Annotated in this window: 104 protein-coding genes (1 of these 104 running past the window's edge); 44 read left to right on the top strand and 60 right to left on the bottom strand. The window is 38.7% G+C overall.

Translation table 11 applies throughout. The annotated features are described in order from the left end of the window. Positions 1 to 1,456: the 5' portion of an RIP metalloprotease RseP gene (gene rseP, locus F564_RS0107155; protein ID WP_028122022.1), read on the bottom strand. The gene continues 26 nt to the left of window position 1, outside the view; the window shows 1,456 of its 1,482 coding nt (coding positions 1-1,456); the start codon lies at positions 1,454 to 1,456; the stop codon falls past the left edge of the window. 304 nt (positions 1,457 to 1,760) lie between these two features. Between rseP and F564_RS0107150 the strand changes: the two genes are divergently transcribed. Continuing rightward, positions 1,761 to 2,660 carry a pirin family protein gene (locus tag F564_RS0107150; protein ID WP_028122021.1) on the top strand — a complete coding sequence of 300 codons (900 nt, stop codon included), beginning with the start codon at positions 1,761 to 1,763 and terminating at the stop codon, positions 2,658 to 2,660. A 115-nt stretch (positions 2,661 to 2,775) separates the two neighbouring features. Here the strand turns inward: F564_RS0107150 and F564_RS0107145 are convergent, their stop codons facing one another. The 5 genes from F564_RS0107145 to F564_RS0107125 all read right to left on the bottom strand — a co-directional run bounded on the left by F564_RS0107145 (position 2,776) and on the right by F564_RS0107125 (position 10,754). Beyond that, positions 2,776 to 4,446, bottom strand: a complete 1,671-nt coding sequence (locus tag F564_RS0107145; RefSeq protein ID WP_028122020.1) for a RagB/SusD family nutrient uptake outer membrane protein — start codon at positions 4,444 to 4,446, stop codon at positions 2,776 to 2,778. A 13-nt stretch (positions 4,447 to 4,459) separates the two neighbouring features. After that, positions 4,460 to 7,375, bottom strand: a complete 2,916-nt coding sequence (locus tag F564_RS18890; protein WP_084406785.1) for a SusC/RagA family TonB-linked outer membrane protein — start codon at positions 7,373 to 7,375, stop codon at positions 4,460 to 4,462. A gap of 458 nt (positions 7,376 to 7,833) precedes the next feature. Continuing rightward, on the bottom strand, positions 7,834 to 8,256 hold the full coding sequence (locus tag F564_RS0107135; RefSeq protein ID WP_028122019.1) for a DUF6646 family protein: 423 nt from the start codon (positions 8,254 to 8,256) through the stop codon (positions 7,834 to 7,836). Between the two features lie 39 nt (positions 8,257 to 8,295). After that, positions 8,296 to 9,303 carry a cytochrome d ubiquinol oxidase subunit II gene (locus F564_RS0107130; protein WP_028122018.1) on the bottom strand — a complete coding sequence of 336 codons (1,008 nt, stop codon included), beginning with the start codon at positions 9,301 to 9,303 and terminating at the stop codon, positions 8,296 to 8,298. A 107-nt stretch (positions 9,304 to 9,410) separates the two neighbouring features. Then, positions 9,411 to 10,754, bottom strand: a complete 1,344-nt coding sequence (locus F564_RS0107125; protein ID WP_028122017.1) for a cytochrome ubiquinol oxidase subunit I — start codon at positions 10,752 to 10,754, stop codon at positions 9,411 to 9,413. Positions 10,755 to 10,976: 222 nt separating this feature from the next. Between F564_RS0107125 and pgi the strand changes: the two genes are divergently transcribed. The 8 genes from pgi to F564_RS0107085 all read left to right on the top strand — a co-directional run bounded on the left by pgi (position 10,977) and on the right by F564_RS0107085 (position 18,855). Continuing rightward, positions 10,977 to 12,620: a glucose-6-phosphate isomerase gene (pgi, locus tag F564_RS0107120; RefSeq protein ID WP_028122016.1), complete on the top strand. Its 1,644-nt coding sequence runs from the start codon at positions 10,977 to 10,979 to the stop codon at positions 12,618 to 12,620. A gap of 72 nt (positions 12,621 to 12,692) precedes the next feature. Then, positions 12,693 to 13,577 carry a bifunctional 5,10-methylenetetrahydrofolate dehydrogenase/5,10-methenyltetrahydrofolate cyclohydrolase gene (locus F564_RS0107115; RefSeq protein ID WP_028122015.1) on the top strand — a complete coding sequence of 295 codons (885 nt, stop codon included), beginning with the start codon at positions 12,693 to 12,695 and terminating at the stop codon, positions 13,575 to 13,577. After that, positions 13,570 to 14,202, top strand: coding sequence for a 7-carboxy-7-deazaguanine synthase QueE (locus tag F564_RS0107110; RefSeq protein ID WP_028122014.1), 633 nt, complete (start codon positions 13,570 to 13,572; stop codon positions 14,200 to 14,202). The genes F564_RS0107115 and F564_RS0107110 overlap by 8 nt, the downstream gene beginning before the upstream one ends. A 9-nt stretch (positions 14,203 to 14,211) precedes the next feature. Further along, on the top strand, positions 14,212 to 15,582 hold the full coding sequence (locus tag F564_RS0107105) for an exopolysaccharide biosynthesis polyprenyl glycosylphosphotransferase (RefSeq protein ID WP_028122013.1): 1,371 nt from the start codon (positions 14,212 to 14,214) through the stop codon (positions 15,580 to 15,582). A gap of 32 nt (positions 15,583 to 15,614) precedes the next feature. Further along, a complete protein-coding gene (locus F564_RS0107100; RefSeq protein ID WP_028122012.1) occupies positions 15,615 to 16,367 on the top strand; it encodes an MlaE family ABC transporter permease in 753 nt (250 codons plus the stop codon). Next, the gene (locus F564_RS0107095; RefSeq protein ID WP_028122011.1) at positions 16,367 to 17,182 is read left to right on the top strand and encodes an ABC transporter ATP-binding protein; all 816 of its coding nucleotides are present in this window, start codon (positions 16,367 to 16,369) and stop codon (positions 17,180 to 17,182) included. Before F564_RS0107100 ends, F564_RS0107095 begins: the two co-directional genes overlap by 1 nt. After that, a complete protein-coding gene (locus F564_RS0107090) occupies positions 17,166 to 17,789 on the top strand; it encodes a porin family protein (protein WP_028122010.1) in 624 nt (207 codons plus the stop codon). Before F564_RS0107095 ends, F564_RS0107090 begins: the two co-directional genes overlap by 17 nt. A gap of 220 nt (positions 17,790 to 18,009) precedes the next feature. Then, positions 18,010 to 18,855: an AraC family transcriptional regulator gene (locus F564_RS0107085; RefSeq protein ID WP_028122009.1), complete on the top strand. Its 846-nt coding sequence runs from the start codon at positions 18,010 to 18,012 to the stop codon at positions 18,853 to 18,855. Here F564_RS0107085 and F564_RS18885 read toward each other — a convergent pair whose 3' ends face one another. From F564_RS18885 to F564_RS0107065, 4 genes are all read right to left on the bottom strand, one after another. After that, a complete protein-coding gene (locus F564_RS18885) occupies positions 18,856 to 19,131 on the bottom strand; it encodes a hypothetical protein (RefSeq protein ID WP_034981003.1) in 276 nt (91 codons plus the stop codon). A gap of 40 nt (positions 19,132 to 19,171) precedes the next feature. Then, positions 19,172 to 19,978, bottom strand: a complete 807-nt coding sequence (locus F564_RS0107075; protein WP_034981000.1) for a M48 family metallopeptidase — start codon at positions 19,976 to 19,978, stop codon at positions 19,172 to 19,174. A 50-nt stretch (positions 19,979 to 20,028) separates the two neighbouring features. Beyond that, entirely contained in the window at positions 20,029 to 21,084 is a 1,056-nt protein-coding gene (gene thiL, locus F564_RS0107070) for a thiamine-phosphate kinase (protein WP_028122007.1), read from the bottom strand. A 77-nt stretch (positions 21,085 to 21,161) separates the two neighbouring features. Then, positions 21,162 to 21,656: an acyl-CoA thioesterase gene (locus tag F564_RS0107065; protein WP_028122006.1), complete on the bottom strand. Its 495-nt coding sequence runs from the start codon at positions 21,654 to 21,656 to the stop codon at positions 21,162 to 21,164. A 122-nt stretch (positions 21,657 to 21,778) separates the two neighbouring features. Here F564_RS0107065 and F564_RS0107060 point away from each other — a divergent pair, with 122 nt between their 5' ends. Genes F564_RS0107060 through F564_RS0107045 form a run of 4 tightly spaced genes read left to right on the top strand, consistent with a single transcriptional unit; the run spans position 21,779 to position 24,934 of the window. Then, on the top strand, positions 21,779 to 22,990 hold the full coding sequence (locus F564_RS0107060; RefSeq protein WP_028122005.1) for a BaiN/RdsA family NAD(P)/FAD-dependent oxidoreductase: 1,212 nt from the start codon (positions 21,779 to 21,781) through the stop codon (positions 22,988 to 22,990). A gap of 49 nt (positions 22,991 to 23,039) precedes the next feature. Beyond that, positions 23,040 to 23,372: a bacteriophage spanin2 family protein gene (locus F564_RS0107055; protein WP_028122004.1), complete on the top strand. Its 333-nt coding sequence runs from the start codon at positions 23,040 to 23,042 to the stop codon at positions 23,370 to 23,372. A gap of 9 nt (positions 23,373 to 23,381) precedes the next feature. Then, on the top strand, positions 23,382 to 24,017 hold the full coding sequence (locus tag F564_RS0107050) for a DUF2306 domain-containing protein (RefSeq protein ID WP_028122003.1): 636 nt from the start codon (positions 23,382 to 23,384) through the stop codon (positions 24,015 to 24,017). Then, the gene (locus F564_RS0107045; RefSeq protein WP_028122002.1) at positions 24,014 to 24,934 is read left to right on the top strand and encodes a YARHG domain-containing protein; all 921 of its coding nucleotides are present in this window, start codon (positions 24,014 to 24,016) and stop codon (positions 24,932 to 24,934) included. The genes F564_RS0107050 and F564_RS0107045 overlap by 4 nt, the downstream gene beginning before the upstream one ends. Here the strand turns inward: F564_RS0107045 and F564_RS0107040 are convergent. Further along, positions 24,913 to 25,293 carry a ribosomal maturation YjgA family protein gene (locus tag F564_RS0107040; RefSeq protein ID WP_028122001.1) on the bottom strand — a complete coding sequence of 127 codons (381 nt, stop codon included), beginning with the start codon at positions 25,291 to 25,293 and terminating at the stop codon, positions 24,913 to 24,915. The two genes, F564_RS0107045 and F564_RS0107040, sit on opposite strands and share 22 nt — an antisense overlap. A gap of 161 nt (positions 25,294 to 25,454) precedes the next feature. Between F564_RS0107040 and F564_RS19880 the strand changes: the two genes are divergently transcribed. Further along, on the top strand, positions 25,455 to 25,844 hold the full coding sequence (locus F564_RS19880; RefSeq protein WP_161625930.1) for an energy transducer TonB: 390 nt from the start codon (positions 25,455 to 25,457) through the stop codon (positions 25,842 to 25,844). Positions 25,845 to 25,928: 84 nt separating this feature from the next. After that, positions 25,929 to 26,096, top strand: a complete 168-nt coding sequence (locus tag F564_RS0107030; RefSeq protein ID WP_154656820.1) for a hypothetical protein — start codon at positions 25,929 to 25,931, stop codon at positions 26,094 to 26,096. Between the two features lie 5 nt (positions 26,097 to 26,101). On the opposite strand, the gene mutS is transcribed toward F564_RS0107030, so the two are convergent. After that, positions 26,102 to 28,657, bottom strand: coding sequence for a DNA mismatch repair protein MutS (gene mutS, locus F564_RS0107025; protein WP_034980996.1), 2,556 nt, complete (start codon positions 28,655 to 28,657; stop codon positions 26,102 to 26,104). A gap of 199 nt (positions 28,658 to 28,856) precedes the next feature. Here mutS and F564_RS0107020 point away from each other — a divergent pair, with 199 nt between their 5' ends. From F564_RS0107020 to F564_RS0107010, 3 genes are all read left to right on the top strand, one after another. After that, a complete protein-coding gene (locus F564_RS0107020) occupies positions 28,857 to 29,345 on the top strand; it encodes a hypothetical protein (RefSeq protein WP_028121998.1) in 489 nt (162 codons plus the stop codon). Positions 29,346 to 29,557: 212 nt separating this feature from the next. Next, positions 29,558 to 30,967 (top strand): MBL fold metallo-hydrolase, encoded by a 1,410-nt coding sequence (locus F564_RS0107015; RefSeq protein WP_028121997.1) that lies wholly within the window; start codon positions 29,558 to 29,560, stop codon positions 30,965 to 30,967. Between the two features lie 87 nt (positions 30,968 to 31,054). After that, positions 31,055 to 31,357 (top strand): thioredoxin family protein, encoded by a 303-nt coding sequence (locus tag F564_RS0107010; protein WP_028121996.1) that lies wholly within the window; start codon positions 31,055 to 31,057, stop codon positions 31,355 to 31,357. Here the strand turns inward: F564_RS0107010 and F564_RS0107005 are convergent. Continuing rightward, entirely contained in the window at positions 31,350 to 32,171 is an 822-nt protein-coding gene (locus tag F564_RS0107005; RefSeq protein WP_028121995.1) for a hypothetical protein, read from the bottom strand. The two genes, F564_RS0107010 and F564_RS0107005, sit on opposite strands and share 8 nt — an antisense overlap. Before the next feature lie 21 nt (positions 32,172 to 32,192). Continuing rightward, positions 32,193 to 32,954: a nitrilase-related carbon-nitrogen hydrolase gene (locus tag F564_RS0107000; protein WP_028121994.1), complete on the bottom strand. Its 762-nt coding sequence runs from the start codon at positions 32,952 to 32,954 to the stop codon at positions 32,193 to 32,195. Positions 32,955 to 33,196: 242 nt separating this feature from the next. Between F564_RS0107000 and F564_RS0106995 the strand changes: the two genes are divergently transcribed. Next, positions 33,197 to 33,991, top strand: a complete 795-nt coding sequence (locus F564_RS0106995) for a murein L,D-transpeptidase catalytic domain family protein (protein WP_028121993.1) — start codon at positions 33,197 to 33,199, stop codon at positions 33,989 to 33,991. 83 nt (positions 33,992 to 34,074) lie between these two features. On the opposite strand, the gene F564_RS0106990 is transcribed toward F564_RS0106995, so the two are convergent. Together F564_RS0106990 and F564_RS0106985 are read right to left on the bottom strand one after the other, a co-directional pair. Further along, positions 34,075 to 34,767, bottom strand: a complete 693-nt coding sequence (locus F564_RS0106990) for a response regulator transcription factor (protein WP_028121992.1) — start codon at positions 34,765 to 34,767, stop codon at positions 34,075 to 34,077. A gap of 93 nt (positions 34,768 to 34,860) precedes the next feature. Then, positions 34,861 to 36,402: a sensor histidine kinase gene (locus F564_RS0106985; RefSeq protein ID WP_028121991.1), complete on the bottom strand. Its 1,542-nt coding sequence runs from the start codon at positions 36,400 to 36,402 to the stop codon at positions 34,861 to 34,863. Positions 36,403 to 36,592: 190 nt separating this feature from the next. On the opposite strand from F564_RS0106985, the gene F564_RS0106980 reads away from it, so the two are divergent. Next, entirely contained in the window at positions 36,593 to 37,081 is a 489-nt protein-coding gene (locus tag F564_RS0106980; RefSeq protein WP_028121990.1) for an SRPBCC family protein, read from the top strand. Positions 37,082 to 37,138: 57 nt separating this feature from the next. Here the strand turns inward: F564_RS0106980 and F564_RS0106975 are convergent, their stop codons facing one another. The 6 genes from F564_RS0106975 to F564_RS0106950 form a co-directional block, all read right to left on the bottom strand. Continuing rightward, on the bottom strand, positions 37,139 to 37,483 hold the full coding sequence (locus F564_RS0106975; protein WP_028121989.1) for a hypothetical protein: 345 nt from the start codon (positions 37,481 to 37,483) through the stop codon (positions 37,139 to 37,141). 41 nt (positions 37,484 to 37,524) lie between these two features. Then, positions 37,525 to 37,881, bottom strand: coding sequence for a four helix bundle protein (locus tag F564_RS0106970; RefSeq protein WP_028121988.1), 357 nt, complete (start codon positions 37,879 to 37,881; stop codon positions 37,525 to 37,527). Positions 37,882 to 37,897: 16 nt separating this feature from the next. Beyond that, complete coding sequence (locus tag F564_RS0106965) at positions 37,898 to 39,940, bottom strand: S9 family peptidase (RefSeq protein ID WP_028121987.1); 2,043 nt, start codon at positions 39,938 to 39,940, stop codon at positions 37,898 to 37,900. Positions 39,941 to 40,154: 214 nt separating this feature from the next. Further along, entirely contained in the window at positions 40,155 to 40,895 is a 741-nt protein-coding gene (locus F564_RS0106960) for a uroporphyrinogen-III synthase (RefSeq protein WP_028121986.1), read from the bottom strand. A 21-nt stretch (positions 40,896 to 40,916) separates the two neighbouring features. Continuing rightward, positions 40,917 to 41,576 (bottom strand): DUF4271 domain-containing protein, encoded by a 660-nt coding sequence (locus tag F564_RS0106955; protein WP_028121985.1) that lies wholly within the window; start codon positions 41,574 to 41,576, stop codon positions 40,917 to 40,919. A 79-nt stretch (positions 41,577 to 41,655) separates the two neighbouring features. Then, positions 41,656 to 42,483 carry an alpha/beta hydrolase gene (locus F564_RS0106950; RefSeq protein ID WP_028121984.1) on the bottom strand — a complete coding sequence of 276 codons (828 nt, stop codon included), beginning with the start codon at positions 42,481 to 42,483 and terminating at the stop codon, positions 41,656 to 41,658. Positions 42,484 to 42,954: 471 nt separating this feature from the next. On the opposite strand from F564_RS0106950, the gene F564_RS0106945 reads away from it, so the two are divergent. From F564_RS0106945 to F564_RS0106930, 4 genes are all read left to right on the top strand, one after another. Continuing rightward, positions 42,955 to 43,671, top strand: coding sequence for a polyprenol monophosphomannose synthase (locus F564_RS0106945; protein WP_028121983.1), 717 nt, complete (start codon positions 42,955 to 42,957; stop codon positions 43,669 to 43,671). A gap of 1 nt (position 43,672) precedes the next feature. After that, entirely contained in the window at positions 43,673 to 44,047 is a 375-nt protein-coding gene (locus F564_RS0106940; protein ID WP_028121982.1) for a DUF4296 domain-containing protein, read from the top strand. A 3-nt stretch (positions 44,048 to 44,050) separates the two neighbouring features. Next, positions 44,051 to 45,184, top strand: a complete 1,134-nt coding sequence (gene tgt / locus F564_RS0106935; protein WP_034980993.1) for a tRNA guanosine(34) transglycosylase Tgt — start codon at positions 44,051 to 44,053, stop codon at positions 45,182 to 45,184. A gap of 76 nt (positions 45,185 to 45,260) precedes the next feature. Further along, positions 45,261 to 46,355 (top strand): LptF/LptG family permease, encoded by a 1,095-nt coding sequence (locus F564_RS0106930; RefSeq protein ID WP_028121980.1) that lies wholly within the window; start codon positions 45,261 to 45,263, stop codon positions 46,353 to 46,355. Positions 46,356 to 46,406: 51 nt separating this feature from the next. Here F564_RS0106930 and F564_RS0106925 read toward each other — a convergent pair whose 3' ends face one another. Further along, the gene (locus F564_RS0106925) at positions 46,407 to 47,117 is read right to left on the bottom strand and encodes a biotin--[acetyl-CoA-carboxylase] ligase (RefSeq protein WP_028121979.1); all 711 of its coding nucleotides are present in this window, start codon (positions 47,115 to 47,117) and stop codon (positions 46,407 to 46,409) included. 88 nt (positions 47,118 to 47,205) lie between these two features. On the opposite strand from F564_RS0106925, the gene rsfS reads away from it, so the two are divergent. The 5 genes from rsfS (at position 47,206) to F564_RS0106900 (ending at position 51,838) form a co-directional block, all read left to right on the top strand. Then, the gene (rsfS, locus tag F564_RS0106920) at positions 47,206 to 47,568 is read left to right on the top strand and encodes a ribosome silencing factor (RefSeq protein WP_028121978.1); all 363 of its coding nucleotides are present in this window, start codon (positions 47,206 to 47,208) and stop codon (positions 47,566 to 47,568) included. A 39-nt stretch (positions 47,569 to 47,607) separates the two neighbouring features. After that, positions 47,608 to 49,569 (top strand): ATP-dependent zinc metalloprotease FtsH, encoded by a 1,962-nt coding sequence (ftsH, locus tag F564_RS0106915; protein ID WP_028121977.1) that lies wholly within the window; start codon positions 47,608 to 47,610, stop codon positions 49,567 to 49,569. Between the two features lie 128 nt (positions 49,570 to 49,697). Further along, complete coding sequence (locus tag F564_RS0106910) at positions 49,698 to 50,276, top strand: hypothetical protein (RefSeq protein WP_028121976.1); 579 nt, start codon at positions 49,698 to 49,700, stop codon at positions 50,274 to 50,276. A gap of 9 nt (positions 50,277 to 50,285) precedes the next feature. Further along, positions 50,286 to 51,173 (top strand): phosphatidate cytidylyltransferase, encoded by an 888-nt coding sequence (locus tag F564_RS0106905; RefSeq protein WP_028121975.1) that lies wholly within the window; start codon positions 50,286 to 50,288, stop codon positions 51,171 to 51,173. A gap of 11 nt (positions 51,174 to 51,184) precedes the next feature. Beyond that, a complete protein-coding gene (locus tag F564_RS0106900) occupies positions 51,185 to 51,838 on the top strand; it encodes a phosphatidylserine decarboxylase family protein (RefSeq protein ID WP_028121974.1) in 654 nt (217 codons plus the stop codon). A gap of 562 nt (positions 51,839 to 52,400) precedes the next feature. Here the strand turns inward: F564_RS0106900 and lon are convergent. Beyond that, positions 52,401 to 54,803 carry an endopeptidase La gene (gene lon, locus F564_RS0106885; protein ID WP_028121973.1) on the bottom strand — a complete coding sequence of 801 codons (2,403 nt, stop codon included), beginning with the start codon at positions 54,801 to 54,803 and terminating at the stop codon, positions 52,401 to 52,403. A 166-nt stretch (positions 54,804 to 54,969) separates the two neighbouring features. On the opposite strand from lon, the gene F564_RS0106880 reads away from it, so the two are divergent. After that, complete coding sequence (locus F564_RS0106880; protein WP_028121972.1) at positions 54,970 to 55,671, top strand: hypothetical protein; 702 nt, start codon at positions 54,970 to 54,972, stop codon at positions 55,669 to 55,671. A gap of 3 nt (positions 55,672 to 55,674) precedes the next feature. On the opposite strand, the gene F564_RS0106875 is transcribed toward F564_RS0106880, so the two are convergent. After that, positions 55,675 to 56,895 carry an aminotransferase class V-fold PLP-dependent enzyme gene (locus F564_RS0106875; protein ID WP_028121971.1) on the bottom strand — a complete coding sequence of 407 codons (1,221 nt, stop codon included), beginning with the start codon at positions 56,893 to 56,895 and terminating at the stop codon, positions 55,675 to 55,677. Between the two features lie 327 nt (positions 56,896 to 57,222). On the opposite strand from F564_RS0106875, the gene F564_RS0106865 reads away from it, so the two are divergent. Next, positions 57,223 to 57,819: a superoxide dismutase gene (locus F564_RS0106865; RefSeq protein WP_028121970.1), complete on the top strand. Its 597-nt coding sequence runs from the start codon at positions 57,223 to 57,225 to the stop codon at positions 57,817 to 57,819. A 53-nt stretch (positions 57,820 to 57,872) separates the two neighbouring features. Here F564_RS0106865 and F564_RS18875 read toward each other — a convergent pair whose 3' ends face one another. The 4 genes from F564_RS18875 to mutL all read right to left on the bottom strand — a co-directional run bounded on the left by F564_RS18875 (position 57,873) and on the right by mutL (position 61,805). After that, positions 57,873 to 58,223, bottom strand: a complete 351-nt coding sequence (locus F564_RS18875) for a hypothetical protein (protein ID WP_034980988.1) — start codon at positions 58,221 to 58,223, stop codon at positions 57,873 to 57,875. Positions 58,224 to 58,234: 11 nt separating this feature from the next. Then, positions 58,235 to 59,215: an endonuclease/exonuclease/phosphatase family protein gene (locus F564_RS0106855; RefSeq protein ID WP_028121969.1), complete on the bottom strand. Its 981-nt coding sequence runs from the start codon at positions 59,213 to 59,215 to the stop codon at positions 58,235 to 58,237. Between the two features lie 82 nt (positions 59,216 to 59,297). Further along, entirely contained in the window at positions 59,298 to 60,041 is a 744-nt protein-coding gene (locus tag F564_RS0106850; RefSeq protein ID WP_028121968.1) for a rhomboid family intramembrane serine protease, read from the bottom strand. A gap of 3 nt (positions 60,042 to 60,044) precedes the next feature. After that, the gene (gene mutL / locus F564_RS0106845) at positions 60,045 to 61,805 is read right to left on the bottom strand and encodes a DNA mismatch repair endonuclease MutL (RefSeq protein WP_028121967.1); all 1,761 of its coding nucleotides are present in this window, start codon (positions 61,803 to 61,805) and stop codon (positions 60,045 to 60,047) included. A 267-nt stretch (positions 61,806 to 62,072) separates the two neighbouring features. Here mutL and F564_RS0106840 point away from each other — a divergent pair, with 267 nt between their 5' ends. Beyond that, the gene (locus tag F564_RS0106840) at positions 62,073 to 63,164 is read left to right on the top strand and encodes an acyltransferase family protein (protein ID WP_028121966.1); all 1,092 of its coding nucleotides are present in this window, start codon (positions 62,073 to 62,075) and stop codon (positions 63,162 to 63,164) included. A 197-nt stretch (positions 63,165 to 63,361) separates the two neighbouring features. Here F564_RS0106840 and F564_RS0106835 read toward each other — a convergent pair whose 3' ends face one another. After that, positions 63,362 to 63,592 (bottom strand): hypothetical protein, encoded by a 231-nt coding sequence (locus F564_RS0106835; RefSeq protein ID WP_028121965.1) that lies wholly within the window; start codon positions 63,590 to 63,592, stop codon positions 63,362 to 63,364. Between the two features lie 162 nt (positions 63,593 to 63,754). Here F564_RS0106835 and miaE point away from each other — a divergent pair, with 162 nt between their 5' ends. The 3 genes from miaE (at position 63,755) to F564_RS0106820 (ending at position 66,564) form a co-directional block, all read left to right on the top strand. Further along, positions 63,755 to 64,336: a tRNA-(ms[2]io[6]A)-hydroxylase gene (gene miaE, locus F564_RS0106830; RefSeq protein ID WP_028121964.1), complete on the top strand. Its 582-nt coding sequence runs from the start codon at positions 63,755 to 63,757 to the stop codon at positions 64,334 to 64,336. Positions 64,337 to 64,414: 78 nt separating this feature from the next. Continuing rightward, entirely contained in the window at positions 64,415 to 65,029 is a 615-nt protein-coding gene (locus tag F564_RS0106825; RefSeq protein ID WP_028121963.1) for a DUF502 domain-containing protein, read from the top strand. Positions 65,030 to 65,187: 158 nt separating this feature from the next. Then, complete coding sequence (locus tag F564_RS0106820; protein WP_028121962.1) at positions 65,188 to 66,564, top strand: tryptophanase; 1,377 nt, start codon at positions 65,188 to 65,190, stop codon at positions 66,562 to 66,564. 46 nt (positions 66,565 to 66,610) lie between these two features. Here F564_RS0106820 and porW read toward each other — a convergent pair whose 3' ends face one another. From porW to F564_RS0106800, 4 genes are all read right to left on the bottom strand, one after another. Beyond that, positions 66,611 to 69,214 carry a type IX secretion system periplasmic lipoprotein PorW/SprE gene (gene porW, locus F564_RS18870; protein ID WP_076605658.1) on the bottom strand — a complete coding sequence of 868 codons (2,604 nt, stop codon included), beginning with the start codon at positions 69,212 to 69,214 and terminating at the stop codon, positions 66,611 to 66,613. Between the two features lie 69 nt (positions 69,215 to 69,283). Continuing rightward, positions 69,284 to 69,871 (bottom strand): Maf family nucleotide pyrophosphatase, encoded by a 588-nt coding sequence (locus F564_RS18865; RefSeq protein WP_051259590.1) that lies wholly within the window; start codon positions 69,869 to 69,871, stop codon positions 69,284 to 69,286. 60 nt (positions 69,872 to 69,931) lie between these two features. Next, positions 69,932 to 70,453 carry a KdsC family phosphatase gene (locus F564_RS0106805; protein WP_028121961.1) on the bottom strand — a complete coding sequence of 174 codons (522 nt, stop codon included), beginning with the start codon at positions 70,451 to 70,453 and terminating at the stop codon, positions 69,932 to 69,934. 398 nt (positions 70,454 to 70,851) lie between these two features. Further along, positions 70,852 to 73,578 (bottom strand): Plug and carboxypeptidase regulatory-like domain-containing protein, encoded by a 2,727-nt coding sequence (locus F564_RS0106800; protein WP_028121960.1) that lies wholly within the window; start codon positions 73,576 to 73,578, stop codon positions 70,852 to 70,854. A gap of 314 nt (positions 73,579 to 73,892) precedes the next feature. Here F564_RS0106800 and F564_RS0106795 point away from each other — a divergent pair, with 314 nt between their 5' ends. Further along, the gene (locus F564_RS0106795) at positions 73,893 to 74,774 is read left to right on the top strand and encodes a cupin-like domain-containing protein (RefSeq protein WP_028121959.1); all 882 of its coding nucleotides are present in this window, start codon (positions 73,893 to 73,895) and stop codon (positions 74,772 to 74,774) included. 172 nt (positions 74,775 to 74,946) lie between these two features. Here F564_RS0106795 and gdhA read toward each other — a convergent pair whose 3' ends face one another. The 3 genes from gdhA to F564_RS0106780 form a co-directional block, all read right to left on the bottom strand. Further along, entirely contained in the window at positions 74,947 to 76,305 is a 1,359-nt protein-coding gene (gene gdhA, locus F564_RS0106790) for an NADP-specific glutamate dehydrogenase (protein ID WP_028121958.1), read from the bottom strand. A 182-nt stretch (positions 76,306 to 76,487) separates the two neighbouring features. Beyond that, a complete protein-coding gene (gene dprA / locus F564_RS0106785) occupies positions 76,488 to 77,594 on the bottom strand; it encodes a DNA-processing protein DprA (RefSeq protein WP_028121957.1) in 1,107 nt (368 codons plus the stop codon). A gap of 31 nt (positions 77,595 to 77,625) precedes the next feature. Then, the gene (locus F564_RS0106780; protein WP_028121956.1) at positions 77,626 to 78,399 is read right to left on the bottom strand and encodes a rhomboid family intramembrane serine protease; all 774 of its coding nucleotides are present in this window, start codon (positions 78,397 to 78,399) and stop codon (positions 77,626 to 77,628) included. 143 nt (positions 78,400 to 78,542) lie between these two features. On the opposite strand from F564_RS0106780, the gene F564_RS0106775 reads away from it, so the two are divergent. Both F564_RS0106775 and F564_RS0106770 read left to right on the top strand, forming a co-directional pair. After that, positions 78,543 to 79,652 (top strand): DUF3078 domain-containing protein, encoded by a 1,110-nt coding sequence (locus F564_RS0106775; protein WP_028121955.1) that lies wholly within the window; start codon positions 78,543 to 78,545, stop codon positions 79,650 to 79,652. Positions 79,653 to 79,679: 27 nt separating this feature from the next. Next, a complete protein-coding gene (locus F564_RS0106770) occupies positions 79,680 to 80,585 on the top strand; it encodes a DUF3078 domain-containing protein (protein ID WP_028121954.1) in 906 nt (301 codons plus the stop codon). Positions 80,586 to 80,620: 35 nt separating this feature from the next. On the opposite strand, the gene msrA is transcribed toward F564_RS0106770, so the two are convergent. The 8 genes from msrA to F564_RS19875 form a co-directional block, all read right to left on the bottom strand. Further along, positions 80,621 to 81,184, bottom strand: a complete 564-nt coding sequence (gene msrA / locus F564_RS0106765; protein WP_394330629.1) for a peptide-methionine (S)-S-oxide reductase MsrA — start codon at positions 81,182 to 81,184, stop codon at positions 80,621 to 80,623. A gap of 183 nt (positions 81,185 to 81,367) precedes the next feature. After that, on the bottom strand, positions 81,368 to 82,339 hold the full coding sequence (locus F564_RS0106760) for an ROK family protein (protein WP_028121952.1): 972 nt from the start codon (positions 82,337 to 82,339) through the stop codon (positions 81,368 to 81,370). A 338-nt stretch (positions 82,340 to 82,677) separates the two neighbouring features. Then, a complete protein-coding gene (locus F564_RS0106750; protein WP_028121951.1) occupies positions 82,678 to 83,883 on the bottom strand; it encodes a PepSY-associated TM helix domain-containing protein in 1,206 nt (401 codons plus the stop codon). Between the two features lie 51 nt (positions 83,884 to 83,934). Continuing rightward, the gene (locus F564_RS0106745; RefSeq protein ID WP_028121950.1) at positions 83,935 to 86,091 is read right to left on the bottom strand and encodes a TonB-dependent siderophore receptor; all 2,157 of its coding nucleotides are present in this window, start codon (positions 86,089 to 86,091) and stop codon (positions 83,935 to 83,937) included. A 143-nt stretch (positions 86,092 to 86,234) separates the two neighbouring features. Next, positions 86,235 to 89,306 carry a preprotein translocase subunit SecA gene (gene secA / locus F564_RS0106740; RefSeq protein ID WP_028121949.1) on the bottom strand — a complete coding sequence of 1,024 codons (3,072 nt, stop codon included), beginning with the start codon at positions 89,304 to 89,306 and terminating at the stop codon, positions 86,235 to 86,237. Between the two features lie 100 nt (positions 89,307 to 89,406). After that, positions 89,407 to 89,628 carry a DUF2795 domain-containing protein gene (locus tag F564_RS0106735; protein WP_027382805.1) on the bottom strand — a complete coding sequence of 74 codons (222 nt, stop codon included), beginning with the start codon at positions 89,626 to 89,628 and terminating at the stop codon, positions 89,407 to 89,409. Positions 89,629 to 89,749: 121 nt separating this feature from the next. Beyond that, the gene (locus F564_RS0106730) at positions 89,750 to 90,778 is read right to left on the bottom strand and encodes a GDP-mannose 4,6-dehydratase (RefSeq protein ID WP_028121948.1); all 1,029 of its coding nucleotides are present in this window, start codon (positions 90,776 to 90,778) and stop codon (positions 89,750 to 89,752) included. Between the two features lie 85 nt (positions 90,779 to 90,863). Then, on the bottom strand, positions 90,864 to 91,673 hold the full coding sequence (locus F564_RS19875) for a T9SS type A sorting domain-containing protein (RefSeq protein WP_051259589.1): 810 nt from the start codon (positions 91,671 to 91,673) through the stop codon (positions 90,864 to 90,866). Positions 91,674 to 91,792: 119 nt separating this feature from the next. Between F564_RS19875 and F564_RS0106720 the strand changes: the two genes are divergently transcribed. From F564_RS0106720 to F564_RS19870, 3 genes are read left to right on the top strand one after another with little or no spacing between them, the layout of a single operon-like run. After that, positions 91,793 to 92,584 carry a DUF2797 domain-containing protein gene (locus tag F564_RS0106720; protein ID WP_028121946.1) on the top strand — a complete coding sequence of 264 codons (792 nt, stop codon included), beginning with the start codon at positions 91,793 to 91,795 and terminating at the stop codon, positions 92,582 to 92,584. A 9-nt stretch (positions 92,585 to 92,593) separates the two neighbouring features. Next, positions 92,594 to 94,465 (top strand): WG repeat-containing protein, encoded by a 1,872-nt coding sequence (locus F564_RS0106715; RefSeq protein WP_028121945.1) that lies wholly within the window; start codon positions 92,594 to 92,596, stop codon positions 94,463 to 94,465. 3 nt (positions 94,466 to 94,468) lie between these two features. Then, positions 94,469 to 96,478: an AsmA family protein gene (locus F564_RS19870; RefSeq protein WP_028121944.1), complete on the top strand. Its 2,010-nt coding sequence runs from the start codon at positions 94,469 to 94,471 to the stop codon at positions 96,476 to 96,478. 56 nt (positions 96,479 to 96,534) lie between these two features. Here the strand turns inward: F564_RS19870 and F564_RS0106705 are convergent, their stop codons facing one another. The 4 genes from F564_RS0106705 to F564_RS18850 form a co-directional block, all read right to left on the bottom strand. Next, the gene (locus F564_RS0106705) at positions 96,535 to 96,879 is read right to left on the bottom strand and encodes a hypothetical protein (protein ID WP_028121943.1); all 345 of its coding nucleotides are present in this window, start codon (positions 96,877 to 96,879) and stop codon (positions 96,535 to 96,537) included. 136 nt (positions 96,880 to 97,015) lie between these two features. Then, positions 97,016 to 97,279, bottom strand: coding sequence for a hypothetical protein (locus F564_RS0106695; protein WP_028121942.1), 264 nt, complete (start codon positions 97,277 to 97,279; stop codon positions 97,016 to 97,018). A 102-nt stretch (positions 97,280 to 97,381) separates the two neighbouring features. Further along, complete coding sequence (locus F564_RS0106690) at positions 97,382 to 97,996, bottom strand: hypothetical protein (protein ID WP_028121941.1); 615 nt, start codon at positions 97,994 to 97,996, stop codon at positions 97,382 to 97,384. Continuing rightward, entirely contained in the window at positions 97,993 to 98,331 is a 339-nt protein-coding gene (locus tag F564_RS18850; RefSeq protein WP_034980984.1) for a hypothetical protein, read from the bottom strand. Before F564_RS18850 ends, F564_RS0106690 begins: the two co-directional genes overlap by 4 nt. Before the next feature lie 160 nt (positions 98,332 to 98,491). Between F564_RS18850 and mfd the strand changes: the two genes are divergently transcribed. From mfd to pth, 3 genes are all read left to right on the top strand, one after another. After that, positions 98,492 to 101,842, top strand: coding sequence for a transcription-repair coupling factor (mfd, locus tag F564_RS0106680; RefSeq protein WP_028121940.1), 3,351 nt, complete (start codon positions 98,492 to 98,494; stop codon positions 101,840 to 101,842). A 240-nt stretch (positions 101,843 to 102,082) separates the two neighbouring features. Continuing rightward, entirely contained in the window at positions 102,083 to 102,961 is an 879-nt protein-coding gene (locus tag F564_RS0106670; protein ID WP_154656819.1) for a hypothetical protein, read from the top strand. Positions 102,962 to 102,975: 14 nt separating this feature from the next. Further along, entirely contained in the window at positions 102,976 to 103,539 is a 564-nt protein-coding gene (gene pth, locus F564_RS0106665; protein WP_028121938.1) for an aminoacyl-tRNA hydrolase, read from the top strand. A gap of 10 nt (positions 103,540 to 103,549) precedes the next feature. Here pth and F564_RS0106660 read toward each other — a convergent pair whose 3' ends face one another. From F564_RS0106660 to F564_RS0106610, 11 genes are all read right to left on the bottom strand, one after another. Further along, the gene (locus F564_RS0106660) at positions 103,550 to 104,380 is read right to left on the bottom strand and encodes a T9SS type A sorting domain-containing protein (protein ID WP_084406783.1); all 831 of its coding nucleotides are present in this window, start codon (positions 104,378 to 104,380) and stop codon (positions 103,550 to 103,552) included. A gap of 213 nt (positions 104,381 to 104,593) precedes the next feature. Then, positions 104,594 to 105,229 carry a carbonic anhydrase family protein gene (locus F564_RS0106655; RefSeq protein WP_028121936.1) on the bottom strand — a complete coding sequence of 212 codons (636 nt, stop codon included), beginning with the start codon at positions 105,227 to 105,229 and terminating at the stop codon, positions 104,594 to 104,596. A 48-nt stretch (positions 105,230 to 105,277) separates the two neighbouring features. After that, positions 105,278 to 106,873 carry a SulP family inorganic anion transporter gene (locus F564_RS0106650; protein ID WP_028121935.1) on the bottom strand — a complete coding sequence of 532 codons (1,596 nt, stop codon included), beginning with the start codon at positions 106,871 to 106,873 and terminating at the stop codon, positions 105,278 to 105,280. Positions 106,874 to 107,015: 142 nt separating this feature from the next. After that, positions 107,016 to 107,309, bottom strand: coding sequence for a hypothetical protein (locus tag F564_RS0106645; protein ID WP_028121934.1), 294 nt, complete (start codon positions 107,307 to 107,309; stop codon positions 107,016 to 107,018). Between the two features lie 7 nt (positions 107,310 to 107,316). Then, positions 107,317 to 107,994 carry a carbonic anhydrase gene (locus F564_RS0106640; protein ID WP_028121933.1) on the bottom strand — a complete coding sequence of 226 codons (678 nt, stop codon included), beginning with the start codon at positions 107,992 to 107,994 and terminating at the stop codon, positions 107,317 to 107,319. A 329-nt stretch (positions 107,995 to 108,323) separates the two neighbouring features. After that, positions 108,324 to 108,875 (bottom strand): serine acetyltransferase, encoded by a 552-nt coding sequence (locus F564_RS0106635; protein WP_028121932.1) that lies wholly within the window; start codon positions 108,873 to 108,875, stop codon positions 108,324 to 108,326. A 110-nt stretch (positions 108,876 to 108,985) separates the two neighbouring features. Beyond that, a complete protein-coding gene (locus tag F564_RS0106630; RefSeq protein ID WP_028121931.1) occupies positions 108,986 to 110,134 on the bottom strand; it encodes a glycosyltransferase in 1,149 nt (382 codons plus the stop codon). Beyond that, on the bottom strand, positions 110,135 to 111,085 hold the full coding sequence (locus F564_RS0106625; protein WP_028121930.1) for a 3-oxoacyl-ACP synthase III family protein: 951 nt from the start codon (positions 111,083 to 111,085) through the stop codon (positions 110,135 to 110,137). It lies immediately after the preceding gene. A 408-nt stretch (positions 111,086 to 111,493) separates the two neighbouring features. After that, positions 111,494 to 112,420, bottom strand: coding sequence for a glycosyltransferase family A protein (locus F564_RS0106620; protein WP_028121929.1), 927 nt, complete (start codon positions 112,418 to 112,420; stop codon positions 111,494 to 111,496). Further along, a complete protein-coding gene (locus tag F564_RS0106615) occupies positions 112,420 to 113,571 on the bottom strand; it encodes a glycosyltransferase (protein ID WP_034980980.1) in 1,152 nt (383 codons plus the stop codon). Before F564_RS0106615 ends, F564_RS0106620 begins: the two co-directional genes overlap by 1 nt. A gap of 250 nt (positions 113,572 to 113,821) precedes the next feature. After that, the gene (locus tag F564_RS0106610) at positions 113,822 to 114,964 is read right to left on the bottom strand and encodes a glycosyltransferase (protein WP_034980977.1); all 1,143 of its coding nucleotides are present in this window, start codon (positions 114,962 to 114,964) and stop codon (positions 113,822 to 113,824) included. Between the last annotated feature and the right edge of the window lie 379 nt (positions 114,965 to 115,343).

Here is a 115,343-nt window from a genome sequence, read left to right as displayed (position 1 = left end):
TAACTATATCATTTCCAAATATTAACACCATCAGACCTAACAAGAAAATAACACCTACCATTTGTGCATTTTCCAAAATTTTCTGCGGCACAGGTTTTCTTGTGATGATTTCCCACAATGTAAACAGAACATGACCGCCATCTAAGCCTGGAATTGGGATCAGGTTAAGAAAGGCCAACCAGATAGAAAACTTAGCCGTAAAAGACCAAAACTGCTGCCAGTTGATAGAAAGGTCGCCATCTTTGGTTTTATCCACGTGCATATTGTTTACAATTGCAATGGGTCCGCCTACTTTTTTGTAACCTTTAATGGTTTTGTTGAAGATTAATTTGAATTGTTTGACCTGATAAGTCAAACTTTCAATGGTTCTTGTGTAACCTCTGCCCACAGATTCAGTCAATGAAAAATGATGAAGGGTTACCATTTTTTTATAATCTTTGTACGAGGCAACCCCGATTTTTCCTTCTTTGTCCACAGGAACTGATACCGGAACCAAAGTCTGTCCACGCTCAACAACAAAATCAACTTTTGATCCTGCTTTCTTAGAAACAATAGGCGCTAACTCATCGTAGTACTCGATTTTTTGATTATCGACACTCACGATTTTGTCGCCAATTTTAAGACCTGCATCCAGCGTTGATTTCTGAACCACTGTATCTACCGTTGGGGCAATTCTCGGCATCAAAAAAGCTTTTGGAGTATCTGCTTGCAAAACCAAGGCTTTTCCACTGTCGCTGGTCGGAAAAGTCACTTCTTTTCCGTTTCTAAGAACCGTGATATGATCACTCAACAAGACATCCAACGATAATTTGTCAAAATCTTTTTGCGTTTTGCCATCCACTTTTAAAATTTTATCGCCGTTTTCAAAACCCATTTTCAAGGACGGCTCAGAGTAATACATTTTACCGCCCAATTTCTCGGTATCATAATTCTCCTCACCATAGAAATAAGATAATGAGCCGAAAATCAACCAAGCCAAAAAGAAGTTAACCGTTACACCGCCAAGCATAATGATCAATCGTTGCCAAGCTGGTTTCGCACGGAACTCCCATGGTTGAGCAGGCTTTTTCAATTGCTCAGTATCCATACTTTCGTCCACCATTCCTGCAATCTTTACATAACCTCCGAAGGGAAGCCATCCGATTCCATATTTTACACCTTCGTGCTTTCTCCAATCCGAATCCGGAAGCGTAGAAACATCGATAGGTTGTAGGACTTTTTTACCGTCTATTTCAACTTCTTCTTCTGTGGGTTCATTTTTAGAAAGAAACCGATATTGCCATTTTCCGTTGATTTTTTTCATTGCGAAAATGGAAAAATACGGGTCAAAGAATAAAAAGAATTTGTCTACTTTGGTTTTAAACCATTTCGCCGGCAGGAAGTGCCCAATTTCGTGTAGTGTTACAAGGATAGAAATGCTCAGGATAAACTGAAATATCTTTAATGCTAATTCCATTAATATGTTTTAAAATTATAAGTTGTCAAAGGTAATCAATTCGTCAGAAAGTATACCCATGAAAAAACAGAGCCTTTTTGTCAGAGTTATTTAGTTTTTACGTACAGGGTTCAGCCGTTTTGGGCAGCTTTATCCGCCTTCCACTCCCAATCTTTTTTGTAGACGTTTTCAGATTCAGTAGAACGTGAGTACACGCAAAAAAGGATTTCCGTTCAAGTCGGGCTGCGGGTGATTCGATGGATAATTAATGTGTGGGTATTAATTATTATTCAGTAATTTTAAATCCTTAATCGAAAATAAAATCATGTCAAATATTCAAATGATTATAGAGGAGAGAGCGGCTGACATCGGGAATTTTCTGGTGGGTAGGTTGCTGCCTTTTTCTCAGAAAAGAAGTGTAGGGCCGTTTGTTTTTATAGACCATATGGGACCGGCAGCGCTCAAGGATTACGAAAACCTGGACGTGCCACCACATCCACACATTGGACTTTCCACACTGACATTTTTGTTTGAAGGCAGCATTATGCACAGAGATTCTATCGGGACAGAGATCGAGATCAAAGAAGGCGCAGTCAATTGGATGACCGCCGGAAAAGCCGTTGCACACTCCGAAAGAACACCGGAATATATGAGAGCTTCCGAGAAAAATCTTCACGGATTGCAGATTTGGGTAGCATTGCCAAAGGAATTGGAAGATATGGAACCGGAGTTTTGTCATATTAATAAAGAAGATATCCCAAGCTGGAAAGACAATAGAGTGGACTATAAATTGATCGCAGGAGAAATCCTCGGTCGCAAATCGCCCGTTCCCGTCTATTCACCATTATATTTCCTTGAAGTGAAAAATACTTCGCAGGAAGATAGAGAAATTATTTTGGGCGATTATCTCTTCGGGGAATCATCACTATACATTCTGGAAGGGAATATTGAGAGCGAGGGCAATCTTTACAATCCGAAACAGATCCTTATTGCAAAAGATGCAAAGTTTTGTCATTTCGTGTTAAAACCTGTTTCTACGGTTTACATTTTCGGGGGCGAGCCGTTTCCGGAACCCAGACATATCTATTGGAATTTCGTTTCATCAGAAAAAGAAAAGATTGAAGCCGCCAAAACCAGATGGGAAAACCATGAGTTCCCGAAAGTCATCCACGATGATGGCTACGTTCCGCTTCCGCCACAGCATAAGAATCTTAAACTGAAATAACGGATAGAAAAACAGTTTGTATTTATGGTGTTATAACCCAAAAGAGATCAATTAAAACAAGAAAGACCGGGAAATTGCTCCGGTCTTTCTTGTTATAATTAAAGTTGTAGTGTGATTAATATGCAGGATTCTGTGGAAAGTTTTTGTTTTGATTAAGATCAATAACGGTTTGTGGTATTGGTCTCAGAATTTTCTGCTGTCCGTTGTTCCCTGCAAAGTTAGATGCATTGGTGATTTTGTAATTATAAAGAACAGCGCGCTGTACCAGTTTTCCCGTTCTCTTCAGGTCAAACCATCTTGTGTATTCTCCCAACATTTCTCTGCCTCTCTCATCAAGGATATAATCTATGTTGAATTCTGCAGCTGTTGCCGCTGTAACGCCAGCTCTGGTTCGTACAGCATTCAGTCTTTGAAGTCCAGTCCCTGCATTTCCTGCTTTTAAATAAGCTTCAGCCGCTACCAGGTACGTCTCACCAAGTCTGGCTGTTATGATGTCTCTGGTGCTCACTGGTCCAGTGCTGGACGGCGTCGTAAGTGATGGATCATCAAATTTTCTCACAGGAATTGTTTGGGCGTCTATGTTTTTTATCAACGTGTATGCTGCGGAATAAGTTCCCCAATCGTGGTATACGAATGCCGTTGATAACCTTGAAGCGTTGGCTGTCATCCAAGTTGTTTTGTCCGTAGGTGTAAACCATTTTGGAGCGTAGAAATGTCTTACTTTCACGTTGGGATCTCCTGCGTTTCTGTAAAAAGGATAGTAAAGCACTGTTTTTGTTGCCGATTCTTTTAATTCTAAAATCTCTGTCATAAATGTGGCATTCCATCGGCTATCATTTTTTTCAAAAAGCCCCAATGCATAGTCTGTAGGACAAAGGTTGTAGCTTCTCAGTGGTGCGCCGGTTTCCGAACCTCCCAGATAGGAACTGAAAAAGTAGAATTGCTTGTTACCCAAAGTTGTAGGTGAAGAAGAAGTGGAATTAAAGTCATACTGAACGGAAAATATAGTCTCGGCGTTCAAATCATTTCCTGGCGTGAATAGTTGCGCAAAAGCTAATGTCAAGGATTGACCAGCGATGGCAGCATCTGCATAACTAGCAGCGGTAGCAAAATCCGTGGGCTTGCCAAACGTCTCGTATCCGCGTGTCAAATATACTTTTGCCAAAAGATCATTGACTGCTCTTTTGTTGACTCTTCCTGCGGTGCTGTAAGAAGATGTCCCAACACTAGCAAGAGAGGCTGTCAAATCCTGGATAATAAAATCGTAGACCTGTTCAGCGGTATTTCTGTCAAATTGCAAAGGAACAGGTGATGTGAAGTTTTCTGTCACGATTGGTACGCCTCCATAAGTCTGTACCAATAGGAAATAAGCATTAGCTCTTAGGTATTTAGCTTCACCTACCAATACAGGAACATTAGAATTCTGTTGTGTAATGGTAGAATAATAAACGGTCTTGTTAACCGATTGTATCAATTGATAACAACTCGTGTAAAGCTGGTCAACACCTTCTGCAGAAGGAATAAGCTGTTTGTATTGGCTCAATCCTGCAGGTTCCGGAGTTCTACCTTCTGCGTACATGTCTGTACCAGACACAAACAGCCAAGGATCGCCTCCGTAGATTCCTTTAAGCCAAGCATAATTGGAATTGACTAATAATTGGAAACCGGAAGCGGTGGTATAGGTTTCCTCTGCTGTAACAAAAGACAAACTGTCCTCTTCTATAAAATCATTGCATGAGCTGAATAATGCTGCAACAATACCTAATATAAATATGGATTTTTTCATGAGATTTATTTTTTTAAAATTTAGCACTTACACCAAATTGAGTTGTGATAGATGCTGGTCTGTTGATACCAAAAGCTGCACCTGCCCATTCAGGATCATACCCATCAAATTTTGTGAATACGAATGGATCCAAGACATTGACGTAGATTCTTAAGTTGTTTATTTTCAGTTCTTTTAATAAGCTAGAGCTGAACGTGTAGCCCAAAGATATGTTTTTAACTTTCACGAAGGATGCATCTCTGTAATAGGCCATTCCGGATGTCCAAAAAGCGCCCGCTCCTGTAGCAATGGCTCCTGGTCTTGGATTTTCTGTATTGGGGTTAGAATCTATTCCGGTACCATTTGTTGGGATGAAGTAATCCATTTTAATTTTTTGTCGTCCTCTGTCCGATACATCTGCAAAATTTCTGTGGAATGTACTTAGGACGGTTTGTCCTTGGTTGGTTATGACTGAGAAATTGAAATCAAAGTTTCCAAAAGTCAATTTGTTATAAAAACTGCCTTGCCATTTTGGAACAGAACTGCCAATGACTGTTCTATCATCGGAATTAAACTTGCCATCACCATTGATGTCTTTTGGTCTTGCCATTCCTGGTGATTGTCCATAAGAAGCAGCTTGTGCAGCTTCGCTTTCCTGCCAAACACCGTCATAAATGTAGTTGTAATTTGGATTTAGGTTAGAGCCAAGAATCAGGTTGTTTCCAATGTCACTCACGCTGTCTTGCCCGTAGATAGAAACCAGTTCGTTCACGTTTTTTGTAAAGGTGAAGGTTGTTTCCCAGCTGATGTTTTCGCTTTGGATATTTTTCGTGGTTAATAAAACCTCAACCCCTTTGTTACGGACAGATCCGACATTGGAGAATGTATATCTATAACCTGTTTCTGCTGGTAGTTGTTGTTGATAGATCAGATCTTTTGATAATCTGTCATAGACATCCACTGTACCTGTGATCCTGTTTCTCAGAAAACCGAAGTCTAGTCCAAAATTAATCTCTCTTGTTTTCTCCCAAGTTAGATTTTTATTTGCCAAAGCATCGGTTTGCCAACCCGAAAGCAGATTTGCTCCGTTGGCATAAAATGTTTGCTGATTAAGTAATGCTTGAGTCGTATAAGGAATAACATTATCATTTCCTGTATATCCTAAACTCGCTCTTAATTTTAAATCTGACATTACTCTGTTGTCTTCCAGAAAAGATTCTTTGCTCACTCGCCAAGCTAATGCTACAGATGGGAAGTTAGCCCATTTGTTACCTTCAGAAAAAACGGAAGAACCGTCATATCTTGTAGAAGCAGTCAACATGTATTTATTTTTATAGGCATAGTTCAAACGTGCGGCAAGAGAGCTTAATGTTCTCTTAGTATATCCAGAATTGATCTGGTAACTTGTTTGTACTCCAGAACCAAGATTATAAATTCCTGTGTCAAATGGTTGCCCGTTGGAGTAGGAATAATAAGACATATCCTCATTATAAAAAGTACTTTGCAATAATAACAAACTGAAATCGTGGTCATTACCAAAGGTGTGCTTCATGTCTATTTGATTATCCCATGTGTAATTAAAGTTGTCAGTTCTTCTGATAGAAGAAGAAATACGTCTCGAAATGGCCACACCGGCATTAGTCTCTGCACCATAGGCCGCTCCTAATTGGGTGTTGGAGAAACCTGTGGAAAACGTAGTTTTGAAAGACAACCATTTTTTAGCTTGATACTGGAAGAATACGTTCCCTAAAGCTTGCCAGACTTTCTCAGTCTGGGAAGAATTGGCAATTTCACTCAGTGGATTTGGTGTACTTGTTTTATCGATGGCGGGCGTTGTGCCATCGGGATAAAACAGTTTTCCCGGTAAGAAAAATTTGGTTCCTACGATTTCATTACCGTTGGCGTCTATTGCCCAGGGTGACATCAGTGGACTTAGGCGGAAAGCCTCTTGCATAGCAAGGTCACTGCCTAATTCTGTAGTTATTTTTGCTACTGTTACGTTAGCTCCGGTTGTAAATTTTTCATTGATCTTGTGTGTAATTCCAAGTTTGAAACTGTATTTATCCTGCGAATCTTTATCAATCAAACCTTCATCTTTTTGAACGCCAAATGACATATTGTAAGCAAGACCTCCATCAGATCTGCCGGACAAATTTAAATAATGGTTTTGCGTGGCACCAGGTCTTAGCACCGCATCATACCAATCAAAACTATAACCACTTTTCGCCCTGGAAACCAACAGCGGACTTCTAGCACCCGATAGAGCTGCCAATTGTTCAGGGGTTTGCGTAAGCGGGTTGGAACTCATATAAGCCACCTGATGGAACTTCCACCATTCTGCACCAGTCATCATTTCTGGTAATCTTGAGGCATTTTTGACACCATAGGAAGTTTCAAATTGTACAGAAAGTCCACGTTTTGCAGAAGAGCCGCTTTTTGTGGTGACGATCACAACCCCACTTGCTCCTCTGGAACCGTAGATTGATGCTGAAGATGCGTCTTTCAAAACGTCCATCCTTGCAATGTCCTGAGGATTAAGGAAATCAATATTGTCCAAGGGAACACCATCTACCACGAATAGAGGATTTCCGCTAGCAGTCAATGAGTTATTACCACGGATGACCACTTTGAAACCGTCTCCTGCACGGCCTGTGTTAGACGTAATGTTGACACCAGGTGTACTTCCCTGGATCGCTTCCAGAGGATTGGTGTTGTTTCTTTCTGTTATTTTTTCGGAGCTGATGGTGCTTACAGATCCGGTAAGGTCTGTTTTTTTGACACTACCATAACCGACTAAAACGACTTCTTCGATTTTTTTTTCGCTTGCCGTGTCTTTTTTTATGCTGCTGTCAGTTTCCTGAGCAAATGCAACAGCGGAGGAGAACAAAAAGAAGACTGCAATTGTTTTCCGAAAATCTAAATGCGGTCTTGTGAGTTTTTCATGTGGCATAACTTGTTTTTTTTGATTATTAATGACTCAATGCAATCGATTGCACAGCATCAGAAAATTTTTTTCCTATATTAACATTTTTTTAATATGCTGTTATATATATGTTAATAAAAAAGATGTATTATTGTTTAAATGCCTGATATTCAAATCTATTATTTTTTGTCGTTAACTGGTTTTGTGCATCCAATTGCTATAAAAGTTACGTTTTTAGCACAAGTTTTATCCAGCGGATTTACAGAAAACACAGGCTGAAAAAACAAATCCTAAAAATTTTTAAAAAAGTGATAAAAATCAGTTCGTGTGAGACGCGTAAAACTCACCTAAAAATTGGAGGTGTTCGCAGTCGTGTAAAATCTGTTAAAGTGCGCGGTGTTAAGCACTTTATGATGAACTAAAAAAACAACAGAAGCACCTAAAACTTAGATGCTTCTGTTGTTGTATGAGATCAGCTGCTGTCCTTAGAAAGAATAAGAAACGCCAAAACTGCCATTATTGCCTGCTTCTACAAATGCGCCCCAGTTTTCTGTGAAAAAATATCTTGCGCCCAGATAAACACCCAAACCGAAGTTTCTACCTGCTATTCCTACATTAGCTCCAGGATAAATATCCAGTTCCGCTGGTAAGGCCAAAGTCTCCTGAAGGTGGAATCCGATACGACCAAAGACAAATGGGTTGTCTTCATCTTCATTAAAGTAAATATTGGCGCCCGCTCCTACAGAGATCAAACTGTTAAGCCCATAATCATAGCTCGCAGCAATCCCAGTTCCCAATCCCCAAGCATTGATTCCGCCCTGTGCTTTCTGATCACCAATACCAGTCCAGGCTTGCGAAAAGCCAAATACACCTAAATTAATTGCTACAAATGCAAACATCTTTTTCATAATTCAAAAAATATAGTTTCTAACGTTGTTTTCCTGATTTTATTTTTCTTTCTCACCAAATGAAAATAGCAGATAAAACAGAAATGGAAGGATGAAAATGCTACCAAGTAAAAGCGCCCAACCCAATGCAGCAATGGTTTTAGGCGCTGCACTTTCGTCAAATAAAGACAGCGAACTGCCATTGGCAAATAGGATAATATCTGGATTATGCTGATACGTGGCTGCTACCAAAATCATAATGATCTGAAAACCACCAAGAACTCTTGCAAGTAGAAAATTACTTTTTTTAATCGCATCATTGGTGAATAGCAAACTGATGGTTGCCATTGTAATCGCAATGATTCCCAACGCTTTTGAAAATATCCAGTTGAGCAACGGGATATCAGAATAATACGCACTTACAAAAACCAAAACGCCTGTGACCACAACATACAATGCGGTTTGTCTTGTTTTGTGGATCATAATTGGTAAAACATCACTGCTGAATCTCGCTTGATGAAGAGAAAACAAAGATGCAAGATAAGCACAAAGTGCCACCGTGAAAAATCCCACGCAAACACCAAACCAGTTCAGCCAGCTGAAAATATAAAGACTCAGAAAGTCTTTTGCTTCCGTATCGATGGAACCGGAAATAGTTGCCGCCGCAATCATTCCTAAGAAGAACGGCGTCAGTAAGCTGGAGTAATAAAAAATCTGGGTGTATAGTTTCTGCCAGCTGTCGTGCACAGCGTCGTAATTTCTAAAGGTGAAAGCTGTGCCTCGGGCAATGATCCCCACCAACATCAAAACCAATGGAATATGAAGATAAGTCGAGACTGTTGTATAGATCGTAGGAAACCCCACAAAAAGTATCACAATTGCGATAATCAGCCACATATGATTGGCTTCCCAAATGGGTGCAATCGATTTCAACATGATTGATTTTGTCTTGTCTCGGTATGATTTTCTTGAGAATAATTCTATAATTCCAGCACCAAAATCTGCGCCGCCAGTAATCAGATACAGGCATATCGCCACCCAAAGAAATGCAATTACAACGTATATCATTTTTTAAGTTTTAATGTTTTTTTCAGACTTAGATTAAAATAAAAATTTAGAAACAAACCTCTTAACGCTATCCAGTATGAAAAGTCTCTCATCTCTCAGTCTATTAGCTAATGTTTCTCTCCTTTAGGATTATAATGAGGATCTGTAGGGTCGTAAAGTTTCGGAACCATCTTGATTTGTCTTACTAAAAGAAAAACAATAATTAATGACAGCGAGAGGAAAACCAGGGTGAAAAAGTAAAACGAATACTGGATTCCCGGCATTGGTGTTACTGCATCAATGGTTTTCATAATGCCATAGATGATCCAAGGCTGTCTTCCAACTTCTGTCACCGTCCAGCCGGCTTCCAGAGCGATATATCCAAAAGGAATAGCTGCCACGAATATTTTGAGGAACCAGGATTTCGTCAGCCATTGTTTTTTCCAAAAACTGGCGATGAGATACAATCCGCCGATGCCCATCATCACACTTCCAAAAAATATCATAATCTGAAAAGCGTAATGTACCACAGCAACGGGCGGCCACTCATCTTTTGGGAAATCTTTGAGTCCTTTCACTTCGGAATTGAAATCGCCATTGGCCAGGAAACTCAAAACTTTCGGCACTTTGATCGCGTATCTTACCTGTTCGGTTTTTTCATCCGGAATGCCGCCTATGACAAAGCTTGCGCCCTTTTCAGTTTCGAAGTGCGCTTCCATGGCTGCCAATTTGATGGGTTGTCTTTTGGCGACAGATTTTGCCGCAATATCACCACTGATTGGTGCCAGCAGAGCTCCAAAAATGGCAAAGCCAGCAGAAATCCTGAACGCTTTTGTATGGAAACTGATATTTCGTTTTTTAAGAATCATTAAAGCGTGGATCCCTGCCACGGCAAATCCAGTGGCTGCAAATGCGGCGACTGTCATATGAAAAGCCTGCGGAAACCAAGCCTCGTTGAACATGGCTTTTATAGGATCAATGTTCAGATATTGGCCATTAATATAATCGAAACCAGCGGGACTGTTCATCCAGGCATTGGCAGCAACCACCAGAATCCCGGACGCCAATCCGCTGACACCTACGACGACACCACAAAACCAGTGAAACCATTTGTTGAACTTTTCCCACCCGTAAAGAAAGAAACCAATCGCAATGGCTTCAATGAAAAAGGCGGTTCCTTCTAATGAAAAAGGCATCCCGAAAATTGGACCTGCGTGTTCCATAAATTTGGGCCAAAGCAACCCAAGTTCAAAAGACAACATTGTACCCGAAACGGCGCCGGTTGCGAAGAGAATTGCGACACCTTTGCTCCAGGCTTTGGTGAGACCTTTGTAAACCTCGTCTTTGGTTGTGAGATATTTGTAATGGGAAAAAGCCATCAGAAAAGGCATCACCATCCCAACGCAGGAAAATATAATGTGAAAGCCCAGAGACATCGCCATCTGCGATCGGGCAGCCATAAAATCATCCATAATCTAAATTTAATGGTAAAGTTAGACTTAATTTAAAGACTTCTGACAGAATAGTCGGAGACAATTGTCATATTTTCCAACAAAAAACGATTTAAAAAAAGTGGCTAATTTTTCTTAAATTTGCATGTCGTAAAGACAATTTTAAATTTTCAAGAATTAATAAAAATAATGGATTTGCTATTTCGATTTCTAAATCCACAAAATCTAACATCTCAATAAAATATGTTACCAAAAATAAATCCCCTTCATACTTCCGCCTGGAAAGCGCTTAATGATCACTTTGCAAATAACGATTTCGAACTGAGAACACTTTTTCAGTACAATGAAAACCGTTTTAACGAATTTTCATTAGAAACAGAAAATTATCTTTTCGATTATTCCAAAAACTTGGCAGATTCCAAAACCATCGAATTATTGCTGGATTTGGCGAAAGAAACAGCATTGCAATCAGCGATCAAAAGTATGTTCGCAGGAGACAAAATCAATGAAACGGAAGACAGAGCAGTACTTCACACCGCTTTGAGGGATTTTTCTGAGAAAGAGATTTTGGTAGATGGCGAAAATATCAAACCGGGAATCAAAAAGGTTTTGGACCATATGAAAGCTTTTTCGGAAAGCGTCATTTCCGGTTCTCATAAAGGCTTTACCGGCAAAGAGATCACAGATGTTGTGAATGTTGGCATCGGAGGTTCAGATCTTGGACCAATGATGGTTTGTTCTGCGTTGAAGCATTTCAAAACCAGACTGAACGTCCATTTCGTTTCCAATGTGGACGGGAATCATATGGCTGAGGTGGTGAAAGACCTTGATCCGGAAACCACATTGTTCATCATTGCTTCCAAAACATTTACAACGCAGGAAACGATGACCAATGCCAATTCTGCAAAAGAATGGTTCCTGAAATCTGGCGCAACTGATGCCGATGTTGCAAAACATTTTGTAGCTTTATCAACTAACATTCAGTTGGTTAAAGCGTTCGGGATTGCGGAAGAGAACATCTTCGAATTCTGGGATTGGGTTGGCGGGCGTTACTCGCTTTGGAGCGCCATCGGATTGAGTATCGTTTTGTCTGTTGGTTACGAAAACTTCGAACAATTATTAAAAGGTGCGCACGAGACAGACGTTCATTTTCAGACTGCGGAATTAGATAAAAACGTTCCGGTTTTGATGGGACTTTTAGGAATCTGGTACCGTAACTTCTTTGCAGCCAGTACTTATGCTATTTTGCCTTACTCTCAGTATCTTGACCGTTTCGCAGCCTATCTGCAACAAGGCGATATGGAAAGCAACGGAAAATCGGTTGACAGAAACGGTGAATTTGTAGAATATGAAACAGGACCGATCATCTGGGGAGAACCTGGAACCAACGGTCAGCACGCGTTTTATCAATTAATCCACCAAGGAACAGAATTGATTCCGGCAGATTTCATTGCTTATGCAAAATCTGTGAATGACGTGGGTGAGCATCAGGATATCTTGTTGGCCAATTATTTTGCACAGACCGAAGCTCTGGCTTTCGGGAAAACAGAAGATGAGGTTTTTTCTGAATTAAAATCATCAGGAAAATCTGAGGAAGAAACAGAATTCCTTTTGCCATACAAAGTTTTTGCAGGAAACACGCCCACAAACTCATTCTTGTTCAAAGAATTGACGCCGTTCACATTAGGGCAATTGATTGCTTTGTACGAGCACAAGATCTTTGTTCAAGGTGTGATTTGGAATGTTTTCAGTTTTGACCAGTTTGGTGTTGAGCTAGGAAAAGTATTGGCAGGAAAAATCCTTCCGGAATTGGAAAGCAATGGCGAAGTAGGAACGCACGACAGTTCTACAAACGGACTGATCAATTATTATAAAGGAAATAAATAAAAAAATAGATGTGGTGTTGGGAAAGGAACACTTCATTGTTCAAATTAATCTAAAAGTAAAAAGAAAGTAAAAATGGCACAAATTCTAGACGGACTCAAGGTCTCAAAAGAGGTAAAAGCTGAAATCAAAGAGGAAGTTGAAAGAATCCTCGCCAACAATAGAAGAGCGCCACATTTGGTTGCGATTTTGGTTGGGAACAATGGCGCAAGCAAAGCCTACGTCAACAGCAAAGTGAAAGATTGTGAGGAAGTTGGATTCCAATCTTCATTGATCAAATTCCCAAGCACGGTTTCAGAATCGGAATTGTTGGAAAAGATTGATGAGCTTAACAAGTCAAAAGCAGTAGACGGATTTATCGTTCAGTTGCCTTTGCCAAAGCAGATCGATCAGGAAAAGATCATTATGGCGATTGATCCGAGAAAAGATGTGGATGGTTTCCATCCGGAAAATTTTGGTAAAATGGCTTTGGAAATGGACACTTTTCTACCAGCTACTCCATTTGGGATCTTAACCTTATTGGAAAGATATAATATTGAAACAAAAGGTAAAGACTGTGTCATCATCGGCAGAAGTAGGATCGTGGGGAAACCAATGAGCATCCTGATGGGAAGAAAGGATTTCCCCGGCAATTCTACGGTGACCCTTACACACTCTTACACAGAACAGATAGAAGAATATACAAAGAAGGCAGATATTGTGATCACGGCTTTGGGCGATCCTAATTTCCTGAAAGGAGATATGATCAAAAAAGGCGCAGTGATCGTAGATGTGGGAATCACACGTGTAGAAGACCATTCTGAAAAAGGATATCATCTCGCAGGTGATGTAGATTTTGACAGCTGCGCAGAAAAAGCAGATTGGATCACACCTGTACCTGGTGGAGTAGGACCAATGACGCGTGCGATGCTGATGAAAAACACCATCATTGCCTATAAAACTTCGGTTTATAATGACTAAAGAAAAAGAAGACTTATTACTAAAAGAAGGAAAAATGCTCCCAGTGATGGAGCATTTTTACACTATTCAGGGAGAGGGATTTCATGCGGGAAAAGCGGCTTATTTCATTCGTTTAGGCGGATGTGATGTCGGCTGCCATTGGTGTGATGTGAAGGAAAGTTGGGATCCAACCCTTCATCCCTTGATGGATACGGAGGAGATTGCAAAAACTGCAGCGAAACTTTGCAAGACCATTGTTTTGACAGGCGGCGAACCGCTGATGTGGAATCTCGATATTTTAACTTCAAAGCTGAAAGAGTTGGGCTGCACGATCCATATCGAAACTTCAGGCGCTTATCCTATGAGCGGACAGCTGGACTGGATCACGCTTTCTCCAAAGAAAACCGGACTTCCATTGGCAGAAATTTATAATGTTGCCAGCGAACTGAAGATGATCATCTTTAATCAAAATGATTTCAAATTTGCTGAAGAACAAGGTTGTAAAGTGAATGAGGATTGTGTCCTTTATCTTCAAAGCGAATGGAGTAAACGTGATGCAATGTATCCGAAGATCACAGATTTTATTCTGCAAAATCCACAATGGAGATCGTCTATCCAAACGCATAAGTATTTGAATATCCCTTAAATTTGATCTATGCAGAGGCTTCGGTATTCCAGATATTTTAAAACATTTGTCATTCTGCTTGATATGATTCTCGTATCAATGGTTTTTTGTTTTTATTATTTCAGGAATTTTGAAGTTAAATATGATTCAGAAACGTTAGAACAGAACCTTTTATCCATATTACTGCTGTGTTTTTTCTGGATACTGCTGAGTGGTAGAACCAGATTGTACCACATACCTAGAAATGTGACCTATACCATCTACTTGGAAAGGATCCTTATTCATGTGTTTTTCTTTTTTATAGGGGTTATTCTCTTAGCAAAAGTCAGTAACAATGATTTTCTGAAAACCGAACGCTTCTATCTTGCCGGTATTCTGTTGTTGGTCGTGATTCCTATCAAGAGTTTTATCTACTTTCTTCTGAAATACATCAGAAGTATCGGGATCAATCATAGGAATATCATGTTTATTGGCGAAAATGCCTCTTCTGATATCCTCGCAGAGCTTATCAACCAGCGAAAGGACTATGGATACAAGGTTTATGATTATCCTTCAGAACATTATAATATCAATGATATTGTGATGTTTTGGAAAGACCACGGCATCCATACCATCTTTCTGCCGTCTGAGCATTGTCTGGAAAAATCTTTTGAAAATGCACTTTTCCGCCAGGCAGAACTTAATAAAGTGAAGATTTCTTTGGTGCCGAATATCATTCAGAACGATTTTTTCGAATATGAGTTTAGCTATATAGAAACCATCCCCATTCTTTCCCAGGCCAAGTATCCGCTTGATTTTTTTACAAACCTCACCATCAAGAGAATTTTTGATCTGTTGTTTTCGGTCATTGTTTTAATTGGAATCTGTTCTTGGCTCTTTCCTGTCATCATGCTGCTAATCAAACTGGATGATGCAAAAGGCTCCGTATTTTTTATTCAAAAAAGATACGGTTATCACGATGAGGTTTTTGACTGTCTTAAGTTCCGGACTATGAAATCTAGCGGAAACGCATCAGATAAAACCACTGATGCTAACGATGACCGAATTACCAAAATTGGAAAGTTCCTCAGAAAAACAAGTATGGATGAATTGCCTCAGTTTATCAATGTATTGATGGGCGACATGACGGTTGTAGGGCCAAGACCACATATGCTTCTGGTAGATGATTTTTATAAACCTAAAATCAGCAGATATAGCCTGCGGAGTATGGTAAAGCCAGGCATTACAGGATTGGCACAGGTGAGTGGATTGCGCGGAGATGAAGGCGATATGAACATCGGGATGAAAAAAAGAATCCTAGCAGACTCATTTTACGTTAAAAACTGGAGTTTTAGCATGGATATTGTAATCATCTTGAAAACCATATTTTTAATCATCGTCGGCGACAAAAATGCACGCTGATTTTTATAAGAAAAAGAACTAATTTTGTTTTTATGTTAAAACGACTATTTACATCCATAGGCGAATATTTCATATTGTTAGGAAAAGCGCTCAGCAAGCCACAAAAGAGAAATGTTTACCTCAAATTATTGGCCAGAGAGTTCTATGATCTTGGAGTCAACTCTTTCGGACTGGTATTATTCACATCATTTTTTGTGGGAGCAGTTGTAGCGATTCAGATGTTTAACAACTTCAGTGCGTCATCATTTCCGATTCCCAATAGTTTTGTAGGCTATGCAACCAAAGTCGTTTTGATTTTGGAATTCTCGCCGACGATTATCTCAGTCATTCTGGCTGGTAAAGTGGGATCTTACATCGCGTCCAGTATTGGCACCATGCGCGTGACAGAGCAGATAGACGCTTTGGATATTATGGGTGTCAATTCTGCTAACTTTTTGATCTTACCAAAGATTGTTGCAAGTGTCGTATTCAATCCGATATTGATTGCTATTAGTATCGTGATGGGCATTGCAGGTGGATACTTTGCAGGGGCAGCCACAGGAAGTTGGACCAAAGCTGACTATATAACTGGGTTGCAGATGTATATGCCAACCTATTTTATTTGGTATGCATTTGTGAAGACGGCCGCTTTTGCATTTTTGATTGCTACTATTCCAGCTTATTTCGGTTATAACGTAAAAGGTGGATCTTTGGAAGTTGGTAGAGCGAGTACACAGGCCGTGGTATGGACAATGATAGCGGTGATTATCATGAATTTAATATTAACCCAAATGTTACTAAGCTAATGATAGAAGTAAAAGAATTAAAAAAAAGCTTTAATAATGATGTTGAGGTTCTTAAGGGTATTACGACCACTTTTGAAACAGGAAAGGTTAATTTGATTATCGGGCAAAGTGGATCAGGTAAAACGGTATTTTTGAAATCGCTTCTTAATGTGTATGAACCATCTAGTGGTAGCATTTTGTTTGACGGAAGAGATATCATGACCATGTCCCGTGAAGATAAACAGGTGCTGCGTTCAGAGATCGGAACCGTTTTCCAGGGAAGTGCACTTTTTGACTCGATGACGGTGGAAGAAAATATCAGTTTTCCTCTGGATATGTTTACCAATCTAACTTACCGCGAAAAAAAGCGGAAAGTCCTGGAAGTCATAGGCAGAGTTAACCTGGAGAAAGCGAATAAAAAATTCCCTTCCGAGATTTCCGGCGGTATGCAGAAAAGGGTGGCCATCGCAAGAGCGATCGTCAACAACCCCAAATATCTGTTCTGCGATGAGCCCAATTCCGGACTAGATCCCTATACGTCCAATGTGATAGATGATCTGCTTTTGGAAATTACCAGAGAATACAATACCACCACCATCATCAACACCCACGATATGAACTCTGTGATGACCATTGGTGAAAAAATCCTTTATCTGAGATTAGGCATCAAAGAGTGGGAAGGCGATAAGAATATGCTGACAACGGCAAAGAATAAAAACCTGATAGACTTCGTTTATTCATCAGAACTGTTCAAACAGCTGAGAGAATTTATGTTGGAAAATGATCAGACAAGTTTAATTAATGATAAAACAGAAGACAATGAAAAGACTAATTAGTACACTAGCTATATTCGCAGGAATGATGGCTTATTCGCAGGTTACATTTGGATTAAGAGCCAATGCCTTGTTAGACACTTCATCCGCAAGTTGGGAGAATTTTAAAGGCGCAGTAAACAGTGCCGTAGAAACAAAAGGAAATAATTCAACTGGATTCAATGTAGGTCTGGCGGCAAAAGTTGATTTTCCTGTAAGTGGATGGTTTGTAATGCCGGAAATCTATTACACCTCTTTCAAAAAAAGTGTTCAAACCAGTGGCGATGTAGAAATAGAAGCTAAAAGTAACAGGATAGATGTTCCTGTTCTGCTAGGACATAATTTCTTACTAGGAAAATTAGCGGCTTTTGTAGGTCCTGTTGCTTCCTATAATTTATCTGGAGATAAGACCTATGAAGACTTTAAGGTCAATGCAAAGAATGAATTTACAGTAGGTTATCAGTTTGGAGCTCAGGCGACACTTTCCAAATTTGTTCTTAATGCCAGGTATGAAGGTGCATTTTCAAAAGATTCCAGAAACGTCATTGATATCGCAAGCGGCGATACAGTAATCAGATACGACAACCGTCCAAGTATGTTCATTGTTGGTATTGGTTACAACTTCAATTAATATCTTCATTGATAAAATATGAGAAGGCTGGAAAAATTAATTTCCAGCCTTCTTCATATATAGACCTTAAAAATTCACAAAATCAATACTTTGTGAGAAACTTGATTTTGTTTGACAAATGTAAAGGGTATTATTAAATATTTGTTTAACTCAATAAATAAAAAACAGAACAATATTAATATGTTTTGTTTATTTTTACATAAAATTAGTATTAACAGGAATGAAAGTAATTCTCGAGCATATTTCCCCGGACGATAACAGCTCTTTCAAAGTATTGCATATCAAGGATATCCCGATATCGGAGCTGAACTGGCAGTACCATTATCATCCGGAAATTGAAATTGTTTGTGTATTGAAGGGAAAAGGGACAAGACACGTTGGATATCACAAAAGCCACTTCGAAGATGGTGCGCTTGCACTGATTGGTTCCAATATTCCACACTCAGGATTGGGTCTCAACGCGACAGATCCTCACGAAGAAATTGTTATTCTGTTCAAAGAAGAGATCCTTTCTTTGCCAGAAGGTGAGCCGGACAGTCATTCTATAAAGAGACTATTGGAGATGTCAAGATATGGCGTTCTATTCTCCTCTGAAGTAAAAAAAAGGATCATTCCTAAGTTAGAAACCATCGCAGAATCCGAAGGTTACACCAGATATTTATTGCTTCTAGATCTCCTTTTTGACCTTTCAAAAACAGAAGATTACGAATTGCTGAACACAGAAATTATGCCTTACACGATCGTCTCCAGAAACAGAGTCAGGTTGGAAGCGGTTTTCACTTATGTCGAAAATGGATATCAGAATGAGGTGGATATCCAGCAGGCTGCAGATCTTGCCAACCTCACCAAACCGGCGTTCTGTAATTTTTTCAAAAAAGCAACATCCATTACATTCGTAGAGTTTGTTAACCGGTACAGAATAGATAAAGCATGTATTCTGCTTTCCCAAGAAAAAAGCATAGCAGAAAGCTGCTATGCTACAGGTTTTAATAATATTACTTATTTTAATAAGATATTTAAAAAATATACCAAGACAACGCCTGGTCAATTTATAAGAAGTCTTTAATTAAGAAAGACTTCCGCTATTTAAATTATTTTCAACGCGTTGTTTTTCCAACTCGGCTTTTTCTTTTTGAAGCTGTTTGAATTCATTCCTGATCTGTGCTTCCCTGACAGCATTGCCTTTGCTGACATAGCCGACCAGTCCGCCTATGATCAACCCTATTCCAATTCCAGAAAGTGCACCGTAAATGACTCTTAGATCGATTGCCATATCATTCAGATAGAACAGCAATGCGCCCAATCCCAATAAAATGACCCCAATAACAACTAAACTTTTCATCTTTTATGTTTTTAATTTGATATAAATTTAAACAAAAAATTTAAAGTTTACCACCAGCTGCTTTATAATATTGCAAAGCTTTTGGCATATCAGCATTCAGGTCTGCAATTCTGTTAGCAGGATTTGGGTGTGTAGAGAGGAATTCCGGCGTTCTGCTGCCAGTGGAAGATGCCTCCATTCTCTGCCAGAAAGATGTCGCGCTTCTTGGATCGTAACCCGCCATTGCCATTAGCTGTAATCCCATCTCGTCCGCTTCAGATTCCTGCTTCCTTCCGTAAGCCAAAAGTCCTACCTGCGCACCCACAGGATACACTTTTTCAAAGACGCCTGCCCACTGGCTGTTAGACATAGATCCACCAATCAGACTTCCGCCATACTGAGCCAGCATTGCCTGAGAGATTCTTTCGTTTCCGTGGCCAGCTAGGGCGTGAGAAACCTCGTGACCCATGACAACCGCAACGCCGTTATCATCTTTACAGATGGGCATGATGCCTGTGTAAAAAGCTACTTTTCCACCAGGCATACACCATGCGTTGAGTTGCTTGTCTTGGATCAGATTGAATTCCCAACTATAGTTAGCCAGATCAGACTCTCTTCCAATGTTTTTATAATAGGCATAAGCTGCATTTTTAATTTTTGCCCCTACATTTTTCACCCGGTTTGCATCAGATGTTCCTGTAACTACTTTTGCGCTGGAGAGTGTCGTTCTGTATTCAGAAGCTGCAGCAGTAGCAATCTCACTGTTATTGGCAATCTGTATAGAAGATCTGCCGGTTACCGGATTGGTAACGCAGGCAGTAACGGCTAAACCTGCTAGTATGAATGTCGAAATTTTTACAATTTTCATCGTTTTATATTTTAAATATGTTTTGTGCTTTACAAGTTCTGTTCCAAAAATTATCCCTTGTTCAGGAAAGCATCCCAACCTTGCGCTGTTAAGGGAATCAATTGGTTAGATCCTCTGGCGATTAGGAAATTGCCTTCATTGTTTTCTGTGGCGTGACCAATGATCGTGAAATCTGGATGGTTTCTAATTTTATCAAAGTCATTCGGGGAAATGGTGAATAGCAATTCGTAATCTTCACCACCGTTTAGTGCGGCCATCGCGGGATTGAGATTCAGTTCATCTGCTGTGTGGATGGATGTCTCGTCCATCGGTATCTTCTCTTCATAAAGATTAAAACCCACTTTGGACTGGTCTGAAAGATGAAGAATCTCTGAGGCTAAACCGTCAGAAACATCAATCATTGAAGTTGGAAGGATACCCAATTCTGCTAATTTTCCTTTCACATCAGTTCTGGCTTCCGGTTTCAGCTGTTTTTCCAGGATGTAATCGTATCCTTCCATTTCTGGCTGCATATTAGGGTTTGCAAGAAAAACAGAATGTTCTCTTTCCAGGATCTGTAATCCTAAATAAGCACCGCCAAGATCTCCGGTAACCACCAAAAGATCGTTTGGTTTTGCACCATTTCTTTGAACGATATTTTCTTCTTTTTCCAGTCCAATTGCTGTGATGCTTAATACTAAACCAGCATTGGAACTGGTTGTGTCACCGCCAACTAAGTCCACTTTGTATCTGTTGCAGGCTAGTGCGATGCCGTCGTAGATCTCTTCCAAAGCTTCTACAGGAAAACGGCTGGAGACCGCTACGGAAACCAGGATTTGAGTGGGCGTTGCATTCATCGCAGCAATATCGCTGAGGTTTACGACAACAGCTTTGTAACCCAAATGTTTCAAAGGAACATAGCCCAGATTAAAATGAATGCCTTCCGCCAGCATATCTGTAGAAACGACTAGTTTTTGACCTTCCGGATCAATAATTGCAGCGTCATCGCCGATCGAAACTTTTGTAGAATTCTGAACGATTGGAAAACTTTCCGTCAAATGTTTTATCAAACCAAATTCTCCAAGTTTGGAAATAGGCGTAAGTTCTTGTGATTTATCTTCGAGCATTTTTATAAATAATAATTGATTAGTGGTGATTGATTAATGACAAGCGAAGAGATCTTTTATCGATTATCATTAATCGTTTATTTGAATAGTTCTGGACTAGCATTCTCCGGACGGAAAGGCAAAGTTTTGAGGAATTCTCTGGTGATCACCTTTACGTTCTCAGACTTGAACTCGTCCATCACCAAAATAATATCTTCCGGTGGCGTGGTGATTTTTCTCAGCATAATATCAATCCAAACTCCTGTCGCTTCTGCAGTTGCACAATGTGTCCCATCTGGCAGATAAAATTTGTGAACAAACTGATAGATAGATCCATCGTCTGAGATGGCAGCCACTTCCAGCCCAACGAAAACCGTCTGATCTGCATAGATTTCTTTGAAGAAAGAATAGCGCTCGTGCAACATCACAGGACCTACGCCCCAACGGTTGAGCTGTGTCAATCCAATTTTGTTCTTATTGAGAAAAGCCATTCTCGTTTGCGAGCAGTAGTCAACGTAGGTTGAGTTTCCCAAATGGCGGTTGGCGTCTATATCGCTCCATCGCACTTCAAATTTATGGTAATAAACAGACATGTTTTTGATTTTAATATTTCTTCAAAATTAACCATTTGAGATGGATCTTAAAAATGTAATTTTGTGCATCGAATATAAACCAAGTAAGTTGTGGCGTATTGGTTTTGTATAAGTTTAAATTAATGTCAAAAAAGAAAAAAATAATCATCATTGGTGGAGGTGCAGCTGGTTTTTTCACAGCAGCAAATCTGGACGAGAACAAATTCTACGTCACGATTCTCGAACAAAATTCCGATGTTTTACAAAAAGTGAAAATCTCCGGAGGTGGACGGTGCAATGTGACACACGCTTGTTTTGACCCCAGAGAATTGGTGAATTTCTACCCAAGAGGAAATCGGGAATTGCTAAGTGTTTTTACGAAATTTCAACCGGCCGATACGATGGACTGGTTTGAGACCAGAGGCGTTCTTTTGAAAATTGAAAAAGATAATCGAACCTTTCCGGAATCAGATTCTTCGCAAAGCATCATCAATGCAATGGTCAATGAGGTTAAGAATAAAAACTTCGAAGTCAAAACCCAGGTATCTGTCTCTGATATTGTTAAACATGATGACGCTTATTTGATCAAAACAAAACAAGGCGATTTCTCAGCAGACATCGTGATTTGCACCACAGGAAGTTCGCCGAAGTCTTTGAAATTAATTCAAAATCTTGGACACAACATCGTAGAAGCTGTTCCTTCGCTTTTTACTTTTAATATCAAAGATCCTTTGCTGAAAGATCTTCCCGGAACCAGTTTTGAAAATGCAGAAGTAAGTATCCCAAGTCTTAAAACAGAAGAATCCGGACCGCTTCTCATTACACATTGGGGACTTTCTGGTCCGGCCATTTTAAAAATATCGGCTTGGGAAGCCAGAAACCTGGCGAGGCTGAAGTATCATTTTGACATCGAGGTAAATTTTATTTCAAAACCTATGTCGGATGCTGAAGAATTGTTAAAAGAATTTAAAAACAGCAATCCGAAAAGATCCATCGGGCAATCCAAGATATTTGAGGTGACCAATCGTTTTTGGAATAAGATTCTTGAGGTCAACCACATTGATCCAGACAAGCATATTGCGAATATCTCCGGAAAAGAAATGGCGACGATCTTGGAAAACCTCTGTGAGAAAAAACTGAAAGTCACTGGCAAATCTACTTTTAAAGATGAGTTTGTAACGGCAGGTGGCGTAGATCTGAAGGAAATCAACTTTAAAAATATGGCTTCGAAGATGGTTCCTGATTTTTATATTGCTGGTGAGGTTCTTGATATAGACGCAGTTACAGGCGGGTTTAATTTCCAAGCATGCTGGAGCGAAGGCTGGCTAATTTCGCAACATCTTAATTCTTTATAATCAAATCTTTTCCTAACTTTGACAAAGTAACTAATTATTTAAAAATATAATGAAATTTTCAAAAAATATGACCAAGAGTCTTGTTTTGTCAGTGTTTTTCGTACTTGCAGCCTGTACCACCCGGGTAGTTTCTCCCAACAAGCCGATGCATGATAATTCATTAGATCTTTACAAAAAATACACCATCCAGACCAAGGATGCAAAATCTCAAAAAATAGAGGTCTTGAAAGTAGATGCCACAAAGATCTACGGTAAAAACAAAACCGGAGAAATGGTAGAAATTGAGAAAAGCGAAGTGAGGGAAATCAAAAAACCAGACATCGTGTTATCAGCTATCATTGCGATTGCAGCGATTGCAGCGGTTGTTTTTATTCCGATTTAATCGGGAGTAATGCTGGGATTTTTCAAATCAAAACGAATCATCTACAGAGGGGTTCTTTTCAGTGCTTTTATTTATTTTTTTGGTTTGATGTTGAAGATCACTTTAGACTACGTTCCGACAAGCTCTAACGTGAGTTTTCTGATGATAAAGCAAACCGAAGTCACGACCAGACCAGCGTATCTTCACCTATTTTACATACACGTTTACAGCAGTATTTTCGCTTTGATGGCAGGATTTATTGCTGTTTTTTTTGATCAAAACCAGCGGTACCTTCATCGGTTTTCTGGCAGAATATATGTTTTTTTAACCTTGTTGTTTTCATCGTTATCAGGCGTGTATATCGGTGTTTTTGCCAATGGCGGTTTGGTGGCAAAAGTCTCATTTGTATTGCTAGGGCTTCTTTGGTTTTATACCACGTACAGATCCTATAAAGAAATAATAAAAAGGAATGTCCAGCAGCACAAGTTCTGGATGTGGCGGAGTTATGCCCTGGCGCTTTCTGCGATCACTTTGCGGATGTGGAAGGTAATTTTAGTATATTTATTCCACCCGAATCCTATGGATGTTTATCAGATCATCGCTTGGCTCGGTTGGGTTCCAAATCTTTTGTTGGTAGAATATTTAATTAAAAAACAAAAATCATGAAAACGAATTTCTTAGTGGCCTGCTCTTTTTTTGCATTGGTCATATCCTGTGAAAAAGAAGCCAAATCCGAGGAAAAAGCCAAAACAGATTCGTTGGTTTACCAAAAAGAGATAGAGCCGGAATTGCATAAAGAATGGTACGGCATCTATACCGGCGACTTCAATTCTGAACCAACACCTACTGACTATGGCAGCAGTATTGATGAATACAAAAAGATCTCTGTGAAGATCAACAGAATTACCAAAGACAGTGTTTATGGATATTCTCTTGTCAATGGGAATCTGAGACCTTTCCGTGGTATTGTCAATGAGAACTCGTTAGCCTTCATTCTGGATGAGCCTGGTAATGATAAGTCAGACGGCAGATTTCAGCTGAAACTCAAACAAGACAGTCTCATTGGAGATTGGTCAGCGTTTAATAAAACGTCAGTGAAATCGCCAGAAAAAACCCTGAAGCTTGTGAGGAAAGAGTTTGCCTACAACCCCAATTTTATGCTTTCCAAAGAGAATTCTGAGGAAAGTGATTACGGGAATCCCGTGGACTGGAAGAGCGGAAAAGTGCAGAAAAATTCTGACGTCAATGATGACGGAAAAACACAGACGTACGAAAACACGTTTTACAGAAGTGCTTCGGATCATGTTTTCAAGATCAATGCTTCAAAACAAAAATTGACAGAAATGGATCTGAAAAACTTGCGGAAACTGGATCTTCAGATCATTAGAAATACCGTTTTTGCACGGCATGGCTATTCTTTCAAAAAGGAAACTTACCGTCAGTTCTTTGAGAATACAGATTGGTACGTTCCTGTTTCTAATAATGTGGACGCGGATCTAACGCCGCTGGAAAAAGACAATGTTGCACTACTTGCCCGCCTGGAAAAATACGCCGAAGATCATTACGATACTTTTGGGCGGTAGGATTTTGATTCAATTAAAAATAAAATAATACATCCGGCAAAGTAGCACAGAATATCGATCCAGCTGAAAGAATTTCCTAAAATGATCATCACGATCCTGTTGTCTTTGAATCCCAATAATTCTCCGAAATGGAAGTACTGGAGAAACTCTATGAAACAAGCGAAAATAAAGATTCCGATCATCAATTTCAAAGCTTGTAAATCGAAGAATGCTTTGACGAAATAATAAATCAACATGACCACGAAAACATCACCCAGATAAGCTCTGACGAAGAACAGGTCTTTCAGTTTTGTAGCTATTAAAATTTCCACCAGGAAAATGAAGATGGCAATGAAAATATATTTTATGTTGAATTTCATAGGTGAAGTTTATATTTGGAATGCTTTCCTTTCCGATGTTCAGAATTAGAAGTACGATTTTGAAGTTGATCAGGATAGTGACTCCTAAGGATTCAAATTTAAAAATAGTATTCGACATCTCCATCAAATCGGACAAATCAATATCTTTGAGAAAAATAACTATGAAAAAACTGATGTTACTTTTCGGAATTTTATCCGGTGTTTCTATATGTTCTCAGACAACAGAGGCTGTATTAAAAGACAATGTCTATGAGATGGTTGATAAAATGGCAGAATTTCCCGGAGGAACTCCTTCATTCAGAACAGAATTTGCAAAAAATGTGAAGACTGGAAAAATAAAGCAAAAAGGCATTTCACGTACAGAAGTTACTTTTATTGTGGAAAGAGATGGTTCTGTTTCTAATATTAAAGCAACAGGAGATAACGAAGTTTTCAATCAAGCAGCCATCAAAGCTGTCAAAAAAATTAAAACAAAATGGAAGACAGCAACAGTTAATGGAACGCCGGTAAGATGTAGATTCAGGTTTCCAGCGACTTTAAATGTTGAGTAATTATTTCGGTTTGATTTTTGACTGTATTAATATGAAATAACCACAAAATTTTTAACAATGAAAAAGTTACTATTAATCTGTTCATTGGCATTAGTAGCCACAAGTTGTATCCCAGACAAAGACAAGCGCGAACAACGAAAAGACGATCACAGTGCCGAGCATATGAGGAATGAAGGTGTAGATACTGCAACACTTTCCACTGATGCGAAAAAAGTAGATACAGTTGCTGCTAAAAAGGATACATTGAAGTAGAGATTCTACTTCCCAATCATCTTTTTAATCGAATTCAGCTTCATCAGAGCTTCAATTGGCGTCAAGGTATTGATGTCAATTTTTGTGAGTTCTTCACGGATATTTTCCAGAACAGGATCATCCAACTGGAAAAACGAAAGCTGAAGATTTTCTTCCGTCACGCGTTTTATTTTCTCGCCAGAATCTTGTGTGGATCTGCTGGATTCTAGAGTTTTCAGGATCTCATTGGCGCGATTGACGACTTTTGAAGGCATTCCGGCCAGCTTTGCCACGTGGATACCAAAACTGTGTTCACTTCCGCCAGAAATCAGTTTTCTAAGGAAAATAATCGTTCCTTTCGCTTCCTGAATGGAGACGTGGAAATTCTTGATCCGTTCAAAGTTAATGGACATCTCATTCAATTCATGATAATGTGTGGCGAACAAAGTTTTCGGCTGTGTCGGATGTTGATGAAGATATTCTGCAATCGCCCAAGCGATGGAAACACCGTCGTAAGTAGAAGTGCCACGCCCAATCTCATCCAGCAAAATCAAACTTCTGTCTGAGATGTTATTAAGGATATTCGCGGCTTCATTCATTTCCACCATAAAAGTAGATTCGCCGGCAGAAAGATTGTCCGAAGCACCAACTCTCGTAAATATTTTGTCTAATGTGCCTATCTCAGCGTGTTTCGCCGGAACAAAACTTCCGATTTGAGCCAACAAAGAAATAATCGCCGTTTGTCTCAGAATCGCTGACTTACCAGCCATATTCGGTCCGGTGACCATAATGATTTGCTGAGAATCTCTGTCCAGGAAAACATCATTCGGGATGTAAGATTCACCAAGTGGCAAAGATTTTTCGATAATTGGATGTCTTCCTTCCTGAATGTTGATGGAGAAAGAATCGTTGAGAATGGGTTTGGTGTAATTATCTTCAACCGACAATTCTGATAAACCAACGGCACAATCCAATTCCGCAATCAATTTTGAATTTTCCTGCAACTGATCGATATAGATCATCACATTGTCGCAGACATTTCTGTAAAGTTTAAATTCCAGAGTGCTGATTTTATCGGTAGCACCAAGGATTTGGGTTTCGTATTCTTTCAGTTCTTCCGTAATGTAACGCTCAGCATTTACGAGAGTTTGTTTACGAATCCACTCAGCCGGAACTTTATCTTTATGCGTATTGCGTACTTCGATGTAGTAGCCAAAAACACCATTGAAGTCGATTTTCAAGCTCGTGATTCCGGTTCTTTCGATTTCTCGCTGGCACATATCATCCAGAAAACCGCGTCCTTTATTTTGAATATTTCTGAGGTGGTCCAGTTCCTCTGAGATGTCTTCTCGGATGACATTTCCTTTATTGATGTTCACCGGAAGCTCATCGTTCAGATGGTTTTTAATAAAATCAATGAGGTCATCCAGGTTAATAATCGGATCCAGCCAAGCCAGAACATCCGGGAATTTCAATAATTTGGTTCTGATTTCCTGAATATTGACAACCGATTGACGGACATAACCTAATTCTTTAGGTGAGATCTTTTCAGCGGCCAGTTTTCCTATCAATCTATCCAGATCAGAGATGCCCTTTAATAGATCTTTAATCTCATATTTCAAAGCCTCTTCTTTGCTCAGGAACTCGATGAGGCTGAGCCTTCTGTTGATATCGCTGATGTTTTTTAAAGGTAAAATAATGCGTCTTCTCAACAATCTTCCGCCCATTGGCGTGCAGGTTTTATCTATGATGTCAAGAAGTGATTTCCCTTGCTGACTGGCAGAATAGACGATTTCCAGATTCCTCAAGGTGAAACCATCCATCATCAGATACTCATCCTGTGGGATCAGATTGATTTTTGTAATGTGCTGTAAAAGAGGGTGGTGTGTGTCTTCTACCAGGTAAGCAAAGATGGCTCCGGCTGCGGTCAAGCCCAGTTTATGTTCCTCGATCCCGAAACCTTTCAGAGATTGGGTTTTGAAATGGGAAGTCAGCTTTTCATAAGCGTACGGATATCGGAAAGCCCAATCCTCCAGCTTGAAAGCACTTTTATTTTTTAACTGGCTTGGTAGTTCAGTTGTTCTTTGGTAGATAATCTCACTCGGGTCAAAGGTGTGAACAATATGCAGCAGTTTCTCCAGATTACCCTCACTCACGAGAAATTCTCCGGTGGAAACATCTACCAAAGCCAATCCGTATTTTTCTTTTTCTTTGTGAAGAGAAAGCAGAAAATTGTTTTTCTTGGAACTCAGAACCTGATCGTTAAACGTAACACCTGGCGTTACCAATTCTGTCACGCCGCGTTTTACAATGCCTTTTACGGTTTTCGGATCTTCCAGCTGGTCGCAGATCGCAACACGCAATCCGGCTCTCACCAATTTTGGAAGATAGGAATCTACGGAATGATGCGGAAATCCAGCCAACTCAATATGGCCTTCACCATTGGCTCTTTTGGTCAAAACAATCCCGAGAATCTGAGACGTTTTGATGGCATCTTGCCCAAAAGTCTCGTAGAAATCTCCCACGCGGAACAGCAAAAGCGCATCAGGATATTTGGCCTTGATGGTGTTGTATTGCGTCATTAAAGGGGTTTCTTTCTTTGCCAAAGTTCTGATTTTAGAAGCGCTAAAATACGAAATTAATTGTGAGAATAAGAGATAGATCCGAGCTGTATTCTTGCGGTTTTTCTCTTTTAAAGCCTTTTGTTATTGGATTTTGGCAAACTTGCTGTTGCCTCAAAAGAAATTTAAAAATAATCCGTTTAATTCTTAAATTTGGCTAATGAAAAATTATCTTTATCTCCTTATCATATCATTTTCTTTAATAAGCTGTTACACCTACAGGGCAAAGTCTGAAAAAGAGACTACTGCACAAGAATTGCAAAAATCTGAGGCTGACTCTAATGATGCAGCAGGAAAGGCCAACGCTTCGCAGCAAGCAAAAAATCAGTCCAAAAGTCCCAGAAGATCTGTGACTAAAAAAGATAATAGCCCAACTCAACCGGCGAATATAGAGGAAAAACTGGAGGCTAATAAATACTTTAAAATAGAAGCAGGCGGCAGACCTTATAAAATACAGGTTGACAAATGGGAGAGTGACACTTTGGTAGCACACGTTATTCATAAACCTACAAAGATCCTCAAATTTCACAAAAACCAAATCAACCAAAGTACCATTACGGAAAGACGATTCTCCCAACCAACGGCAGATATCATCACGGTGGTAGCTTATGTGGCTGTGGGAGTAGGCATCTGGGCGCTCATAAAATAGCTTTTAAATGATATAAGTTTCTGAATAGTTTTGACAAAAGTTAATGTTCTTTTCAAAATAAAATTAAGCATTTGTTTAATTTTAAATCGAGATCATAAATAATATCAGTCGAAAATTATTTACAGTTATTCCAAATAGTCTCATATTTGTATTCACAAAAGCTTTAAAATAAAATTCACACCAGAATTTTGAATATAATCTACTGATTGACAATGAAAATCGAGCAAATATATACCGGATGTCTTGCGCAGGGTGCGTACTACATTGTTTCCGAAAACGAAGCAGCCATCATAGATCCGCTGAGAGAGATCAAACCATATCTGGAGCGTTTGGAAAAAGACCAGGTCACACTCAAATATATTTTTGAGACCCATTTCCACGCAGATTTTGTTTCCGGACATTTGGATCTATCTAAAAAAACTGGTGCGCCAATCGTTTACGGACCAACGGCAAAGCCAGAATTTGAGGCTGTTATTGCGGAAGATGAACAAATCTTCGACGTAGGAAAAATCAAAATAAAAGTACTTCACACGCCAGGTCATACGCTTGAAAGTTCAACTTATCTTTTGATAGATGAGCGCGGAAAAGAAACAGCCATTTTCTCTGGTGATACCTTATTCCTGGGCGACGTTGGCAGACCAGATCTGGCACAAAAAGCAGGGGAGATTACAGAAGAGGATCTTGCCGGAATGTTGTACGAAAGCCTTCACAGCAAGATCTTGCCTTTAGATGATTCTATCACCGTGTATCCCGCTCACGGCGCTGGTTCTGCCTGTGGAAAGAATATGCAGAAAGAAACGGTGGACACTTTGGGGAATCAGAAAAAGACGAATTACGCGCTCAATCAGCCAACTAAAGCAAGTTTTATTGCTGAGGTTCTGGATGGGTTGACGGCGCCACCAAAATATTTTGGGATGAATGTTGCCCTGAACAAAGGTGGCTATGAAAGTTTCGAAAAAGTGCTTAAAAAAGGAAATAATCCCATCTCAGTAGAAGATTTTGAAACAGCGGTTGAAGAAACGGGCGCCTTGATCTTGGATACGAGAAGTGCGGCAGATTTCCATAAGGGTTTTGTCCCGAACTCAATAAACATCGGACTCAAAGGTGATTTTGCCCCTTGGGTGGGCGCGATGATTGTGGATGTACAGCAGCCTATTATTTTGGTTTCTGATCTCGGAACAGAAGAAGAAGTCATTACCAGACTAAGTAGAGTAGGATTCGATAACGTGGTTGGGTTTTTAGACGGCGGTTTTGAACGTTGGAAGAATTCTGGTAAAGAAACAGATGAGGTCGAAAGAATTTCTGCCGAACAGTTTGTGACTGACTATGTTGTAGGACAAAAAGTGATCGATGTCAGAAAAGAAACCGAATACGAAGCAGAACACATCGATGAAGCTTACAGCAAACCTTTGGCTTATATTAATGATTGGGTGAATTCAATCGATAATTCTGAGCATTTCTACATCCATTGTGCTGGCGGTTACAGAAGTATGATTGCGGCCAGTATTTTGCAGTCCAGAGGTTATAGAAACTTTACGGAAATTGAAGGCGGTTTCAATTCCATCAAGAAATTCGATAATATTCCGACGAGTAATTTTGTTTGTCAGACAAAAACTTTATAGAGTTTGGATGGACTTCGAGAACCTCAGCCTGACAAAGTCAAACAAAAATTACAAATACCTAAAACCTAACTTCTAAAACCTAAGATTATGTCTCAAAAATTTCAGGAACTTATACAATCTGAACGTCCCGTTCTTATTGATTTTTTTGCAACTTGGTGTCAGCCTTGCAAAGTGCAGTCTTCCGTTTTGAATTCTGTAAAAGAGCAAGTCGGCGATAAAGCCAGAATTGTTAAAATAGATATTGATCAGTTTCCGTCAATCGCTAATGAATATAATGTGCGAGGTGTTCCTACTTTAGCTGTTTTCAAGAATGGAGAAATGCTTTGGAAGGAAAGCGGTGTTCACGATGTTAATTCTTTGGTTGGGTTGCTGGAGGGCTATTCTAATTAATTATAATATTTCCATTAGAATCATAATTAAAAGTCCAATCTCTGAGTGTAGTTGAAGTTATATTTCCATAATAATCATACTTAATTTCTTTGTATTTCCTAAAATTATTTTTAGAAATCGAACGATAGAAAAACTCATCCAAAAGATATAATCTTTTCCAAGGATTATAAGAATTGTCGTAATCTTCGAAAGTACGAACTGTTTTCTCATTAGTGTTCACTCCATCTTTTTGGAAAATGTATTCAGACTTAGTTAGATTGCCATTTGAGTCATAATAGAATTTTTCTAAATATGTTGGAATATAGTCATCTGGAGGAAAAAATGGCATTTTTGGTAGAGTTGTAATTATCTCTGTTAATTTACCAGATTCATATTTGTATTGTTGTTTTTTGTAATTGTATTCGTGTCCGTCTTCAAATTCTCTTTCAGAAATTTGGTTACTATTATTCAAAATAAAATATTTAGAATTTTTTGGAACTGTAAAATCAGGCGATGATGAAAAATTTTCTATTAAGACCGTATTTCCACTATAAACCAAAGTTGTATAGACTTTATCTGAAAAGGAGCCACCAAATCCTGTTGAGCCAGAAACAGGTAATAATCCTCCCGTTTTTCTTGTTAAACGCTTGTCATTATCATATTGAAAATAAACATTTAGGTCTACATTATTATTAAATATAAAACCTGAATATAAGACAAGGCTACTCATTTTGGTAATTAATGGCTCATTATTTTCGAAAATTTCATCCTCATTATCTCTTGAGCAAGAAAATAATATAAGGCTTAAAAAGAATAACGTAAAAATGTTTTTCATTGATTAAAGTTTTTTACAAAACTAAGTAATAATCTCAAACCCATCTCTTTCATTCAAAAACGGAAATTTACTCCGAAATTCTTTTAATTCTTCCAGATTCCATTCAGCAATAATAACATTGTTTTCTCGGTCGGAAATTTCTCTTCCGTCCGGGAAATAAACCAAAGAACTTTCTTTATAATCAAGCTTATAGCCATCAATTCCAATCCTGTTCAGTCCAAAAAGAAACGCTTGATTCTCAATTGACCTCGCTTTCAACAAAGATTTCCACGCTTCAACTCTGGAATTTGGCCAGTTGGCAATATAAAGAACGGCGTCATAATCATCCTGATTTCTGGAAAAAACAGGAAAACGCAAATCAAAACAAACCTGCAAAAGAATTTTAAATCCCTTGTATTCTATGATTTTTCTTTCTGTTCCAGCGGTGTAGATTTTGTCTTCTCCAGAATAGGAAAACAAATGTCTTTTGTCGTAATGTTCAAAGCTGCCGTCTGGAAAAACGAAATAGAAACGGTTGTAGAATTTGCCATTTTCCTCTACAGAAGCACTACCTGCAACGGCCGAATTTTTTGATTTAGCAAAAGATTGCATCCAGTACAACGTTTCCAGATGTCTGTCCGCAACTTCATCAGCTTCCATACAAAATCCGGTGGAAAACATTTCTGGAAGCAGAAAAATAGCCGCTTCTGTGGACGAAAATGCGTTCTCTATCTTTCTGAAATTCTGTTCTTTATTCTTCCAAGTGATATCCAGATTGATACCGGCGATCTTGAGTGTTGACATAACCGAAAATTTTATAACGCAATTTATCACTTTAAAAATCGTTTTTATGGATCAATTGAAAATTTCCGGTTATGTACGAAATCATTATTTATCATAAATAAATCTTAAAAAAAAGGCTTCAGAATTTATTATTTTGAGTTAAAGTTTCCCAAAGAACTGTTAAAAGAGTTTGTATTAACGTGTTGAAAATGATATAATTGTAATTTTGTTCCACCAAAAAATACATATAATATAGATCATTTATGAAGAGATTTCCACTGTTATTAGGATTGTTTTATTTGATCACCACCTCGTTTTATCCATCGGGTTCCGAGAATCTACCTGAGACGGCGATCACAATAAAGGAAGTCAAACTAAGTCCTAAAAAGAATTCCGAACCAGCCAATGAGGCGGAAGAAGTGTACAAGAATCTACAGTTTGAAGGAGAAAAATTAAATTTTGAAGTCTTTGAAAAAGCATTTTTAGGATTCCAAAATTTGAAAAAATCCGGTAAATTGGAACCGACAGCACATCTGCTTTCGGTTTGTGATTTTAGTCTTTCTTCCAACAAAAAGCGCCTTTGGGTTGTTGATACCGGTGAGAAAAAATTACTGTTTAATTCCCTGGTTGCTCACGGGAAAGGAACGGGCGAAGAGTTTGCAATGAATTTTTCCAATACCGAAGATTCCCACCAGTCTAGTCTTGGCTTCTACATTACAGAACAGACTTATGAAGGTGATAATGGTTATTCTTTGAGATTATTCGGGATGGACAAAGGTTATAATGATGCGGCTTTGGAAAGGTGTATTGTGATGCACGGTGCCCATTATGTGAGTGAAGATTTTATCAAAGCTGAAAAACGCTTGGGAAGAAGCTGGGGTTGCCCCGCGATTCCAAGAGAGCTGGCTCAGCCAATTATCAATACCATCAAAGACAGAACATGTCTGTTTATTTATTATCCTGATCAGAATTATCTTTCAAGTTCAGAATGGCTGAAAGGTAGTGCGCAAAAAGACCAGATCCTAAATGCGCCAGAGCAGAAAATGGCTACGAATTAATTTTATTTTACACTGTATCATCTAAAAAGTATAATGTAATATAGACAAAAAGTCCCTTCAGAATTTTCTGAAGGGATATTTTTTTACTGAGGGTTTTTTACCAACAATCGGAAACCTTCTCCGTGAACGTTGATGATTTCTAATCCGTCATCTTCTTTCAGTAGTTTTCTCAGCTTGGCGATGTACACATCCATACTTCGTGCGGTGAAGTAATTCTCTTTTTTCCAAATCTTTCTCAATGCAAGATCTCTCGGCATAAAGTCGTTTCTATGGATGCAAAGCAGTTTCAGAAGTTCATTTTCTTTAGGTGACAGTTTGTAGTCATTTTCATTCACGCGAAGTTGTCTCAGCATAGAATCAAAGAAAATATTACTGATCTTGAATTGTTCCTGATCTTCATTTTCCAGAACGGCACTTCGCTGTAGAATGGCTTTGATCTTGTACAGCAGAAGCTCCGTATCAAATGGCTTTGTGATGTAATCATCTGCACCTATTTGGTAACCTTTCAGGATGTCTTCACGTAGATTTCGGGCGGTCAGGAATATGATGGGTGTATTTTTATCTATTTTCTTCACATCTTCTGCCAGAGAAAATCCGTCTTTTTTTGGCATCATGACATCAAAGATGCAGATGTCGAATTCTTTTTCTGTAAACTCTTTCAGTCCCATTTCTCCGTCAGTTGCCAATGTAACCTCGAAGTTGTTTATCGTAAGGTAGTCTTTCAGAACGGCGCCAAAACTCTGGTCGTCTTCTACTAATAATATTCTATTACTCATATTTTTAATTTTTAATTTGATTAATAATTGATCGGAGATAGATGATGATTGATTTTTATAAGCGTTGATAAACCATCATGTATCATTGATGTTTTAAACCATCGGTAGCTTGATTGTAAACGTGCTTCCTTTCCCTTTGTTCGCATCTACGGAAATCTGCCCTTTATGGATTTCAATGATTTTTTTCACGTAAGACAATCCAAGTCCCTGTCCTTTAACATTGTGGATATTTCCTGTTTCTTCACGGAAGAATTTCTCGAAAATCTTAGTTTTGTTGATGGCATCCATTCCCATTCCTTTATCAGAAATTTCGATCACGTAGAAATTGGCTTCATTTCTTGTTTTTACCGTTATTTCCGGTGTTTCAGGAGAATATTTGTTGGCATTATCCAGGAGGTTAATTAAGGCATTCGAGATGTGAAACTCATCCACCAGAAAATGATACTTCGTGGCATTAAAATCCGTTGTCAGCGATCCATTTCTCTCATCTACGATCAGTCGGAAAGATTCTGTAACACTTTTTATCAGTTCACGAACGTTGGTTTCTTTCAAATGCAGCGGCATCTCGTTGCGTTCGAGTTTGGACATGTTCAGAACTGTTTCTACCTGTTTCTTCATTCTCAGGTTTTCCTGCTTGATGAGTCCGGAGTAATATTTCACCTTGTCCGGATTGGTTGCGATCTTGTCATTGGCGAGAGAGTCTGCCGCCACAGAAATGGTAGCCAAAGGTGTCTTGAACTCGTGGGACATATTATTGATAAAATCGGTCTTGATCTCAGCAATTTTCTTCTGACGCATCATATAATTAATGGAAATAATATAAATCCCAAGAATCGTCAGCAATGAGATGAAAGTTCCCAAAAGCATCGGCAAATTATGTTTTACCAAGGAATAATCTTTCCTAGGAAACACGATGGCGAGGGTATAAAGCGTTCTGTCCTTGCTGTCTGTGAAAAGTGGATATGTGTAATTGGTCTTGTCCTTTTGATCCAGATAAATATTGTTGGCAACAGTCGTTAGTTTGTTGTTTTTATTAATGACGCCAAAACCGAATTTTGTATCAATCCCTTTAAGTTTTAATTCTTTACTGATTACAGAATCAATAACTCTGTTGTCAACCCGTTTTTCAATGGGCAGATTGGTGGCGCTCAGTCTTGCAAACTCTTTCATTTGGAAAGAATTGTTATCAATATCTCTGCTGATATTGGTCGTAAGCGGCTCCGGAGAGCTTCTTTTCAGCTTCAGTTGACCTTCATCTTTGTAAAGTTTCGTCGTATAAAGCGTGTCACCTTTTGCAGAAACTGGGATGTTTTGTTTCTCTACAATACTGGTTTGAAAAAGGATATTAGAACGGTTTGCAGAGTCAGAACTTTGCTGTATGTATGTTTTGGTTGGCTGATTGGAAGAAGCAAGAACCTCTTTTCCGACACCGCCATAGGTCTCATTCCAATATTTATTAACCTCGATCTGATTCACTTTTTGAGTAGAAGTTTCTAAGGCTGAGTACACTTTGTTAGAAAAATCCTGCTCCAGCGAGGTGTATAATTCTTTGATCCAATACAACTGCAAAGAGACAAACACAATAAGCGATATGGTCATAAATACAGAAATGATTGGAATGAATTTATTATTCATATAATATTTTAATTTTGAAAAGTTAAAATTACTGATTTTAAGAATGTCTCCATAAAAAAAGACCCTTGAAATTATTAAATTTTTCTTAAAATTGACAGATTTAACGTTTTATTGTGAATATCAAAAATGCTGCCATAAGAAAAGTTTGGTGTGATTTTTTATAATTAAGTTTGTAAAAATAGATAACGCTATGAATTCAGAAATTATTTTTAATGCAGATCTTGATGCCACAAGCATTTACGTAATGAAGGTTTTCCCCGCAGATGTAACAACCGTCTGGGAATATTTTACACAAGCGGAATTGATCGATCAATGGTGGGGACCAAAACCCTGGCATTGCGAAACCATCCAAATGGAATTTCGGGAAAACGGAAGCTGGCATTACGCGATGGTTGGTCCAAATAGCGAAAAAGCGTTTTGTGTTGTGAATTACGGTGAGATCAACCAACACAGAAGCTTTGATCAGGAAAGTAAATTTTCTGATGAAAAAGGAATCATTGACGAAAATATGCCCGCAACAAGTTGGCTTTTTGGCTTTACGGGTGTGCAGGAAGGCACAAAGCTAACCGTCAATATCAAAGTATCTAGCAAAGAAAAAATGCTGCAACAGCTGGAAATGGGCTTCGAAGATGGCTTCAAAATGGGCCTGAATCAGCTGGAAGATTTGTTAAATCGTTAATTTGTTAAATGGAAGCCGACTTGTCAGCTCTACGATTTAACGATTCAACAAAATGATTTAATCCAAAGGGATTTCCTCATCCTCAAAATACTGAATAATCGCTTTTTTCATCAGAAGCGATTGTTCATTTGGTTTCAGTTCAGGAAGATCATCCAGTTTATCGTAATGTGGCCAGCCGTCTTCATAATGCGTGAATTTGTAGTAGCCGAAAGGTTCCAGCAATCTGCAAACTGCGATGTGTAAAAGATTGACTTTATCGTCTTTCGTAAATTTCTGCTGCCCACTTCCCAATTCCTGAACACCAATGATGAACAGCAATGTATCGATTGGCGGATTTTTCTCAGTTTGAAAATTGATTTCAAAGAAGTGTTCTACTTTTTTCCAAAGTTCTGCTTCGCTCATAGTGAATATAAATGATAAGTGATAGTTGATAAATGATTTAATTATTGCTTTAATAATTTTCTGTAAGAAGCTGTTACTTTTATAATTTCTTCGGTTCTAGTTTTTAAATCAACTAATATTTCTGCCCTTACAAAATTAAGTTCTTCTATCATTTCCAACCAAAAAAGAGTTTTGTTTGTTTCTTCGATTACGATTGATAATTTAGAAAATCTCTCTGCTTTTGAACGAGCTCTACTCATAGCTCTATAATTTGCAGCCATTGAACTTGAGGAGCGGTATATTTGCTTTCGAATAACAGAGAAAGCTTCTTTGTAAGGAATTATTGAAAACTCCTTAATAATGGTAATTGCTATTTGTTTGGTCTTTTGAGCAAATAAGGCGTTATAATCTACATCCATATTCATCATTTATCGCTTACCATTTATCGTTTATTTTTAAAAGAAACGCGTATTCCAAAGCAATCTCCTTTAAACTTTCGAATCGGCCGCTGGCACCGCCGTGTCCGGAGCTCATATCGGTTTTGAAGATCAGGATATTATCATCCGTTTTCAGTTCTCTCAATTTTGCTGTCCATTTTGCTGGTTCCCAATATTGGACTTGAGAATCGTGAAATCCTGTGGTTATTAAGATGTTAGGGTAGTTTTTTGCTTGGATGTTATCATAAGGCGAGTAGGATTTCATATAATCATAATATTCCTTCTCATTGGGATTTCCCCATTCATCGTATTCTCCCGTCGTCAAAGGAATGGTATCGTCCAACATCGTCGTTACTACATCTACGAAAGGAACTTGCGCCACAATTCCGTTAAAAAGTTCCGGATTGTAATTCATCACCGCGCCTACCAAAAGTCCGCCGGCACTTCCGCCCATCGCATAAAGGTGTTTTGGAGACGTGTAATTTTCTGATATTAAGTATTTTGCGGCATCAATGAAATCAAAAAACGTATTCTTTTTCTGAAGCATTTTTCCGTCCTCATACCACTCTCTGCCCAAGTATTCTCCGCCTCGGATGTGTGCGATGGCAAAGATGTAACCGCGATCCAGCAAAGATAATCTCGTGCTGGAAAAGCTGGCATCCACCGTGTGACCGTAACTTCCGTAGCCGTAAAGTAGAAGCGGTGTGTTTTCAGATTTTGGGGTGTCTTGGTGATAAACCAGAGAAATTGGAACCTGTTTTCCGTCTCTTGCGGTGGCCCAGATTCTTTCTGAGGTGTAGTTTTCTTTGAAGAAGTTGCCGCCCAACACGTCCTGCTCTTTCAGGAGTTTGGTGGTTTTTTCCTTCATATCATATTCGAAAGTGGAAGATGGTTTTGTCAGAGATGTATAACCGAAACGCAATTTTTTGGTGTCAAATTCCATATTCGTTCCGATATAAGCGGTGTATGTAGGGTCAGAAAATGGCAGATAATGAGAGTCTCCGGTTTTGCTTTCGATGATTTTGATCTGAAGAAGACCTCTTTCTCTTTCTTCCAAAACGAAATAATCATTGAAAATTTCAAAACCTTCCAGCAATACATTTTCTCTGTGCGGGACAAAATCTACCCAGTTCTCTATAGATGGATTGTCAACTTTGGTCTTTACAATTTTGAAATTCGTGGCGTCATCTGCATTCGTTACAATGTAAAAATCGTCCTGGTAATGTTCTATAGAATATTCCAAATCCTCTGTTCTCGGCTGGATGATTGTCCACGCTGCAAAAACATCATTTGATGGGATGAATCTGTGCTCATCTTCATTGGTGCTGGATGACGAGATGAAAATGTAGTCTAACGTTTTGGTTTTGTAAACGTTAACGTCAAAGGTCTCATCTTCTTCATGAAAGATCAAAACGTCTTTTTCTGTAGCAGTGCCCAATTCGTGGCGGTGGATCTGGAATGCTCGCAAGCTTTCATCTTTTCTGATGTAGAAAACATAGTTGCTATCGTTGGACCAAACTGCTTTTCCGGTCGTATTTTGTATTTCGTCTTTGTAGATCTCGCCGGTTTTCAGATTCTTGAAGAAGATCTTGTAAATTCTTCTCCCGACTAAGTCAGTAGAAAATGATAAAATGTCATTACTAACACTGATGGAAATGCTCCCAATATCGAAATAATCGTGGCCTTCTGCCAAAACATTCGCATCCAAAAGAATCTCTTCTTCATTGTCCAAAGTCTGGAGCTTTCTGGAGAAAATCGGATATTCTTTCCCATCCTCATAGCGGACGATGTACCAATATTGATTGAAAAAATAAGGCAAAGACTCGTCATCCTTTTTGTAACGCGATTTCATCTCCTCATAAAGTTCATTCTGAAGATCTTCTGTGTCCTTCATCACAAAATCTGTGTAGGCGTTTTCTTCTTCCAGATATTTTACGACGTCGGGATTTTCTCTTTCGTTCATCCAGAAGTAAGGATCGTTCCTTTGGTCACTGTGGATTTCGAGAAGTTTTTCTATTTTTTTTGCGTTTGGAGCATTCATTTTGTTTTGATTTTTTACGCAAAGGCGCAAGATTAGGTTAAAGTCTTAATGTTGAAAGTCGCCAACTTTCAAAGAGGGTAGCAATTTATTTTGCGACTTTAAACGTTAGAATATAAATAATTTTTGCGCCTTTGCGATATTTTTTCTAACTCAAATTTAAACAAAAAAACCATCCCGAAAATTCCGGGACGGTTTTGATTTATGGAGTCAATAATTACTTATTGATGCTTTTGATGTATTTTTCTATCGCCATTGTCATAGAAGGCGTTTCTTTTGTAGGAGCCATCACATTGACTGTGAGTCCTGCTTCTTCTGCAGCAGCTTGAGTTGTGGTTCCAAAAACAGCGATCTTGGTTTCTTTCTGTTCAAAACTTGGGAAGTTGATCTTCAAAGATTTGATTCCTTGCGGACTGAAGAATACCAGCATTTCATAATCATCAATGTTGATGTCTGTCAGGTCGCTCGCAACAGTTTTGTACATAATGGCTCTTGTCCAGTCGATATTGGCAGAGTCCAAGACTTTTGGAACTTCCGGCGTCAGGATATCGGACGATGGCAAAAGATACTTTTCTGAAGGATGTTTTTTGAACAAAGGAGCCAGGTCAGAGAAATTCTTCTCACCGAAGCTGATCTTTCTTTTTCTATAAACGATGTGTTTCTGCAGATAGTTGGCAATGGCCTCCGATTGGCAGATGTATCGCATAGAATCCGGCACTGCGAATCTCATTTCCTCTGCAAGACGAAAATAATGATCAATCGCATTCTTGCTGGTGAAAATAATCCCTGTATATTGGGTCAGGTCTATCTTCTGCGTTCTGAGATCTTTCGCATCCACACCTTCAACGTGAATAAAAGGACGGAAATCAATTTTGATTTTCTCTTTTTTTGCAATCTCCAAATAGGGTGAAGATTCGTTAGGAGCTGGTTGCGAAACTAAAATAGATTTGATTTTCATCTTGAATTGTCTGTTTTAATCTTAAAAAAATAAGAACTTCCAAAGTACCAACACGGGTACTATTTGAAGCGTGCAAATATACAAAAATTTATAATACCATTTTTCTGGTAAAATAGCTTGGTTATGAAAAATATAGATGAGGTTTTTCATCACAAACAATGATATTAACACAAATAGGACGACATAAAAATAACGAACCAGATCCAAAGGGTAGTAATAAAGTGCGAAGCCGGCAGCGATCAATCCAATAGATTCCAGAAAATAGAACTTGCTGGAAATCGAAGCCAATCTTTTCAGCTTTTTCCCTTCTCCAATACTGTTGTAGTAAAGAAAAGTGAGTATGTTTTTCACAATATCGAAGGTCATGACGGCTAAAAAAGTAAAACCGAATTTGTTGAGTTGGATCCCAAATAACTGCAAATCGGAAACAAATTTTGGAACAACAGGGACAAATTGTGATAAAATAACGGTAATCATCACACTTCTCACAATGGAAATAATGGTCCAAGATGGCGTTAAATTATTAGAATCCTCTATCTTCTGCGTCAGAAAATCCTTGATATTGGCATCCCGGTTGAAAACTGAAAGTACGATAATGTAAGCGAAAATACTTCCGAGAATACAATATACCACCCAATCATTATGTTCTGCTATTCTTACCAAGCTCCAAAATTTTTGCAAAAATAGGAATTAGAACAATGGGATGTTATAATTAGTTTGTAATTATTAAACTTATTTGAAAACGGAAAGGCCTGAACAATTATTTTCTATCTCCAATAAAATCTGCAGCTTCATCTAATCTTTTGCTCCACGGTAAAAAATATTGCAAAATCATGGGAACGTGTTTTTTATTGAGCATAATCGGTTTCACATCCGGTTGAAATGGTTTCAACACTTTCAAAAAATTCTCGTTGGCGACTTTTATGGAAGGATAAGTTTTCTCTCCCACGTAAATCAAAAATGGCGGTGTCTTTTCATTAATGAAGTAGATAGATGAAGCCTGTTTCCATTTTTCGGGATCTTTGCTCCAGGTGGCGTCGTAATTGTCTTCTGCTGTGGGCGGATATTTTTCAAGGTAATTTTTCATATCGATGCCAGCAGCGTCAATCAGAATAATACCTGCGATCGTTTTTTCCGGGATCCCGTATTTGGGATTCATCACGGCCGAAGTTGCCAGTTGTCCGCCTGCAGAATGGCCGGAAATGAAAATACGTTCCGGGTCGCCATGGTATTTCGCCGCATTTTGTTTGGTGAATTGGATCGCTGCTGCGATTTCTTTGGTCATTTCATCTACATCTGCGTTGGGACTCAAGGTATAATCCGGAATCACAACAGTCATATTTTTGCGGGCGAAGTTTCTCCCGAGCAGATGATACTTGTCCTTATTGCCGGTGTTCCAATTTCCGCCGTAAACGTAAATGAGGACTGGCAGGTTTTTGTCCTTGATGTTTTTAGGCGTGAAGATATTCAGTTTTACATCTTCTCCTTTATGGTTTTTGGTGTACGAAATATCTTTGTAGATCACGGTCGGTTTACAACTAATCATCATTATAGCCAGAAAAAGTAGTATGAGAATTGGTTTTTGCATTTTATATTTTTGATAAAATTAGATACGAATAAATTGAGCATTTAGATTGTATGTCATTTTTAGACCAATCATCGTTGTCATTTTTTTTTACATAATAAAATTTGATCGTTTTTTAAATTTAACATTCAGTTTCTGTGGTGTTTCTGCGAGGTCCTTATCACTCTCCATGGTTCGTTAGCATCTTGCTCGTGGCTGTAACATAACAAAAACTAAGTGCAAACAATACTAAACCTTGTAGCAAGTGGTTTCGTACAAGACAAATTTGTGAAGAGGACACGAGCGAGACGCTCGCACCAGATTGGGGCTGACTCGTACCAATCATTTACGCAAGCATCATTAATTTGTAAACCTATTACAGAAAATCTTTCTTTACAAATTCTATCAGCTGATATTTCTATTAAAAAAAGTTAATTTCCGCCCTCCCAAATAAACATTAACGATTAAAGATTATCTTTGCGGATTATTTGCCGGATGAAGAAACTAGTCATTATTCCCACCTACAACGAAAAAGAAAACGTCGAAAAGATCATTTCGGCTGTTTTTGCTTTGCAGCAAGATTTCCACGTTTTGGTGGTAGACGATTCTTCGCCCGATGGTACGGCTGAGATTGTTAAAGGTTTGAGAGAGAGGTTTCCGCTTCAGCTGCATCTCACCGTCAGAAAGATAAAAGATGGCTTAGGCAAAGCTTACATCCACGGTTTCCAATGGGCGATCCACAATGAGTATGATTACATCTTCGAGATGGATGCCGATTTTTCCCACAATCCCAAAGATCTCATCAAACTTTACGAAGCCTGCAAAACAGCAGACATGGCCGTTGGTTCCAGATATTCTCAGGGTGTGAATGTCGTCAACTGGCCAATGGGAAGGGTTTTGCTCTCTTATTTCGCTTCAAAATATGTGCGTTTTGTTCTCGGACTTCCGATTCACGATACGACTGCAGGATTTGTTTGTTTTAAAAGAAAAACATTGATTGCCATTGGCTTGGACAAGATCAAACTGAAAGGCTACGGCTTTCAGGTGGAAATGAAATACCGGGTTTTTAAAAAAGATCTGAAGATTGTAGAAGTACCGATTATTTTTACGGACAGAACAGAAGGCGTCAGCAAAATGAACGGCGGAATCATCCAGGAAGCCATCTTCGGCGTTCTGAATTTGAAGTGGAAAAACCTGATTGGAAAATTATAATATGAAGCATTTTGTTTTTTCTTTAATGATGATTTTCTGTATTCTGTCCTGTAGAGAGGCTTTGGAAAAACCAAAGAACATCTTGCCAGAAGAAAAGATGTCCGAGATGATTGCTGACTTTGCAATCAATGAACAGCAATTCACCATCGGAACCAACATCAATTCTGAAAATGCAACAAGGTTCATTTTGAAAAAGTACCATATCAAAGGCGAACTTTTTACAGCCAGCTATCAATATTATATGACGAAACCAGCGATCATTAATGATATTTTGGACAACGCCCAGAAGATCATCATAGCGAAAGACCCGAAAGCAGAAGCTTTCATCAATAAAAAATTAAAAGAGAATCCCGGAATACCGCCGCAAGCGAGATAAATTATGCAAAAATTTTTTGAAATCGAAAAAACTTCAGAGTCCAAAGCGAGAGCTGGAGTGATCAATACCGACCACGGACAGATCCAAACGCCTATTTTTATGCCGGTTGGTACGGTGGCATCTGTGAAGACCGTGCACCAAAGAGAGCTGAAAGAAGACATAAAAGCGCAGATCATTTTAGGAAATACCTACCATTTGATGCTTCGTCCAACCATGGATATTATGGAAAAAGCAGGCGGGCTTCACCAGTTTATGAATTGGGATCTTCCAATCCTGACAGATTCCGGTGGCTATCAGGTTTTTTCTTTAGCGAAAAGCAGAAAAATTACAGAAGAAGGTGTGAAATTCAAATCGCATATAGACGGCAGCCTACATTTTATGTCGCCAGAGGTTTCTATGCAGATTCAAAGACAAATAGGCGCCGATATTTTTATGGCTTTTGACGAATGTATTGCTTATCCCAGCGATTATAATGCCGTAAAAACATCAATGGAGCTCACGCACCGTTGGTTGAAAAGATGCATCAGTTGGACCGAGGAAAACAAAGAGTTATACGAACACAGGCAGAGGTTATTTCCCATTGTTCAGGGTTCTTGCTATTCTGATTTGAGAAAGATCTCTGCTGAGGTCATTTCTGAAGCTGGCGCAGAAGGTAATGCCATTGGCGGACTTTCCGTTGGAGAGCCGGAACCGGAAATGTACAGAATCACCAATGAAGTGACAGACATCCTCCCGAAGGACAAACCGAGATATCTGATGGGCGTTGGAACACCTTGGAATATTCTGGAAAGTATTGGTTTTGGTGTAGATATGATGGACTGCGTAATGCCGACCAGAAACGCCAGAAACGCAATGCTTTTCACTTGGCAAGGTGTGATGAACATGAAAAACGAACGATGGAAAGAGGATTTTTCACCTCTTGATGAGTTTGGGACAAGTTATGTAGACAGCGCCTACAGCAAGGCTTACGTCCGTCATCTTTTCGTTTCTAAGGAATATTTGGCAAAACAAATTGCATCCATACATAACTTGGCATTTTACCTTGATTTAGTGAAAGTTGCGAGAGAACATATTGTTGCAGGCGACTTCTATCAATGGAAAGATTCTATCATTCCGCAGCTAAGACAAAGGCTTTAGAATAAACCGGAGAACAGTAAAAAGAAGCGAGATTCAGAAATTAATTATCAATCATCATTTATCAATTTGTAACTCGATGAAAATCATAGACCTTTACGTCATCAAAAAATATTTGGGAACCCTCATTTTTATGTTGGCGCTTTTGTCTATCATCATTATGGTTGTGGATGTGCAGGCGAAAACGCCGCGGATTGAAAGCAACGGCTTTACAGTAGGATATTTTTTGCTTAATTTCTATCCGTTCTGGATCCTGAATCTGATCCTGACCTTTATGTCGATCCTCGTTTTCATTACGGTGATTTTTTTCACTTCCAAGATGGCTAATAATACAGAAATTGTTGCCATCATCAGTAGCGGCGCTAGTTTCCATAGGTTTGCAAGACCATATCTGATTACTTCTTTATTAATATTTATAGTGACGTTGGCGGTGAATCATTTTATTTTACCGTGGGCCAATATCCAAAAAAATATCCTAGAACCTTATACTTATAACAGTGTGAACAAGGAGAAGTTGCTCGGAAATATGAGCATTGCCTCCAATATCAACCCTAATGAATACATCTTCGTCAACAGCTATAATAAAAAGGAAAACCGCGGTTCTGGCTATATGTATCAAAAATTTGATAAGAACAAAAAGTTGCTTTATCAGATCACGGCGATGGATATCCAGTGGGATGAGAAGACGAAAAAATTCATTATTAATAATTATATCGAAAGAACTGCAGCGAAGAATGATACCGAAATTCTTGCGCAAGGCGCTTCCAAAACTCAGGATTTCAAATTGCCACCTTCAGAATTATTTCCGGATAAACTGGTGGCTCAGAACAAAACCACTCCAGAATTATTAAACTTGATCAATCGCGAGAAAATGAAAGGGAACAACAATGTGACCTCTTTTTACAACGAACTTTATCAAAGAACATCTATGCCTGTTTCCATCATTATTCTCACGTTTTTGGGCTTGTCACTATCGTCTCAGAAAAAACGGGGCGGACTGGGGCTTAATCTCGCTTTGGGAATCGCTTTGGCCTTCCTGTTTGTATTCTCTTTTCAGGTTCTCAATGTGGTTTCCGAAAACAAAACACTGACGCCACTTTTGGCCATGTGGCTTCCAAATATCATTTTTGCACCTATTGCTGCTTATCTTTACATCAAAAGAGCGAATCAGTAATTTTTGTTTAATGTGAAATTTTAAAACTGTTTAATCAAAAAATAAAGGTCCTCAGTAAAGCAGTTCTATCTCCTTATGAAAGAACTTCTGCAGGCCTTCATTTTCCAGATCGATCCAGAGAAAACCATTTTTGTCAGCATTTTTGATGATGCCATTTTGGCGCAAATCGTTTTTCTGAAAAACCGAAATCTCATCTTTTCTGAAAAGCTCATGATTGTATTCTGTTAAAATTTTATTTTCAGAATCCATATTTTCCATTTTTGAGCTGACATGGTTGTGGAATTTCTCTGCAAACACCTTCAGGTCAAAACTTAATCCTGTGACAGACAGTACAGAGCCAGCTTTCGGCAGGTGTGAAAAATCGGACTGCAAAATATTAATGCCGATTCCAATGATAAAATTTTCGTTGTTGTTGATTCTTTTTTTTTCGGTCAGAATACCACAGACCTTTTTACCATTCAGGATAATATCATTTGGCCATTTTATTTTTGCCGTCGCGTTTGTCAGATTGGCAAGAAAATCCCGGACGATGATAGCGGTATAGTAATTGACGAAGGTATCGGAAATAGGAACGTTAGCAGTTTTTGTCGCGAGAGAGTACGCCAGGTTTTCGTTCGGGATCACTTGCCATAGATTGCCGTACTGGCCACGACCTTTTGTTTGATTAAAAGTAAAAACGGCAGTTGATTCGTCTTCACCTAAAAGAGAGATAATTTCGTCATTTGTAGAAAAACAATTTTCGATATGGTGTAAATGGGTCATTTATGAAAACTTTAAGAGATAATAAACGTCAGAAACAAAAGATAAATAGATAAAAATCAATAAATTTGCAAATTAGACAATTTTTTGAATGAGTAAAATTACAGAAAAACAATTATTAATCGATAAGATCGTAGATTCGATTCAAGATACAAAGGGGGAAGATATTTTGGTCTTCGATTTAACCGGAATAGAAAATGCAGCAGCAGAAACATTTATCATCTGCAGTGGAAATTCTAATACGCAGGTGTCTGCCATCGCTGGAAACATCCAAAAAAACGTAAGAAACGACCTCAATGACAGACCTTGGCATGTAGAAGGTACTGAAAACTCTATGTGGGTTTTGGTAGATTACGTTTCTGTGGTTGTGCACATTTTCCAAAAAGAGATCCGTGAATATTACGATATCGAAGAACTTTGGGGTGATGCAAAAATCACAAAAATAGAAAGTTAAAAGATGCGCTTTAGCATCATCAATCTTTAAAAAATAAAAATGAATAACAAAGGATTCAACTGGTTTATACCCGTTTTGTTGGGACTCATTTTACTCATATTTCTTCCAGGGATTCTTGGAGATTCTATGGTAAAAAACATTGATGAAAAAGAATTTTACACACTTGTAGAAAAAGGAAAAGTTGGCGAAGTAATGGTCTATAGAGACAATTTCAAAGCTGATGTTTATCTGACAAAAACTGCGAAAGCAGAATTAAAGAAAACAGATAAAGAAAATGATCCGCTTTCTGTGATCAATATCAAACCAAGTCCCGACTTTGTCCTGACTTATGGTGATCTTAGATATTTCCAGGAAAGATTTGAAAGCATCAATTCCAAATTGCCTACACAGGCAAGAATGGAGTTCGGTAAAAGCCAAAGTGGTTTTTCCGAGCTGCTGTTTACCTTAGCACTGTGGGGCGGACTTTTCGCCCTGTTGTACTTCTTCATTTTCAGAAAAATGGGAGGTGGCGCTGGCGGACCTGGCGGCCAGATCTTCAGCATTGGAAAATCAAAAGCCAAATTATTTGATGAAAAGGACAAATTGCAAGTCACTTTTAAAGATGTTGCAGGGTTAGAAGGGGCTAAAGAAGAAGTGCAGGAAGTTGTAGATTTCTTGAAGAACTCAGAAAAATACACGAAACTAGGAGGTAAGATCCCGAAAGGCGTTCTTCTGGTAGGTCCTCCGGGAACTGGTAAAACCTTATTGGCGAAAGCCGTTGCAGGTGAAGCTAAAGTTCCGTTTTTCTCTTTGTCAGGTTCAGATTTTGTAGAAATGTTTGTGGGCGTTGGAGCCTCCAGAGTGAGAGATCTTTTTGCTCAGGCAAAGGCGAAATCTCCTGCCATTATTTTTATTGATGAGATCGATGCTATCGGTAGAGCAAGAGGAAAAGGTGGTTTCCAAGGCGGTAATGACGAGCGTGAAAATACGCTGAATCAATTACTTACAGAAATGGATGGTTTTGGGACAGATGTCAATGTGATCGTGATGGCTGCTACAAATCGTGCTGATATTTTGGATAAAGCATTAATGAGAGCGGGCCGTTTTGACCGTTCTATTTATGTAGATCTTCCGGAACTGCATGAGAGACAACAGATCTTTGATGTCCATTTGGCTAAAATCAAGTTGGATGACACCATTGACAGAGAATTTTTAGCAAAGCAAACGCCAGGATTCAGCGGTGCTGATATCGCCAATGTTTGTAATGAAGCAGCATTGATCGCGGCAAGAAACTCTCACGAGTCTGTTAATAAACAAGATTTCTTGGACGCTGTAGATAGAATCATTGGTGGTCTGGAGAAGAAAAATAAAGCCATCAAACCTTCCGAAAAAAGAAGAGTAGCCTTCCACGAAGCTGGTCACGCCACGATCTCTTGGTTGGTAGAGCACGCAGCTCCCCTTCTGAAAGTAACAATCGTTCCGAGAGGCCGTTCACTGGGTGCCGCTTGGTATCTTCCGGAAGAAAGACAGCTGACGACCACTCAACAAATGTTGGACGAGATCTGTGCAACTCTGGGCGGTAGAGCAGCAGAACAAGCTGTTTTTGGTAATATTTCCACTGGTGCCTTGTCAGATCTTGAAAGGGTGACAAAACAAGCTCAGGCAATGGTGACGATCTATGGTCTCAATGACAAAGTGGGGAACATTTCTTACTACGACAGTTCAGGTCAATCAGAATACAGTTTTGGAAAACCATACTCAGAGCAAACTGCGAAACTCATTGATGAAGAAATCTCCAAATTAGTAGAGACGCAATATGCAAGAGCAGTCCATATTCTCACAGAAAATAGAGATAAATTAGACGCTTTGGCTACTAAACTTTTGGAAAAAGAAGTCATTTTCCGTGAAGATCTTGAAGAAATATTTGGGAAACGTGCTTGGGATCCAGAATTGACAGAAAAGCCTGTCTCAAGTCTTGATAATCCTGCAGATGCCGGAAACGTCTTAAATCCAGAAGGTTAAACCTTATTTAACAGCATTATATAAAGAAAATCCTAATTTTATTTAGGATTTTCTTTTAAAATAAAGTTTTGGTTTTTAGCCGATTATAATTATTTTTTTACATTTGTATTAATTAAAGCTTAGAAAAATTGAGTCTGTTCAAAAAACTCGTCAATAAAATAATGAATCAGCCCGAAGAAGAGCAGCCAGATGTTACCAAACTGGCCGATCAACTTCGTGATGCAGATTTGGATTATAAATTTGCACAACTGTTCACACTTTCTGGAGGTTTTTTTAACTATTGTGCAGATGAATCTGAAGCGCTACAGACGCTCAATCAGATTATCAAGATAGAGCAGGTAAAGGACGTTTTCTGTTGGGATCAGGATCTTAGAAATTTCTTGGACGTCATCAAAACCCCCTATTCTCCGGAATTGACAGAGCAGAATGATGCCGCATTTATCACTTGCGAACATCTCATTGCTTTTGATGGCAGAATTATGCTTTCCCATAACAATATCCTTCATTACCATTCATCAAGATTACCAAGCAAGATTATCATCATGGCCAATGTTTCTCAGATTGCAAGCAACCTGAACGAAGCAATGATGAAGGTCAAACGTGCCGGCAATCTTAAAAATTTGACCTCAATCAGCGGAAGTCAGTCCAAATTAGACACACCTAATAAGGATAATACCAAACTTTTCTTACTTTTGCTGGAAGATTAAATTTCAGTTTTGGATAAAAATTTCATTCAGCGTACCATTTCCGGGATCATTTATGTTCTGGTGATTGCTATTTGCACCACTCCACTAGGAGAATACCTATTTGGCAGTTTCCTGCCACAACTTAAACAGCAGTATCTTTTTTACGGATTGATGACCTTCTTTTTGGTCGTTGGCCTTTACGAATGTATCAGGATGATGAAATTTGATAACAGCATTTACAAATGGCTGGTTTTTCCGGTTGCCGCCATTGTTTATTATCGATTTACGCAGCGGTTTTTCCATCATGATTTTCTTAATAGTTATAGCATCCATAATTATTTCAGTGAGATTCTCGCTTTAGGGTTGATTGTAATTGCCGTAGTGACACTTTTTAAATATTCCAGAGAACTTTACTTCGAAAACGGAAAACTGATTTTCACCGTTGTTTACGTGACTTTACCTTTCGCATTTTCTTTAGGCTTACCGAAGTTCAGCACAGTGGATCCTGGTAAAACCTTGACGCTGGAGGTTTTTATGCTATTTGTATTGATCTGGAGCAGTGATACTTTCGCTTATCTCACCGGGAAATTCTTCGGTAAGCACAAGATGGCACCCAGGATTTCGCCAAAAAAAACCTGGGAAGGCTTTGCTGGTGGCGTAGTTTTGACCTTGGTTTTAGGATTTTTCGTAGAACAACATTTTGCGGATCTTCGCGGGAACTGGATGGTTGTTGGTTTTTTGGTGTCTGTTTTTGCTCCGTTGGGCGATTTGGTAGAAAGTCAGTTAAAACGTAGTTTTGCAGTCAAAGACAGTGGGAATATCATGCCTGGTCATGGCGGCGTTTTGGATAGACTGGATAGCTTCATCATCTGCGTTCCTGTGGTCTATTTATATTTTATTTTAGAAAAATTAGTTTAAGATTTTATCATATGAAGCTTCATAAAGAATCAAAAGGGACCTTGATCGTTGCAATACTGTTTATTGCGTTTATCGGAACCATATCCATCTATTATTTGCAATTGTGGTCTTTGGTCATCCTGATTCCGCTATTGGTCATGTTGGGATTGATATTTTGGTTTTTCCGTGTTCCTACCAGAGCCATTCTGGATCATACAGAAAATGTCATCGCGCCGGTTGATGGCAAAGTCGTGATGATAAAAGAAGTCGTTGAAGATGAATTCATCAAGGACAAATGCATTCAGGTTTCTATCTTTATGTCACCTCTTAATGTCCATATCTGCCGCTATCCGGTAAGTGGAGATGTGATTTATAAGAAATACCATCCGGGAAAATATCTGGTGGCTTGGCACGAGAAATCATCTACTGAGAACGAAAGAACCACTGTTGCCGTGAAAAGTCTGACCAATCACAATGTGGTTTTCCGCCAGATTGCCGGCTATGTGGCGAGGAGAATCGTTTTCTACTGTAACGTACAAGATGAAGCCAAAGCGGGTCACGAGTTTGGTTTTATTAAATTCGGTTCCAGAATGGACGTTTTTCTTCCTCTGGACACAGAGATTCTTTGCAAGATCGGCGATAAAACAAAAGGCGGAATAGATGTCATTGCAAGAATGAGAGATTAATTCCCCACCGCTATAAAATTTAAAAGAGGCTTTTCATTAAGTCTCTTTTTTTTTGTTCGTTGAACTTACTTTCTCGGTGCAACGGTATTGTTTTTTTTTGAAGTATCAAATTCTATTCGGAAAATAATCAAATTTTCAGCTGATCAGCGTTTTGTGTTTTTCTCTATTATCGATGAATATCCAGATCTTGATCTAGATTAATATCAAAGCAACTGTAACAAGTTTAGTCTACTATTTCTACAGAATTGTTTTCCTGCATAGGCTTTCTTTCGCCAAATTGCGTCGCAAACAGGAAGGCCAAAACAGCAAAACAGACCAATAAAGCAGCCATTACAATGAAAATCTTTTTTCGAAATGTAAGTTTTGGAATGTACGAGACCAAAAATATCAAGATTATTAATAGAATTAAAAATAGTGCGGTAATTCCCATGCTTTGTTCGAATATTTTGGTGCAATTCGTAAGAAGCAATTTAATGAAAAAAAGACTTGAAAATTAAAATAAAAATCTGTTCGGGAAATATTCTCGAACAGATTGATATGGTTACTTATAAGATGTGGTACTCTACGTCAGGGCGATTTTGATAACTTCAGTCATATTGGTCACGTAATTGACTTTCAGGTGCTTCAAATAATCTTTTTTGATTTCCTCCACATCTTTTCTATTGGCTTCACAAAGGATCACTTCTCTGATTCCGGCTCTGGTTGCCGCCAGTAATTTCTCTTTGATTCCGCCGACTGGCAAAACTTTTCCACGGAGTGTGATCTCGCCTGTCATTGCCAAATGTGGTTTCACTTTGATGTTTTTGTAGCTGGAAACCATCGAGGTCAGCATGGCTATACCGGCAGATGGACCATCTTTTGGAGTGGCGCCTTCCGGAACGTGAACGTGGATGTTTTTCTTTTCGATATCATCTTCAGAAATGCCTAATTCTTCGTAATGTGCCTTGATAAATTCCAGCGCGATGGTTGCAGACTCTTTCATCACATTTCCGAGATTTCCGGTCATTGTAAGCGCTCCTTTCCCTTTGGAAAGAATGCTTTCTATGAAAAGAATATCACCGCCAACGCTGGTCCATGCCAAACCTGTGACAACACCGGGAACGTCTGTGATCTCCGCCAAGGTTTTCGGTCTTGGAACGCCAAGAATTTCATCAACTTTATCGACTGAAATCTTCGGATCAAATTCCTTTTCCATTGCAATTTGTAATGCAACCCAACGGGCAACTCCCGCAATCTTTTTCTCAAGTGATCTGACGCCGCTTTCTGAAGTATGAGCATCAATAATATGTTTCAATTCCGCATTTCCGAGTTTCAGATATCTGGTCTCCAAACCGTTTTCACGAAGTTGTTTTTTGATCAAGTGTCGTTTTGCAATCTCGATCTTTTCTTCCAAAGTGTAACCTGCGATGCTGATGATCTCCATTCTGTCCAGAAGCGGACGCTGAACGGTTGATAATGAATTTGCCGTTGCGATAAACATCACTTTTGAAAGGTCGTAGCCTAATTCTAAGAAATTATCGTAGAAATTGTTATTCTGTTCAGGATCAAGAACTTCAAGCAATGCTGAACTCGGATCACCGTGAGCGCCTTGACCTAATTTATCGATCTCGTCTAATACGATTACAGGATTTGAAGTGCCTGATTTTTTGATAGACTGCAAAATTCTTCCGGCCATTGCGCCAATGTAGGTTTTTCTGTGTCCACGGATCTCGCTTTCGTCGTGCAGTCCACCAAGAGAAACACGCACGTATTTTCTGCCCAAAGCATCAGCCACGGATTTTCCTAATGAGGTTTTCCCAACACCCGGAGGACCCACCAAACAAAGTATTGGCGACTTCATATCGTTCTTCAGTTTCAGAACGGCAATGTGTTCCAGAATTCTTTTCTTGATATCTTCCAATCCAAAATGTTCTTTATCCAAAAGCTTTTCTGCCTTGTTCAGATCAAAGGCGTCTTTGGAATAATGTTCCCAAGGAAGATCTGTAAAAAAGTCCAGATAATTACGCTGGACATTATAATCCGGCGAGCTGGAGTGTTGTCTTGAAAGTCTTTGGAGTTCTTTCTCGAAGTGCTTTTCTACATCGTCACTCCATTTTAATTTTGCCGCTTTTTTTCTCAGTTCATCTGCATCAGATTCTGCGCCGCCACCCAATTCGTCCTGAATGGTTCGGATCTGCTGATTCAGAAAATATTCGCGTTGTTGCTTGTCCAGATCTTTGCTAGTTTTCTGATGGATCTGGTTTTTGAGTTCCAGATGACGAAAATCATCGTGCATCATTTCGTACAGATTTTTTGCACGTCCGATCAAGGTTTTTTCGTCTAATAAGCTTTGTTTTTTGTCTGAAGCAAAGTTGCCGTTGGCAGAAACGAAGTTCAAAAGATCTTCCTCACCATCAATGTTTTTGATGGCAAATTGCGCTGCATTTGGAATATTAGGATCGATGTTGATGATTTTTTCCGCAAGATCCTTGATGTTGTCCATCAATGCTGAGAATTCCTCTTTATCTTTTGGCTGAGCATCTTTTTGCTTGGTGATTTCTGCCAGGAAATAAGGTTCCTGAGAAACAAATTTTTTAACCTTAAATCTCTGAACACCTCTGGTAATGGCCGTGATATTGCCTTCCGGAAGGGTGATTATTTTAAGAATTTTCGCCAAAGTGCCAACAAGATAAAGGTCTTTTTCTGACGGGTTTTCTTCATTAGGATTTTTCTGGCTGATGATTCCCACGAGTTTATTTTCTCTTTGGGCATCTTCCAATAGTTTTTTCGATTTCTCTCTTCCAGCCGTAATGGGCGTGATCACTTTCGGGAACATCACCATATTTCTTACGGGAAGAATTGGGAAAACCGTTTGGGTTTTGTCTGCCTCGTGATTGCCAAGTTCATCCAGATTGATTTCTTCTGCTACAATCCCAAAACCTTCATCAAGAATCTCCTCAAAGTTGATATTATCAAATTCTGTCATAGTATATTGAATGACATAATGTCATTAATCTTAATTGATATAAAAATCATTCCTCTTTTTTCACAGAGAAACAATACTGTTTTAAACGAATCTATCAATTCGCAAGAGATGTGCCATTAGGAAAAGCAATACAATTTGTCATATTTCGTTCTTTAATTAAATTTTAGTGCTGAAGAAGTATTTTGCAATTATTTTGTTCATCTTGATTTCGTGTGGGAAAAGTACTGAAAAACAAACTTTAGAAAATTTCGATTTAGAGAAATTAGATGTTTTTAATAATGAAGAGATTAACATCTTCATTCAAAGTTTTTTATTAAATCAAGAACCCAATCAAAAAGAAGATTTGCTAAGCGATATAAATTTTACAAAATATATTGGTGATAATTTGACAAAAGATTCATTGATTTTAAATGAAAAAAATCTACGAATGGTTTCACCCAAGGAACTTGATTCTTTGATTTCAAAAGAAGATTGGATATTTATTAGAAAGCAAATTAATGACAATAGGGATTATTTGATTGATAAAAAATTTTTCAAGCAAAAAGTTCTTGATTCCGATTCATTAAAAACAGAAAACGAAAAATCCACGAAAAATGCAGTTAAAATAACAGATTCTCTAAAGAAAATAAATATGGTTGCTGCAAAAGAATTTGCAAAACAAAGTGACCAGAAGTATTATAACTTCATTAGAAAATATACACCGATATTACATGTGGATAAGCCATTATTTACCACAGATAAAAAACTAGTGATTTTTTCTTATTCAACTTATTCTGGTCCACTCAGTACATTTTCCGAAACTGCTATTTATGAATTTCGAGATAAAAAATGGAGAAAGATAAAATCAGTCAGGATGATGATTAGTTAATCTTTACAGCAACATTCTCTGCGCTTTTTTCACGCCTTCAACCAAAATATCAATTTCTTCCAAAGTATTGTAAGCTGCAAAACTTGCGCGTACGGTTCCTGCAATGTTGAAGAAATCCATAATCGGTTGGGTACAATGATGTCCGGTTCTCACAGCAATTCCCAGTTTGTCGAGAATCATTCCTGTGTCAGAGGCAATTCCTGCACCTTCCAAGTTGAAAGAAACGACGCCAGTTCTGTTGGCTTTTTCGCCATAGATTTTAATTCCGTCTAATTCCAGAAGTTTTTTCTGAGCGTAATTTAGAAGGTCGTTCTCGTGGTTTTGAAGATTTTCATGACCGATATTTTCAATGAAATCTACAGCTGCGCCAAGCGCAATATTTCCACCAACATTGGGCGTTCCCGCCTCGAATTTGAAAGGCAGACCTGCGTAAGTGGTTTTCTCGAAACTGCAGACTGCAATCATCTCGCCACCGCCGTGGAAAGGATGAAGATTTTCCAACACGGATTCTTTCCCGTACAGGATTCCTGTTCCCATTGGCGCGTACATCTTGTGTCCGGAGAATACGAAGAAATCACAATCCAATTTCTGAACATCGATTTTGAAATGAGGTGCAGATTGAGCGCCGTCAATCAAAACGTAAGCGTTGGAAAGTCGTCTTGTTTTTTCAATGATTTTTTCGATTGGATTTACGATTCCCAAAGCATTAGAAACCTGATTTACGGAAACAATTTTCGTTGTTTCGTTCAGCCATTCTTCCAAAACATCGATTTGGAGGATTCCGTTTTCATCCATTGGAATGACGCGAAGTTTGGCGCCTGTTCTTTCGCAAAGCATTTGCCACGGAACGATGTTGGAATGGTGTTCCAAATAAGAAATAATGATTTCGTCGTTTGGCTGGATTTGATTGGTCAAAGCATAAGCCACAAGGTTGATACCTTCCGTAGTTCCTTTGGTGAAGATGACTTCGTAGTCGTGTTTTGCATTGATGAAGCGCTGGATTTTCTGTCTGGATAGTTCCATTTCTTCCGTTGCCAATTGACTCAAAGTGTGGATGCCACGGTGAACGTTGGCGTTGATGGTTTCATAATATTTTTCCCAAGTTTTGATGACTGAAATCGGTTTTTGGGAAGTGGCGGCATTGTCCAAATAAACTAATGGTTTGCCATTGACTTCTTGGTTCAGGATTGGGAATTGGGCTCTTATATGATTGATATCGACCATTTAGATGTAGATATTAGATGTTAGAAATTAGATGTTAGATTAAAAATCCAATGTTTAAAACGTTGAATCTGCAGCCCGGCCTGAGTGGAAATCCTTTTTGTGGCTGGAAAAGCTTTGGCAAAAAGATTGGGAACGGAGGACGGATAAAGCTGCCCAAATAATTAAGTTAATAAAAGTACTTGATTATTTAGAATGCGTCAAAGTTACGGCAAATTTTATTATATTTTTCGATGTTAAATATTTATAAAATAAGTATAATTCTTGCTTCTTGGAATAATAATTGACTATTTTTGAACCATTCATTTATTAACAGATAAATACCAAACTATGTCATTCGAATTACCAAAACTTAGTTATGCGTACGATGCGTTGGAACAAACCATCGATGCTAAAACAATGGAAATCCACCACTCAAAACACCACCAAGCGTATGTGGACAATCTTAATAATGCCATCGCAGGTACAGACCTTGAGGGGAAATCTCTTGAAGACATCCAAAAAACAGGCACTGATAAACCAGCGGTAAGAAATAACGGTGGCGGCCATTACAACCACTCACTTTTCTGGGAACTTTTGACGCCAGGCGGCAGCAAAGAACCAGTAGGGAATGTAAAAGCTGAAATCGAAAAAATCGGTGGTTTTGATAAATTCAAAGATGATTTTTCTACTGCTGCTAAAACGAGATTTGGTTCCGGTTGGGCTTGGTTGGTGAAAAATTCTGATGGGTCTGTAGTTGTTTCTTCAACACCAAATCAGGATAATCCATTGATGCCTATTGCAGATGTACAAGGAACGCCAATTCTTGGATTGGATGTTTGGGAGCACGCTTATTACCTTAATTATCAGAACAGAAGGCCGGACTATGTGACTGCGTTTTTTGATGTGATCAATTGGGATAAAGTGGAAGAACTTTACAATAAATAATTTTTCATAGAATTATATTGAGAAACCCATCAGACTTGATCTGATGGGTTTTTTTATGGATTTGTGCTTGGTGTTGTTTGTTCGGGTTTCAGTTCCGGTTTTGTTTCTTTCTTGTTTTCTTTGGCTTTTTCTGCTTCCAGTCTCGCTTTTTCTTTGTCCAACTTTTCCTGCTCGGCTTTTGCGATTTTGGCTAAGCTGTCTTGTTCTTTTTTGATGGCGACTGCATTGATTTTTGCCATCACAGCTTCCGAAGTTGCACCAGGACCGAAGGAATCTATCGCTACTGTGTCATAAGTGATTTTTGGAGCAGCATCCAGATTGTCGGAAGTATTCAAAACCGGCGTTTCTTTGGAACAACTTATGATTAACAACACCACGCTTGGGATTAATATTATCTTCATCATTTTAATTAATTTTAATCGATTAGGAATTCTGCGATCACAGGAAAATGGTCAGAAATTTTCACACCTCTGTCAACCTTGTAACTGATTGGCGTGATTGATTTTGAGGCAAAAATATGATCGATTTTGATTGGGAATTTGAAATCGTGGAAACTAGTTCCGCTTCCTTTTCCGACTTTCAGGAAAGTGTCTTCCAGATTTTCGGACAAGGTATAATATTCATAAGAATTTGGAACAGAGTTGAAGTCGCCGGCAAGAATAATTGGATAAGGCGAACTGTCCAAAAATCCCTTGATAGGCGCTATTTGACTTTGGTGTTTTCGGAAAGTTGGAACGAGTTTATGGATAATGTTCTTTGCTTTTTCCTCATTCACATTCATGTCTTTACTTGGTTTTACCATCGTTTTGTCCAGATAAAATGGTTCCATATAGACATTCACGAAGCGGATTATTTTTCCATTTATTTTTATGTCTGCATAAATACAGCGTCCGTTTCTTGCATCGGTTTCTACCAGACCGCTTTCCAAGATCGGAAATCTGGATTGGATTTTTACAACCGGAAATCGTCTTTCAGCATATTCAAATCCTTTCAGGTTTTCTGCGCTTTTATATTCTTGAGTCATGACTACATCGGCGTTCTGCCGATTAAGAAAGCTGTAAATATTTTCGTCGCCAAACTTACCAGATTTTCCGTTCAGAGAAATGACTTTGAGATTTGATTTTTCTTTTTTTGTCTGCGTATAGTTGATCCAGCGTCTTGTGGGAATGATAAAAAATAAAGACAGAACAAGGAAAACGGCTGCCCGTTTTTTCCAGCTTACGATCCAGAATATTAGCAGTAAAATATTTAGAATCATCAAAATTGGAAATCCCAATGACAACAGATTCAGCATCCCAAAAGCACTTGGCGGAATGTAAGCGTTCATCACCGTTCCGAATAAGAGAACAATAATGACAAGATGAAAAATAGTTGAAACAAGTCGGATAATTCCCATTTTAATTTTTGAAATATAAGTTTGTACTTACGTTGCAAGTCCCTCTCCCTTGGAGAGGGATTTAGGGTGAGGATTGTCCCATTTATTGGATTCTGTCTCTGTATTTTTTCCAGTTCCAAATATATAGGAAACCAATCAAAGCACCGCCAAGATGCGCAAAATGAGCAATATTGTCACCACTGAACTGTCCGAATCCTAAGAATATAGAAGCCGCAATGATAATGGGTGTCAGATACTTCGCCTTGATAGGGAAAGGGATGAACATAAACATCAACTTGGCATCAGGAAACAAGGTTGAAAAGGCAGCGATCACACCGAAAATAGCGCCAGAAGCACCCACCATTGGCGTTTTCAGAATGATGAAGAGCTTTTGCGCCGCATCTCTTACGGCTTCAGAGTTTGACGTGATCGGCATTTCTCCAGCATAATGATTGTCGGCGTATTTATAAATCTCGCGGATGTCGTAGGCCTGACTATTCAGGAAACTTGTCAGTTGACTTACTTCATAATAATTCCAAACATTATACAAAACAAAACCGCCCAAACCTGCAGCAAAATAAAGAATGATAAATTTTTTCTGTCCCAAAACCTGCTCCAAAACCGGTCCGAAACTGTAAAGCGTAAACATATTAAAAACAATATGCATAATGCTGCCATGCATAAACATATGTGTGATGATCTGCCATGATCTGAAATTGGGAGACAATGGAAAATATCCAGCCAGTAAGGCTTCAAGGTTAAGATTTCCAAGCAAAAAAGTAGCGGCGAAAAATACTACATTAAGGATGATGATATTTCGCGTCACGGGTGTTATTTGAGGGAACATAATTTAAAATTTATTTTTAAAATCGTCAAACGGAACTTCCATCCAACATTTTTTACCATTCACGGTATATTGCGGGAATCCAAGATCAATGAAATCTTTGACTAATTGCTCGACTTCAGTCTTATAAATGAAATCAAATTTAGATTTTGTTTTTAATTTAATCCATTGATATTCAAAATATTTGGAGAACTCGTCTTCGGTTCGGTATTCCAGAACTTCGAAGATTTTTTCCAGAAATTTGATGACTTGAGATTCTTTCAAGGCTTCTGGAACAGTCTCGATTCTTAGAACATTTTCCTGAGCCAAGGTCATTTCAAAACCAAAATCCGGCAGGTATTTTTTGATGGATTTGTATTTGTTTTTTTCGATTTCGTTTAAGTGATATTCCAAAGAAAACAGCAAACTTTGACCCGCTTTTTTCGTGGGTAGATTTTCCTGATGAGAAGACATAATCACGCGGTGCATTCTCCCAAGATCCAGCATATAAGTTTGTCCGTCTTTGTTCAGAAGCCAATAGCCGTTTGGCAATCGGAACAGATCTTCGTCCAGATCATCATCTTCAAAAAGATTGATTTTGGATGGTGCCGCTTCTGTTGCCTGATAAAGTTCGGCCAGATTGATCCGCTCTTCATCCGTCGTTTTTTCTACATAAAAAGGATTGAAATCCCGATCAACATTAATGGCAGAAGGTGATGGCGAACTGTAATTACTTTTACTGGGTGCAAAAAACGCTTCCATCTTCGGATCTCTTTCAAAATCCAGGCTTGGCGCCACATTGTAAATTCCCAAAGAACGTTTGATCGTAGATCTCACCAGAGCGAAAATCAGAGCTTCATCTTCAAACTTAACTTCTGTTTTCTGAGGATGAATATTAACATCAATTTTCTCCGGATCCATTTCCAGATAAAGAAAAAAAGATGGGATGTAACCAGGCTGTAAAAGTCCTTCAAACGCTTCCTGGACAGCTTTGCTGAGATAGGCACTTCGGAAAAATCTGCCATTGACGAAGAAAAACTGTTCGCCACGTGTTTTTTTTGCGCCTTCCGGTTTCGCCACATAACCGTGAAGATGTACCCAGCCAAGATCTTCCTTGATGGGGATCAAAAGCGGCTGCAGCTTCCGCCCGAAAACATCCACGATCCTCTGCATTTGACCGCCTTTTCTAAGTTTGAAAACCGGCTCGTCATTGTGGAACATTTCGAACTCAATACTTTCGTGGGCTAAGGAAACACGCTGAAATTCATCAATAATATGACGGAATTCTATATTGTCATTTTTAAGGAATTTCCGTCTTGCAGGAACATTATAAAATAAATTTTTGACAGAAAAATTAGAACCTTCAACCGTTTGGATTGGATCCTGAAACTGGAAAAGTCCACCTTCGATGTAAATATTCGTCCCTACAGGCGAATCTTTCTGCTTGGTTTTCAGTTCCACTTGTGCAACAGCTGCGATGGATGCCAAAGCTTCACCGCGGAAACCCTTGGTGGCAATCTTGAAAATATCTTCTGTTGAGCGGATTTTGGAAGTGGCATGGCGTTCAAAAGCCAGTCGTGCATCAGTCTCAGACATCCCGATGCCGTTGTCTACAACTTGAAGCAGGTTTTTTCCGGCATCACGAATGATAAGTTGAATCTTTGTGGAGCCTGCGTCCACAGAATTTTCCAAAAGTTCCTTCACGATAGAAGCCGGCCGTTGCACCACTTCTCCAGCAGCAATCTGATTAGCAACGTGATCCGGTAAAAGCTGAATGATGTCTGACATTTCTACGATTGAACTTGTAAAAATAAGGATAAGAATCGAGTGGTAAAAGTTAAATAATTGTAAAAAAGTATTAATGCAAAGGCGCAAAATTCAAAAAAATTCAATGTTTAAAAGTCACAAGTCTTTATGGCATAAAAATTTTAAAGTTTAAATTTCTTTGCGATTTTTTCAGAGTCAAGAAACTTATCAATTACGCCTTTGCAATATTTTTCATCAAGTTGTTAAGAAAATATGATATTTTTGACTTTTAGATAATTAATCCCATCGATGAAAAGAGATCTCTATATTGATTTTGCCAAAGGACTGGCGACCATTTCCATTATATTCATTCACACGGCTTTCTGGAGCGGGCAATTTTACATCCCGACAGAAGTTCGGGTTTTCTCCTTGGTTTTTGACGTGGCGCTGTTTTATGCATTAAGCGGGATCACCTCTGGAAATAATATCGAGAAAACACTTTACAGATTGCTGAAGTTGCAGATCACGTATATGATTTTCGTAACGTTTTTGTTTTTCATCGATTATTTTTTCAAAGTTTTTGGGCTCACGTTTTTTTCTTTTGAATGGTTGAAGGATTTCTATTCTACGTTCGGAAGCAAATATGTGCCGAGCAGTATTTCTTCCGAACCGCAATGGCAGGTTTTGGGAAATTGGTACCTGCACGAGTATTCCAACTGTGATACTTTTCCTGTGGTGATGGGAAGTTTTTGGTATTTGAAAGTGTATTATATATTGACCGTTTTAGGCGTTTTGATTTTGAGATTTTTCCCAAAACACGTCAATTGGTTTATTGGGATTTGTGTTGCTTTAACATTGATATTTAATATATTTCCTCAATATTATCCCAACGGACAAGGTGGTTACGTCGCATTTTATATGGCCATTTTTCTGATTGCTAACAGAATGAAAGGCAGAAAAATATCAACCAAGATGATTCCCGTTTTGTACGGATTGGTCGCAGTTGCGCTGGCTTGGATGTTTTGGAATTACGGAAGCGATATTTTCTATAAAATCAATAAACAAAAATTCCCACCCAAAATCCCATACATTATTTGGACACTATTCTCATTGGTCACGCTTTTCGTTTTCTATAACCGATTGAAAATCACAAAACCAAATTTCATAACCAATGTTGGGCAAAATGCAATTTTCTTTTACTTTGCTCAGGGAATGAGTTCTTCTTTGATTTACTTTTTGGTTGTTCCGCTAAAGGATTCGATGAGTTGGTGGTTGCTGGTTCTGATTATTTATCCGCTCAATATTTTCTTGGCATATCTGATTTCCATTGGGTTGAAAAAAGTAGATGATCTGGGATGGAAAGTTTTAGAAGTTTTGAGAAAGAAAACCGCTTCAAAATGACCATAAAAAAGCGCTCCTAGAAGCGCTATGTCATATTTTAAGAGATGTTCCGCCATTAGTAATCGATTGCAGAAGATTACATTTCTTGGTTAGGTTGACGCATCGGTCTATTTTAAAAACGCTTAGTTAGTAAAAATCTTTGTTTGAGCTTGCGTTAAAATTAGACAAGGTGAATAGTAGTAGATATTCGTTATGTTTTAATCGTTTTTCTTTCTTCCGCTCATGGCCACAATTGCCACGATGACGATGAGGACAACACCTCCAATGATCCAGTATGTTGGATTAGTTTGCCATTCTTCCGTGGAAGTGGTCACATTGGTTGTTTTAGTAACTGTTGAATCCTGGGCATAGATTAATGCAGAAGAAAAAACAGCCAGAAAGCCAAATAAAATTGAGTTTACATGTGTGGTAATAGTTGGATTTTTCATAATTTTATTATTTTATTGTTGAAGGATTTTCAATATTTGTGCCAAATACTGATATGATTGTGGAGAATGTGTGTTTTCATGATGAATTCGGTAATTTATTTTAAATCAATAAAATATTCAGTCAGAAGCAATCAAATCCTTATTTTTACAAAAAAATATAAAATGTTCCGTCTCAAACTTCTTACAGATCCACGTTGGGCCCATATTGCAGAAGATAACCTAGAAGAAATTCTTACTGATCACGCCTGGTGTGAGCAAAAAGCAGCCACCAACGCTATCGGACTGATTACAATGGTTCCAGAACATACAGAAATGGTGACAGAACTTCTTGCCATTGCGCAGGAGGAATTGGATCACTTCAACCAAGTGCATGAGATCATCAAAAAAAGAGGAGGTGTTTTAGGCAGAACCCGTAAAGACGATTATGTGAATGACTTGATCAAATTTCTTGTCAAAGGCGGACATCGCGACGAGCAAATTATTGACAAAATGCTCTTCGCTGCAATGATAGAAGCACGAAGCTGTGAACGTTTCAAAGTTTTGACAGAAAATATCAAGGACGAGGAACTTAAACAGTTTTACCACGATCTGATGGTTTCCGAAGCCAATCATTATACAACATTCATCGGCTTTGCAAGACAACTTGGCGATCCTGAGAAAGTGAACCAACGGTGGGAAGAATGGCTGGAATATGAAGCCAATATCATGAAATCCTATGGCAATAAAGAAACCATCCACGGCTAATTTAAAAGCAAAAGCGAACGTTTTTTATGATAAAGCTTCCTGGTCGCAAAGCTTAGCGGCACAAAATAGAAACAAATAGTGAACAGAAATCTGAACGATTATCTTCGGTTATTTATACGGTCCTTCATCCAAGGACTGATCATTATTGGACCTTTTGCCATCACGGTTTGGGTCATCTGGAGCGTGGTGTTCAGTATTGATAATTTGGTGCCTTCTGTTTCGGAAAAATTCCCTGGACTGATATTCTTTATTGTGATTTTCGGGACCACCTTTATTGGGTTTTTCGGGAACAAATTTATCATTGGAAGACTGATTGTTGACGGCGTAGATTACGTTTTGGAACATATTCCGGGAATCAAATTCCTCTACACATCTCTCAAAGACGTTTTAGGATCTTTCGTTGGCGACAAGAAAAAATTCAATGTTCCGGTTTGGGTCAAAACCAATGAAACACCGGAAATCTGGCGAATCGGTTTTTTGACGCAAGCCGATATGTCTGTTGTAGGACTAGAACACATGATTGCTGTTTATCTGCCCCATTCGTATGCTGTTTCTGGCTGGGTTATCATTACAAAATTCAATAACGTAAAGGAAGTTACGGGAATGAGCGCTGCCGAAGCCATGAAATTTGCTGTCAGCGGAGGCGTAGCCGGTTTCCATTCTGATGACAACGTTTTCAAAGCGCCGGAGTAGTTTTTTATAATTGATTAATGATGAAAGATAATTGATTTTTTAGAGTATTTTAACCATCCCTATTATCAATGATATATTGAAACCAATTGCGTTTCAGTGTTTTTACTTTCATCAATTTTACTTTTTATTTATCATTCATCAATGATCATCTATCAATTATGAAACTACCTTACGCTGAGCCATTCAGAATCAAAATGGTTGAAGAAATATACCAATCCACACAAGAACAACGAGAGGAATGGCTGAAAAAAGCAGATTATAACCTGTTTAATCTTAGAAGTTCCCACGTTTTTATCGACTTGCTGACAGACAGCGGAACGGGTGCGATGAGCGACAAACAATGGGGCGCACTGATGATTGGTGACGAGAGTTATGCAGGCTCCAGATCTTTCGAAGCATTGCAAAGCACGGTGGAAAAGATTACTGGATTTCCGTACTTATTACCCACACACCAAGGTCGTGCAGCGGAAAATGTCTTGTTCTCTGTCATGGTAAAGGAAGGCGATATATGTCCGGGAAATTCGCATTTTGATACCACAAAAGGCCACATCGAATTTCGGAAAGCACACGCCATAGATTGTACGATTGACGAAGCTTTTGATGTGGAGGATCTTCATCCTTTCAAAGGGAATATTGATCTGGGTAAATTGGAAGCCGTTTACAGTTCGCACCCGAAAGAGCAAATTCCGTTTTGTTTGATTACGATTACTTGTAACTCTTCCGGTGGACAGCCTGTTTCTCTGGAAAATATCAAAGCCGTCAAAGCCCTTTCTGACCAGTACGGTATTCCGGTTTTGTTTGATTCTGCCAGATTTGCAGAGAATGCTTACTTCATCAAGAAAAGAGAAAAAGGACAGGAGGACAGAACCATCAAAGAGATCTGTAAAGAGATCTTCTCGTATGGCGATGGGATGACCATGAGTTCAAAGAAAGATGGACTGGTAAACATCGGCGGCTTTATCGCTTTAAAAAACAGAGAGATCTTTGAACAGGCATCCAACTTCACCATTATATACGAAGGATTTATCACATACGGCGGAATGGCGGGAAGAGATATGTCGGCGTTGGCAACAGGATTAGACGAGGCTACAGAATTTGCTTATCTGGAAAGCAGAATTTCGCAAGTAGAATATCTGGGAAATCAACTTTTGGCAGCTGGCGTTCCGGTTCAGAAACCAATTGGAGGACACGCTGTTTTTATTGATGCACTCCACTTCTTACCGAATATCAAACGAGAGGAATTTCCAGCCCAGACTCTGGCAATAGAGCTGTACAGAGAAGCGGGAATCCGAGGTGTAGAAATTGGAACCTTACTTGCAGACCGTGATCCGCAAACCCGGGAAAACCGTTACCCGACACTGGAGTTGCTAAGGTTGGCAATCCCAAGAAGAACTTACACCAATAATCATATGGATTATGTGGCTGCCGCAGTCATCAATGTTTTTGAAAGAAGAAACGAGATCACAACAGGTTACAAGATCACGAAAGAACCAGCAATTCTGAGACACTTCACCGTTCAGTTGGACAAAGTATAATCAAAACAAAAAAGAGAGCAATTATCAGTAATTAGCTCTCTTTTTCTTATTTCTTTTTGATGGGTTTCATTTCTTGCTGTTCTCCATTGGATGGAGGTTGTATTCCTACAGTACCTTGTTGTTCCGGCTTCCCTGGGCCGCTGACTGGTGCAGGATTATTTCTTTCTGGCACTTCAGTATTCTGGATTTGTACCTTTGCGGCTTCTTCGGGGGTGCTGTTCTGTTGTAGTATTGGTGAAATTGTATTTCCTGTATCGTCTGTGAGTTCTAGCTTGGTATCACTTTTTAAGTATTTCAGAAGTTCTTTTGCTTTGAGGCCTTCTGGTGTTTTGGCATAGTTTAGAACGATCTGTTCAAGTTGCAGGATCATAATTTCTTTCCCTGCATTTTTCCCAGCATTATAGGCATTAAGCAAATAAAATTTAGGAATCAAAGCGTCCTTCGGATGATCGGCAATCGCTTTATCAATCATCGCGGATGACTCTGTGAATTTTTCGGTTTCATAGAGTTTGTAGGCGTCTGCGTATAATTTTTCTACATCCGCAGTTGATTTGTTGAAATCCTTATTTTTCGGATTTTTCACATATTCTGCATAGGAAGTATAGGGATATTTTGCAAGGATCTGTTGTTTGGCTTTCTCTGCTTCTGCCGGATTTTTTTCGTAATTAAAAACAAAAATATTATACAGAGCCTGCAGATCTGTTTCTTCTTCCGGCTTGTTATCTACCAGGTCAAAAAGTGTTTTGGTGGCTAGTTTTGTATTGCCAAAAAAGGATTCATACATTCTTCCCATTCCCAAGCTTGCGGTGTCTCTGTCTTTTTTCAGTTTTTCCAGTTCTTCTGCAGAAGTGGGGATTTTTTCAATGTAAAATGCAGGTTCCAAACGTCTGGGATCTGGTGCATTTGCTAATCCTAGGGCTTCGTTTTTTAGATCCTCGATTGTGGTTGTTTTTGCAGAATAACGCCAGTTGTCCATCAATGTTCTGTTACCCCAGGTTTGTTTGAAGGCATTTTCTCCTCTAGGGATGTTGTTGGAATTGGCGAAGTAAAATGTAGAACCGCCAGTCATCCCAAAATTTTGAAAACTATTGGCATCAGCTGAGTTGTTTGCAAAGATAGAATTGGCACTGTAGTCAGAATTGTCAAAACCTTTGCTGCGTTCAGCTTTTCTTCTTTCGATTTCAACCGTTTCTTCTTTGGCCTTTATTCCTTCGATGTATTTTGTGAAATAAGCACGTTGTTCTTCAGGAGACATTTTTGCCAGGTTCAGGATACTGTCGTTTTTCTTTACAACGTAATAATTTTTGGATAGCTTTTTGATGTTGGCAGTCAGGCTTTTTAATCGTTCTTTTTCTGGCAGATACGACATCACGGCCAAGGCACTGTCATAATAAACGCCAGCGGTGAGGTAATCATCTTTTGAGAAGAATTTTTTGGCAATTTCAGAATAGGTGAGTCCTCGTATTTGCGGATCCGACTGTTTTTCTTTCAAAGCTTTTCTAAAAAAAGAATCAGCTATAGAATCTTTTGCAGCAGAGTTTGCAACCAGGCCACTTGCATAATATAACTCATTTTTCCGGGATGCATAAGTTCCTTTTTTAGCAATTTTTGCCAGGTAAGCCATCGCTTCTTCGTAGCTGTCGGTTTTTCCATCAAATGTTTTGGCAATTTCGATCTGAGATTTAACCTCGAATTCATAGCTGTTGGCATACTTGTAAGCGGCTGCAAATGATTCTCTGGCTTCGTCTTTTCTGTTGAGGTTTGAAAGGATCTGACCACGTAAAAATGCAATACGGCTTTTAGTTTTTCTTTCTTTGTTGTACGTAAAAGCTTCTTCCAAAACTTCTGCGGCCAATTCTTTTTTGCCCCATTTCAAGAAGTTATCAGCTTGGTAAATCTTCAGGATTCTGAGGTATTCTTTTTTGATTTTAATTTTTGGATTTTCCTCAAGGTCTTTGAAAACTTCGTCTGCACGATAATATTCCTTCAGTTTTGTGTAATTGGCAGCTTTGTAAATGTAGGCTAACGGAAGTCTCTTATCTTTATCCATCGTATTGAAAAGATAGCTAAGCGCATCCAGAGATTCCAGATATTTCCCTTGGTACATTCTTGCTTTTGCCAAAAGAATATAAGCCTCAAATATTTTTTTGTTTTTCTCTACACCATTCACGAGGACAGAATGTTTTGTGATGGCTTTTATGGCTTTTGCCTCGGTGATTTGCAGAATTGTTGCGCCTTTTTTATTACCATTCCCAGAGGAGCCGGAACCGCCACCGATTGATGATATCTTTTCGTTGTCGTTTGTGCTGAATGCTGCTGAATTAGAAGCGGCATTTCTGGATGAGTTTCCTCTCATACCCATTGGTGCGTCATCATCATTGGCGCCTGATGGTTCTCCATAAATACTGGTTTGATCCGCCACAATATCTTCTGTGGTGTACACAGAAATGTACGGGTCATAAAAATTGTCTACGTGAGCCTTATCTCTGCTTTCCATTTCCGCAGCCAGCGCCTCTTTGCTGTTGAATAACGTATTGTACTGCGTCATAAACCTATTCACCGGACCGCTTTTGGTTTTTTTCTTTTTATGACGCGGATTACAGGCAAGAATGCTTACGGCAGCAAGTATGATTAATAAATATTTTCTCATCTAATTAATTTCAATTGGAAATTGAGTATTCAATCTGTAAAAATAACGAATTTTTGCAAGGAAAATTATCTAAGAGAACGTCTTTTGAAAATTATCAGGAAAACAGTCCATTTTTTTAAGTTCTTCATAAACCAGATCTACGGGGAAACCCATCACAGCGTAAAAAGATCCCGATATATTTTTGATCTTTGCCATCCCCAGCCATTCCTGGATCCCGTAGGAGCCAGCTTTGTCAAAAGGTTGATAATGATTGATGTAAAACAGGATCTCATCGTCATTCATTTCAGAAAATTCTACATCTGTTTTGCTGCTCCTGCTGATTTCAGAATCAAACGTTTTGATGGTAAAAGCCGTGTAAACCTGATGTTTTTTGCCAGACAGATTTTTCAGCATTGCGAAGGCCTCTTCTTTGTTCTTTGGCTTCAGGAGAATAGTCTGGTGCAAAGCAACAATGGTGTCAGAAGTCAAAAGAATTTCATCAGAACTTAGCTTGAAAGCTTTGGCTTTTTTATTAGAAACATATTCGGCGATGTTTTCAGGACGTAATTCTGCTGGATAAGATTCGTCAACATCAATTGACACAGTTTCGAATTGGTAGCCCAATTGTGACAATAATTCTTTTCTCCTAGGTGACTGTGAGGCTAATAGTAGTTTCATTGGCTTTATTTTTTTTTAAAAGGATCAAATTTCGGTTATAAATGTTTGGTAAACAGGGGATTAAATTGATTTTGTTTCCTCGTCCAGATTCCATTTCCCCTGTGCTTTCATCACTTGTTCTATAACATCACGCACAGCGCCTTTTCCGCCGTAAACTGGAGAGATGTAATTTGAGATGGCCTTCACTTCGGGAACAGCATTGGCGGGACAGGCACAGATTTCTGCCAATTTCATTATTCCGATGTCAGGGATATCATCACCCATCATTAAAATGTCAGAATCCTGTAAGCCGTGTTTTACTTTGAAATCTTCATAGTCAGAAATTTTGTGAGAAGACTTGGAGTAGTAGTCATTGATGCCAAGATACTCCATCCTGTTTTGCACCATTGGATCATTTCCGCCGGTGATGATCCCAATGATGTAACCTTGTTTGATAGCCTGCACAACGGCATAACCGTCCAATACGCTCATGACGCGACTCATGTTTTTATCCGGTAACAGATAAACACTGCCATCTGTGAAAACGCCATCAACATCGAAAACGAAGGCTTTTATGTTTTTTAATTTTGGTAAATAACTCATTGCGTGGTTGTTAAATAATTTGCATAAAAAAATCCTCCAGATAGAGGACTATAAAAATAGTGTTTTATTGGGAAAGCAGCCCTAAAAGCGCGGGCTCTATTTTGGTGCTGTGATTTTTAATGTTTTTTTTGTCAAAGTACGAAGCGTAGATCATCATTGTTCCTTGAGCTAAGGAGAGCAAACTCAGTAAAAAAATTATTCGTAAAAGTGTTTTGTTTGCAACGGAAAATCATTACTTTAAATTTAGAGTCTGTTTAAAAATGCGTTGAAAATTTCATCAAAATTACGCCCTTTAGGGTCGGGGAAATATTTTTGATAAAATTATCACAGGCTCTTAAAAGAACCAAAAAAGGCGAACAAAAAAATGTTGCCTTTTTGGTTATTATAAAAACAGGGTGTTACTTGAAATTAAATTTCACAGTGAACATAAACTGGCTTGGACGGATGTTGTAACGCTGCGTTTGGGTGTAGCCTCTTGTAATATCTACATTCACGATTTCGTAAACTTTTCTGTTGCTGATATTTAACCATTTAAATTCAAAATCAATTTTTCTCTTAACCCAGGTATATTGGTAAGATAAATCGTAGAACGGGTTTTTATAAGTATTACCTTCAGTAGAGGTGACGCTGTTGTCCCAGTTGAAACCAAACGTGTGATTCTCGGAAGGGTAGATGTATGCGGCAAGATTGTGATTCCATCCGGAGTTTTTCTGAGAATTGGAACGTGTCACGTTTCTGTTGTTGCTCCAGTTCATACTGATGTTGTAGTCTACGCTTAACCAGCTGAAATAAGAATTATTGAATTTTGCGGACCACGTCTGGATGTTGTTTTTACTTTCGATGAAATTACCATTAAAATAACTGAATGAGTTAGAATCTGTATTGGTAAAACTAGTTGAGATGTTACTTTTAAATTTTGGCAAATATTTTCCAATCTCTGCACTTTCGCTCTGTGTTCTGGTCGCGTTTTCCTCAGCTACGATCCCTATTGTTCCGCCGATTCCGCCTGCTGTGGCAAATGTTTCTGCGATATTTCTTTTCAAAGTGCCATAGTTGTAGCGCACGTTGAAGAAAAGATTGTTTAGTGGATTTCTATATTCTAACCGTGTTCCTAAGTTTCTGCTGAGATAATCCGGCATCTGGGAATCTGTAAGATCCGTCACGTATCTTCTGGATAAATTACCTGCAGAAGTCAATAGGTCGCCGCCATACAAAAATCCGAAACTACCGAAGTCGTAACTCTGGTTGGCAAAAACCCAATATTTGAAAAACGACGCAAAATCATAACTTGCAAAGAAAGTAGGTTCAAAAGCTGTTTTCGTCTTGTTTGCCAATTGGTTGTACAGATTGTCCTGATATCTGATGCTATAGAAATTCATCGGAACAGTCAGGTTCATATTCAGTCTGTCCGATTTATAATTGAATGCGACTTGCGTGTAAGGCGTCAACTCATTCCAGTCGATGTTGTTCTGAGAACGGTTACTGACCGTGTAATAACTGCCGCCAGCAGATCCTGTCAATAATGATTTTAAATGATTAAAATTCATATTAAGACCAATCTCAGGAATTATCGTCAACTTTTTGAAAGTAAATCCGACGGAGGCAGAATGGTTCACTTCCAAAGTTTCGGAAAGTGTCTGTTGTCTGTAAGTTTCGAAAAGATTAGAAGTATTTAAACCAGTAAAGTAGTTGGAGTAACTGGCAGGATTCACGCTCATCGTCTGTTTATCTCTCTGGTATTTGAAATAACTCATCACGTTGATCAGTTTATCTTTCCAGGGGATAATGGTGCTTAATGAGTTTTGGAAGCTTCCGGACGGCGATTCCAAAGATTGATCTCCGAAAATATATGGTGACGCTTTAACGTTGGTGTCCAGTTCGGAAAACCCACGATTGGCATTCCAGAATCCGTTCCAAGTGGTTGTGTTTTTGAAGAAGCCTTTTTTTGCATTTTTAGTAAAAATTAATTCCGCTTTTGCTGCATTGGTGTAGAAATCATTGGTTCTGGATTGTTCCAACGTTCTGCCCGCAAGCGTCGCATTGATTTTGTTATCATCGTAAGCTGTTTTCGTATGAGAATCTCTTTCTACATCATTGTTGGTGTAGCTTATATTAGCCTTCAGTTCCCATTCTTTACTTTTGAAAGGACTTGTCAACAGATTCGCAGAAACGAAATGAACATTATTCAAAAGATATCTTTTCTCAGGAATATCAGGCGTTCCGGCAGTTTCTACATTGGTCCAGGAACTTTGTTTGGCTTGAGATCTCCTGCCTTCCCAGCGGCTACCAAAGCTTAAAAGGTTTCCTTCTTTTTCTACACTTTCACCATTGTTATTGGCTTTATAATTCACGACCCATTGGTTTTTCTGTCCGAAGAACATAGGTGTCAGTTTTACATTCCATAGCAACGGGCTGAAACCCGCGCCCACTTCGCCACGACCGGTCATTGTTACAGATTTTTTCAGTTTGATGTTAAGTGCCGCTTGGTCTGAAGGTACTTTGTCCCGCAGGATACTTACCGGCTGGTGGTTTTCCAAAACTTCCACTTTGGAAACAGCATCTTTCGGGAGCGAGTTGTTGATGGTGCCGTAACCGCCTTCCATCAGGTCTTTTCCGTTGACATAGAACTTGTTGATCGCCTCGCCCTGATACAGAACGGTTCCGTCTTTGTTGACCTCGATGCCTGGTATTTTTTTCAAAACGTCGGCAAGCGTTCGGTCGTTTTTATTTTCAAAAGATTTGAGATCGTAAGAGATGGTATCTCCTTTTTTGGTGATGAGTTTGGTTTTCAGTCTGACTTCCTGGATTTCTGTGGTTTGAGAATCCATTGAGAAATTCAGTTTCTGATCATCATTTTTGATAGATTGCGTAATTGCTTTTTGATTGAAGGCTTTGATCTTGAGATCCAGATTGCTTTCTGAGGAGCTGAAATTAACTTTGTACTCACCTTTTGCATTGGAAATACCGTAGGCCAGGATGGCGTTTTTTCCAGGCTCTTCTATGGTTACACTTGCGCTAGCAAGCGGTTTCCCGTCACCATCTGTTATCACACCTGAAACAGTTTTCTGAGCAAAAACAATCAGAGAGAAAGCCAATGCGAAAAGAATCGATAGAATTTTTTTCATAGGTAGAATGCGTCTTTTTTTAAGTCATAATGCAAGCGCCCACCTGAGTCATTTTCTCAGAAAATTTTTAAGTGGCGATGCCCTTGTAATTATTGTATCACTAAAGTATTAGTAAAAAAACTTTACAGAATGTTACAAAGTTTTTATTGGAGTTGTAAAAATTGGAAAAGTCAAACGCAGAGACTGTTTTATATTGGAAAGAATTATTAAGAAAAAGGCCGTAAACCATTTATAAAATCACATTCATTAATTTAAAATAATTATAGAGAAGGAGCGTAAAATTTAATAAATTTGTTCCTTAATATTAGATTAACATGGGAGTTATTTTAAAACCAATTGATATTGTAGATGATATTAGTAAAGAAGATTTTTTTGAAAAATATCTGAAACCACGCAAGCCAGTTGTCATCAAAAATATGGCGAAAAACTGGCCGGCTTATCAAAGATGGACGATGGAATATATTAAAGAAGTGGTGGGAAATGTGACAGTTCCTTTGTATGACAGTGCCAAAGCCGATCCTGCTGCTCCTATCAATACGCCCACGACGGAGATGAAATTTGCTGATTACATCGATCTCATCCAAAGAGAACCTACAGATCTCAGGATTTTCTTTTTTGATCCTATCAAGCACGCACCAGATATCCTGAAGGATTATATTTCTCCAAAGGAATTGATGGGTGGTTTTCTCGACAAATATCCCAGTATGTTCTTCGGTGGGAAAAGTTCTGTGACTTTCCTCCATTATGATATAGATCTCGCACATATTTTCCATACCCATTTCAACGGGAGGAAACACGTTTTGCTTTTCGAGCAGAAATGGAAAGACCGTTTGTATTGTCTTCCTTATGCCACGTATGCTTTGGAAGATTATGATATAGAAAATCCAGATTTTAAAAAATTTCCAGCACTTGATGGTGTAGAAGGCATCGAGTGTTTTCTGGAGCACGGTGACACACTTTTTATGCCGACAGGCTGGTGGCACTGGATGAAATATCTGGATGGCAGTTTTTCATTGTCTCTTAGGGCCTGGGACAAAAGCTGGGGTGTAAAAGCCAATTCGCTTTGGAATCTTACGGTACAAAGAGGTTTTGATAATTTTATGAAAACCAAATTTAAGGGTCAATATATGACCTGGAAAGAGAAAAAAGCCGTTGAAAGAGCCAATTATGCTTTGAAAAGGGGATTGCCGAAGTGATTAAGATCAAATTAAAAATCTTCAGTTTCGGAGAGACTGATTTTTTTGACTGATTGGGTAATAATTCTAATAAATTTATACAAAAAAGCGATCCAGATTCTGGATCGCTTTTACTTTATAATAAAATTAAAATTCTGATTTTACTTTATAATTCAAAATTTATAATTGCAATTTAAACTACGCCTTGCGCCAGCATTGCTTCAGCCACTTTTACGAAGCCTGCGATATTAGCACCTTTCACGTAGTTAACGTAGCCGTCTTCTTCTTTTCCGTAATCTCTACAAGCTTTGTGAATGCCAATCATGATTTCTTTCAACCTTGCATCTACTTCCTCAGAAGTCCAGTTGAGTCTGATAGAGTTTTGTGTCATCTCCAATCCGGAAGTGGCAACACCACCAGCGTTAGACGCTTTTCCAGGAGAGAACAATACTTTATTATCCAAGAAATAATTGATGGCGTCTAGGGTAGAAGGCATATTAGCAGCCTCGGTCACACAAAGACAACCATTGGCAACGAGCGTTTTTGCATCTTCCAGATCTAGTTCGTTTTGGGTGGCAGATGGGAAAGCAATATCACATTTCACTTCCCAAGGTCTTTTGCCTGCAAAGAATTGAGCTTCAGGATATTTGATCGCATAATCTTCAGCTCTGTTGTTTCCGGTTGCTCTAAGTTCCAGAAGGTATTCGATTTTTTCACCAGAGATTCCGTCTTTGTCGTAGATGTAGCCATCAGGACCAGACATCGTTACTACTTTTCCGCCTAGATCATTGATTTTTTTGATAACGCCCCAAGCCACATTCCCAAATCCGGAAACGGCAACCGTTTTACCAGCAATTGTTTCGTTGATGGTTTTCAGCATTTGCTCAGCAAAATAAACCACACCATAACCAGTTGCTTCCGGACGGATTAATGATCCACCGTAAGCCAAACCTTTACCAGTCAATACCCCTGTGAATTCGTTTCTGATTTTTTTATACATTCCGAACAGATAACCGATCTCTCTTGCACCAACGCCGATGTCTCCTGCAGGAACATCCGTCTCTGGGCCAATATGTTTGCAAAGCTCAGTCATAAATGCCTGACAGAAACGCATCACTTCCATATCGGATTTCCCTTGTGGGTCAAAATCAGAACCTCCTTTTCCACCGCCCATTGGCAATGTGGTCAAACTATTTTTGAAAACCTGCTCAAAAGCCAAGAATTTCAAAACACTAAGGTTCACCGTTGGGTGGAATCTGATTCCTCCTTTGTATGGTCCAATGGCAGAGTTCATCTGGATTCTAAATCCTCTGTTCACTTGGATCTCACCTTTGTCATCTATCCAAGGCACTCGGAAAATGATGACTCTTTCCGGCTCAGCCATTCTTTCCAGAAGCTTCATTCCGGTATATTCTTTTCTCGTCGCAATAAAAGGAATTACGGTCACCGCAACTTCTTTTACAGCTTGGATAAATTCGGGTTCGTTAGGATTTTTGGCTTCGATTTTCGCCATAAATTCCTGAATCTTTTCTTCAACGTTAAATAATTCCATTGTGTACAATTATGACAACAAATTTAATTTCTTTTTCGAATTTCGCAAGTAATATTTTGATTTTTATCGAAAATTTAATGATATTAATTAAGTTTTTTGCTTAATGTATAATTACGTCTTTTGTGTTAACAATTTTTGAAATTAATATTAAATTACTTCAAGTTTTCGAAATGACGGTTTGCTCAGTTTAATTGATATAGTCTGCCGGAAAGACATTTGATATAGCCATATATTTCGAGATCAAGTAAAATAGGTAAAAGTTTGTGGTGCAGAATGTCCGTTTTTTCAGCTAATTCGTCCAGAGAAATGGACTTGTTTTCAGTCATTATTTCTAAGATTCTGTGGTGGTCTTTTTTGTCAGCATCGATGGTGATTTTTTTTTCTTCTATTGGGAATAATTCGGGTTGAGGTGTAAAATTGAGATTCTTGACCAACGTTTTGATATCAATAATGGATTCAGCTTTGTTATTGGCAATCAGATGGTTGCAGCCTTGGCTGTAGATGTCGGTGATTTTTCCGGGCAGTGCAAATACATCTCTGTTGTATTGGTTTGCAGCAGTTACGGTAGTCACAGATCCGCCACCATAAGCTGTTTCTACGACAATCAGGTGCGGTGAGAATCCGGCAATGATTCTGTTCCGTTGTAAAAAGTTTTCTTTCGCCATTCCTTCAAATGATGCATATTCTGTCATTAACGCGCCATTATTTTCTAAGATTTTGTTGGATAGATTTTTATTAGAAGCGGGATAGATTTTGTCCAGACTTTGGGCTAATATGGCAATGGTGGGGATTTCATTTTTTAGGGATTCTTCGTGCACACAAGAATCTGCACCTAGAGCCAATCCGCTGATCGTACACACTTTAGAAGTGCATAATTCCGAAGTCAGATCCTGAATAAAATTTTTACCATAAGCCGTCATTTTTCTTGTCCCAACAATGCTGACTGGATTGCAATCATGATTCAAATTTCCTTTGTAAAATAAGATCATTGGCGCGTCATCACAATTCAGAAGGTGTTTCGGGTAGAGATGGTCTTCTTGCGAAATGATGTGGATGCCGTGTTTTTCGGAAAATTTCATTTCTTTCTCAGCAGATAGCAACAAATCTTTGTTTCCGATATTCTGAATGCTGCTTTTCCCGATTCCGGAAATTGAGATCAACGCTTTTGGAGAAGATTGCCACACGGATTTTGCTGATCCAATATGTTTTATCAGCTTTTTTAGATTGATGTTGCCAATGTTTTTGCACTGTTTTAGCGCAAGAGTGTAAAGGTATTCTTCGGACTTCATAAGGTCATTTGTGGAATGACCAATTTATAAATTATTTTTCATTTTTCCGGATCTCGTCCAGATATTCCCAAATATTTTGTTGCTTCAGTTGTGGTAATTCCTCAAAATCCTCGGGGTGATTCTGGATATACTCTTGCCACATCTTGTCATCCCGCTCATTGTAATATTCTGGATATTCCCAAATGTATCTTATTTTTTTGTCGCCATATTTTCTGAATATCAATGCCAGAATAATCCCTGTTATGCTTCCTGCAAGATGTGATTGCCAGCTGATTCTACTGGGTTCCTGTAAGTTAGAAAAGAATTCTTCCGGAAAAATCCCCCAGATCAGACTTCCGTAATACAAGGCGACTACCAGTGAGACCGTCAGCAATTTCATATTCCAACGGAAAACGCCACTGAAAAAGGTAAAAAATGCCAGCATATAAACCAGTCCGCTTGCACCAATGATGCAGCTGTAATTCCATTTGCCCGTGATGATATCAATTGGCGGCAGCATCCAGACGAGGAGCCCGGAAGCAATCCAACCGATGAGAAATATTTTGAAAGCGATTTTTGGATAAAATTCAAACAGTAAAAATAAGAGAACAGCAATAGGCATAGAGTTGCCGAGAATGTGATCCAAATTCCCGTGTAGCAAAGGCGCAAAGATGACCCCGCTCAACCCTTCTGGCACAAGTGGTATGATGGCACCGTAGCAACCTCCGAAAAATCCAAGATTCTGAAGCAGAAAGAAAATCCACATCACTGTCAGCATCAGGATCGGAACCAAAAAGGATTTTAAATGAAAGTTTTTCAAAAACATGGATTTGAGAATCACAATTATACAGCCATTTTGAGGAAAAGGTAATTTTGTCTGCAAAAAAAGATGCATTAATTGCGAATTTGGTTATAAAGTCAGATTTTTAAAATTTAAGATTTCTTATTTTTGTGAAAAATTTGTTATTAATGAAAAAGGTATTGGTGATTTTTGCGGTTGTGATGGTGTTCTTTTCTAAGGCTCAAGTTACTGATTATCAGAAAATGATTGATTCTATTGCGCAAAAAAGATGGGATTCTACAGCTTTGGATATTGATAGTTTGGCAAATCCAAGAATCGTGGATATCAGATCTTTAAAAAGAGACTCTATTCAGCTTTCTCATAATACCATCATAGTTTCAAATACGGAGGACACAGGTCCTCTGACGCCGTCTTCCATCCTTACCTTGCCAACGCTGAAACGCTGGTTCTTCTTTGGGCAGAACAGTTTGATTTTCAATCAGTCTTCATTTGCCAATTGGTATGCTGGTGGGAATAACAACATTGGAGTTATCGGAAAAGTCAATTACAATATTGTTTACAAAAAGAACCGCCATTATTTGGATAACAACATTCAGTTGGGTTACGGTTTTGTCTCTTCTACGGGGCAATCTACCAGAAAGACAGATGATTACATCAATATTATGACCAATTATGGTTATGAGTTGGCGCAACATTATTATTTGTCAACAGGTTTCCAGTTCCTGTCACAGTTTACGCCAGGTTTCAATTATTCTACGACGCCGGATCCCGGTTTTGATGACAGGATTTCCAAATTCTTGGCGCCAGGTTATCTCAACGTGGGTCTTGGTTTTTCCTATAATCCCAATGATAATTTCCAGATTATCGTCCGACCGTTGAATGGCAAATTTACCTTCGTTCTGGATGAGAAACTCCAGACCAAAGGCACCTACGGTTTGGAAAGAGATGGGCAAAGTATGAGAGCGGAGCTGGGAGCTATGGTCAATATTCTTTACAAGATTAAAATATACAAGGACATCACCTATGTCAATCAAATCAACTTCTTCAGCAACTATCTGGAGCATACAGAAAGGGTTGATATCAATTACAGCGGCTCATTGAATCTAAAATTCAATAAATACATCTCCGGCGTTGTGACTATTGATATGATGTACGATCACGATCAGATCCAGAAATTGCAAAGAAAACAGACCCTTGGATTCGGGATTACTTATAATCTTGGCTATAAAGTCGATAGAGATACTACGACAGGTGTTATCAAGCCTTTTGTCAATTAAAACCTTAATTAAATATAACACACAATGATGAGAAAAATTCTTTTTGTTGGAAGCATTTTGTTAGCTTTCAATGCTTATGCTCAGGATCAACCTGTTCAGGATACCGTAAAATCATGGTCTGTGGTGGGCCAAAACACCCTGATGGTCAACCAATCTGCTTTTTCCAACTGGGTGGCGGGAGGTGCAAATAATGTCGGCTGGCAAGCTGGTGTGAACTATAATCTCACGTATGAGAAAGACAGAGACTTGTGGGAAAACATCATCATCCTGGGTTATGGGATGAACAACACACAAGGCGTTGGGAACAGAAAGACGCAGGATGTGATCAATCTTTCTACCAATTATGGGCGAAAAATATCAGGGAATTGGTATGCATCTGCAGGTGCAGGATTGATTTCTCAGTTTGCTCCCGGTTATAGCGATGGCAACAATCCGGAGGCTGAAAAAATCTCCAATTTTATGTCGCCAGGTTATCTCAGTGTTGGAGCCGGTTTTACGTACAAACCAAATGATAATTTCACAATGACTTTGCGACCGGCAAATGCGAGATTTACTTTCGTAATGGATCAAGATCTGCAATGGGCGGGGAATTATGGACTTAAAAACGATGGCGATTCTATGCTTTTCCAGTTTGGATTCTTGGGAACGGCACAATACAAGGTGAAGCTGATGGAAAATATTACGTTGCAGAACAATGCTTCGGTTTTCTCAAACTATCTGGATCATCCGGAGAGATTGGTGTTGTCTTACGGCGGGATTCTTAATCTAAAGGTTAATCGATTTATCTCTACAAATGTCACTTTGGATCTTTTGTATGACCACAACCAGATCAAGAAAACACAGTTGAAACAGACGCTTGGAATTGGTCTTGCCTATCATATCGACAATGGAAGAAAAAGAACTGATGATAAGCGCAATCAAGGTTGGAAATAGATAGTCTTAATAGATCACAAATAAAAAAGTGGAGCTTATTGCTCCACTTTTTCTTGTAACCAACCCAATTCTCCAAAATGTTTTTTGAATTTTTGAATCTTTGGTCCAACTACAGCGCTGCAGTAAGGCTGATTTGGATTGGCGTTATAATAACCTTGGTGATAAGCTTCTGCGGACCAGAATTTTTTAAAAGGAACGATCTCTGTGACGTATTTTCCATTCCATTCGCCTTTGGCTTCAGACGCTTTCATAGATTCTTCAGCTTCTTGTTTTTGCTGGTCGGAATGGTAGAAAATAGCAGATCTGTACTGTGTTCCGATATCATTCCCTTGTCTGTTTAGAGTGGTAGGATTGTGTAAGAACCAGAACACTTCCAGCAATTGCTTATAAGAAATGATCTTCGGATCGTAAACCACTTCTATAACTTCTGCGTGTCCCGTAGTTCCGGCAGATACCTCTTCATAAGTAGGGTTGTCCTTCTGCCCGCCAGAATAACCTGATGTTACAGATTCTACACCCTTCAGCATATGGAAACAACTCTCCACACACCAAAAACATCCGCCTGCCAAAGTGGCATATTCCAAATTGTTTTTATCCATTTTTTGATTTGTTAACGGTTTTGATTTCTTTTCCTGCCCGTTGCAATTGACCAGAAAAAGACTAAGAATGATTAATAAATAGCGTTTCATTTTTGAGCAAGAAAAATCCTTTGATTTTTCTCATTTTTAACAGCAAATATTATTCCTATTAAAAAGCAACATCAAAGGATTTCTCTATAACAATTATTTATTTTCCCAGACCAAAGCACTTGCGCCAAGAATAGCAGCATCCGCTTCGTCTAGTTCACTGAAAACCAATTTCACTTTTGAACGGAAAATCGGTAACAGATTTCTTTCCATATGAAGTTTTGTCGGCTTCAGAAGAAAATCACCGGCTTTTATCACACCACCAAACAACAAAATGGCTTCAGGTGAAGAGAACATAACGAAGTTGGCCAAAGCTTCTCCTAATTTCTGTCCTGTATATCTGAAAACTTCTATCGCTGTTGGGTCGCCTTTTTTGGCACATTCGTGAACCGTTTTAGAATTGATCGTCTCTTCAGGATATTGGTTCAGCATAGAATCGGGAAATTCTGCACGGAATTTCTTTGCCGTAATGGCAATTCCTGTAGCAGATGCGTACGCCTCAAGACTCCCTTCGGAACCGGTGCTCCAATGTTTTCTTCCGCCTGGTTTTACAACTGTGTGTCCCAGTTCTCCGGCAAATCCGTCGTGACCGTAGATCAAGCTTCCGCTGGCAACGATGCCGCTTCCAACGCCCGTCCCAAGTGTGATCATGATAAAGTCCTTCATCCCTCTTGCTGCGCCAAACATCATTTCTCCAAGTGCTGCTGCATTAGCATCGTTGGTCATTTTGCAAGGAACGCCAAATTTCTTTGTCATCAATTCTGCAAAAGGGACAACACCCTTCCAAGGAAGATTGGGCGCTAACTCTATCGTGCCTGTGTAGTAATTTGCATTGGGTGCGCCAACGCCAATTCCGTCAAGAGTGGTATTTTTGGAAACTTGATCAATCAGAGGTTTGATGTTCACAGATAAAGCTTCTATAAAATCTTCTACCTGTTTGTAGTCTTCGGTTTTTATGCTTCCTTTTGCGAGGATTTCCCCGCGGTGGTTGACCAAACCAAATTTGGTATTGGTGCCGCCAATATCTATACCTATGGCGATTTGTCGTGATAAATCAATTAATGACATCGATCAAAATTTTTAAGTCCCTAAATTTAGAAAAAAGGTTTTTAATATTCGGTAAATATTAATTTAAATTTAATTTGAGGGGGATGAAAAATAAGCAACTTGTACTGAAAATTACTCTAATCAGACGAAGTGAATGTTTAAATGTCATCGAAATGATTTCCCCAACCGTAAAGCACGTCGTTTTCACGAAATTTCCTAAGCATTTTTCCGCCCTTTGGCGTTGGGGAAAAGAAAATATGTCTTGAAAATTTTACTTTTTAATTATTTTTAAACAGACGCTGATAGGATGTGTTCAAATTAAGAAAAAACCCGAATGGTAAATTCTGGTTTAACATCAATTATTTGATCTGAATTTTCTTTCTACGTCCCCACCAGATCATAAAACCGGTAATCGGCATCGATGCAATGATAAGGCTGACGATGAAGGCGATGATCTTGGTAGGCAAGCCTAGGATGGCGCCCACGTGAATGTCATAATTGGCGGCGACTGTTTTTTCACCAAAGTTCTTGTCTTCTGGATCATGCGTGTGAAGCAGTTCGCCAGAATTCTCATCAAAGATCAGGCTGCTGCTTTTGTGATAAGAATAGGAAAGATGCTTGACATAAACCTCGAAATTCGGATGTTCGTGATCATCCAAATGCGGATGACCAAGATCCAGACTGAAACCAAAAGCTGTAGGATAAAGTTCTTTCACTTTGTCTGAGATCTTATCCAAAGTACGGTGTGTCCTCATCTCGATTGGTGCTTTGGTGGTGATCTTAGAAAAGTCCGGATAAGCCGTTTCACCTCCTGAAAATGCATAGTAGATCATCGCCTGCACTACAAAGAATGCATAAAATAATCCGGTAATTGTAAGAATCAAAGCGAAAATAGAGGAGTAGAATCCCAGGACATTATGAAGGTCATAGTTTTTCCTTTTCCATCTGGTGGTGTTTTTCCACTGGAAAGCGAAACGCTGTTTTCGGGCCGCTTTGTTTTTTGGCCACCAGAGGATAATTCCTGAGATAAGCATTATCAGGAAAATCACGACCGGAATCCCGACAACATAAGTGCCCCAATCCTGCTTCAAAAGGAAACTCCAGTGGATGGATTTTACGATGGCAAAAAATCCGTTTTTCTCATCATAGGTCTGTAAAACTTTCCCGGTGTAAGGGTTGACATACGCTACTTTATAGATGGGAAACTCATCAAAATAATTCCACTGGTCTGGCTGATGCTCGTACCAATAGAACTGGTAGGACATTGTTTTGTCAATGGGGACGTTTACCCAATGGATCGGGTATTTCTCCTTGGTCTGGTGATTTACCAGTTTTTCCATCTGGCGGATGGGCAAGATTTGCTTTTGGTCAATATTCTGCTCATTGTGGTAGATGTATTCTTTTCGGGAAAAGTTTTCTACCTCGTCCTTGAATACGAATAATGCGCCGGTGATAGCAATGATAAAGATCAATGTACCAATGGACAAGCCAAACCACAGATGTAGTTTGGCTGTCCAGATTTTGAAGGAACCCGGTTTCTTTTTATGATGGTGTTTTTTCCTCATGTGCTCAATTGGAGTTTCTGAAAATTAAAAAAAAGTTTTTTTTGATCTCAATTAAAACTTGTATGCGATTGACATTCTCCAGTTTCTTGGAGCGTTGTAGATCCAGGCATATGAGCCATCGTCAGATCTATAACCACTGTATAATTTTCTGTTGAGCACATTATTTAAAATCAAATTAATGTCGAATTGTTTTGCCACATAAGAAATCCCAAAGTTGGTATCGAAATAATCTTCTAATCTTTGATCATACTTTGCGCTGGTTCCAAACCAAGATTGTCGCCCACCTTGGTATTGATAACCTGCGGATATACCGAATCCGTTCAGTAATCCAGTTCCAAATCTGTAGCTTAACCAAGTGTTTTGTACGTTTTTAGCATTGCCGGGAGATTGCTGTCCTATTCTTGTGGCGTCATTATCTTTGATAGTTTTAGCATCTGTATAAGCGTAATTGATGATCACATTAAGACCATTGACAATTTCACCTTTGATATCAGCTTCGAATCCTCTGGCTCTTTGCTCTCCGGTCGCTAATGAGAAGCCTAAGTTAGGATGTGCGGTATCTGATGTGAATATATTTTGTCTTCTGATTTCGTAAACGGCAAATGTAGAATTCCATTGACCGCCAAACCAGTCTTTTTTCATACCAACTTCCAGATTTTGACCTTTAAAAGGCGTTGTAAGCGGCTGTCCTGCCATACTGGATTCTGAATATTGTATGGCTGACTGTGGTGCAAATGTTTTATCAAAGACACCATAGACAGAAAAGTCATCGTTGACAGAAAAGCTTGCGCCAACTCTAGGGGTAAACTCACCTGCGGTATCCGGTGTAACTGTACCTAAATTGGGATAGCCTGCATATGTTTTACCGTTTGTATATCTGCCCGCTAAGGTAAGGCGAAGTTTGTTGTCGAAAAGTTCGATTTGATCCTGTGCATAGTAAGAGGTATATTTTACACCTTGGTCATTATAGTAAGGAGCTGCAGTATTTAAGGTATAAAAGTCATCCGACGGCAGCGTTGAAGGATCTACACCATACAGCGGATTGTGAATGTCGATCGGATAAACGCCTGCTCCGTAGCTGGAGAAATCGGCATTGTATTTTCTGTCTCCATAATCAAAACCAGCAATGATTTTGTGGACGATATTTCCTGTTTTCACACTACCTCTCAGGTAAGTCTGGAAAATATGATTTTTCCCGATAGCTTGCCAGTTGCTCAATGTTCTGTTGAATACATTGCTATTTGCGGTATCGAATGATCCCCACCAAGAGCCACCATCATAGTTCAAATCCATAAAAGCGTATTGCGTGCTCCACGTCCAATCACCAAATAGTTTCTGATCTAAACTAAGAAATAAACTTTGATCCTTTACTTCAGTTTCTTTGAAGTTCTTGTCGTTATAGTTGGTGTGGACACCTAGTGTTGCATAGCCATCATTGGACATTAGGTAAGCGCCGGGCTGTGAGAATTTTAAATACTGGTAGTTGTACTGTGCTGTGAAAGTTGTTGTTTTGGTAGGTCTGAAAGTGAGAGACGGAGCAACAATAATTTTTTTAGTCTTATCATTTTCCACCCAAGATCCATTCGTACTTCCCATAAGATTCAATCGGTAATCCAGAACACCATCTTTGACAATAACACCATCCAAGTCGGCTTCACCCCTGAAAAGATCATAACTTCCTGTTGTGAATCTGACAGAATTCTGGAATTTCCCGGTTGGTTTTTTCGTAACGATATTGTAAAAACCAGCAGGATCTCCCATAGAGCCCATAAATCCCGCAGGCCCTTTTACAAACTCGATTCTGTCTATGATAGAAACATCCGGATTGATCGGTCCCCAAGTTGAGGTGACGTTCATTCCGTTCATATAAGTTGCAATGCTGGCGCCTCTCATAAATACGTTGGAATAGACATTGTCCCAATGTTCTACTTTTCTAGCACCGCTTACGTTTCTGACAATGCCCTCGGACATATTTAAGGTGATCTGATCTGCTAAAACCCGTGCACTGATAGATTGTACGTTTTGTGGAAGTTCTAGGATAGGTGTTTGCAAACGCAAAGAGCCAGAAACTTCGTTTAATTTATATTTTTGATAGTATTTTCCCTGGAGTACTATCTCATCAATATCACTTGACGTAATCGTGTCATTCTCCTGAGAATAAGCAAAAGTGGACACTAGGACCACTGCACATACAATAACTTTCTTCATTGCTAGAATTAATTTTAGCAAAGGTATTATTTTTATTTATTCTAAATTAACAAACTTGATGATTTTTATCACGCTATTTAGAATTAATATAAACAAAAAACCCGTTGAAGACCAACGGGTTTTGCTTTGTGTATGTAATTTTCTTATGCAGGGATCTCTCCTTTGTATAAGAATGAAACGATTTCTTTGTTCACTTTTTCTACCATTTCGCTGAAAAGGAAGAACGATTCTTGTTTATAGATTACCAAGGGATCTTTTTGCTCATAAACTGCACCTTGGGAAGAACGACGAAGGTCATCCATTTCTCTCAAGTGTGTTTTCCAGTTTTCATCAATGATAGACAGAGAAATATTTTTTTCAAAATCTGTGATCAGGCTATCACATTTAGATTCATAAGCTTCTTTAAGATCTGTTACGATGGTCATGGTTTTGATACCATCTGTGAAAGGAACCTGGATCATTTTGAACATAGAACCTTGGTTGAGGAATACATTCTCAATAATAGGGTAGGCTTTCTCTTTCAGTAGGTTCAGTCTGAGATCGTAGTCTTCTTTTGCTGCTTTGAAAACAATATCCGTCAACGCAGGAATCTGAGTGCTGGCAAATTCAGATTCGGTTACAGGAGACTCCATGGTGAAATATTTAATGATATCGAATTCGAAATCTTTGTAATTTCCAGTGGCTTTGGACTGAGAAACAATCGCTGCAGCCGTATCGTAGATCATATTCACGATGTCGTACTTCAAGTGATCGCCGAACAGTGCGTTCTTTCTACGTTTGTAAATCACGTCACGTTGCTTGTTCATCACATCATCATACTCCAACAATCTTTTTCTGACACCGAAATTGTTTTCCTCTACTTTTTTCTGAGCTCTTTCGATCGATTTTGAGATCATAGAATGCTGAATGACTTCACCATCTTTATGTCCCATTCTGTCCATCATTTTCGCAATCCTTTCAGATCCGAAAAGACGCATCAGGTTATCTTCCAAAGAAACATAAAACTGAGAACTTCCCGGATCTCCCTGACGGCCTGCTCTACCTCTCAACTGTCTGTCCACACGGCGGGAATCGTGTCTTTCTGTTCCGATGATCGCAAGACCACCGTTGGCTTTTACATCGCCTTTCAGTTTGATATCCGTTCCTCTACCTGCCATATTGGTTGCAATGGTTACAACACCTGCGCCACCGGCTTCTGCTACGATTTCTGCTTCCTTCTTGTGAAGTTTCGCATTCAGTACGTTGTGAGGGATTTTTCTTAAGCTTAATGCTTTTGACAACAATTGAGAAATTTCTACGGAAGTAGTACCCACCAGAATAGGTCTTCCGGCTTGTACCAGTTTTTCGATTTCCTCGATTACTGCATTGTATTTTTCACGATTGGTTTTGAAAACCAAATCTTGTCTGTCATCTCTTTGGATCACTCTGTTGGTAGGGATTACAACCACATCCAATTTGTAAATCTGCCAGAATTCTCCAGCTTCTGTTTCCGCAGTTCCGGTCATCCCAGCCAGCTTGTTGTACATACGGAAGTAGTTCTGCAAAGTAACCGTTGCAAAGGTTTGAGTTGCTGCCTCGATCTTTACATTTTCTTTAGCTTCTATCGCTTGGTGAAGTCCGTCAGAATAACGTCTTCCTTCCATGATACGGCCTGTTTGCTCATCTACGATTTTCACCTCGCCGTCAATTACCACATATTCATCATCTTTTTCGAATAATGTATAAGCTTTAAGCAATTGATTTAATGTGTGAATACGCTCAGATTTAATAGAAAAATCTCTGTACAATTCTTCTTTCGCAGCAAACTCTTCTTCTTTAGATAGGTTTTTCTTTTCTATATCAGCAATTTCGCTTCCAATATCAGTCAAAACAAAGAATTGCTGATCCTCGTTACCGGCAGACATATATTCTACACCTTTATCTGTCAGATCGATTTGATTATTTTTTTCATCGATGACGAAATAAAGATCTTTGTCCACAATCGGCATATCACGGTTGTTGTCTGCCATGTACTGGCCTTCTACTTTTTGTAGCAACGCACGATTTCCGCTTTCTGACAAGAATTTGATCAATTGTCTGTTTTTCGGAAGGCCTCTGTAAGCTTGTAGTAATTTGAAACCGCCTTCTTTGGTTTTTCCGGCAGCGATTAATTTTTTAGCTTCATTGAAAAGAACTGAAACCGCTTTTTTCTGCACTTCAACAATTCTGTCAATTGATGGTTTCAAAACATCGAATTCCTGTCTGTCTCCTTGTGGCACCGGACCAGAAATGATCAATGGTGTTCTGGCATCATCTACCAAAACAGAATCCACCTCATCCACAATGGCAAAGTTCAATTCTCCCTGAACTAATTCAGTTGGAGAAGTGACCATATTATCTCTCAGGTAGTCGAAACCGAATTCGTTATTAGTTCCGTACGTAATGCTGGATTGGTATGCTTTTCTACGTGCGTCTGAGTTCGGCTGGTGAAGGTCGATACAGTCAATCGTCATTCCGTGGAATTCGTACAATGGTCCCATCCAGGCGGAGTCACGCTTCGCCAAATAGTCATTCACAGTTACCACGTGAACGCCACGGCCAGGAAGCGCATTAAGATAAATGGGCAAGGTTCCCACAAGCGTTTTACCTTCGCCGGTTGCCATCTCTGCGATTTTCCCCTGGTGAAGTACAACACCCCCGATAAACTGCGTATCATAATGCACCATATCCCAAACAACGGGCGTTCCGGCAGCATCCCATTTGTTTTTCCAAACGGCAGTGTCGCCTTCCAGAACTACAAAATCTTTCGTAGCAGCCAATTCGCGATCGCGGTTTGTAGCTCTCACACGGATTTCTCCGTTTTGGGCAAGACGTCTGGATGTTTCCTTTACCAAAGCAAAAGCCTCCGGAAGAACTTCAGCAAGGACTTTTTCTTCTACCTCGTAAGACTCTTTTTTCAGCGTTTCGATTTTGGTAAAAAGCGCTTCTTTCTCGTCCACATTGGTTGAGTCTTTTATTTGCTCTTTAATCTGTTCTATTTGGGTGGTAAAATTAGCAGTGGCAGATTTTATCTTATCTTTAAATTCTGCGGTTTTATCTCTCAGTCCATCATCGGATAATGATTGGATCCCAGATTCTACTGTTTTAATTTTTGCGACAACTTTTTTTACTTCTTTAAGATCTTTTGCATTTTTGTCTCCCAAAAAACTTTTAAGAACGGTATTTAAAAAACTCATAATTTGCTATTTGCGGTTTGCACTTAGCTTTTGGCTAACTGCGTTATTTTATTTAAAAGAACGATTGGCAAAAGGCAAAAAGCCAAAAGCCAAAAGCACGTTAGTATTCGTCTTCGTTCCAGAGGTAATCCTCGTCTGTAGGATAGTCGCTCCAGATTTCGTCTATCGCATCATAAATTTCTCCTTCGTCCTCGATGGCTTGCAGGTTTTCTACAACTTCCATAGGTGCTCCGGTTCTGATGGCGTAATCAATTAATTCTGCCTTGGTCATCGGCCAAGGTGCATCACTTAGGTAAGATGCTAATTCTAATGTCCAATACATAATTTAAATTTTTTGCAAAAGTAAAAAATTAGGTGATACTTTATATACTTTTCTGCTGGTTTTCAACAATATTTAAAAATTATTTTATTTAATATTTAAATCTCGTTGTCATTCTAGCGTATTACTGCGGATTTCCCAAAAACCATTCCACAAATTTTTTTATGCCATTTTGGAAGTTTGTGTTTGGCGAGTAGCCTATCAAAGTCTTTGCTTTGGTGATGTCAGCATTTGTTTTTTGTACATCTCCTGGTTGCATTGGTAGTTTGTTCCTGATCGCTTTCTTGCCAATCGCTGTTTCCAGGATTGATAGCATTTCATTCAGTGTGACCACTTCGCTTTCTCCAAGATTGATGATCTCGTAAACGTTCTCGTTGGTCTCAAGATGTTTGATCGATTTTAAGATTCCATCAATGATATCATCGATGAAAGTGTAATCTCTAGCTGTAGAACCATCGCCGTAGAAAGGGATTTCCTTGTTTTCTGAAATCAGTTTTGTGAATTTGTGAATGGCCAGGTCAGGTCTCTGTCTCGGACCATAAACGGTGAAAAACCTCAGTTGGATCATATCGATATGGTGAAGACTGTGGTAAACATGACCGATGATTTCGCCGCATTTTTTGGTCGCCGCATAAGGCGAGATTGGCTGGTCCACATTATCTGTTTCTGAAAAGGGGATTTTTTCATTATTTCCATAAACGCTTGATGATGAAGCACAAACAAATTTTTTGATTCCGAATTCTTTACACAACTCCCAAAGGTTTTGAGTGCCGCGGATATTGACTTCTTCATACTCCAAAGGCCTTTCAATAGACGGGCGAACGCCTGCCAGAGCTGCGAGATGAATCACAAGATCTATGTGGTGGGTTTTAAAAATATGTTCCAAACCTTTCTTATCCCGAATGTCTTGGCGAAAAAGCTGATAATAATCTGATTTTGTTTCAGTTGAAAGTTTTAGAATATCGCTTTCTTTATCAGTGAAAGTAAATTCAGGCTTTGAACCTGAAGATTCTAAAGTGTTTTGGATTTTTAATTTGTAATCATAAAAATCGTCGAAATTGTCAATATTAATGACAGAATGTCCATTTTTCAAAAGTTGTTCTACGAGATGAGAACCTATAAATCCGCTGCCGCCTGTAACAAGATAAATCATAACATCAATTGTGTTGCGAAGATAAGAATTAAACAAAAAAAAGAATCCCTTAATTGTGAGATTCTTTTAGTATTAATGGTTAATATTACTTAATGATAAATTTCTTGGATTCTACAATTCCATTTTCTTCTACATTGATGATGTAAGTTCCTTTGGACAGTTGTGAAACGTTAAGTTCTTTTTCGGTACTTCTGCTGATGACCAATCTTGCGGAAGAATCGTAAACCGTTATCTTTTTACTTTTGTTACTGTCAGAACTAATACAGATGACGCCGTTGGTTACTACAGTTGGATAGATTTTAAAATGATCTTTTCTGATATTGTTTACAGCCAAAGTTGATGTTCCTGTCAATTTAACATCATCTATTCTGAAGCCTACATTAGAATCTAAAGGGTTTGTAAATTTTATTCTAAGATTGAAAGTGGCAGGTATTGCTCCAGCAGCATTGATCATTAGCCAGTTGGATGTTCCGCTGCCAGTTGGTCTTGTGTAAGATAATGTAGTCCAGTTGGTACCGTCTGCACTTACTTCCACTTTTAACTCATTGCTTCCCGCGTTGGTTCCTTTTTGATGACCAAAAGAAAGAGCCAGATTTGTAAAATCCGTGGTGTTGATTCCACTAATGACCAGTGTTTTCGCAGGTGTACCCGAAGCTGTGGTGAAGGCTCCCAAAAACACACATCCGGCTGCGCTTGCACCAGCATAGTCAGACGGTGTGGATGTTCTTACATCTGCCGTTCCGGAATAAATGATGGGAGAACTGTTTTGATAACCAGTGTAAGCTGTTAAAAGTGTTGTAGCAGCAGGTGTGCCAAAATTTTCTGAATAGATCGTCGTCTGACAATAAACTAAATTTGTTACTAATAATGTAAGTAATGCGTAAATTTTTTTCATAAAAAACTGTTTTTAATGGGTGATAAATATATGATTTAAAATTAAATCAACAAATATAATTTCATTTAAAATTAATTAATAATCCCTACTTTTAATCCAAATTTCAAATCCAAATCAAAATGCAATTCTCCGGACAAATCCTGAAAATGATCTCTCAGAATGGACAACCCATCCAGTATTACCTCAACCTCAATGGTGATCTCATCAATATGAATCAACTATTAGGGAAAGAACTTCACATCAAACATATCGGCTACGAATGTGTGAACTGTGGAAATGATGAGAAGATCTACCGGATGGGCTTCTGCAAAAAATGCTTCTTCGAAAGTCCTTATGCCAGCGACACGATCATCCGTCCAGAGCTGTCCACCGCGCATCTTGGCGTTGCAGAAAGAGATCTGGAGGTGGAGAAAGCCATCCAACTTGTTCCACATATCGTGTATTTGGCTTACACAGGCGATGTAAAAGTGGGTGTGACCAGAGAAACCCAGATCCCAACCAGATGGATAGATCAGGGTGCAACTTTTGCTTTACCAATTGCGATTACAGAAAACCGATACGAAGCCGGAATGATAGAGTTGGAACTCAAAAAACACGTTGCAGACAAGACCAATCCCAAAAAAATGCTTTTGGATGACTATGAAGATGCGCTGGATCTCGTGGATTTCCGAAATAAAATTGCGGACTATTTTCCCAACGATTTCAAGAGGTTTGCAGTGAGCGATGACCATATCATCAAACTCGATTTTCCTTACGAAAAACCCGAAAAGATCAATGTTTTCACCTTGGACAAAAAACCGGAATTCAGTGGTATTTTGAAGGGGATCAAAGGGCAATATCTTGCTTTTGAAGGCGATGATTTCATCAATGTCCGTGGGCACGAGGGTTATGTGGTGGAGTTGACGGTTTAAAACGTAAGTATGAAAAACGGATTGCTTTTTCTCGTTATCATTCTATTTTCTTGTTCCGGCCATTCTCAGAATTTTGATATTAATGATATCGGATATAAAAGATATGATTCTGTAACTACTTGGTATTTAATTCAATCAAAAGCAACTCAGAAATGGGGATTTATTGATAAAGAAAATGAAGTAAAAATTCCTGTTGATTACGATGACCTTTCTCCTTTTAGAAAAACAAAAATCTCTTATGCTCTTAAAGGTAGTAAATATGGATTTATTAACACTGAAGATAAAATAGTTGTTCCATTTCAATTTGAGTTCAGTAAGGAGAATAGGAGAATTTATACTTTCGGACTGATGGCAGTCAAAAAAGATAACAAATTTGGTTTTATTGATGAATCGGGAACAGTTGTTATTCCAATTATTTACAATCAGGTTGAATATTTCACTCAAAATAATCTTAGTTCTGTTGAAAAAAACGGGAGATCAGGATTTATCAATAAAAGTGGAAAAGAAATCATCCCAATTATCTACGATGATGCTCGCTCTGAACAATTGGATGATATCGTAATTGTCAAACAAAAAAATAAATGGGCTTTCTTTAATAACCAAGGAAAACAGCTGTCAGATTTTGTTTTTGACGAGGTTTTCAGAACTGACCATTATGATTTTTCTAAAGATATTTTTGACAGAAGCCAATCAACTTATTTTAAAAATGGTGCAGCTTTAGTAAAAAAAGGAAAGAATTATGAGTTCCTTAATGAAAAAATAGAACCTGCTTTCCCCAATCATAAATTCGATTCTGCGACTGTTTTTGACACTTATCAGAATGCAATAGTCAAAAGAAACGGAAAATATGGAATGATAAAGGCAAGTGGAGATTTGAAAGTGCCATTACAATATGATTTTATCGAACCTTATGACAGCAACCACGGCAATTTTTCTGAATATTTCAACGCGCGGAAAGGGAAAATCTATTCCATATTTAATAAAGATCTTAAGAAAATTGGAGAATCTCTGGAGCCGATTTATAATCATTTCCGAACCAATCATCCTACCATTTCTTTTAAAAATTTGGAAGGGAAATATGGCGTTGTCGATAGAAATGGAAACGTAAAAATTCCTTTTATATATGATGAAGAACTCCGCTTTGAAGTAGAAAATTATGCTGTTGCCGCAAAAAATAATGAAGTTGGACTTATTGATTCCAAAAACAAAATTTTAATTCCTTTTGAGAAACAGTTTATTTATGAAGTTTTTGACAGATTTGATGAAAAACCGAGAGAATCTCCAAACTATTTTATTGTGGATAATGACAAAGCTTCAAAGATTGTTGATATTAATAATAAAACAATCATCAGCGGTTATGAATCTATTCGTCCGCTTTTCTACGACCATTCCAAATTTTTAGTTAAAAAAAATAAAAAGCTCGGCGTCATTGATTTTAATAACAAAATTCTTTCCCCGATTATCTATGATGAATTTTCCGATTGGGTAGAATATGGTCCTGAAAATAGACATATCGTGAAACTCGGCTCGAGATCTGGAATGTTGGAAGAAAAAACTTTCAAAGTTAAAATTCCTTTGATTTATGATTTCGTTTTTATCTCTCGCCTTGTGGTTTTTGTGGGAAAAAATGAAAAATACGGAATCATAGATTTGAATAACAAAATCCTTTGTCCACTGATTTATGATGAGTTAAAACCAGATTTTGGTTATGGCTCAGGTTTTGGAGATGATAAAATCTATGCGAGAAAAGGGAAGGCATATTTTGAAATTGATGTTAATGGAAAAATATTAAAATCTGTGCCTAAATCTGAATTTCTAAAGACAACAAAATTGCAAAGAATCGAATTGCCAGAACCGCCTCCACCACCGAAAATAAAATAATTGATGAAAAAAACTTTAAAAGTTACCGGAATCGTTGTTGGAAGTATCTTGCTTCTCATCCTGATCGTGAATGTCGGATTCACACTTTGGCTCAAGTATCAGCTTCCGGATTACATCAAAAACAAAACACCGTACGCCATCACTTACAAAACTTTGAATGTTGAGATTCTCAGCGGAAGTATTTCTGCCGAAGATATTTTAATCAAATCTAAAAATCCAGGTGACAAAAATGTGCTGGCAATTGATGGATTTGTGGACGGTTTGAATGTCAGCAGATTAGGAATGATTGATTTAATTCAAAATAAACAGATCAATACCAATTCTATTACGTTGACCAATCCCAGGCTCAAAATTGCATTGGCCAATCCGAAAACGGTAGATTCTGTAAAGAATAAAATGCCTTTTCTTATCAGGAATATCAATATTACACAAGGAAATATCGAAATTATAAAACCGGACAACTCCAAAGTTTTTGCGGCGAAAAACCTGAATCTGGAAATCAAAAACTTGAGCCTGAATGATGATCCCGACGGTTTGCCTTTTGCGCTGGACAGTTATAAGATCACCACACAAGATTTTTTCGTCAGAATTAGCGATGTTTACACGATCAACTCATCTGATGTGAAAACCAATGACGGACAATTGCAAATCAATGATTTTGAGCTAAAATCGATTCTTGATTTTAAAGATTGGGAAAAGAATTTCACAAAACAAAAAAGTCTTTATCACATCAGAAGCAAAAAAGTAGCTTTCTCCAATCTGATCTTTGATAAAACAAAAGTGAATCTGAAAAATGCACAGTTCCTAGATCCCGAATTTGTGATTCAGAACCGAGATCAGAACATTATCAAATCAAAAAATTCTAACAAAAAACAAATTGATCTCAGTTTTGCGAATATTGATATCAAAAATGGAAAGCTGGACATCCTGAGAGCCAACGGCGAAAAATCTCTATCACTGGCAAGTTTTGATGCCAATGTGAAAGATGTCGTCATGGATGAGGAAACTTCGAAGAACAAATTGCCGTTCACTTTTAAGGATTATAAAATAACAGGGAATACCTTTTTTTACGACACAGGAAAGTATTATCAGATGACTTTGTCTAGCTTGGTTGTTGTGCCGCAATCTCTTGATTTTAAAAGTTTTAAGATGATTCCGAAAATGTCACGCGCCGAGTTTGTGAGAACGATTCCGATGGAAGATGACCAGTTTAATATTTCGGCCAGCAAAATTCATCTTTCTGGCATCGATTGGACTTTTGAAAAAGAATTGGACCTGCACGTGACGTCTGCGAAACTGGATAAGGTGGACGCTAATATTTTCCGCAGCAAGATCCCGAAAGACAATCCGAAAGAGAAGTTACTTTATTCCAAAGTTCTGCGAAATATAAAATTCCCCTTAGTGATTGATAATCTCAGTCTTGTGGACTCGAAGTTGGTGTATGAAGAAGATAAGCCGGATGCCAACGGACCTGGAAAAGTAGTTTTCACACATTTTAATATGAATGTCAAAAACCTCAATTCGAACAAAAAGAAAGGCGTAGATACAAAAGTTCCCATCAAGATCAATTGCCAATTTATGGACACGTCGCCTATGCTGGTGAATTGGAACTTCGATACCGCTGATCTGCGGGACAATTTTACCATTGGAGGCTACATCCATCATTTGCCGGCTGTTGATATCACGCCGTTTATCAAACCATATATGAACATCACTGCGACCGGCACGATTACAAGTCTCAACTATCATTTCAAAGGAAACAATGATATCATGAATGGCAAATTCAAAATCACACACCAAGATCTAAAAGTGAGTCTTCTGGACAAAGACACCAAAAAGAAAAAGAAATTCCTCTCCGGCATTGCGAATCTTTTGGTAAAAAAAGATTCGCAGAAATTCCCGGAATCTGTTGATATCTATGTGGAAAGAAATAAGGAAAGATCATTCTTCAATTTCTACTGGAAAGGTATAGAAGATGGCCTCAAAAAGACCTTATTGATCATCAAGATTTAAGACAAAAATAAAACCTTCTCGCGGATGAGAAGGTTTGTTGTCATGTCGATTGAAATTTAAAAATCGTATTCTTCTTTTTGTTCGTCCTCTTCTATTTTCTTTAGAAATTCGTCAAATTCTGGACCTTCATAATTGCTGTTGGCGCCATAAGAATCTATGATCATTGCTTTGTTACCGTAAATATCCTGCAACAGATATAGGGCCACATTGTCTCCAGGATCACTCGCTCCTTCGAATCTGTAGGTTCGGATGATTTTCAGGTCTTCCGGTTGGTAGATGATTCCTTCATCTCGCAGCACAAATTGCTTATCTTCATTCATGAGGATTTCTTTTGTAACTCCTTGTTGACGTAGCTTCTCCATCACCTGGGAAAGTGTAAGCATTGGTTTTGGCTGATCCATAATGGTATTTTTTTTAAAGATGACAGTCATCAATCAAATCACGAACCAAAAAAGACTTTACAAAATTTGCAAAGCCTTAAAAAAAATAAAAGTTATGAAAAATTAAATTATCTTTCCCTTCACAGAGCGAGATAAATTACTTGTTAGCCTTGTAGCGCTTATCGGGCGTTCCGTCCTTTTTCAGGGTTTTTGCGGCTTTGTATCTTTTGTCTGGTGTTCCGTCTTTTTTCATTTTCACATCAGGTGTGTTGGCCACTTTTGCAGCTTTGGCTTCTACCGTTTTTGCGCTTTTTTCAGTTTTTGCAACCTGCTTTTTTGCCACAGTCGCAGCTGGTGTTGTTTGAGCTGTTGCCATGCCTACTCCGAATGTCAGGAGTAATGTTGTCAGTAAATTTTTCATGTCGGTGTTGTTTAGTTGAACAAATTTATAGTAATAATTGATTAAAAATGAGAATTACAGAACTTTAACCAGAAATTATAATAACTTAAAATCTCCTTAAAATTAAAAATTAAATCGGTAAGCCAGACTGATATTAAGCAAAATGGCTTGGGAGTAATATCTTTCGATATCCGGATTTTGATTGCCAATCCGGGCGTTGTAGAAATTCAGTTTACCGCCCAATACAATTTCCTGAACGCCTTCTGCATCCAGGACATAGATGGCTTTTGCACCCAAGTTGATTCCGCCATTGCCTTCAGAAAAATCACCGGAATTATCCAGAAAGGGGCTTTTCAGCCTGTACGTGCTGTAACCTACAACTTCCTCTACGAAGAATTGTTCCGTAATCTGATCTTTATGAAAAAGATACCAGTCAAAATTATTCATAGAAGGTGCTCCCAGGTAGCCAAACAGTTCAGGTCGTTTTAGATTCGCAAGGAAATAAGTATACTCTACACCAAGACCAAAATTCTTATATAGATTCGTATTAAGTCCTATCCCAAATCCATAGAAATAAGCCATCGCATCGTGCAGAAAATTGTGACCGAGTGACGTCATGACCTTGACGTGTGGATCTACGGAAAACTTCACATGTTCTATCCAGCTTTGTTTTCGCCGCTGCGCAGAAACGGCAACAGAAAACAGAATGGTGAAAAATAAAATAGATTTTTTTATCATTTCAAGATGATGTCATTAAAGATGATATAAGTCACACCATCCGGAATCTCAATGCTGAGCGAGTCTGCAGAGATTTTGCAACCGGGCGTTTCCGTAGAAAACGATTTTATTTTGAAATTTTTCAGCTGTAGTTTGTATGCACCTTCTTCATAAGGTCCTGCCAAAACAAAAGTGCCGCTTTCTTTAGGAAAAGTTTCTGCAAGGATTTTTTTATCATTAACAAGATGAATGGGATCTTGCAAAAATTTCCCATCAGAATAAGAAAATTTCCCTTCCACGTAAGCACGGAAAATCTGTGCGTCGTCATCCTTGCATTGTGTGAAAAGAGTTGACATCAGACAGAAATAGCATAATATTTTGAATGAAAATTTCAATTTGGCATTTAATTAATGAATGTAAAATTAAAACTAATTTTTCTTAAAAATAGTATCTTTGCAAAGAATTACGATTCCGGGAACTAGCCCGGAATCGTTTTCTTGTTGACATCTATTAGCTATGGAATTAAAAAAAATCAATGAAAATCTGCTTCCGGACTTGCTTCAGAAAGAATTCGGGAAGGAGATTTTTGTACAGTTAGACAGCGGTCAGCATATTTCTGTCAAAGGAAGTGCAGGTTCTTCGGTTTCAGTTTTTACCGCAGAATTGTTTCTGGCTCACAAAAACAATATTCTTTTCATTACAGATGACAAGGAAGATGCGCTCTACGTGAACTCGGAAATGGAAGATCTAATTGGCAAAGAAAATGTGCTTTATTTTCCGGCGACACATCTGGAACCTTATCAGGTCGAGAAAACGCAGAATGCCAATTTGGTTTTAAGGACGGAGGTCATTAATAAAATAAATTCTGGCAAATCTCCGAAAGTCATTGTGGCTTACGTCGGCGCGTTGTCCGAAAAAGTCTTGAAGAAAGAGGACTTCAAAGCAATTTCTCATCAGATCAAAGTGGGCGACCAATTGGATTTTGATTTTGTGGATGAGTTGCTCAACCATTACCAGTTCAACCAGACCGATTTTGTTTCCGAGCCGGGAGAATTCTCTGTGCGTGGTGGGATTGTGGATGTTTTTTCTTTCTCTAATGAAAAACCTTTTCGGATCACATTTTTCGGGAATGAGGTAGAAAGTATCAAAACTTTTGATATAGAATCTCAGCTTTCTTTGGATAAAATCACTGAATTTCAGCTGGTTTCCAATATGAATTTTTCAGTTTCCGGAAATAAGGTTTCTTTTTTCGAATTGCTTTCTGATGACAGTATGGTGGTTTCGAAAAACCTGTTTCTTGGTGTCAAAAAGGTCAAGAATTTCTATGAGAAATCATTTGAAAAGTTCGACTCTTTAAGCAAAGACATCAAACACAGAACGCCAGAAGAACTTTTCATTTCAGAATTTGAATTCCAGAACAAATTGATCAAATTCAAAACCATCGATTTCAGTTCACAAACATTTGAACTTCCGAAGATCAAAACCGTAGAACTCAACCAAACGCAACAGCCGACTTTTCACAAGAATTTTGAATTGCTGATTGCTGACCTCGAGGAAAAACAAATTCTCGGTTTTGATACTTGGATCTCTTTCTCATCTGAAAAACAACGTGAAAGATTACAATCGATTTTCGAAGAATTAGGGCATCAGATTCCCTTTAAAAGTTTCAAATCCGAACTTCATCAGGGTTTTGTAGATCTGGATCATAAAATTTTGGTTTATACTGATCACCAGATCTTTGATCGTTATCAGCGTTATAAATCAAAAGACACATTTGCCAAATCCGAACAGCTGACTTTAAAGGATTTGATGTCTTTGAAAATCGGAGATTACATTGCACATATCGATCATGGGATTGGGAAATTTATGGGATTGGTAAAGGTGAATAACGACGGGAAAATTCAGGAATGTTTCAAGCTGACCTACAAAAACGGTGATTTGCTTTATGTGAGCATCCATTCCCTTCACAAGATTTCAAAATACAATGGACCAGATGGGAAAGAGATCGTCCTCAGCAAACTCGGTTCGCCTGCCTGGAAATCCCTGAAACAGAAAACAAAAGCGAGAGTCAAGCAGATCGCGTTTGACTTAATCAAACTTTATGCGCAACGGAAAACCGCAAAAGGATTTCAATATTCACCGGATTCCTACCTTCAAAATGAGCTGGAAGCCAGTTTTCTTTACGAGGATACGCCGGATCAGGAAAAAGCGACCTTCGATGTGAAGCGTGATATGGAAGATGAGGGTGTGATGGACCGTTTGATCTGTGGCGACGTAGGCTTTGGTAAAACGGAAATTGCGATTCGGGCGGCCTTCAAAGCAGCAACGGATAGCAAACAAGTTGCGATCCTCGTTCCTACTACAATCTTGGCTTTCCAACATTACAGAAGTTTTAAGGAAAGACTCAAGGATTTCCCGGTCAATATTTCTTACCTCAACAGATTCCGAACAGCGAAACAGAAATCTGAAACCTTAGCAGGTCTTAAAGATGGAAAAATCGACATTGTCATCGGGACGCATCAATTGGCTTCGGAGAAAGTGAAATTCAAGAATTTGGGTTTATTGATTATCGATGAGGAACATAAATTCGGCGTTTCTGTAAAAGATAAACTGAAGACGATGAAAACGAACGTCGATACCCTTACATTGACGGCAACACCCATTCCTAGGACTTTACAGTTTTCATTAATGGCTGCACGAGATCTCTCGGTCATCAAAACACCACCGCCAAATCGTCAGCCCGTTGATACTAGTATTATTGGTTTCAGTGAAGAAGTGATCCGTGATGCGGTTTCTTATGAACTTCAGCGGGACGGACAGGTTTATTTCATCAATAACAGGATTGAAAACCTGAAAGATATTGCGGGTCTGATTCAAAGATTGGTTCCGGATGCGAAAGTAGTGATAGGCCACGGACAGATGGAAGGCAAGCAATTGGAGCAAAACGTCCTCGATTTTATGGATGGGAAATATGACGTTCTGGTCGCTACAACCATCATAGAAAGTGGCGTTGACGTACCGAATGCGAATACCATTTTCATCAATGACGCTCACAGATTTGGAATGGCAGATGTCCATCAGATGCGTGGGCGAGTAGGGCGAAGCAACCGAAAAGCGTTTTGTTATCTCATCACGCCGCCTTTTGATATGATGACTTCCGATGCGAGAAAACGTTTGGAAGCCATAGAGCAATTTTCTGATCTTGGAAGTGGTTTCCAGATTGCGATGAAGGATCTTGAAATTCGTGGTGCAGGCGATTTGCTTGGTGCGGAACAAAGTGGTTTCATTAATGAAATGGGATTTGAAACGTATCAGAAAATGATGCAGGAAGCGCTGGAAGAGTTGAAAGATGATGAGGATTTTGAAGATCTTTTTGAAAATGAGGAAGACCGTCAAAAATTATTCAAATCCACAAAAGAAGTGAATATTGATACAGATCTGGAGTTGATGTTGCCGGATCATTACGTGAGTTCTACGGAGGAGAGATTGTCTTTGTACCAGAAATTGGCGGAAATTAATCAAGCTGTAGATCTTGCGAAATTTGAAAATGAGCTGACTGACCGTTTTGGAGAATTACCGGATGAAGCGATCAATCTACTGAAATCTGTGGAGCTGAAATGGCTGGCTGCGGAAATTGGATTCGATAAGTTGGTTGTGAAAAACAAAGTGTTCCTCGGTTATTTCCCAACGAATCCTCAGGACAAATTCTATCAAAGTGACAAATTCAAAAAAATAATCGCTTACCTTACACAAAATCCGAAGGAAGCCACGTTAAAAGAAAAGAACAACCAGCTGATGATGCGGAAAGACCACGTGACAAATGTGGATGAAGTGAATCTGGTTTTGAATAGGATTTTGAATCATTAATGAAACAATTTAAATTTAATAAAGACAGATTGATCCTATTGTTATTGGTCGCAACAGTTTTTTTTGTGATGCTCAAATCCTGAAATACCACGACGTTAAGGAAAGGACTTTTTTGAAGATGCTGATCATGCAATTCGTGTTTCTGTGAGGTTTTTGATTGTAATTGAGTGGTTTACAGTCAAAAATTTGAATTCAAAAATTTATTTTAAAAAGCTAACTTTGCAAATAGAAAATCAAACCATGAAAAATACATTATATTATTGGTCTCTCATCTTCGGTGTTTTTATGCTCTCTGCGTGTGTTCCAAATCAGGATGCCAACGGCGATTTTCTCGTAGGCGTGGATTATGGCAGTAATCCCAATACAGATGGCGGAAACAACGCTGTCGTGAAAAATGTTCAGAAAGTCACAACCGTGGATATGGACGGAGAAAGAATAGTGGCAACCTATCGTTACACAAGCAATAAAATCACCAGCGTAACTTCTGATAACAATTCTTTTAAATATACAGTACTGTACAGCGGGAACGACATCAGTAAGATGGATTATGAATCTGTAGATGAGTTGTCTGGAGACAAAACCGTCAATAGTCAAACGCTGACTTACACCTCGGGAAAGCTCACTTCTTCTAAGGGTGTCAATAAGGTGAATGGTGCAGTGGTTTATAACTCCGCCACCACGTATCATTACAGTGGTGACAAAATCAAAAATATCATCACGAAAGTCAAAGACGAGAGCAATACCACAGAACTGTTTACCATCCAGACAGATTACACTTGCAGCGGTAGTAATGTTTCTGTCATGAAGTATACACTCTCATTGTCTTCCAGTGGACCTGTTACGATGGATCCTGTTGAGATCACCGCAGCATTTAGCAATTATGATGCGAAGAAAAACCCACTGAATAATTTGCCACTGGCTTTCAAATTGGTAAGTTCTCATTTTGATCTTGAAAATAATGTGGTTTCCGGATTATCTCTTAACAATGCTGTCACAACGAAGGTGACAACCAATCTGCAGTCTGTTACTTCAACATTGAAATACACCTACGATGCAGATGCTTATCCCGTACTAGGAACCTCGGCCAATGGAACTGTTGCGTTTGAATACGTCAAATAATTTTAAAAAAAATAATGAAATATCTAATTGTCGGTATTGGCAACAAAGGGGAAGAATATGCGGAAACGCGGCACAACATTGGCTTTAAAGTGGCTGAGAAAGTGGCTGAAAAAATAGAAGCACCTTTCAAATCTTCAAATTTCGGACTAATGGCAGAAGGAAAATACAAAGGCAGAAAAGTTTTTGTTCTAAAGCCGGATACGTATGTGAATCTTTCCGGAAACGCGGTAAAATTCTGGATGCAGAAAGAAAATATTCCTCTCGAAAATGTTTTGGTCGTTACAGATGATCTTGCTTTGCCTTTCGGTTCTTTGAGAATGAAAATGAAAGGAAGTCACGGTGGTCACAACGGGCTTAGAAATATAGAAGCAGTTCTCAATACCAATCTTTACACAAGACTCCGTTTTGGTATTGCTGCCGAGTTCAAAGAAGGGCAACAGGTGGATTATGTTCTGGGACAATGGAATGAGGCAGAAAAAGAAAAACTTTCCGAAAGGATCGAAAAGTTTTCCCAGGCTGCGCTATCTTTTGTATTTGCCGGCATTCAGAATACAATGACGGGTTTCAACGGGAAGTAGCATCTTCAGGCTATTCTTTTATAAATTTGTTGACGTATGAAGCATTGTCCGTCGTTATTTTCATATAATACATACCGGATTTCAAGCCTTCGATATCTACTTCGTGATCATGTAATCTGACCTCGCACTTCCTGCCGGATCCATCTATCACTTCTACGTTTTTTACGGTTTCGTTTTTTAAATCAATTTTAATGAAACGCTTTGCAGGATTGGGAAAAATTACCGTTTTATTTTTATAAACCACATCATTGACAGACATTGTAAAATTGTAATTGACGATGTCATCTACCACCAAAGCATTTTGATTCTGACTGTTGTAGTGTCTTAGGTATAATTTCATTTCGCTTCCAATATAACTCCAATTCCAGTTTTCAACAAGAACTGATTTGGATGCCGTTCCGGAACTTAAAGTTTCAAAATATACCGGTGTTTCATTTCCGGTAAAAATCTCTGTGGCAGGTAAAAGATACAGCGCATATGTCTCTGCGAATTTCACTGGATCAGAAGCTGATATTCTAAATGAAATACCCAGTAACGCACTGGTGTTTTTGATCCTGGGTGACTCATATATAAATGGTGGCGAAACCAAAACATTATTCGGGTTTAGCGACTGATTGGTTACGCGGTCACGCGAATCAGAAACGTACACGTATCCGCTGAATCCCAAATCCATAGTCCAGTTTTGTGACGGCGTAAGCTTCCACGTCTTGCCATCACCGTCTAAATCTAATGTGGACCAACGAGGTGAATTGATTTCTGTCTCAAAGTTTTCATTAAGACCATAGTTTTGAGCAGATGCCATTCCAAATAATAAAATGCAAAGAGGTAAAAGTTTTTTCATTGTTTTTTTTTTCAAATATAATCATAAAAAGTGGCTTTGTTTGCGATACATGTAATCAAAATGTATTATTGATGATGACAGATGGTTTTTATTATGATTTTCTTGTGATGATATCTTTTTTTACGATGACTGGTTTGTATGGGAAATAAGTAAGCCGGATAACCTAAATTACCCGGCCTACAAACCTAATTAATTGTATAAAGAAAAATATTTTTATATCCAGGTCACCACGCCAGTTTCCACGTCATAGTTTGCGCCTACGATTTTGATCTTGCCTTCGTCTTCCATTTTTTTAAGGGTAGAACTCTGGCTTCTGATTTCATGAATCGCATTTCTGACATTACTCCGATTCAGTCTTTCCAACAGGTCTTCGTTTTTAGAAGAACGCTCTTCGCCATCTGTGATGATGTCCTTGATGATGTGATCGAAATGGCCAATCAGGTGATTCAGATTATCCATCCCCATACCTTCTATTTTATCTGCATCCAGACCGCCTTTCAAAGCGCCACATTTGGTATGTCCTAGAACGACAACCAGTTTGGAACCTGCCACATTACAACCAAATTCCATCGAACCAAGAATGTCCTGATTTACAAAATTACCAGCTATTCTGATGCTAAAAACATCTCCCAAACCTTGATCGAAGATCAACTCGGCAGAGGTACGGCTGTCTATACAGCTCAAAACTACAGCAAACGGCCATTGTCCTTCACGCGTATCATTGACCTGAGACAAAAGATCTCTGTTAGCTTTGAGATTGTTCACAAATCGTTGGTTTCCTTCTTTCAGGATATCAAGCGCTTTGTCAGGTGTTATGGTCGTTTGTGTTTCGAATGTATGTGCTTTCATATGATTTTTAAATTTATTAATGTGTTAATTATTAAGGCTTTGAAATGATTACATTGCCCTTTTGTGATTGATGATCACGTGCGAATTTTCATCACTCGCATAATCTCTGTAAGACGTTTTGAAGCCCAAGAGTTCCACTTCTATGTCTTCTTCTTTTGCCCTTACATTGGCAAAATCCTGGATCATCTCCAGAACGTCGGTCGTGATGTAAGAGGTTGTTTTTGCATCTATGATGATTTTGGAGCCTGATTTTACGTTTTTCAAGGTTTTTTTGATGGCTGCTTTATTCAGGAAGGAAACCTCTTCTGCGAGCTTTATTGTGATCTCGTCTGCATCATCCAAGGTTGCTTTGCTCAGGTAATAAGCACGTTTCATATTGCCCTGAAGAATGTAAAATACCGAGATCAGCAATCCTATTCCCACACCTTTCAAAAGATCTGTAAAAACGACCGCCAAAACCGTTGCTAAAAAAGGAATAAACTGGTATTTACCATTGTGCCAAAAGTGTTTGAACGTTGCTGGTTTTGCGAGTTTGTATCCTACTAATATCAGAACTGCAGCCAAAGTTGCTAATGGTATTAGATTTAATATAAAAGGAATAGATAAGACGCAGATCAACAGCAAAACGCCGTGGATAATGGCAGAAAGTTTGGACGTCGCACCAGCATTGGCGTTGGCAGAACTTCTTACCACCACAGACGTCATTGGCAATCCACCGATAAATGAGCTGATGAGGTTTCCAATTCCCTGTGCTTTCAGTTCCAGATTGGTATCTGTGATTCTTCGTTTCACATCCAGTCTGTCTGACGCTTCTATACAAAGCAAGGTCTCTATAGATGCTACAATGGCAATGGTGGCGCCGGCGATCCAGACTTTAGGATTCGTAAATCCATTGAAATCTGGGAACGTGATCAGGTTTTTAAAATCGTCCAGTGATGACGGCGTTGGTAAAGTTACCAGGTGTTTGTCAGAAATGGTAAGCGAACTTCCTGTCATTTTAAAAAATTCATTGACCAAGATCCCTGCTATAACCGCCACCAGTGCGCCTGGTAATAACTTCAGTCTTTTGAGAACAGGAATGTGATCCCAAGCTAATAAAATAGCTACAGAAACCAAAGTGACAATAATAGCTCCCGGCTGGATGGCTCCAAATAATTCTTTAAAATATCCGAAATTAAGACCTTTGTCAAAAATAGACTCGTGGCCTTCATAATCGCTGTCAAAGCCTAATGCGTGTGGAATCTGTTTCAGAATAATGATGATTCCGATCCCGGCAAGCATCCCTTCGATCACGTTATTAGGGAAATAGTTGGAAATACTTCCTGCCCGGACAAATCCTAAAATTAATTGTAAAATTCCCGCAATGATTCCGGCACAAAGAAACAATTCGAAGGCACCAAGATCGGTAATGGCCACGAGAACGATAGCCGTCAAACCAGCTGCCGGACCAGAAACAGAAATGTTGGAATTACTGATACAGCCTACGACGATCCCGCCGACAATCCCGGCAATGATCCCGGACAAGGGCGGTGCTCCTGAGGCTAACGCGATTCCAAGACAGAGTGGCAATGCCACAAGAAATACGACAAGACCGGAAGGAAAATTCTCTTTGATCCCTCCAATCAAAGATTTTGATTTTTGCATAATAATAGAGCAGAAGTCACTGGTAAAGACTACCAATTATTCCAAAAAAAATGTTGATTGACTTAATTTAATACAGAATATAGCCTGCTGTTAAATGATTACAGCAAACAAGAATAACGTTTATAGAAAAACGAAAGATAAATTAAGCCTCTGGAGGTGGCGAGAATATACTGAGATAAGGGGAAAAATAGATATTCGTTTCCCAAATTGATGTTATGCTTTTTTCGGGAACAGCTTCGTGAAATTTCAGAAAATCATGAATGTCCAAAGTTTTTGGAATGGTCTTTTCGTAAAGGACAAAAGTATTGGCGTGGGTTTCCTCCTCATTCACTATAACATTAGTTCTCGGTATTTCCCAACCGAGCATTGCGGCTATCCCGGGAAGAACCGTAAAGTTGAGAAAAATCGCTAAAATTATAATACTCCAGTATTTCATAAAAGTGTTAGATGAGGTTTTTGTTGTTCTTCTTGCTCATCACCCAATCAGAATCTGTCAGGTTATAGATCTTTTGGATGTCTTTCAGAATCTTCTCAAAATCGATTTCCAGATCTATAATTTTCCCTGTTCTGAGATCAAATACCCAACCGTGAACGATAGGATATTCGTCTAAAATATAACGCTCCTGCACGCAGGCCATTTTGATCACATTGATGCATTGCTCCTGAACATTCAGTTCCACAAGGCGGTCGTATTTTTTGTCTTCGTCTACAGAGTCCAGTTCTTCCTGATGAAGTCTGTAAACGTCCCGGATTGTTCTCAGCCAAGGATTCATTAATCCAAGATCCTGCGACGTCATTGCCGCTTTTACACCGCCACAGTTGTAATGGCCGCAGACAATGATATGTTTCACTTTCAGATGTTCCACTGCGTACTGGATCACGGCTGTAGAACTCATATCCAGAGTATTTACCACATTGGCAATATTTCTGTGTACAAACACTTCGCCTGGTCCTACGCCCATCAGTTCTTCTGCCGTTGCGCGGCTGTCGGAACATCCTATGTAGAGGTAATCCGGATGCTGTGTTTTAGCAAGATCGTGGAAATAATTCGGATTGTCCGCCAATTTCCCTTCGACCCATCTTTTATTGTTTTCGAAAATACCTTCGTAAGAATTTGCCATCACAATAAAGTTTGCTGATTAATAATTATTTGATTCCGAATGGCTATTTTTAAAAACTAATAGACCAAATCAATAACAACACAAAAATATACTTTAAAAATTTAAAATGCCAAGTTTTTAACAAAGTTTAATATTGAAGCCCCCAATCTTTCACGGTGAAAATTAGGAATGACCGATATTAAAGACAAAATCTGACTCTCGTACAGCTAACTTAGAATAACAATTATCTGAAGCAGTCTTACATTTCCCTCGCCTAAATATCTTAATACTGGAACCGATAGCGCGGATTTGCAATCCGTGCTTTAATCAATTTGCAATCCGTGCTTTAATCAAACTTTATTATTAATATAGCCCTCAGTTGCATTCAGTTTTGAAGTAATAACCGCAGGATTTCCCAAAGCAATAGAATTGTCCGGAACATCCGTATTCACATAAGCGTTCGGAGCGATGAGGACATTATTTCCAATGGTAATGTTGCCTACAATCACGGCATTTGGACCTATCCAGACTTCGTTTCCGATGACAGGAACACCTTCGTTTTTTCCACGGTTGGCCTGAGCAATGGTGACGCCTTGCGCAATGTTGCAGTTTTTCCCAATCTTGGCTTTCGGATTGATGACCAGAGCGCCCCAATGACCCAGGTAGAAACCTTCGCCGATCTGGGTTTCCGCATAGATCTGGAAGCCGTATTTGATCTGGTAATGGCGTAGGATTAATCTGTAAAATTTGCCTGTCAATGATGATTTTGGATGTTTCTGAGCATTCCGGAACCAATAGATATAATGCAGATTGGGACTGAAACATTTTTTCAACATTTGAAAATGTGACAGGTATTTTCCGCTTTCTCTGTAAAAATCTTTTTGAAGAATGCTGTGAGCCATTTGGTAAAATTAGGAATTTGTAATGATTTAATCTGTGACAAATTTAACTGTAAAAGTCACCTTCAGAATAATTTTAATCTAACATCTAAATTCTAATATCTAATCTCTTGCTAAAGATGATCAATGATTTCCATAATCTTATCGACAGAATTTTTCAGGTTGAAAGGCATCTCGTAATGCTCAAGATTGTCCTGATAGGCTTTGAAATGTTCTGGATTGGTCAAAGCCTGTTTCATCCCCTCATAAATTCCTTCCTCAGAATTTTCTGTAATCAGGCCCAGTTTTCCGTTTTTCAACATTTCTGTGACGCCCGAAACATCGGTTGCGATGATGTTCTTTTTCAAAGTGATGGCTTCAAACAGAACCGTCGGGAAACCTTCGTATCTGGAACTTAGAATATAAAAATCAGCCGCTTTGAAATACGGATAAGGATTGTCTGTAAAACCAAGCATGGTGGCGGTTTTATCAAGTTTCAAGTCTGATTTCAGCTTCCTGACGTTTTCGAAGTCATAGCCGTCGCCCACGATCAGAACTTTGTGCTGGAAACCTTCTTCCAGCAATCGTTTGTGGACTTTCAGTAAGCGGTCAAATCCCTTCTGAGGAAAAACGGTTCCCACAGAAATGAAAGTCGGAATCGCTTTATCGAATGTGTAACTGAGAACAGGATTTTCAGATTTTGTAAAGATTTCATTAGTATCCAGCGGATTGTAAATTCTTACAATTCGCTGTTTCTCAGTTTCATTTTTTGCCAAATCCAAGAATGTCTGCTGAATTTTTTCAGAGATCACCATGACCTTATCATAGAGAAAAAAATGTCTGATCTTCTCAGGTGTGTAGCCGCTGACTTGCGTGAGATCATTGTGGATCCACATCAGTTTTTTCGAGGATTTCAGAGGGCTATTGAGAACTTCATCCTTAAAACCATGAATGGCAGCGAACTCTATGTCGTAAACTTTGTTTTTGAGTTTTCTTTTATAAAGGATTTTTGGGTATTTTTTTAAAAGACGTTGATAAACAACGCGGTATATTTTTGTTGGAATATCTTTTGGGCGATTGGTCGTGATCATTTCGCCACGGTTGAGGTACATCACATTCACCCAGTGCGGAACATCTGTCAGATATTTTCCGGAATAGAGATTCAGTAAAAGATCGATCTCATATTTGTCCTTAGGCAGGTTTTTGAGAAAAGTGACCAGCACTTTTTCTGCGCCGCCGTGGCGCAGAGAACCGATTCTGATAAGGATTTTCTTCTTCAAGATTTAAAATTCTAAAATCCCAGCACCCCAAGAGTAGCCAACACCGAAACCTGCAACCATCACTTTGAAACCTTCTTTTATTTTACCTTGATTTAAAGCTAATTTTAGTGCGATTGGGATGCTTGCGGAGACCGTATTTCCAATATCTTTCATATCCAAAAAGAACTTTTCATCAGGAATATTGCACAAATTTTTTAGATAATTCAACATATAAGAACTCGCCTGGTGAAAGACAAAAAGATCGATATCCTCCAGCCTAAGTTTGTTTTTCTCAAGCGTTTCACTGATTAATGCCGGAATGTTTTCTAATGCAAAAGTGAAAATTTTTGGCCCTTTCATAAAAAGAACCGGTTTTTCCGCTGTATTTCTGGCAGCGCCATTTTCTACAATCAGGTTATTGTAACCAGCACCATCTGTTCCTACAACATACTGGAAGTCGGCTTTGGAATCGTCTTTTTCTATAACCGTAACAGCTGCTCCGTCGCCGAAGATGCTTCTATTGGATTTGTCATTTTTATCCAAAAACTTGGTGTAAGTATCAGACGTCACCAATAAAATATTTTTAGCTAAACCAATAGAAATCAGTCCTTTTGCAAGGGTTAATCCGTATACGAATCCAGAACAGCCAAGGTTGAAATCCAAAGCGCCAATGTTTTTTTGAAGTCCCAATCTATCTTGCAATATGCAAGCAGTCGTCGGCAGAAAATAGTCCGGACTCTGTGTACAGAAAAGGATGAAGTCTATCTTGCTCCTGTCGTAATTCTCAAAAAGCTTTTCGCATGCTTCAACTGCCAGATCGAGCGCAGTTTGTGAATCATCTACAAAATGTCTGGATTCTACACCTATTTTTGATTTGATTTTTTCTGCATCCCACTCCGGGAATTCGTTAGCGATGTCTTCGTTGGTTAATATATTTTTGGGCAGATAATACTCTATTGCTGCAATGTTGATCATATGAGCTTGGGGTAAATTTCTGCAAAGATAAGCATCTTATAAAGAATGTTATGTATAGAATGCTATGGTTGTGATTTTTTTATGAAAAAACAATGGTTGACAGATGCATGGACTTTTGCGGTGTGCTATTGATTCTTTGGTAAATAAATGTCAAATCACTACGCTTTTTATCTGTTTTCTACTATAATTTAGATTTATTGTGGTTCTTCTTACGACAATCTTCAAATCAGATGGTAATTTAAAAGTAGTAAATAATGTGATTAAGTAAGATCTGAAATCGATTGTGAATAAAAAAGATTAAACCATATTTTTTTTAAAATCGGGTTTAGTTTGATGCGTCGAAAGATATAACTGTCTGGTTGTGCATCTTGTTTTGAAAATAAACTTTACTGTTTGTAAAGTTTACATTCATTTTAGATCGTTCAATAGATAATCAAAAATTTTAATTTTATAAAGTGGGTAAAAAAAGGACACCAGTATTTTTATTAGGATTGAATCTAATTCTTTGATAATTTGATTCAATGGTCTTTTATCCATACTAGAAAATTTCAAATATCCGCCGATATTACGAATTAAAGTTTTTGGATTGGTGAAGAGCTTTTTGTGATAGGTATTAAGAAAAGCTTTGTAATTTTCTGCCAAACCGAAAGCGTTTTTTTTATTATAGAATTGATTGGCAAGAGAAAACTCGTCATTCAAATCGCGGAAATATATTCTAGTCACTTTGTTGATGCAATAATGAAAACCAAGTTGATCAAACTGAAATTGAAAAACCCCCTCCGGAATAAAACCTTTTCCTGCGAGGTTGGTCAGGTTAAGTTTCATTTTTCTGTATATTTCCGTTTTGCCCATTCCCCACTTGTCACCTTTCACCTTAAATTGGTAACGCATATCAAAAATACTGGAGATTAAGGGGTCTTTTGGGAAACGGTCGCCCACCAAATTCCCGAATTGGTCTTCGCAAAGTGAGCAAACAAAAACAATATTTTGATGATCAGGAATACTTTGCCAAGTTTTCACCAAAATTTCGATCGAATCTGATATTAGAGCATCATCTGAGTCCAAAGGACAAAAATATTGGCCTTCCGCCAAATCAATTCCACTGAAGAAGGTTAAGAATTTATGTTGATTCTCGTGATGATAATATCGGATTTTGAACTCAGAATTCTTCTGGAATTCTTCGACTAATTCTTTCGTATGATCGGTAGAGCCGTCATCTATAACAAGCCATTCGAAGTCTTTGTACGTTTGCTTTTGAAGAGATTCAAAAACCCGGGGCAAGGTGTGAGCGCGGTTATAGGTGGGTGTGAGAATAGTGACTGTTGGTTTGCTCATTATTTGGTTTGATGTTGGTTAACGAAAATAGCAGTGACGTCGTCATATATTTTCTGATTGTCAAATTTCTCAAGCCCTTTTGCCATCTTCGCTTTTATGTCCGAAACGATTTCCGTATTGGTAAGGAAGAGTTTCATTCCTTCGTATATTGATTTTTCATCAGGATTTACGAGATATCCATCAATGTTATGATCAATCATTTCTGGTATTCCACCAACATTTGTGCAGATGATCGGAATATTAAGCCCCATCACTTCGCCAATCGTCAGAGGATAAGATTCTGACTCCGAAGGTAGAACGAAATAATCAGAATTTTTGATGTAAGGATATGGATTGATTTGAGAATCCAACAGTAAAAATGTTTTTTCTACATCGAGTTCTTTCGCTTGGTTTTTCAAATTATCCATTTCGCCACCGCCCCCAATAACGGCGATGGAATGAGGAAATCCTTCATCCAGAAGTCTTTTGTGTATTTTCATCAGCGTGTGGTAATTTTTCCGGCTATGCAATCTTCCCATGGAAGAGAAAACGGGATGAAGATCATATTTAACCGAAAATTGCTCCCCTTTTACTTTAACGTCAGCAATTTTAATAGCATTATAAATCACAGAACTTTTAGGATAGGTTATGTTGTAGAGATCTTCGATCACCTGTCGGGTCTGCCTCGAGCCGAAAATCGTCCAGTCAAATTTTTTCAGTGCGTTAATCCGATACATTACTCTTTCATGGTCGTTGTCGTAACTTACATCGGTGTGAAACCAGCCAATCTTTTTCGATTTGATAGGACTGTCCAAAACTGGATCAAAATCCCCGTATCCTAGCGCAACTTCTATGTCAAAATGTTGATTGATATAATGTTTGTAAAGCGCTTTTGGAAATTGGCGATAAAACCAGAGCGTGAAAGCTCTTTTTAGTAACTGAAAATTTCTGAAAAGCGCATATTTGCTCATATCTTCCCGACCTTTTTGCATCGAGATGAGACGAATGTCTGCAGGAATCTTGGTTCTTAATTCGCCTTGATAGATGGTGAGTAATAGTGTCATGTCAAAAATATCTCTCGGGAGATTTTCTAAAAGATCCAGAAGTACTTTTTCTACACCACCCATTTCCATAGACCTGTGTCGGAAAAGAACTTTTATTTTTGAATTCATTGATGTGCTTTTCTGATTAAAATACAAATGTATGACTGTTTGTTGTAAAATTTGTATTTTAGAACTTCAAAAAAATAAATGGTTGGTAAAATAGCAGAAATCAGTTCGACCTTTTTCGCTTAACACAAACGGCCAGACCTTGATCCAGAATTGCGGCGTAAGAATTAGAAAAAGACCGTAAAAAGCTGGACGCTTTTATCAAGAAGAATCAGCCGTATCAATTCAAAAAGGCAAAAAGAATCAGATAGAATTAGTTTTCGATGATCTTTGTGACGTCGTCGAAGATCTTCTGATTGTCGAATTGCTTTTCCGAATCTTTGAGGTTTTCTTTGATTGTTTCGATCAATGGCGAATTGGTCAAAAATTCTTTCATCGCCTCTTTTATCTTTTGAGAATCATAGCTTACCAAATAACCGTTTCGCCCGTGCGTGATCATCTCTGGGATTCCGCCTACATCTGTTGCGATGATAGGTATCTGGAGGATTAGTGTTTCTGCAATGATCAGTGGCCAGCCTTCGGTTTGTGATGGCATTACGTAAAAATCGGCATTTTTCACATAAGGATAGGGGTTCATTTTGGTTCCTAATAGTTTAAAGCTGTCCTGCACGCCAGAGTTCTTGATTTGATTTTCAAGATTTGATTTTTCTTCGCCATCACCAATGACAATGATCTGATGTATAAAGCCTTCATCCATAAGCATTTTGTGTGCTTCTACCAACTTTTGGAAGCCTTTTCTGTAATGTAATCTTGCAACAGAAACAAAAGTCGGGATCTTGTCGTACTCTACGGGGAATTCTTTTGCTTTTACTTTTAGCGCTTCTATTGGAATTGCATTGAGAATGACACTTTCACTTTTAATCCTCACATCAGGAAACGTTTGGTGCAGGACATCGTGGGATTGCTGAGAACCGTATATGACGTGGTCAAAACTTTGTAGGTTTCTCAGTATTTCGGGAAGTATGACTTTTAGTCCGGGATGTGTGATGTCAGAGTGGAGCCAGCCTATTTTTTTAGAATTTTTGTTGGGACTTCTAATCACAGAATTGTAATCCCCATAGGTAGATGCAATCTCTACGTCAAATTTTTGATTCAAATAGATTTTATCTAATAGTGCGGGAAATGTTTTTAGGAATTTAATTTTCAAACCACGTAGGACCAATTGGATTTTATGGATCAAAGGATTTTTGGAAAAATCTTCCTTTCCTCTGTTTATTTTCACATAGTGCACGTGTGAAGGAACTTTGTTTCTCAACTCGCCTTGGTGTAAACTGACAAGGTAAGTGATGTCAAATTTGTCTCTGTCAAGATGCTCTAATAAGCTCAAGATCACCTTTTCTACGCCGCCCATTTCCATGGATCTGTGTCGGAAGAGAACTTTAATTTTCTGGTTCATTTCTGCTTTTTTATGACCTGTAAAAATAAGATTTTTAGATGCTCAAAAGAAACGGGATCAGCGCTATGACTGTTTTTTTTTCCGGCTTATAGTTTGCACACAAATGATTTCTTAAAAAATCATTTAGAGCCTGTTTAAAAATTAAATTAGAAAAATTTGTAAGGAGTGGATCTGTAAAAAAATAATTTAAAAAATTGATTGTCAGTTGTTTATGTAGATTATTTTTCGTAACTTGTTGGTAACTAATCAATTAAGCTACGGTGAAAAATTACTCTACAAACATTTCTGACAATCAATGGCAATTTATAAAAAAGACTTTAAACTTCAATAACAGAAAACGAAAATATGATTTAAGAACCATTTGGGATGCCATTATGTA

Origin of the sequence: Epilithonimonas tenax DSM 16811, assembly GCF_000428485.1 — a bacterium.
Lineage (GTDB): Bacteria > Bacteroidota > Bacteroidia > Flavobacteriales > Weeksellaceae > Epilithonimonas > Epilithonimonas tenax.
This window is presented reverse-complemented; position numbering and strand designations above follow the sequence as displayed.

Coding starts and splice junctions, on each gene's coding strand:
- F564_RS0106640 (WP_028121933.1), bottom strand. CDS start 107,994: ATGGCAAATTCTTACGAAGGTATTTTCGAAAACAATAAAAGATGGGTC.
- F564_RS0106840 (WP_028121966.1), top strand. CDS start 62,073: ATGAAAAGAGATCTCTATATTGATTTTGCCAAAGGACTGGCGACCATT.
- mfd (WP_028121940.1), top strand. CDS start 98,492: ATGGAATTAAAAAAAATCAATGAAAATCTGCTTCCGGACTTGCTTCAG.
- F564_RS0107020 (WP_028121998.1), top strand. CDS start 28,857: ATGAAAAATTATCTTTATCTCCTTATCATATCATTTTCTTTAATAAGC.
- F564_RS0107005 (WP_028121995.1), bottom strand. CDS start 32,171: ATGAAAAACATTTTTACGTTATTCTTTTTAAGCCTTATATTATTTTCT.
- pgi (WP_028122016.1), top strand. CDS start 10,977: ATGTTACCAAAAATAAATCCCCTTCATACTTCCGCCTGGAAAGCGCTT.
- F564_RS0106705 (WP_028121943.1), bottom strand. CDS start 96,879: ATGGATCAGCCAAAACCAATGCTTACACTTTCCCAGGTGATGGAGAAG.
- F564_RS0107045 (WP_028122002.1), top strand. CDS start 24,014: ATGAAAACGAATTTCTTAGTGGCCTGCTCTTTTTTTGCATTGGTCATA.
- porW (WP_076605658.1), bottom strand. CDS start 69,214: ATGAGAAAATATTTATTAATCATACTTGCTGCCGTAAGCATTCTTGCC.
- F564_RS0107040 (WP_028122001.1), bottom strand. CDS start 25,293: ATGAAATTCAACATAAAATATATTTTCATTGCCATCTTCATTTTCCTG.
- F564_RS0106695 (WP_028121942.1), bottom strand. CDS start 97,279: ATGAAAAATTTACTGACAACATTACTCCTGACATTCGGAGTAGGCATG.
- F564_RS0106930 (WP_028121980.1), top strand. CDS start 45,261: ATGAAAATCATAGACCTTTACGTCATCAAAAAATATTTGGGAACCCTC.
- F564_RS0106865 (WP_028121970.1), top strand. CDS start 57,223: ATGTCATTCGAATTACCAAAACTTAGTTATGCGTACGATGCGTTGGAA.
- pth (WP_028121938.1), top strand. CDS start 102,976: ATGAAATATCTAATTGTCGGTATTGGCAACAAAGGGGAAGAATATGCG.
- F564_RS0106670 (WP_154656819.1), top strand. CDS start 102,083: ATGAAAAATACATTATATTATTGGTCTCTCATCTTCGGTGTTTTTATG.
- F564_RS0107100 (WP_028122012.1), top strand. CDS start 15,615: ATGTTAAAACGACTATTTACATCCATAGGCGAATATTTCATATTGTTA.
- F564_RS0106625 (WP_028121930.1), bottom strand. CDS start 111,085: ATGATCAACATTGCAGCAATAGAGTATTATCTGCCCAAAAATATATTA.
- F564_RS18890 (WP_084406785.1), bottom strand. CDS start 7,375: ATGCCACATGAAAAACTCACAAGACCGCATTTAGATTTTCGGAAAACA.
- F564_RS0106745 (WP_028121950.1), bottom strand. CDS start 86,091: ATGAAGAAAGTTATTGTATGTGCAGTGGTCCTAGTGTCCACTTTTGCT.
- rsfS (WP_028121978.1), top strand. CDS start 47,206: ATGAGTAAAATTACAGAAAAACAATTATTAATCGATAAGATCGTAGAT.
- F564_RS0107110 (WP_028122014.1), top strand. CDS start 13,570: ATGACTAAAGAAAAAGAAGACTTATTACTAAAAGAAGGAAAAATGCTC.
- tgt (WP_034980993.1), top strand. CDS start 44,051: ATGCAAAAATTTTTTGAAATCGAAAAAACTTCAGAGTCCAAAGCGAGA.
- F564_RS0106805 (WP_028121961.1), bottom strand. CDS start 70,453: ATGAGTTATTTACCAAAATTAAAAAACATAAAAGCCTTCGTTTTCGAT.
- F564_RS0107065 (WP_028122006.1), bottom strand. CDS start 21,656: ATGTCTGTTTATTACCATAAATTTGAAGTGCGATGGAGCGATATAGAC.
- F564_RS0106960 (WP_028121986.1), bottom strand. CDS start 40,895: ATGAAAATCAAATCTATTTTAGTTTCGCAACCAGCTCCTAACGAATCT.
- F564_RS0106985 (WP_028121991.1), bottom strand. CDS start 36,402: ATGAATAATAAATTCATTCCAATCATTTCTGTATTTATGACCATATCG.
- ftsH (WP_028121977.1), top strand. CDS start 47,608: ATGAATAACAAAGGATTCAACTGGTTTATACCCGTTTTGTTGGGACTC.
- F564_RS0107055 (WP_028122004.1), top strand. CDS start 23,040: ATGAAATTTTCAAAAAATATGACCAAGAGTCTTGTTTTGTCAGTGTTT.
- F564_RS19875 (WP_051259589.1), bottom strand. CDS start 91,673: ATGAAAAAAATTTACGCATTACTTACATTATTAGTAACAAATTTAGTT.
- F564_RS0106945 (WP_028121983.1), top strand. CDS start 42,955: ATGAAGAAACTAGTCATTATTCCCACCTACAACGAAAAAGAAAACGTC.
- F564_RS0106610 (WP_034980977.1), bottom strand. CDS start 114,964: ATGAACCAGAAAATTAAAGTTCTCTTCCGACACAGATCCATGGAAATG.
- F564_RS0106850 (WP_028121968.1), bottom strand. CDS start 60,041: ATGTTCCCTCAAATAACACCCGTGACGCGAAATATCATCATCCTTAAT.
- F564_RS0106875 (WP_028121971.1), bottom strand. CDS start 56,895: ATGGTCGATATCAATCATATAAGAGCCCAATTCCCAATCCTGAACCAA.
- F564_RS0106635 (WP_028121932.1), bottom strand. CDS start 108,875: ATGGCTCACAGCATTCTTCAAAAAGATTTTTACAGAGAAAGCGGAAAA.
- F564_RS0107095 (WP_028122011.1), top strand. CDS start 16,367: ATGATAGAAGTAAAAGAATTAAAAAAAAGCTTTAATAATGATGTTGAG.
- F564_RS0107015 (WP_028121997.1), top strand. CDS start 29,558: ATGAAAATCGAGCAAATATATACCGGATGTCTTGCGCAGGGTGCGTAC.
- F564_RS0107150 (WP_028122021.1), top strand. CDS start 1,761: ATGTCAAATATTCAAATGATTATAGAGGAGAGAGCGGCTGACATCGGG.
- F564_RS0106735 (WP_027382805.1), bottom strand. CDS start 89,628: ATGTATTGGACATTAGAATTAGCATCTTACCTAAGTGATGCACCTTGG.
- msrA (WP_394330629.1), bottom strand. CDS start 81,184: ATGGATAAAAACAATTTGGAATATGCCACTTTGGCAGGCGGATGTTTT.
- F564_RS0107105 (WP_028122013.1), top strand. CDS start 14,212: ATGCAGAGGCTTCGGTATTCCAGATATTTTAAAACATTTGTCATTCTG.
- F564_RS0106965 (WP_028121987.1), bottom strand. CDS start 39,940: ATGAATGCTCCAAACGCAAAAAAAATAGAAAAACTTCTCGAAATCCAC.
- secA (WP_028121949.1), bottom strand. CDS start 89,306: ATGAGTTTTTTAAATACCGTTCTTAAAAGTTTTTTGGGAGACAAAAAT.
- F564_RS0106770 (WP_028121954.1), top strand. CDS start 79,680: ATGAGAAAAATTCTTTTTGTTGGAAGCATTTTGTTAGCTTTCAATGCT.
- F564_RS0106780 (WP_028121956.1), bottom strand. CDS start 78,399: ATGTTTTTGAAAAACTTTCATTTAAAATCCTTTTTGGTTCCGATCCTG.
- F564_RS19880 (WP_161625930.1), top strand. CDS start 25,455: ATGAAAAAACTGATGTTACTTTTCGGAATTTTATCCGGTGTTTCTATA.
- F564_RS0106760 (WP_028121952.1), bottom strand. CDS start 82,339: ATGTCATTAATTGATTTATCACGACAAATCGCCATAGGTATAGATATT.
- dprA (WP_028121957.1), bottom strand. CDS start 77,594: ATGAAGTCCGAAGAATACCTTTACACTCTTGCGCTAAAACAGTGCAAA.
- mutL (WP_028121967.1), bottom strand. CDS start 61,805: ATGTCAGACATCATTCAGCTTTTACCGGATCACGTTGCTAATCAGATT.
- F564_RS0106730 (WP_028121948.1), bottom strand. CDS start 90,778: ATGATTTATCTTGTTACAGGCGGCAGCGGATTTATAGGTTCTCATCTC.
- F564_RS0106655 (WP_028121936.1), bottom strand. CDS start 105,229: ATGAAAGCACATACATTCGAAACACAAACGACCATAACACCTGACAAA.
- F564_RS0107145 (WP_028122020.1), bottom strand. CDS start 4,446: ATGAAAAAATCCATATTTATATTAGGTATTGTTGCAGCATTATTCAGC.
- F564_RS0106650 (WP_028121935.1), bottom strand. CDS start 106,873: ATGCAAAAATCAAAATCTTTGATTGGAGGGATCAAAGAGAATTTTCCT.
- F564_RS0106820 (WP_028121962.1), top strand. CDS start 65,188: ATGAAACTACCTTACGCTGAGCCATTCAGAATCAAAATGGTTGAAGAA.
- F564_RS0106800 (WP_028121960.1), bottom strand. CDS start 73,578: ATGAAAAAAATTCTATCGATTCTTTTCGCATTGGCTTTCTCTCTGATT.
- F564_RS19870 (WP_028121944.1), top strand. CDS start 94,469: ATGAAAAAAACTTTAAAAGTTACCGGAATCGTTGTTGGAAGTATCTTG.
- F564_RS0106940 (WP_028121982.1), top strand. CDS start 43,673: ATGAAGCATTTTGTTTTTTCTTTAATGATGATTTTCTGTATTCTGTCC.
- F564_RS18885 (WP_034981003.1), bottom strand. CDS start 19,131: ATGAAAAGTTTAGTTGTTATTGGGGTCATTTTATTGGGATTGGGCGCA.
- F564_RS0106615 (WP_034980980.1), bottom strand. CDS start 113,571: ATGAATTCAAAAATAAAAGTTCTTTTCCGACACAGGTCTATGGAAATG.
- F564_RS0107125 (WP_028122017.1), bottom strand. CDS start 10,754: ATGGATGATTTTATGGCTGCCCGATCGCAGATGGCGATGTCTCTGGGC.
- F564_RS0106995 (WP_028121993.1), top strand. CDS start 33,197: ATGAAGAGATTTCCACTGTTATTAGGATTGTTTTATTTGATCACCACC.
- F564_RS0106835 (WP_028121965.1), bottom strand. CDS start 63,592: ATGAAAAATCCAACTATTACCACACATGTAAACTCAATTTTATTTGGC.
- F564_RS18865 (WP_051259590.1), bottom strand. CDS start 69,871: ATGAAACTACTATTAGCCTCACAGTCACCTAGGAGAAAAGAATTATTG.
- F564_RS0106855 (WP_028121969.1), bottom strand. CDS start 59,215: ATGGGAATTATCCGACTTGTTTCAACTATTTTTCATCTTGTCATTATT.
- lon (WP_028121973.1), bottom strand. CDS start 54,803: ATGACAGAATTTGATAATATCAACTTTGAGGAGATTCTTGATGAAGGT.
- F564_RS0107135 (WP_028122019.1), bottom strand. CDS start 8,256: ATGAAAAAGATGTTTGCATTTGTAGCAATTAATTTAGGTGTATTTGGC.
- F564_RS0106620 (WP_028121929.1), bottom strand. CDS start 112,420: ATGAGCAAACCAACAGTCACTATTCTCACACCCACCTATAACCGCGCT.
- F564_RS0106990 (WP_028121992.1), bottom strand. CDS start 34,767: ATGAGTAATAGAATATTATTAGTAGAAGACGACCAGAGTTTTGGCGCC.
- F564_RS0107075 (WP_034981000.1), bottom strand. CDS start 19,978: ATGAAAATTGTAAAAATTTCGACATTCATACTAGCAGGTTTAGCCGTT.
- F564_RS0106720 (WP_028121946.1), top strand. CDS start 91,793: ATGCAATTCTCCGGACAAATCCTGAAAATGATCTCTCAGAATGGACAA.
- F564_RS0106950 (WP_028121984.1), bottom strand. CDS start 42,483: ATGCAAAAACCAATTCTCATACTACTTTTTCTGGCTATAATGATGATT.
- F564_RS0107090 (WP_028122010.1), top strand. CDS start 17,166: ATGAAAAGACTAATTAGTACACTAGCTATATTCGCAGGAATGATGGCT.
- miaE (WP_028121964.1), top strand. CDS start 63,755: ATGTTCCGTCTCAAACTTCTTACAGATCCACGTTGGGCCCATATTGCA.
- F564_RS0107085 (WP_028122009.1), top strand. CDS start 18,010: ATGAAAGTAATTCTCGAGCATATTTCCCCGGACGATAACAGCTCTTTC.
- F564_RS0106980 (WP_028121990.1), top strand. CDS start 36,593: ATGAATTCAGAAATTATTTTTAATGCAGATCTTGATGCCACAAGCATT.
- mutS (WP_034980996.1), bottom strand. CDS start 28,657: ATGACGCAATACAACACCATCAAGGCCAAATATCCTGATGCGCTTTTG.
- F564_RS0107115 (WP_028122015.1), top strand. CDS start 12,693: ATGGCACAAATTCTAGACGGACTCAAGGTCTCAAAAGAGGTAAAAGCT.
- F564_RS0106775 (WP_028121955.1), top strand. CDS start 78,543: ATGAAAAAGGTATTGGTGATTTTTGCGGTTGTGATGGTGTTCTTTTCT.
- F564_RS0107130 (WP_028122018.1), bottom strand. CDS start 9,303: ATGATATACGTTGTAATTGCATTTCTTTGGGTGGCGATATGCCTGTAT.
- F564_RS0106970 (WP_028121988.1), bottom strand. CDS start 37,881: ATGGATGTAGATTATAACGCCTTATTTGCTCAAAAGACCAAACAAATA.
- F564_RS0106925 (WP_028121979.1), bottom strand. CDS start 47,117: ATGACCCATTTACACCATATCGAAAATTGTTTTTCTACAAATGACGAA.
- F564_RS0107010 (WP_028121996.1), top strand. CDS start 31,055: ATGTCTCAAAAATTTCAGGAACTTATACAATCTGAACGTCCCGTTCTT.
- F564_RS0106975 (WP_028121989.1), bottom strand. CDS start 37,483: ATGAGCGAAGCAGAACTTTGGAAAAAAGTAGAACACTTCTTTGAAATC.
- F564_RS0106660 (WP_084406783.1), bottom strand. CDS start 104,380: ATGAAAAAACTTTTACCTCTTTGCATTTTATTATTTGGAATGGCATCT.
- F564_RS0106795 (WP_028121959.1), top strand. CDS start 73,893: ATGGGAGTTATTTTAAAACCAATTGATATTGTAGATGATATTAGTAAA.
- thiL (WP_028122007.1), bottom strand. CDS start 21,084: ATGCTCGAAGATAAATCACAAGAACTTACGCCTATTTCCAAACTTGGA.
- F564_RS0107060 (WP_028122005.1), top strand. CDS start 21,779: ATGTCAAAAAAGAAAAAAATAATCATCATTGGTGGAGGTGCAGCTGGT.
- F564_RS0106900 (WP_028121974.1), top strand. CDS start 51,185: ATGAAGCTTCATAAAGAATCAAAAGGGACCTTGATCGTTGCAATACTG.
- F564_RS0107000 (WP_028121994.1), bottom strand. CDS start 32,954: ATGTCAACACTCAAGATCGCCGGTATCAATCTGGATATCACTTGGAAG.
- F564_RS0107050 (WP_028122003.1), top strand. CDS start 23,382: ATGCTGGGATTTTTCAAATCAAAACGAATCATCTACAGAGGGGTTCTT.
- F564_RS18850 (WP_034980984.1), bottom strand. CDS start 98,331: ATGTCAACTCTTTTCACACAATGCAAGGATGACGACGCACAGATTTTC.
- gdhA (WP_028121958.1), bottom strand. CDS start 76,305: ATGGAATTATTTAACGTTGAAGAAAAGATTCAGGAATTTATGGCGAAA.
- F564_RS0106690 (WP_028121941.1), bottom strand. CDS start 97,996: ATGATAAAAAAATCTATTTTATTTTTCACCATTCTGTTTTCTGTTGCC.
- F564_RS0106645 (WP_028121934.1), bottom strand. CDS start 107,309: ATGAAATACTGGAGTATTATAATTTTAGCGATTTTTCTCAACTTTACG.
- F564_RS0106750 (WP_028121951.1), bottom strand. CDS start 83,883: ATGAGGAAAAAACACCATCATAAAAAGAAACCGGGTTCCTTCAAAATC.
- F564_RS18875 (WP_034980988.1), bottom strand. CDS start 58,223: ATGATGAAGATAATATTAATCCCAAGCGTGGTGTTGTTAATCATAAGT.
- F564_RS0106715 (WP_028121945.1), top strand. CDS start 92,594: ATGAAAAACGGATTGCTTTTTCTCGTTATCATTCTATTTTCTTGTTCC.